The 115,343-nt window shown below is 45.7% G+C and carries 93 protein-coding genes, 1 rRNA gene and 2 other annotated features (1 of these 96 running past the window's edge); of the genes, 37 read left to right on the forward strand and 57 right to left on the reverse strand.

Translation table 11 applies throughout. The features are described from left to right. The 4 genes from ATB78_RS02370 to rluD all read right to left on the reverse strand — a co-directional run. A 16S ribosomal RNA gene (locus ATB78_RS02370) occupies nucleotides 1-615 on the reverse strand; the annotation flags it as partial. A 506-nt stretch (nucleotides 616-1,121) separates the two neighbouring features. Continuing rightward, nucleotides 1,122-3,695 (reverse strand): ATP-dependent chaperone ClpB, encoded by a 2,574-nt coding sequence (gene clpB, locus ATB78_RS02375; protein ID WP_061007733.1) that lies wholly within the window; start codon nucleotides 3,693-3,695, stop codon nucleotides 1,122-1,124. Between the two features lie 146 nt (nucleotides 3,696-3,841). After that, nucleotides 3,842-4,570, reverse strand: a complete 729-nt coding sequence (gene pgeF / locus ATB78_RS02380) for a peptidoglycan editing factor PgeF (RefSeq protein ID WP_061007734.1) — start codon at nucleotides 4,568-4,570, stop codon at nucleotides 3,842-3,844. A gap of 1 nt (nucleotide 4,571) precedes the next feature. Beyond that, nucleotides 4,572-5,549 (reverse strand): 23S rRNA pseudouridine(1911/1915/1917) synthase RluD, encoded by a 978-nt coding sequence (gene rluD / locus ATB78_RS02385; protein WP_005440614.1) that lies wholly within the window; start codon nucleotides 5,547-5,549, stop codon nucleotides 4,572-4,574. 136 nt (nucleotides 5,550-5,685) lie between these two features. On the opposite strand from rluD, the gene ATB78_RS02390 reads away from it, so the two are divergent. The 5 genes from ATB78_RS02390 (at nucleotide 5,686) to yjjX (ending at nucleotide 10,729) form a co-directional block, all read left to right on the forward strand. Then, nucleotides 5,686-6,414: an outer membrane protein assembly factor BamD gene (locus ATB78_RS02390; RefSeq protein WP_054822973.1), complete on the forward strand. Its 729-nt coding sequence runs from the start codon at nucleotides 5,686-5,688 to the stop codon at nucleotides 6,412-6,414. A gap of 143 nt (nucleotides 6,415-6,557) precedes the next feature. Next, nucleotides 6,558-8,027: a lytic transglycosylase F gene (locus ATB78_RS02395; protein ID WP_061007735.1), complete on the forward strand. Its 1,470-nt coding sequence runs from the start codon at nucleotides 6,558-6,560 to the stop codon at nucleotides 8,025-8,027. 377 nt (nucleotides 8,028-8,404) lie between these two features. Beyond that, nucleotides 8,405-8,731: a ribosome-associated translation inhibitor RaiA gene (gene raiA / locus ATB78_RS02400; protein ID WP_005447957.1), complete on the forward strand. Its 327-nt coding sequence runs from the start codon at nucleotides 8,405-8,407 to the stop codon at nucleotides 8,729-8,731. A 108-nt stretch (nucleotides 8,732-8,839) separates the two neighbouring features. Continuing rightward, nucleotides 8,840-8,961: a sequence feature (Phe leader region), on the forward strand. 13 nt (nucleotides 8,962-8,974) lie between these two features. Beyond that, complete coding sequence (pheA, locus tag ATB78_RS02405; RefSeq protein ID WP_009707679.1) at nucleotides 8,975-10,153, forward strand: prephenate dehydratase; 1,179 nt, start codon at nucleotides 8,975-8,977, stop codon at nucleotides 10,151-10,153. Between the two features lie 42 nt (nucleotides 10,154-10,195). Further along, a complete protein-coding gene (yjjX, locus tag ATB78_RS02410) occupies nucleotides 10,196-10,729 on the forward strand; it encodes an inosine/xanthosine triphosphatase (RefSeq protein WP_061007931.1) in 534 nt (177 codons plus the stop codon). Nucleotides 10,730-10,843: 114 nt separating this feature from the next. On the opposite strand, the gene trpR is transcribed toward yjjX, so the two are convergent. Both trpR and ATB78_RS02420 read right to left on the reverse strand, forming a co-directional pair. After that, entirely contained in the window at nucleotides 10,844-11,146 is a 303-nt protein-coding gene (trpR, locus tag ATB78_RS02415) for a trp operon repressor (protein ID WP_005440603.1), read from the reverse strand. Nucleotides 11,147-11,159: 13 nt separating this feature from the next. Beyond that, nucleotides 11,160-13,106, reverse strand: coding sequence for a transglycosylase SLT domain-containing protein (locus tag ATB78_RS02420; RefSeq protein WP_061007736.1), 1,947 nt, complete (start codon nucleotides 13,104-13,106; stop codon nucleotides 11,160-11,162). A 375-nt stretch (nucleotides 13,107-13,481) separates the two neighbouring features. Between ATB78_RS02420 and ettA the strand changes: the two genes are divergently transcribed. The 3 genes from ettA to ATB78_RS02435 all read left to right on the forward strand — a co-directional run bounded on the left by ettA (nucleotide 13,482) and on the right by ATB78_RS02435 (nucleotide 16,800). Further along, nucleotides 13,482-15,149 (forward strand): energy-dependent translational throttle protein EttA, encoded by a 1,668-nt coding sequence (gene ettA / locus ATB78_RS02425; protein ID WP_005425335.1) that lies wholly within the window; start codon nucleotides 13,482-13,484, stop codon nucleotides 15,147-15,149. A gap of 257 nt (nucleotides 15,150-15,406) precedes the next feature. Beyond that, nucleotides 15,407-15,775, forward strand: coding sequence for a PilZ domain-containing protein (locus ATB78_RS02430; RefSeq protein ID WP_005440601.1), 369 nt, complete (start codon nucleotides 15,407-15,409; stop codon nucleotides 15,773-15,775). 29 nt (nucleotides 15,776-15,804) lie between these two features. Next, complete coding sequence (locus ATB78_RS02435; protein ID WP_009707683.1) at nucleotides 15,805-16,800, forward strand: M23 family metallopeptidase; 996 nt, start codon at nucleotides 15,805-15,807, stop codon at nucleotides 16,798-16,800. A gap of 68 nt (nucleotides 16,801-16,868) precedes the next feature. On the opposite strand, the gene tyrA is transcribed toward ATB78_RS02435, so the two are convergent. From tyrA to nagZ, 3 genes are all read right to left on the reverse strand, one after another. Beyond that, a complete protein-coding gene (gene tyrA / locus ATB78_RS02440) occupies nucleotides 16,869-17,996 on the reverse strand; it encodes a bifunctional chorismate mutase/prephenate dehydrogenase (protein ID WP_045482341.1) in 1,128 nt (375 codons plus the stop codon). A 24-nt stretch (nucleotides 17,997-18,020) separates the two neighbouring features. After that, entirely contained in the window at nucleotides 18,021-19,094 is a 1,074-nt protein-coding gene (locus ATB78_RS02445; RefSeq protein ID WP_005425327.1) for a 3-deoxy-7-phosphoheptulonate synthase, read from the reverse strand. Nucleotides 19,095-19,333: 239 nt separating this feature from the next. Further along, a complete protein-coding gene (gene nagZ, locus ATB78_RS02450) occupies nucleotides 19,334-20,317 on the reverse strand; it encodes a beta-N-acetylhexosaminidase (protein WP_045416290.1) in 984 nt (327 codons plus the stop codon). A gap of 100 nt (nucleotides 20,318-20,417) precedes the next feature. Between nagZ and ATB78_RS02455 the strand changes: the two genes are divergently transcribed. Together ATB78_RS02455 and murQ are read left to right on the forward strand one after the other, a co-directional pair. Further along, entirely contained in the window at nucleotides 20,418-21,530 is a 1,113-nt protein-coding gene (locus ATB78_RS02455) for an anhydro-N-acetylmuramic acid kinase (protein ID WP_061007737.1), read from the forward strand. A gap of 64 nt (nucleotides 21,531-21,594) precedes the next feature. Continuing rightward, nucleotides 21,595-22,521, forward strand: coding sequence for an N-acetylmuramic acid 6-phosphate etherase (murQ, locus tag ATB78_RS02460; protein ID WP_039842343.1), 927 nt, complete (start codon nucleotides 21,595-21,597; stop codon nucleotides 22,519-22,521). An 88-nt stretch (nucleotides 22,522-22,609) separates the two neighbouring features. On the opposite strand, the gene ATB78_RS02465 is transcribed toward murQ, so the two are convergent. Further along, the gene (locus ATB78_RS02465) at nucleotides 22,610-22,939 is read right to left on the reverse strand and encodes a hypothetical protein (RefSeq protein ID WP_061007738.1); all 330 of its coding nucleotides are present in this window, start codon (nucleotides 22,937-22,939) and stop codon (nucleotides 22,610-22,612) included. Nucleotides 22,940-23,049: 110 nt separating this feature from the next. Continuing rightward, complete coding sequence (locus ATB78_RS02470; protein WP_009707688.1) at nucleotides 23,050-23,391, reverse strand: DUF2799 domain-containing protein; 342 nt, start codon at nucleotides 23,389-23,391, stop codon at nucleotides 23,050-23,052. Nucleotides 23,392-23,707: 316 nt separating this feature from the next. On the opposite strand from ATB78_RS02470, the gene ATB78_RS02475 reads away from it, so the two are divergent. The 3 genes from ATB78_RS02475 (at nucleotide 23,708) to btsR (ending at nucleotide 27,761) form a co-directional block, all read left to right on the forward strand. After that, entirely contained in the window at nucleotides 23,708-25,192 is a 1,485-nt protein-coding gene (locus ATB78_RS02475) for a carbon starvation protein A (RefSeq protein ID WP_005440585.1), read from the forward strand. A gap of 138 nt (nucleotides 25,193-25,330) precedes the next feature. Further along, on the forward strand, nucleotides 25,331-27,001 hold the full coding sequence (locus tag ATB78_RS02480; protein ID WP_005440583.1) for a sensor histidine kinase: 1,671 nt from the start codon (nucleotides 25,331-25,333) through the stop codon (nucleotides 26,999-27,001). Between the two features lie 31 nt (nucleotides 27,002-27,032). Then, nucleotides 27,033-27,761, forward strand: coding sequence for a two-component system response regulator BtsR (gene btsR, locus ATB78_RS02485; RefSeq protein ID WP_005440579.1), 729 nt, complete (start codon nucleotides 27,033-27,035; stop codon nucleotides 27,759-27,761). Between the two features lie 81 nt (nucleotides 27,762-27,842). Here btsR and ispH read toward each other — a convergent pair whose 3' ends face one another. From ispH to murJ, 6 genes are all read right to left on the reverse strand, one after another. Further along, nucleotides 27,843-28,808: a 4-hydroxy-3-methylbut-2-enyl diphosphate reductase gene (gene ispH / locus ATB78_RS02490; RefSeq protein WP_005440578.1), complete on the reverse strand. Its 966-nt coding sequence runs from the start codon at nucleotides 28,806-28,808 to the stop codon at nucleotides 27,843-27,845. A gap of 24 nt (nucleotides 28,809-28,832) precedes the next feature. Continuing rightward, on the reverse strand, nucleotides 28,833-29,264 hold the full coding sequence (fkpB, locus tag ATB78_RS02495) for an FKBP-type peptidyl-prolyl cis-trans isomerase (protein WP_009707691.1): 432 nt from the start codon (nucleotides 29,262-29,264) through the stop codon (nucleotides 28,833-28,835). Nucleotides 29,265-29,424: 160 nt separating this feature from the next. After that, on the reverse strand, nucleotides 29,425-29,931 hold the full coding sequence (gene lspA / locus ATB78_RS02500; RefSeq protein WP_005440576.1) for a signal peptidase II: 507 nt from the start codon (nucleotides 29,929-29,931) through the stop codon (nucleotides 29,425-29,427). A 73-nt stretch (nucleotides 29,932-30,004) separates the two neighbouring features. Then, complete coding sequence (ileS, locus tag ATB78_RS02505) at nucleotides 30,005-32,833, reverse strand: isoleucine--tRNA ligase (RefSeq protein ID WP_038888992.1); 2,829 nt, start codon at nucleotides 32,831-32,833, stop codon at nucleotides 30,005-30,007. 64 nt (nucleotides 32,834-32,897) lie between these two features. Then, nucleotides 32,898-33,833 carry a bifunctional riboflavin kinase/FAD synthetase gene (ribF, locus tag ATB78_RS02510; RefSeq protein WP_005533261.1) on the reverse strand — a complete coding sequence of 312 codons (936 nt, stop codon included), beginning with the start codon at nucleotides 33,831-33,833 and terminating at the stop codon, nucleotides 32,898-32,900. Nucleotides 33,834-33,903: 70 nt separating this feature from the next. After that, nucleotides 33,904-35,466 (reverse strand): murein biosynthesis integral membrane protein MurJ, encoded by a 1,563-nt coding sequence (gene murJ / locus ATB78_RS02515; protein WP_061007739.1) that lies wholly within the window; start codon nucleotides 35,464-35,466, stop codon nucleotides 33,904-33,906. 294 nt (nucleotides 35,467-35,760) lie between these two features. On the opposite strand from murJ, the gene rpsT reads away from it, so the two are divergent. Then, nucleotides 35,761-36,021 carry a 30S ribosomal protein S20 gene (gene rpsT, locus ATB78_RS02520; protein WP_005447926.1) on the forward strand — a complete coding sequence of 87 codons (261 nt, stop codon included), beginning with the start codon at nucleotides 35,761-35,763 and terminating at the stop codon, nucleotides 36,019-36,021. Nucleotides 36,022-36,153: 132 nt separating this feature from the next. Here the strand turns inward: rpsT and ATB78_RS02525 are convergent, their stop codons facing one another. Beyond that, on the reverse strand, nucleotides 36,154-36,459 hold the full coding sequence (locus tag ATB78_RS02525) for a metalloregulator ArsR/SmtB family transcription factor (protein ID WP_061007740.1): 306 nt from the start codon (nucleotides 36,457-36,459) through the stop codon (nucleotides 36,154-36,156). Nucleotides 36,460-36,585: 126 nt separating this feature from the next. Continuing rightward, the gene (gene nhaR / locus ATB78_RS02530; protein ID WP_005533256.1) at nucleotides 36,586-37,476 is read right to left on the reverse strand and encodes a transcriptional activator NhaR; all 891 of its coding nucleotides are present in this window, start codon (nucleotides 37,474-37,476) and stop codon (nucleotides 36,586-36,588) included. Nucleotides 37,477-37,859: 383 nt separating this feature from the next. Here nhaR and ATB78_RS02535 point away from each other — a divergent pair, with 383 nt between their 5' ends. Then, nucleotides 37,860-39,008, forward strand: a complete 1,149-nt coding sequence (locus tag ATB78_RS02535) for a Na/Pi symporter (RefSeq protein WP_005533254.1) — start codon at nucleotides 37,860-37,862, stop codon at nucleotides 39,006-39,008. 551 nt (nucleotides 39,009-39,559) lie between these two features. Here the strand turns inward: ATB78_RS02535 and ATB78_RS02545 are convergent. Genes ATB78_RS02545 through rppH form a run of 5 tightly spaced genes read right to left on the reverse strand, consistent with a single transcriptional unit; the run spans nucleotide 39,560 to nucleotide 44,854 of the window. Further along, the gene (locus tag ATB78_RS02545) at nucleotides 39,560-40,411 is read right to left on the reverse strand and encodes a thymidylate synthase (RefSeq protein ID WP_038888990.1); all 852 of its coding nucleotides are present in this window, start codon (nucleotides 40,409-40,411) and stop codon (nucleotides 39,560-39,562) included. 9 nt (nucleotides 40,412-40,420) lie between these two features. Continuing rightward, nucleotides 40,421-41,242 carry a prolipoprotein diacylglyceryl transferase gene (gene lgt / locus ATB78_RS02550; RefSeq protein ID WP_005428620.1) on the reverse strand — a complete coding sequence of 274 codons (822 nt, stop codon included), beginning with the start codon at nucleotides 41,240-41,242 and terminating at the stop codon, nucleotides 40,421-40,423. A 39-nt stretch (nucleotides 41,243-41,281) separates the two neighbouring features. Beyond that, entirely contained in the window at nucleotides 41,282-42,073 is a 792-nt protein-coding gene (locus tag ATB78_RS02555; protein ID WP_038888989.1) for a sulfite exporter TauE/SafE family protein, read from the reverse strand. Between the two features lie 6 nt (nucleotides 42,074-42,079). Next, complete coding sequence (ptsP, locus tag ATB78_RS02560) at nucleotides 42,080-44,326, reverse strand: phosphoenolpyruvate--protein phosphotransferase (RefSeq protein WP_038888988.1); 2,247 nt, start codon at nucleotides 44,324-44,326, stop codon at nucleotides 42,080-42,082. 9 nt (nucleotides 44,327-44,335) lie between these two features. Further along, nucleotides 44,336-44,854 (reverse strand): RNA pyrophosphohydrolase, encoded by a 519-nt coding sequence (gene rppH, locus ATB78_RS02565; RefSeq protein WP_005434895.1) that lies wholly within the window; start codon nucleotides 44,852-44,854, stop codon nucleotides 44,336-44,338. 618 nt (nucleotides 44,855-45,472) lie between these two features. On the opposite strand from rppH, the gene mutH reads away from it, so the two are divergent. Beyond that, a complete protein-coding gene (gene mutH / locus ATB78_RS02570) occupies nucleotides 45,473-46,153 on the forward strand; it encodes a DNA mismatch repair endonuclease MutH (RefSeq protein WP_061007742.1) in 681 nt (226 codons plus the stop codon). On the opposite strand, the gene ATB78_RS02575 is transcribed toward mutH, so the two are convergent. Continuing rightward, nucleotides 46,154-46,465 carry a DUF6482 family protein gene (locus tag ATB78_RS02575; RefSeq protein ID WP_005447906.1) on the reverse strand — a complete coding sequence of 104 codons (312 nt, stop codon included), beginning with the start codon at nucleotides 46,463-46,465 and terminating at the stop codon, nucleotides 46,154-46,156. 154 nt (nucleotides 46,466-46,619) lie between these two features. Here ATB78_RS02575 and ATB78_RS02580 point away from each other — a divergent pair, with 154 nt between their 5' ends. After that, on the forward strand, nucleotides 46,620-47,654 hold the full coding sequence (locus ATB78_RS02580; RefSeq protein ID WP_009707698.1) for an NADP(H)-dependent aldo-keto reductase: 1,035 nt from the start codon (nucleotides 46,620-46,622) through the stop codon (nucleotides 47,652-47,654). A 124-nt stretch (nucleotides 47,655-47,778) separates the two neighbouring features. On the opposite strand, the gene ATB78_RS02585 is transcribed toward ATB78_RS02580, so the two are convergent. The 7 genes from ATB78_RS02585 to xerD all read right to left on the reverse strand — a co-directional run bounded on the left by ATB78_RS02585 (nucleotide 47,779) and on the right by xerD (nucleotide 56,509). Then, nucleotides 47,779-48,030 carry a hypothetical protein gene (locus ATB78_RS02585; RefSeq protein ID WP_005434903.1) on the reverse strand — a complete coding sequence of 84 codons (252 nt, stop codon included), beginning with the start codon at nucleotides 48,028-48,030 and terminating at the stop codon, nucleotides 47,779-47,781. A gap of 504 nt (nucleotides 48,031-48,534) precedes the next feature. After that, complete coding sequence (gene vpsR / locus ATB78_RS02590) at nucleotides 48,535-49,869, reverse strand: cyclic-di-GMP-binding transcriptional regulator VpsR (RefSeq protein WP_061007743.1); 1,335 nt, start codon at nucleotides 49,867-49,869, stop codon at nucleotides 48,535-48,537. Between the two features lie 246 nt (nucleotides 49,870-50,115). Then, complete coding sequence (lysS, locus tag ATB78_RS02595; RefSeq protein ID WP_005434906.1) at nucleotides 50,116-51,648, reverse strand: lysine--tRNA ligase; 1,533 nt, start codon at nucleotides 51,646-51,648, stop codon at nucleotides 50,116-50,118. Nucleotides 51,649-51,683: 35 nt separating this feature from the next. Continuing rightward, a protein-coding gene (prfB, locus tag ATB78_RS02600; protein ID WP_096030938.1) for a peptide chain release factor 2 occupies nucleotides 51,684-52,782 on the reverse strand; the annotation gives its coding sequence in 2 pieces (ribosomal slippage) (nucleotides 51,684-52,706 and nucleotides 52,708-52,782; 1,098 coding nt in all). Between the two features lie 173 nt (nucleotides 52,783-52,955). Beyond that, entirely contained in the window at nucleotides 52,956-54,695 is a 1,740-nt protein-coding gene (recJ, locus tag ATB78_RS02605) for a single-stranded-DNA-specific exonuclease RecJ (RefSeq protein ID WP_005434908.1), read from the reverse strand. 46 nt (nucleotides 54,696-54,741) lie between these two features. Then, nucleotides 54,742-55,530, reverse strand: a complete 789-nt coding sequence (dsbC, locus tag ATB78_RS02610) for a bifunctional protein-disulfide isomerase/oxidoreductase DsbC (RefSeq protein ID WP_009707701.1) — start codon at nucleotides 55,528-55,530, stop codon at nucleotides 54,742-54,744. Nucleotides 55,531-55,591: 61 nt separating this feature from the next. Beyond that, nucleotides 55,592-56,509: a site-specific tyrosine recombinase XerD gene (xerD, locus tag ATB78_RS02615; protein WP_005434910.1), complete on the reverse strand. Its 918-nt coding sequence runs from the start codon at nucleotides 56,507-56,509 to the stop codon at nucleotides 55,592-55,594. A 158-nt stretch (nucleotides 56,510-56,667) separates the two neighbouring features. On the opposite strand from xerD, the gene fldB reads away from it, so the two are divergent. Beyond that, nucleotides 56,668-57,186, forward strand: a complete 519-nt coding sequence (gene fldB / locus ATB78_RS02620; RefSeq protein ID WP_033004989.1) for a flavodoxin FldB — start codon at nucleotides 56,668-56,670, stop codon at nucleotides 57,184-57,186. A gap of 85 nt (nucleotides 57,187-57,271) precedes the next feature. Here the strand turns inward: fldB and brnQ are convergent, their stop codons facing one another. Continuing rightward, nucleotides 57,272-58,585: a branched-chain amino acid transport system II carrier protein gene (brnQ, locus tag ATB78_RS02625; RefSeq protein WP_009707702.1), complete on the reverse strand. Its 1,314-nt coding sequence runs from the start codon at nucleotides 58,583-58,585 to the stop codon at nucleotides 57,272-57,274. Between the two features lie 328 nt (nucleotides 58,586-58,913). Here brnQ and ATB78_RS02630 point away from each other — a divergent pair, with 328 nt between their 5' ends. Then, nucleotides 58,914-59,633 (forward strand): tRNA1(Val) (adenine(37)-N6)-methyltransferase, encoded by a 720-nt coding sequence (locus tag ATB78_RS02630; protein ID WP_061007744.1) that lies wholly within the window; start codon nucleotides 58,914-58,916, stop codon nucleotides 59,631-59,633. Nucleotides 59,634-59,740: 107 nt separating this feature from the next. Then, nucleotides 59,741-60,964, forward strand: a complete 1,224-nt coding sequence (gene srmB, locus ATB78_RS02635; protein ID WP_005434916.1) for an ATP-dependent RNA helicase SrmB — start codon at nucleotides 59,741-59,743, stop codon at nucleotides 60,962-60,964. 60 nt (nucleotides 60,965-61,024) lie between these two features. Here the strand turns inward: srmB and ATB78_RS02640 are convergent, their stop codons facing one another. The 3 genes from ATB78_RS02640 to ATB78_RS02650 all read right to left on the reverse strand — a co-directional run bounded on the left by ATB78_RS02640 (nucleotide 61,025) and on the right by ATB78_RS02650 (nucleotide 64,187). Continuing rightward, nucleotides 61,025-61,660, reverse strand: coding sequence for an alternative oxidase (locus tag ATB78_RS02640; RefSeq protein WP_061007745.1), 636 nt, complete (start codon nucleotides 61,658-61,660; stop codon nucleotides 61,025-61,027). Nucleotides 61,661-61,863: 203 nt separating this feature from the next. Further along, nucleotides 61,864-62,640 carry a peroxide stress protein YaaA gene (gene yaaA / locus ATB78_RS02645; RefSeq protein WP_009707704.1) on the reverse strand — a complete coding sequence of 259 codons (777 nt, stop codon included), beginning with the start codon at nucleotides 62,638-62,640 and terminating at the stop codon, nucleotides 61,864-61,866. A gap of 110 nt (nucleotides 62,641-62,750) precedes the next feature. After that, a complete protein-coding gene (locus ATB78_RS02650) occupies nucleotides 62,751-64,187 on the reverse strand; it encodes a sodium:alanine symporter family protein (RefSeq protein ID WP_009707705.1) in 1,437 nt (478 codons plus the stop codon). A 722-nt stretch (nucleotides 64,188-64,909) separates the two neighbouring features. Here ATB78_RS02650 and ATB78_RS02655 point away from each other — a divergent pair. Further along, nucleotides 64,910-65,095, forward strand: a complete 186-nt coding sequence (locus tag ATB78_RS02655) for a DUF3545 family protein (RefSeq protein WP_009707706.1) — start codon at nucleotides 64,910-64,912, stop codon at nucleotides 65,093-65,095. A 229-nt stretch (nucleotides 65,096-65,324) separates the two neighbouring features. Here the strand turns inward: ATB78_RS02655 and ATB78_RS02660 are convergent, their stop codons facing one another. The 3 genes from ATB78_RS02660 to nfo all read right to left on the reverse strand — a co-directional run bounded on the left by ATB78_RS02660 (nucleotide 65,325) and on the right by nfo (nucleotide 67,992). Beyond that, nucleotides 65,325-65,876, reverse strand: a complete 552-nt coding sequence (locus ATB78_RS02660) for a hemerythrin domain-containing protein (RefSeq protein ID WP_041057741.1) — start codon at nucleotides 65,874-65,876, stop codon at nucleotides 65,325-65,327. Nucleotides 65,877-66,019: 143 nt separating this feature from the next. Next, nucleotides 66,020-66,700 (reverse strand): uracil-DNA glycosylase, encoded by a 681-nt coding sequence (ung, locus tag ATB78_RS02665; RefSeq protein WP_061007746.1) that lies wholly within the window; start codon nucleotides 66,698-66,700, stop codon nucleotides 66,020-66,022. 404 nt (nucleotides 66,701-67,104) lie between these two features. Next, the gene (gene nfo, locus ATB78_RS02675) at nucleotides 67,105-67,992 is read right to left on the reverse strand and encodes a deoxyribonuclease IV (RefSeq protein WP_061007748.1); all 888 of its coding nucleotides are present in this window, start codon (nucleotides 67,990-67,992) and stop codon (nucleotides 67,105-67,107) included. A 326-nt stretch (nucleotides 67,993-68,318) separates the two neighbouring features. Between nfo and grcA the strand changes: the two genes are divergently transcribed. Then, nucleotides 68,319-68,696: an autonomous glycyl radical cofactor GrcA gene (gene grcA, locus ATB78_RS02680; protein ID WP_005434930.1), complete on the forward strand. Its 378-nt coding sequence runs from the start codon at nucleotides 68,319-68,321 to the stop codon at nucleotides 68,694-68,696. 110 nt (nucleotides 68,697-68,806) lie between these two features. Here grcA and ATB78_RS02685 read toward each other — a convergent pair whose 3' ends face one another. From ATB78_RS02685 to thrA, 4 genes are all read right to left on the reverse strand, one after another. Continuing rightward, nucleotides 68,807-69,466: an NAD(P)H-dependent oxidoreductase gene (locus ATB78_RS02685; protein ID WP_041057733.1), complete on the reverse strand. Its 660-nt coding sequence runs from the start codon at nucleotides 69,464-69,466 to the stop codon at nucleotides 68,807-68,809. A 140-nt stretch (nucleotides 69,467-69,606) separates the two neighbouring features. Beyond that, complete coding sequence (gene thrC, locus ATB78_RS02690; RefSeq protein ID WP_061007749.1) at nucleotides 69,607-70,887, reverse strand: threonine synthase; 1,281 nt, start codon at nucleotides 70,885-70,887, stop codon at nucleotides 69,607-69,609. Continuing rightward, nucleotides 70,884-71,840: a homoserine kinase gene (gene thrB, locus ATB78_RS02695; RefSeq protein WP_005447861.1), complete on the reverse strand. Its 957-nt coding sequence runs from the start codon at nucleotides 71,838-71,840 to the stop codon at nucleotides 70,884-70,886. Before thrB ends, thrC begins: the two co-directional genes overlap by 4 nt. Before the next feature lie 20 nt (nucleotides 71,841-71,860). Further along, nucleotides 71,861-74,320: a bifunctional aspartate kinase/homoserine dehydrogenase I gene (thrA, locus tag ATB78_RS02700; RefSeq protein WP_061007750.1), complete on the reverse strand. Its 2,460-nt coding sequence runs from the start codon at nucleotides 74,318-74,320 to the stop codon at nucleotides 71,861-71,863. 53 nt (nucleotides 74,321-74,373) lie between these two features. Further along, nucleotides 74,374-74,493: a sequence feature (Thr leader region), on the reverse strand. Between the two features lie 439 nt (nucleotides 74,494-74,932). Between thrA and ATB78_RS02705 the strand changes: the two genes are divergently transcribed. Continuing rightward, complete coding sequence (locus ATB78_RS02705; RefSeq protein ID WP_061007751.1) at nucleotides 74,933-75,403, forward strand: hypothetical protein; 471 nt, start codon at nucleotides 74,933-74,935, stop codon at nucleotides 75,401-75,403. Here the strand turns inward: ATB78_RS02705 and ATB78_RS02710 are convergent. Then, complete coding sequence (locus ATB78_RS02710; RefSeq protein ID WP_005436195.1) at nucleotides 75,400-75,882, reverse strand: putative 4-hydroxy-4-methyl-2-oxoglutarate aldolase; 483 nt, start codon at nucleotides 75,880-75,882, stop codon at nucleotides 75,400-75,402. The two genes, ATB78_RS02705 and ATB78_RS02710, sit on opposite strands and share 4 nt — an antisense overlap. Nucleotides 75,883-75,937: 55 nt before the next feature. After that, nucleotides 75,938-76,345, reverse strand: coding sequence for a DUF3293 domain-containing protein (locus ATB78_RS02715; protein WP_033005269.1), 408 nt, complete (start codon nucleotides 76,343-76,345; stop codon nucleotides 75,938-75,940). Between the two features lie 361 nt (nucleotides 76,346-76,706). Here ATB78_RS02715 and arcA point away from each other — a divergent pair, with 361 nt between their 5' ends. Next, entirely contained in the window at nucleotides 76,707-77,423 is a 717-nt protein-coding gene (gene arcA / locus ATB78_RS02720) for a two-component system response regulator ArcA (protein ID WP_005436194.1), read from the forward strand. 70 nt (nucleotides 77,424-77,493) lie between these two features. Here the strand turns inward: arcA and ATB78_RS02725 are convergent, their stop codons facing one another. The 4 genes from ATB78_RS02725 to ATB78_RS02740 form a co-directional block, all read right to left on the reverse strand. Continuing rightward, entirely contained in the window at nucleotides 77,494-77,943 is a 450-nt protein-coding gene (locus tag ATB78_RS02725; RefSeq protein WP_061007752.1) for a hypothetical protein, read from the reverse strand. A 1-nt stretch (nucleotide 77,944) separates the two neighbouring features. Continuing rightward, nucleotides 77,945-80,305 (reverse strand): aerobic respiration two-component sensor histidine kinase ArcB, encoded by a 2,361-nt coding sequence (gene arcB / locus ATB78_RS02730; RefSeq protein WP_005436192.1) that lies wholly within the window; start codon nucleotides 80,303-80,305, stop codon nucleotides 77,945-77,947. Between the two features lie 223 nt (nucleotides 80,306-80,528). After that, the gene (locus ATB78_RS02735; protein ID WP_061007753.1) at nucleotides 80,529-82,274 is read right to left on the reverse strand and encodes a diguanylate cyclase; all 1,746 of its coding nucleotides are present in this window, start codon (nucleotides 82,272-82,274) and stop codon (nucleotides 80,529-80,531) included. Nucleotides 82,275-82,324: 50 nt separating this feature from the next. After that, a complete protein-coding gene (locus ATB78_RS02740) occupies nucleotides 82,325-83,269 on the reverse strand; it encodes a TIGR01212 family radical SAM protein (protein WP_005436190.1) in 945 nt (314 codons plus the stop codon). A gap of 554 nt (nucleotides 83,270-83,823) precedes the next feature. On the opposite strand from ATB78_RS02740, the gene gltB (ATB78_RS02745) reads away from it, so the two are divergent. The 10 genes from gltB (ATB78_RS02745) (at nucleotide 83,824) to ATB78_RS02790 (ending at nucleotide 100,954) form a co-directional block, all read left to right on the forward strand. Next, nucleotides 83,824-88,374, forward strand: coding sequence for a glutamate synthase large subunit (gene gltB / locus ATB78_RS02745; RefSeq protein ID WP_005425388.1), 4,551 nt, complete (start codon nucleotides 83,824-83,826; stop codon nucleotides 88,372-88,374). Further along, complete coding sequence (locus tag ATB78_RS02750; RefSeq protein ID WP_061007754.1) at nucleotides 88,374-89,843, forward strand: glutamate synthase subunit beta; 1,470 nt, start codon at nucleotides 88,374-88,376, stop codon at nucleotides 89,841-89,843. Before gltB (ATB78_RS02745) ends, ATB78_RS02750 begins: the two co-directional genes overlap by 1 nt. 452 nt (nucleotides 89,844-90,295) lie before the next feature. Next, on the forward strand, nucleotides 90,296-94,759 hold the full coding sequence (gene gltB, locus ATB78_RS02755; RefSeq protein WP_061007755.1) for a glutamate synthase large subunit: 4,464 nt from the start codon (nucleotides 90,296-90,298) through the stop codon (nucleotides 94,757-94,759). Nucleotides 94,760-94,779: 20 nt separating this feature from the next. Then, on the forward strand, nucleotides 94,780-96,192 hold the full coding sequence (locus ATB78_RS02760) for an FAD-dependent oxidoreductase (protein ID WP_061007756.1): 1,413 nt from the start codon (nucleotides 94,780-94,782) through the stop codon (nucleotides 96,190-96,192). Nucleotides 96,193-96,283: 91 nt separating this feature from the next. Next, a complete protein-coding gene (locus ATB78_RS02765; protein ID WP_061007757.1) occupies nucleotides 96,284-96,712 on the forward strand; it encodes a DUF1499 domain-containing protein in 429 nt (142 codons plus the stop codon). A 65-nt stretch (nucleotides 96,713-96,777) separates the two neighbouring features. Beyond that, nucleotides 96,778-97,473, forward strand: coding sequence for a 5'-methylthioadenosine/S-adenosylhomocysteine nucleosidase (mtnN, locus tag ATB78_RS02770; protein ID WP_005436177.1), 696 nt, complete (start codon nucleotides 96,778-96,780; stop codon nucleotides 97,471-97,473). A 14-nt stretch (nucleotides 97,474-97,487) separates the two neighbouring features. Further along, nucleotides 97,488-98,441 (forward strand): cobalamin biosynthesis family protein, encoded by a 954-nt coding sequence (locus tag ATB78_RS02775; protein ID WP_061007758.1) that lies wholly within the window; start codon nucleotides 97,488-97,490, stop codon nucleotides 98,439-98,441. Next, the gene (btuF, locus tag ATB78_RS02780; RefSeq protein WP_061007759.1) at nucleotides 98,441-99,265 is read left to right on the forward strand and encodes a vitamin B12 ABC transporter substrate-binding protein BtuF; all 825 of its coding nucleotides are present in this window, start codon (nucleotides 98,441-98,443) and stop codon (nucleotides 99,263-99,265) included. The genes ATB78_RS02775 and btuF overlap by 1 nt, the downstream gene beginning before the upstream one ends. Before the next feature lie 77 nt (nucleotides 99,266-99,342). Next, nucleotides 99,343-99,963 (forward strand): TRIC cation channel family protein, encoded by a 621-nt coding sequence (locus ATB78_RS02785; protein ID WP_005425397.1) that lies wholly within the window; start codon nucleotides 99,343-99,345, stop codon nucleotides 99,961-99,963. A gap of 130 nt (nucleotides 99,964-100,093) precedes the next feature. After that, the gene (locus ATB78_RS02790) at nucleotides 100,094-100,954 is read left to right on the forward strand and encodes a LysR family transcriptional regulator (protein WP_061007760.1); all 861 of its coding nucleotides are present in this window, start codon (nucleotides 100,094-100,096) and stop codon (nucleotides 100,952-100,954) included. On the opposite strand, the gene ATB78_RS02795 is transcribed toward ATB78_RS02790, so the two are convergent. Then, nucleotides 100,890-101,669 carry a TSUP family transporter gene (locus tag ATB78_RS02795; RefSeq protein ID WP_061007761.1) on the reverse strand — a complete coding sequence of 260 codons (780 nt, stop codon included), beginning with the start codon at nucleotides 101,667-101,669 and terminating at the stop codon, nucleotides 100,890-100,892. The genes ATB78_RS02790 and ATB78_RS02795 overlap by 65 nt on opposite strands. A 270-nt stretch (nucleotides 101,670-101,939) precedes the next feature. Here ATB78_RS02795 and ATB78_RS02800 point away from each other — a divergent pair, with 270 nt between their 5' ends. Then, nucleotides 101,940-102,818 carry a hypothetical protein gene (locus ATB78_RS02800; protein ID WP_240537361.1) on the forward strand — a complete coding sequence of 293 codons (879 nt, stop codon included), beginning with the start codon at nucleotides 101,940-101,942 and terminating at the stop codon, nucleotides 102,816-102,818. 545 nt (nucleotides 102,819-103,363) lie between these two features. Continuing rightward, complete coding sequence (locus tag ATB78_RS29255) at nucleotides 103,364-103,756, forward strand: hypothetical protein (protein ID WP_155647744.1); 393 nt, start codon at nucleotides 103,364-103,366, stop codon at nucleotides 103,754-103,756. 74 nt (nucleotides 103,757-103,830) lie between these two features. Here the strand turns inward: ATB78_RS29255 and carB are convergent, their stop codons facing one another. From carB to secA, 5 genes are all read right to left on the reverse strand, one after another. Next, the gene (gene carB / locus ATB78_RS02815) at nucleotides 103,831-107,073 is read right to left on the reverse strand and encodes a carbamoyl-phosphate synthase large subunit (protein WP_061007763.1); all 3,243 of its coding nucleotides are present in this window, start codon (nucleotides 107,071-107,073) and stop codon (nucleotides 103,831-103,833) included. Nucleotides 107,074-107,089: 16 nt separating this feature from the next. Then, nucleotides 107,090-108,229, reverse strand: coding sequence for a glutamine-hydrolyzing carbamoyl-phosphate synthase small subunit (gene carA, locus ATB78_RS02820; protein ID WP_061007764.1), 1,140 nt, complete (start codon nucleotides 108,227-108,229; stop codon nucleotides 107,090-107,092). A gap of 481 nt (nucleotides 108,230-108,710) precedes the next feature. Beyond that, a complete protein-coding gene (gene dapB, locus ATB78_RS02825) occupies nucleotides 108,711-109,520 on the reverse strand; it encodes a 4-hydroxy-tetrahydrodipicolinate reductase (protein ID WP_005425407.1) in 810 nt (269 codons plus the stop codon). A 113-nt stretch (nucleotides 109,521-109,633) separates the two neighbouring features. Continuing rightward, complete coding sequence (mutT, locus tag ATB78_RS02830) at nucleotides 109,634-110,032, reverse strand: 8-oxo-dGTP diphosphatase MutT (protein ID WP_061007765.1); 399 nt, start codon at nucleotides 110,030-110,032, stop codon at nucleotides 109,634-109,636. Between the two features lie 73 nt (nucleotides 110,033-110,105). After that, entirely contained in the window at nucleotides 110,106-112,835 is a 2,730-nt protein-coding gene (gene secA, locus ATB78_RS02835) for a preprotein translocase subunit SecA (protein WP_020194009.1), read from the reverse strand. 420 nt (nucleotides 112,836-113,255) lie between these two features. On the opposite strand from secA, the gene ATB78_RS02840 reads away from it, so the two are divergent. Beyond that, complete coding sequence (locus tag ATB78_RS02840; RefSeq protein ID WP_045482257.1) at nucleotides 113,256-113,714, forward strand: DciA family protein; 459 nt, start codon at nucleotides 113,256-113,258, stop codon at nucleotides 113,712-113,714. Between the two features lie 71 nt (nucleotides 113,715-113,785). Here the strand turns inward: ATB78_RS02840 and lpxC are convergent, their stop codons facing one another. Beyond that, entirely contained in the window at nucleotides 113,786-114,703 is a 918-nt protein-coding gene (lpxC, locus tag ATB78_RS02845) for a UDP-3-O-acyl-N-acetylglucosamine deacetylase (RefSeq protein WP_005436150.1), read from the reverse strand. A 101-nt stretch (nucleotides 114,704-114,804) separates the two neighbouring features. Further along, nucleotides 114,805-115,343, reverse strand: the 3' portion of a protein-coding gene (gene ftsZ, locus ATB78_RS02850; protein ID WP_005436149.1) for a cell division protein FtsZ. The gene runs 706 nt beyond the window's last position; the window shows 539 of its 1,245 coding nt (coding positions 707-1,245); its start codon lies beyond the right edge, outside the window; the stop codon is at nucleotides 114,805-114,807.

A 115,343-nucleotide genomic window follows, 5' to 3' on the forward strand; every position in this document is an offset into this window, starting at 1 on the left:
ACATCTGACTTAACAAACCACCTGCATGCGCTTTACGCCCAGTAATTCCGATTAACGCTCGCACCCTCCGTATTACCGCGGCTGCTGGCACGGAGTTAGCCGGTGCTTCTTCTGTCGCTAACGTCAAATGATAGTGCTATTAACACTACCACCTTCCTCACGACTGAAAGTGCTTTACAACCCGAAGGCCTTCTTCACACACGCGGCATGGCTGCATCAGGCTTGCGCCCATTGTGCAATATTCCCCACTGCTGCCTCCCGTAGGAGTCTGGACCGTGTCTCAGTTCCAGTGTGGCTGATCATCCTCTCAGACCAGCTAGGGATCGTCGCCTTGGTGAGCCATTACCTCACCAACTAGCTAATCCCACCTAGGCATATCCTGACGCGAGAGGCCCGAAGGTCCCCCTCTTTGGCCCGTAGGCATTATGCGGTATTAGCCATCGTTTCCAATGGTTATCCCCCACATCAGGGCAATTTCCTAGGCATTACTCACCCGTCCGCCGCTCGACGCCGTTATCGTCCCCCGAAGGTTCAGATAACTCGTTTCCGCTCGACTTGCATGTGTTAGGCCTGCCGCCAGCGTTCAATCTGAGCCATGATCAAACTCTTCAATTTAAGATTTTGTTCGGCTCAATGAATACTGAACATTACATAAGTAATGTTTGAATTGACTGTGCTGAGTCTTTCGACTCAATGGTCACTTCGTTTCATTGAAACCTAATTTGATACCGAAGTATCTAATTGGATTATCATCAACGAGTGCCCACACAGATTGATAGGTTCTTATTTTTAAAGAGCTCACTCTGAAGTTCTCTTCAAAGTGGACGGCCATTTTAGCGAGATAACTTATCGTGTCAAACACTTTTTTAAGTTATTTCTCTGTGAGTTACTTTCTAACTCACTGACCTTGTTATCTCGACTTCGCTTTGTTTGCTTTCCCGTGACAACGGAGGCGCATTATAGGGAGTTCGTTTAGGAACACAACCCTATTTTTCAAAAAAACTTATCTTTTTGGTTCGTTCGTATAGAAAACAATCAAAACCCGATAAAAGTGCATCAAAAAGGGGGCTACCGCCCCCTAAACCTTGAACTTCGTCTCACTTTTCACTGCATTAGTGAAATTACTGGTGAGCAATAATTTGGTCATTGTTCACAATCAGCTGTACTTTCTTATCTGGTAATATTTGACCAGATAAGATTGATTTCGCTAGTGGGTTTTCGACATTTTGTTGAATGGCTCGTTTTAAAGGACGCGCACCATAGACAGGATCGAAACCAACTTGAGCAATCAAATCGAGTGCTTTCTCGGACACCTCTAACTGGTAGCCTTTTTCTTCTAGGCGTTTCGCTAGACGATCTAGCTGAATAGAAGCAATCGACTTAATGTGCTCTTGACCAAGAGGATGGAAGACCACGCTTTCATCAACACGGTTTAAAAACTCTGGGCGGAAGTGTTTACTGACCACATCCATCACTTCATTCTTAATACCTTGGTAATCCAGAGTAGCAAAGTTCTCTTGGATGCGAGCTGAACCTAAGTTCGATGTCATGATCACTACAGTATTACGGAAATCAACCGTTCTACCCTGACCATCAGTTAGTCGACCATCATCCAATACTTGCAGCAGAATATTGAACACATCTGGATGTGCCTTCTCTACTTCATCTAATAGGATGACAGAATAAGGTTTACGGCGAACCGCTTCTGTTAGATAACCACCCTCTTCATAACCAACGTAACCCGGAGGCGCACCAACTAGTCTTGCCACAGAGTGTTTCTCCATGAACTCTGACATGTCGATGCGTACCATTGCGTCTTCGCTATCGAACATAAAGCTCGCGAGTGTCTTACACAATTCCGTTTTACCCACACCTGTTGGACCTAAGAATAAGAAGGAACCAATCGGTTTGTTCGGATCCGATAAGCCAGCTCGGCTACGACGAATTGCATTTGATACCACTTCAACCGCTTCCGCCTGACCAATCACGCGTTTGTGCAGTACCTCTTCCATGCGGAGCAGTTTTTCTTTTTCTGCTTCGAGCATTTTAGAAACGGGGATACCCGTTTGCTTAGAGAGTACCTCTGCGATCTCATTGTCCGTCACCTTGTTACGCAGCAGCGTCATCTCTTGCATTTCAGCTTGAGTAGCAAGATCGAGCTGTTTTTCAAGCTCAGGAATACGGCCATATTGCAGTTCCGACATGCGGTTTAGATCACCGGCTCGGCGTGCAAAGTCCATATCCATTCGGGCTTGCTCTAACTCACTTTTAATATGTTGAGTGCCAGATAGTGCTGCTTTTTCTGCATTCCACACTTCTTCCAGCTCTGCATATTCACGTTCTTTCTCGTTCAACTCGTCGTTAAGCACGTCCAAGCGTTTTTCACTTGCTTCATCATGCTCGTTACTCAGTGCTTGCTGTTCGATCTTAAGTTGGATGATTTTACGTTCGAGTTTATCTAGAGATTCTGGCTTAGAGTCGATCTGTAGACGAATACTAGAAGCGGCTTCATCAATAAGGTCGATTGCTTTATCAGGCAATTGACGATCCGAAACATAGCGATGCGACAAACTTGCGGCAGCCACGATCGCTGGATCGGTAATCTCTACATGATGGTGAAGCTCATAACGCTCTTTCAAACCACGAAGAATGGCAATCGTGTCTTCAACCGTTGGTTCATCCACCAGCACTTTTTGGAAACGACGCTCAAGTGCCGCATCTTTCTCTATATATTGGCGGTATTCATCCAATGTAGTCGCGCCAACACAGTGGAGCTCACCACGAGCCAATGCTGGTTTTAGCATGTTACCGGCATCCATTGAGCCTTCGCCCTTACCCGCGCCAACCATGGTATGAAGCTCATCAATAAACAGAATGACGTTGCCTTCTTCTTTGGCTAGCTCATTCAATACCGACTTCAAACGCTCTTCAAATTCACCACGGTATTTTGCACCTGCAACAAGCGCGCCCATATCTAACGAAAGTACGCGGCGGCCACGTAGCCCCTCTGGTACTTCATTATTAATGATGCGCTGAGCCAAACCTTCTACGATTGCGGTTTTACCCACACCTGGTTCACCAATGATCACAGGGTTGTTTTTAGTACGGCGCTGCAATACTTGGATGGTGCGGCGGATTTCATCATCACGGCCGATAACCGGATCCAACTTACCCTGCTCTGCGCGTTCGGTAAGGTCTATAGTGAACTTTTCCAATGCTTGGCGTAGTTCTTCCGCGTTCGGGTCATTAACCTTTTGACCACCTCTGATCTTTTCGATCGCTTGGCTAACTTTTTGCTCGGTCAAGCCCATCTCTTTTAGTAGCTGACCAAGTGGGCCACGGTCTTCTAATGCTGCAAGCAAAAAGACTTCGGAAGAGATGTAGGAGTCCTGACGCTTTTGAGCCACTTTGTCGCACAAATTGAAAAGTGTACCCATAGAGCTAGACAGCTGAACATCACCGCCGATGCCACTGACTTTAGGCAGTCGGTCTAACATTTCGCTCAATTTAGAGCGTAGATGAGTTACGTCGACATCTAACATGGTTAGTAGTGGACGAATTGGGCTACCGTTCTGATCGAGCAATGCCACCATTAGGTGCACTGGTTCGATATATTGATGATCGCGCCCTAACGCTAGTGACTGAGCATCAGAGATAGCGATTTGAAACTTACTTGTGAATCTATCAAGACGCATATCTTTCTTCCTAACCTCAACTTAAGGAAATTCTTTTGACAGTTAGAAAGATGGATACGCAGAGAAGGAATTTCAAGGGAGTGAATTAATAAAGATAGCTTTGCAAAAATGAAGCTATGCATCTCAACACTTTTGCGTTGTAGTGATCAGTCCTCAATCCAAATAAAAGTAGCTTGTCGACCTGTCACACCATCACGGCGGTAGGAATAAAAGTCATTTTTATCTTGGAAAGTACACAGGCCAGAGTCAAATACTTGAGTGACACCAAGTTTGTTGAGACGTTGAGTTGCAAGCTTAGACATATCCGCCAGCCACTTCCCTTCAATATCACGAGGAGTAAAGGCTTGGTGAGCCTGTGAATCAAAATCCACAAAGGCTTGCAGGACATCTTCACCGACTTCAAATGCTTGAGGGCCAATTGCAGGACCAAGCCACGCCATTACCTCACCAGAAAACAACTCTAGTGCATTTTCAACGATACCATTTGCTAAGCCGCGCCAACCAGCATGAACAGCCGCTACTTGGGTACCTTGCGTATTGGTTAATAGAACAGGCAAACAATCCGCTGTCATGGCCGAACAAACAACCTGACTTGAAGAGGTAAATACACCATCCGCATTCAGCACTTGCTTTGTGGGAGCGCTTGCTTGAGCTACCACAGTAGAATGGGTTTGGTTCAACCAGATTGGCACACTAGGCATCTTTGCTTGTTGCGCCAACCAGTCACGGTTCTTTTCTACGATGGACAAGTCATCCCCAACATGCGCACCCAAATTTAGCCCTTGATAAGGCGTCGTCGAAAAGCCATCGACTCTGGTAGAGGCGAAGGCTTTTACGTTTTTTGGTGCTGGCCAGTTAGGAATAATTGTCTTCATATTAGAACTCGTCAGGTAGACCGAACTCTTCTGTATCTTTACGCAGCGCTTCTGTCATTTCTACCATGTCGTCAGGTACAGGAGCGTGGAACTCTAGCTCTTCACCAGTAACAGGGTGTTCAAAACGAAGCATTACCGCGTGCAGAGCTTGGCGGTCAAAGCCACGGATCATTTCCGTTAGCTCTTGTGATGCGCCAGTTGGGATACGAGCACGACCACCGTAAGCAGTATCACCCAATAGTGGATGCTGTAGGTAAGACATGTGTACACGGATTTGGTGTGTACGGCCCGTTTCTAGACGCAAGCGAATACGTGTATGCTCACGGAAATGTTCTGCCACACGGTAGTGAGTAACAGCATGTTTACCCATTGGGGCAACCGCCATTAGCGTACGTTTAGTAGAGTGACGACCAATTGGTTTATCTACTTTACCGCCCGCCGTCATACGACCGATTGCAATCGCTTCATACTCACGAGTGATGTTACGTTTTTGCAGAGCGCGTACTAGACGAGTTTGTGCTGGTACGGTTTTCGCTACCACCATTAGGCCTGTTGTATCTTTATCTAGACGATGCACAATACCTGCGCGAGGTACTTCGGCGATGTCTGGGTAATGATGCAACAATGCATTTAGTACAGTGCCATCTGGCGTACCCGCACCTGGGTGTACTACAAAATCACGAGGCTTGTTGATTACGATGATGTCTTCATCTTCGTAGACGATATCGAGAGGGATATCTTGTGCTTCCCAGCGTTCTTCATCTTCCAGCTCGGCTTGCAAGGTAATTTCCTCGCCACCCATTACTTTGGTGCGAGGTTTAGTGACAACTTCACCATTCACTTGTACTTTCCCTGCAAGCAACCACTCTTTCAAGCGAGAGCGAGAGAAGTCCGCGAATAATTCGGCGATAGCTTGGTCTAAACGTTGACCTAATTGGCTATCTTTTACGGTGTTGGTTAAAACAATCTGCTGAGCCATATCGAACTTTTTTAAAAACTGTGAGACTAATGCTCACGACTGTGGAAAAATAGACTATTACGTCATTGTATCTGTTACTGGAAAGAAAGTAACGGCAGCTTAAGAAATATTTAGATTCAAGGAACAGACTCCTGATATGAAACATCAGACTTTAACAGGCCTTTTAGCGGTATCCCTTCTGTTTGGCTGTGCAAGCAAAGAAGAAATCGTTCCTGATGTGCCACCTTCTGAACTGTATGCAGACGCGCAAACTTCTCTGCAAAGCGGTAACTGGCTTTCTGCCATCGAGAAATTAGAAGCTTTGGATTCGCGTTACCCGTTTGGTGCCTACTCTGAGCAGGTACAACTTGACCTTATCTACGCGTACTACAAAAACGATGACCTAGCACTAGGTCTGGCAACGATCTCTCGCTTTATGCGTTTGAACCCAACTCACGAAAAAATGGACTGGGTTTTATACATGCGCGGTTTGAGCCACATGGCACAAGACCGTAACTTCATGCATGACCTGTTCAACGTAGACCGTAGTGACCGTGACCCAGAGCCAGTAAAGAAAGCATTTGATGATTTCAAAAAGCTGCTCGATCGTTACCCGAATAGCCCTTATGCGGAAGACTCGCAAAAACGCATGGTGGCATTGAAGAACCGCCTTGCTGATTACGATCTTGCAACCGCAGACTTCTACTTACGTCGTGAAGCATGGATTGCAGCAATCAACCGTGCGCAAGAGCTACAAAAAGCGTTTCCTGATACAGAAGCCGCTCGTAAGTCACTTGAGATTCAGCTAGAAGCTTACAAACAGTTGAAACTGGATGATTCAGTTGCCAGAACTGAAGAGCTAATAAAGCTCAACCCAGTCAAATAATCTTAAGCCGCCACAGTCCCACACTGTGGCGGTTTTGTTTTATTCCGCATTAATTTTTGTTTTATCCTTTCTCGTTATCACATTCACCTCCTTGATGATTTTTTAAGCGACACATATGCTTAAAGTTCTCCTTCACCATCAACATGGATGTGAACGTGACACTATCAAAGTTATGGACGGGACTGTTGATCCTACTCTCCGCGTCGAGTTTTGCTCTCGAGCTATCTCCTCTTAGACAACCGCCTTACACGGGCGATCTCGATGTCATCAAAGAGAAAAACGTCTTGCGCGTATTGGTATCTGCCGATTTGGGTTTCTATTACATAGAGGGAGGAGAACCAAAAGGGATTGGCGCCGAGTTGCTTGCGCATTTTGAGAGAGATTTACGCAAACTCAAACCTAAGATCAATATTCAAATCATTCCTGTATCTCGTGATGAGCTGCTTCCCTCCCTTGAACAAGGGTTAGGAGATTTGGTTGTTGCGAATCTCACCATTACCGACGCACGTAAGAAGTTGGTTGATTTTAGTGCCCCTGCCATCACGGGCATTGAAGAATGGGTAATCACTAATAAGAAAACACCAGTGATGACCAAGCTTGATCAGCTAAGCGGCAAAGAAATATGGGTACGTGCCAGTTCAAGTTACTTCGAGAGCATTCAGGCATTAAACAAACAACTTAATAAGAAAGGCTTACCACCTGTTGTTGTGCATTTCATAGAAGAAACACTACAAGACTACGAATTGGTAGGAATGCTCAACAATGGCTATGTCAAAGCTATCGTTCTTGATAGCCACAAAGCCAAGTTGTGGATGAGCTTTATGGACGATATCCGTGCTCATACCAAAATCCCAATCCGCAAAGGCGGTGAGATCGCCTGGGCAATGCGTCACGACAGCCCTGAGCTAATGAAAGTGGTGAACAAATTCATTCGCACAGCCAAATCTGGCACCTTACTTGGTAACGTCATTTACGGTAAATACATCGACAACACCAATTGGCTGAACAAGGCATTGAACCCGAAAAAGATTGCTCAGCTTGAAAAGCTCTCTGCTCTGTTTTCTAAATATGGGGAGAAGTACGACTTTGATTATCTGCTGATCGCTGCAGTGGCTTATCAAGAGTCGGGGTTCGATAACAACTTAGCGTCTAGCCGCGGCGCTGTCGGTATCATGCAAATCTTACCAAGCACTGCGAGTGACCCGAACGTAAACATAAAAAACATTCGTAACTTGGAAAACAATGTTCATGCAGGCGTGAAATACATGGCGTTCCTGCGCCGCTACTACTTCAGTGATGAGGCAATCAGCAAAGAGAACAAACTCTACTTAACACTCGCGGCATACAATGCCGGGCCAGGAAACGTTGAAAGAATGCGTAAGCGCGCGGCTCAACAAGGCTACGATCCCAATGTTTGGTTTAACAACGTTGAGGTGGTGACGCGTAGGAGCTTGGGGGAAACGGTGAGATATGTGACCAATGTGAATCGCTACTACGTGATCTACAAGCAACTAGAAAGCCTTGATCTCGCGAAAACACTGGATAACGTTTTACTTGTTCCAGACGATCCCGTTTTTATGACGCCGCTGAGAAGAGTCAGTCAAACCCCATAAACAGAGAAACTCTAAATAGAAAACCAAAAACGCCGCTCAACGAATTAAGCGGCGTTTTTGAATCTAACTTACTGTGCACTTTAAGAGTGATCTGATTCACATCTTTGTTCTGGTTAATTTTTAACTAACTAGAATTACAGGCCGTATAACTCCCCTAAAAACAGGTTAGTTTTCAGCTCAGTACTCTACCCAATCTAATGATTTCGAATCCGATAACAAGCAATTTTCACATAAATCTCAGCAGTTCTTGAGTGAGATCACATTCATTTTCCATCTCCAAAAAGCCGCCCAAAAAAGTGACCAAGATCACATTCTTTTATCCTCAAAGCGGTAATCTGAATTCAACCCATGAGGGATGAAACAGAGGAAAAACATTTATGACAATGAACATCACTGGTAAAAACATCGAAATCACCTCTGCAATCCGTGCTCATATTGAGAGCAAATTTAAAAAGCTGGAGAAATGGCAAGTAGACATCATTGGATGCCAAGCAACTTTCAGTGAGGAACCAAACAAACAGAAGAAATTCGAAGCCGTTATCAAAGTTCCTAAAGGCCAGCTAATCGCCTCAGCAACTCACGAAGATCTTTACGCAGCTATCAATGAAGTGGAGCAAAAACTAGAACGACAACTGAATAAGCTGACCCACAAACCTGAAGCTCGACGTGCGAATAAGCCTGAGCTAGTGGAAGAAGAAGAGTAAACCGTCCAGATTGAGGAAGTAGCGCCGAAAGGCGCTATTTTTTTGCTTGACGCTCCCCGCCTGCTTGCTTATTGTGTTTAAACACTCACAAATTAAGCACTATTTATGCATTCAACAAACCTGTTTCTTTTTGACTTCTTTTTCCTTCCATAGTTGGAGGGGCTAACTCGTTTGTGAAAGAAAAGTCAAAAACAAACAGAAAGCCTCCCAAATCGGGGGGCTTTTTTTATAAGGAAAGAATTGATGACTGACCAACCTATTTCCCTGGAAGAAATTCGTTTACGTTTGAATGAGCTGGATGACGAGCTGCTAAGCCTGTTGTCAGAACGCCGCAAGCTCAGTATTGAAGTCGCTAAAAGCAAAGTTCAAACGTCGAAACCTGTTCGTGATGCAGTCCGTGAACAACAACTTCTAGTAAAACTGATCACCAACGGCCGTGATAAATACGAACTCGACGCTCAGTACATCACCAAACTTTTCCATACCATCATTGAAGATTCTGTTCTTCTTCAACAAAGCTACTTGCAGAACCTGGTTAATCCACAGCAAAGTCGCAAGCCTCTTGCTCGCGTTGCTTTCCTTGGTGCAAAAGGCTCGTACTCTCATCTTGCGAGTCGTGAATACTTCAGCCGTAAGAATACAGAACTGATTGAACTCAACTGCGAACACTTCAAAGAAGTGACTCAGACGGTGGAATCTGGCCATGCAGACTACGGCGTACTTCCAATTGAAAACACTAGCTCTGGCTCGATCAACGAAGTTTACGACCTACTGCAACACACAACGCTGTATATTGTTGGTGAACTGACTCAACCAATTGAGCACTGCCTCGTCGCAACCAAAGACATTCGTCTTGAGAACATCAAAACACTTTACTCACATCCGCAACCACACCAGCAATGCAGCGAGTTCTTAAGCCGTATGAAAGGCGTGAAGCTAGAGTCCTGCGCAAGCACTGCAGATGCAATGCAAAAGGTACAAGAGCTTAACCGTGATGACGTTGCGGCAATTGGTAATGCTTCAAGCGGTAAGCTTTACGGCTTACAAGCCATTCAAGGCAATATCGCAAACCAAACAGAAAACCACACTCGCTTTATCGTTGTCGCACGTAAACCTGTAGAAGTATCGACACAAATTCCAGCGAAGACCACATTGATCATGTCTACATCACAGCAAGCTGGCTCTCTGGTTCAAACACTCTTGGTGCTTCAGCGTTACGACATCAACATGACCAAGCTAGAATCACGTCCAATTATGGGCAACCCATGGGAAGAGATGTTCTACGTAGACCTTGAATCTCACCTAGGTTCTAGCGAGATGCAGCAAGCGATTGATGAGCTAACCAAGATCACTAAGCACTTGAAAGTGTTAGGTTGTTACCCAAGCGAGAATGTAAAACCCACTCAAGTAAAACTGAGCTAAGGGATTATTGTAAGTAAAAAGAACATGGTAGGTAAAAAGATCATGGCAACCCAAAAAGTCGTTATCGCGTCCCTAAACCCGGCGAAAATCAAGGCTGTAGAGAGTGCTTTTCAAAGCGCTTTCTCTGAGCAAAGTTTTGAGTTTGTTGGTGTCAGTGTTCCAAGTGAAGTGGCAGACCAACCGATGTCGAATGATGAAACGCATCTTGGTGCATTGAACCGAGTTCGTAACGCCAAAACCGAAATGCCAAATGCGGATTTCTATGTCGGTTTAGAGGCTGGAATTGAAGGCAAAGTAACATTTGCTTGGATGGTGATTGAGTCTGACACGCATCGTGGGGAGTCTCGCTCTGCTAGCTTGATGCTACCACCAGAAGTGCTCCAAAAACTTAAACATGCCAATGAGCTTGGCGATGTGATGGATGAGGTATTTGGTACCGACAACATCAAACAGAAAGGTGGCGCAATTGGTCTACTGACTCAAAACCAACTGACGCGCAGTTCGGTCTATCATCAAGCGTTGATTCTGGCGTTGATTCCTTTTACCAACCCAGAACACTTCCCAGCGAATCTATAACTGCACGTGACTTATTACGAGCTTTAAAGCTCATAGCAGCGAATAGCACACATTAAAAAGGGCGGAGATTCCGCCCTTTTTGCTGCCTGTAACTCAGAGAGTTCAACTCAAAGATTATTGAGCCCCCTGCTCTAGCAACGTCTTGAGTTTGTCTTTGTCCGCATCAGATTTCGACTTTAACTCATTCGAACCACGAGTGATGGTGGCAATACCCACGCCAAGCATTTGACTGATTTGACGCTGAGACAGCTCACCTTTGAGTAACTCATTCAGAATGTTAACGCGTGCGGTGAGCGATTCTCTTTCATCCGGCGTCATTAACATGGTCAACAACATCTCGTGTTGCTGGTTATCCACGCTAGAACGGATCAGTTCGACAATCTGTTGCCAGTCTTTGTACTCAGGTTCGTGCGACATCAAGTTACCTCACTCAATACTTGGTATTGATCTCATTTGGGGTCAAGAACGAACCATCTACACCTAAAAGGTCGCGGTAGTAAGTTTCAAACATCAAAATGTTCTGCACATAACCACGCGTCTCTTTAAATGAAATTGCTTCAATAAAGGAATAAGCGTCGACTTTTCCTTGTGTTCGATCTCGCCACATTTTTACTCGGTTAGGTCCTGCATTATAAGCAGCGAGCGCGAAAATACGATTATTATCGTAATCCTCCATCAAACCTTGTAAGTAGTGGCTACCAATCTCGATGTTCTTACCCACGTTGTATAGGTCTTGAGTACCTTGATACTTGAGCTTGTACTTGTTTGCCGTGTACTTAGCCGTCGCAGGCATAATTTGCATTAGGCCACGAGCACCAACAGGCGAACGCGCCTCCGAATCCAATGCACTTTCTTGTCGAGCGAGGGACATCATCGTAATCGGGTCGATGTTGTGTTTCTCAGCGTAGAAGTTAAACCACCAGCGATGCGCCACGGGGAAACGCAATGGGATGTTATCCCACATCTCCGCCTGAATACTCGCAATCACGGTGAGGTTGTGCCAACGCTTAGAAGCAGCATAAGCGGCAAGTTGCGTTTTCTCTTCTTTGCTCACACGACGAAGCAAATGCGTCCATTCACTCTTCGCTGCGGCAATTTTGTCAGTCGCGATAAGTTCTTCAATACGTGCCAAAGATTTCTGGTATGGCTGAACTGCTTTCTTGTCTAACTTAACCGAACTTGATGGGTACTTAATTGACTGACCAATCGCATTGGCCGCAGCAACGCTGTAAAAGTTACGTTGACCGACCAATTTCGACAAACGTTGCTTGCCCGCAGTAGCATCACCTAAAGCGATTTCACTACGACCTAGCCAGTATTGCCACCGAAGCGTTGCCTGTTCCTTGTCATTTAAAACCGAAATCCACTTCTGTACGCCTTTCCAATCGCCGTTTTGAATAGACAAACGAATGCGGCTTTCAATCAAAGGTAAATTCTTACTCGACTTCGTTTTATCATCACGCCAATTTGCTAATGAGTCCGACTCAGTACGAATCAAACGGATCGCAATGTAGTCAGCCAGAGCTTGCGCTTTCTCAGGGGAGAACTTTTGACCTTTCACAACTGCAGCATACGCATCTTGCGCTTGCTTGGTATTTTTACGAGCCAACTTCTCTAACGCATATTCACTCTGAGCACGGTTGAAATCATTAGCAGGTTGTTTCTTAGCAAATGCAGCGACCGTTTCTGGTTTATCAAACAGCGCTTTCATTGCTTTAGCTTGCTGCTTCGCTTTGGCTGATTCTGGCAGTTTTTGCAGGTAACTCATTAAGCCACCATTACGAGCATCAAACGCCAGCAGCATACGCTGAAGGATCAGCTCATCGGTGCGCTCACCCGCTTTGTCCCACGCAGAGAACAATGGGTCACACTCGTCGGCGATGCTTTTGCCGCGCAGCCACATGTGCTCTGCGCCTTTAAAGGCAGCAACTTGTTTACCCTGTTCTAATTGAGCGACATAAAAAATACACTGGTAACGCTCACCACTTGGCTCCACTTTTTGGAACTCGGTAATAGTTTTCCAATCTTTCTGACGATAAAGGTTATCTAAGTAAGGGGCGCGAATTCGACGTGAGAATGGAAAAGCCTCGTGGTCATTAATAAATTCGTCTACCTGTTGTGGAGACTTACTCGATAATTGCCTCAGAAACACCCGGTAATCCACATAAGGTGTCAGTGGATAGTCGGCGATTTTAGAACGGATAGATAAGTAACCATCAATGTCGTTCTTATCTAATAAATCCTGAGCTTGCTCATAGACTTGGCGCTGTTTTTCAAGGCTCAGCGCAGCGTTTGCTGACACGCTTACCGCACATAAAGCGGCTGCGTAGCATACTCTTTTAGCCAATTCAGATACGTTGAATCTCATGTGCGTCATTTTCCCCAGACGTTTATCGCTTCACTTCTTACCACTGGTGAATACAAGGCGCGGTAAGTCATAAAGCATATGCATCTATTTACACCGTATTAAGTTCTTATTGTAAAGCGACTTGATGTAATAAATGTTGTACTCGTAAAACTTTAGAACCCTTCAAAGCAAATAGATTTCCGACAATTCATCCATCCCGATGAAGAGTGGGTATTTGAATCAAAGGTGAACAAGAAAAGTGTATACCCTAAAGTTGGGAGTTTCCGGTCAGCGATGAAGAAGAAATCACACAAGATGCTAATTTCTTGCAATCCGGTAACAAAACTCAAGGAGTTGGTATAAAATAGAGCCTTTGAATGACAGTTAATTTAGGAACGATCGGCAATGGCTGAATACGTATATACCATGTCGCGGGTGAGCAAAATTGTGCCACCTAAGCGTCAAATTCTTAAAGACATCTCTCTAAGCTTCTTCCCAGGTGCAAAAATCGGTGTTCTAGGTCTGAACGGTGCAGGTAAATCTACGCTGCTACGTATCATGGCGGGTATCGATACTGATATCGATGGTGAAGCACGCCCACAACCGGGACTAAACGTAGGTTACCTACCACAGGAACCTGTTCTGGACGAGTCAAAGACCGTTCGTGAAATCGTTGAAGAAGCCGTTGCAGATGTTGCTGGCGCACTTAAGCGCTTGGATGCGGTATACGCTGCGTATGCAGAACCAGATGCCGATTTTGATGCACTTGCAAAAGAACAGGGTGAACTAGAAGCGCTAATCCAAGCGAAAGATGGTCACAACCTAGATAACGCACTAGAACGTGCTGCTGATGCACTTCGCCTTCCTGAATGGGATCAAAAAATCCAACACCTATCAGGTGGTGAGCGTCGCCGTGTGGCTATCTGTCGTCTTCTTCTTGAAAAGCCAGACATGCTGCTACTCGACGAACCAACTAACCACTTGGATGCTGAGTCTGTTGCATGGCTAGAACGCTTCCTAGTTGATTACACTGGTACTGTAGTTGCGATTACCCACGACCGTTACTTCCTAGATAACGCAGCGGGTTGGATCCTAGAACTTGACCGTGGTGAAGGTATTCCATGGGAAGGTAACTACACGTCTTGGCTAGAGCAAAAAGATGCGCGTCTACAACAAGAAGCATCGCAAGAAAAAGCTCGTCAAAAGACCATCGAGAAAGAACTTGAATGGGTTCGCCAAAATCCTAAAGGTCGTCAGGCGAAATCTAAAGCACGTATGGCACGCTTTGAAGAGCTACAAAACACTGACCACCAAAAACGTAACGAAACCAACGAGCTGTTCATCCCGCCAGGTGAGCGTCTAGGTGATAAAGTTATCGAAGTGAACAACCTGACTAAGTCATTCGACGGTCGTGTTCTTATCGATGACCTATCGTTCAGCATGCCTAAGGGTGCAATCGTGGGTATCATCGGTGCCAACGGTGCAGGTAAATCGACTCTATTCAAGATGCTGAGCGGCACTGAGCAACCAGACTCAGGTACGATTGAGCTGGGTGAAACAGTGAAACTGGCGTCTGTTGAGCAGTTCCGTGACTCAATGAACGACAAGAACACGGTATTCCAAGAGATTTCTGAAGGCGCTGACATCATCAAGATCAACAACTTCGAAATCCCTGCACGTGCTTACTGTTCTCGCTTTAACTTCAAAGGCTCTGATCAACAGAAAGTTATCGGCGAGCTTTCTGGTGGTGAGCGTAACCGTGTCCACCTTGCTAAGCTGCTTAAAGCTGGCGGTAACGTACTGCTACTCGATGAGCCAACCAACGACCTTGACGTTGAAACACTGCGTGCACTAGAAGAAGCACTACTAGAGTTCCCTGGCTGTGCAATGGTTATCTCGCACGACCGTTGGTTCCTAGACCGTATTGCAACGCACATCATCGACTACCGCGATGAAGGCCAAGTTAACTTCTACGAAGGTAACTACAACGAGTACATGGAATGGCTGAAGAAGACCCTTGGTCCTGAAGCAGCTGAACCACACCGCATCAAATACAAGCGCGTATCGAAATAATTTCGGTTATAAGATGAGTGTGCGGTATATCACCTTACACTCACCTTTGCTTGTAATTCGTACAAAGGTCGCTATCATAGCGGCCTTTGTTGTATGTGTTGCATAAATGGCTCAAATTGGCATTTTTTCAATTAAGAGCTTGACCTTTAGCAATCGTAACTCTGTGCTAGCTCGATATTTTAAGAACAAAAATTGAACAGTTTTTGTTCTGTTTGATATAGTCTTCGACTGATTTGACGACTTAATGAGAAAGCTCTATGACGGAGAGACGACGCTTTTCACGCATTATCTATCAAGTTTCAGCTTTATTGGAACAAGGTGACTTGGCATTACAAGCCACGATTCAAGATCTCTCATTACATGGCTTGTTGTTAAAAGCTGAAAATGCAAGTTCACTTGAACCGTCACGTAAGGTAGATGTTGCGTTCTCGTTTGCTCAATCAGAGCAAGTGATGCAGCTAACCGCCAACATCATATCGATTACAGATAACGAGATTAGGCTAAAGATCAACAACATAGACATCGATAGTATTAGCCAACTAAAACGATTTATAGAATTGAATGTAGGCAATAACGAGCTTCTGAATCGAGAGTTAGAGCATCTTTCAGATTTAGGGGAAGAATAAATTGAACGCCTACTTTAGTAACAATAACCATGTCTAAAAAAATCATCATGCAGATCCCGACAAAAGACGGGAATCAGCAATTTCATTTGGGTCGCCTTTCGATCCTAGCTATCTGTGCGTCAGTCGTTGCACTACCCGCTGTTGTTGGTGGTGCTTGGTACCTGCATCAAAAGCAGATTCATGACACACAAGCACTCAATCAAACCATCGCAAAGCTAGAGAGCGAGAAAGCTGAAATCTCCGTGTTGTACGAAGAGCAGTTAGATACCAACCACTCTCTTTCTCAGTCCTTAACCGATAAAAACAACCAGATTCAATTGCTAGGCAAGCGTGTATTTGATGTTGAGTCTGTGTTGGGTTTAGCAGATGAAGAGCTGAGCACCGATGAACATGCACTGGAAGAACGCATTGATGCTGCGGCAATCGATTCTGCAGTTCGTGCGACCATGTTCCGTTTGATTCCAAACGACAGCCCAATGACTTATCAACGTATCTCCTCTCCTTTTGGCAGTCGTGTCAATCCAATCACGGGCAAACGTCATGTTCATACAGGGATCGACCTAACGTGTAAGCGTGGAGAACAGATCCTTGCGCCGGCAGACGGTGTGGTAGAAACGGTACGTCCAGGTAACCGTGGTTATGGTAACTACCTCACGCTACGTCACTCGTTTGGCTTTTCTAGCTCCTTTGCTCACTTGAGCAAGTTTAGCGTGAAGAGCGGAGAGTTCGTCAGTAAAGGCGATGTAATTGCGAAATGTGGTAACTCAGGTAACTCAACTGGTCCGCACCTGCACTATGAAGTGCGCTTCTTAGGCCGAGCATTGAACCCACAATACTTGATGGATTGGACGCCAGAGAACTTTAACTACGCGTTCGAGAAAGAGAAGAAGGTGAAGTGGGGTCCGTTGGTTCAGTTGATTGATAACGTGGTTCGCCTGCAAATCAACCTTACTAACTCACCATACCGTGATACCAGCATCAGCACAGTATCGAGTGAAGATAACAGTGCCACATCAACCAACTGATCATCACGAAACATACGAATAAAAAAGAGCAGCGAATAAGCTGCTCTTTTTACATTCAAAATCTGTTTTTATCCACGATGGATATTGTCATTAGCCTGTTTGAGCAAGTTCTGACTTTCGTTCATGAATTGCTGCGAGTAATCACCAAACCAGTCACTCACTTGTTCGAAGCTTTCGACAAACTCAGCCTTGTCTTTACTGTCTAAAACAGACAACGCTTCACCAAAGCGCTGGTGGAAACGCTTAATCATGTCGATGTTTTCTTGTGATGAAAGAATGATGTCACCGTATAGATTTGGGTCTTGACCAAACAGACGCCCTACCATCGCTAGCTCCAAACGGTAAATCGGCGAGCTCAGCTTTAATAGTTGCTCAATGTTCGGATTCTCTTTGCTTAGGTGCATGCCGTAAGCAAAGGAAGTGAAGTGGCGCAGTGCCTGAATCAAAGTCATACCATGATCGTGCTCTTGCGCATCGATTTGGCACAAGCTTGCGCCCCAAATTCCAAACTGTTGCAATAGCCATTGGTATTGCTCATTACCACGACCGTCACAGTAGACAATCACCTGCTTCGCTAGGCTCGGTACATCTGGGCCAAACATTGGGTGCAAACCAACAACCGGACCTTGGTGCACATTCAACATTGCTTGCAGCGGCTTAGACTTAATAGAAGTCAGGTCACAAAGAATGCAATCTTGTGGCAGGTTACCGAGCTTCTCAATCACACCTTCTGTTAGGTGAATCGGCACTGTAACTACTACCAGCCCCGCATCTTTTAGGATGTCATCGGCATGATCCCAGTCTTTGCTGCCCAACACTTTAACTTGGTAGCCAGATAGTTTGAACATTCGACCAAACAGGCCACCTAATTGGCCATTACCACCAATAATGACCACAGAGCGCAGTTCTGGATTCAAACACTTAAAACCGGAATCTTTCTCGCTGGCATAGGACTCACGCATAGTTCGACGAAGAATGTCTTCAATCAGCTGTGGAGGGATCCCCATTTTTTCAGCTTCAGCTCGTCGTGATGCCAGCATTGCGGCTTCACGATCTGGGGCATAAATTGGCAAACCGTGTTCGCTTTTTACTTCACCCACTTTCTCTACTAACGCTAAACGCTGAGCAAGTAGCTCTAGCATTTGCTTGTCGACTGCATCAATCTGATCGCGTAATGCGTTAAGTTCAACTGCCATTGATGTTCCTTAAATCCCGTGTTGTTAGCCCTTTAGACGATTCTCTAAGAAAGGCACTAGCTCTTCGTGTGCATGACGTAATAGTGCCTCAGTTGAATCCCAATTGATACATGCGTCGGTGATAGATACGCCGTATTTCATCTCTTCAAGAGCTAGGTCAGAAGATTGGTTACCTTCATTGATATGGCTCTCAATCATCAAGCCTATAATCGACTTATTGCCTTCACGGATTTGATGAATCACGTCTTCGGCAACCAATGGCTGACGACGGTAATCTTTACGTGAGTTTGCATGGCTACAATCCACCATTAGTGAAGCGTCAAGACCAGACTTCGCCATCTCTTGCTCACACTCGTTAACAGACACTGAATCGTAGTTAGTTTGCTTGCCGCCACGCAGAATCACGTGACCATTCGGGTTACCTTGCGTAGTCAGAAGCGCGACTTGGCCTTCACGGTTAATACCCATGAAACGGTGGCTAGAAGAAGCCGCTTGCATCGCGTTAACAGCAGTAGCCAAGCTACCATCCGTACCATTCTTAAAGCCGATTGGCATAGAAAGACCACTTGCCATCTCACGGTGTGTTTGTGACTCAGTCGTACGAGCACCGATCGCTGCCCAGCTAAAGGTATCCGCAAGGTATTGCGGGCTGATTGGGTCAAGAGCTTCTGTTGCCAGCGGGATTTCCATCTCTGCCAATTCAACCAGCAGTTCACGACCAACATGCAGACCATGTTCAATGTCGAAGCTGCCGTCTAGGTGTGGGTCATTGATTAGGCCTTTCCAACCAACTGTGGTTCGAGGCTTCTCAAAGTAAACACGCATTACAATATACAGTTGGTCGCTTAGTTGTTCAGAAAGAGCTTTGAGACGCTTAGCGTAATCCTTCGCAGCTTCTACGTCATGGATAGAACATGGCCCACATACAACGAGTAGACGATGATCTTTTTTGTGAATGATGTCAGCGATGGTTTGACGAGACTCTTGAATAAAACGACGCGCTTTTTCACTTAGAGGAAGCTTCACTTTTAGCTCCTCTGGCGTGATCAGAACTTGTTCTTCGCTGATGTTGATGTTGCTCAATTCACTTCTTTGCATAACTTTGACCTGTATATTTATATTTACACCCAACCAATTCCTTGGTGAGACAACTAAGCCTTATCGACAAGATAACAGGCTAAAAAAGAATTACAACCGTACACAATAAAAAACATTTAGTGTAAATCTATATTTACACCAAAAGAAAAAGCCGAAATGCAGAACACTTCGGCTTTAAATGGATGTTTTAGAAAGTTTACGTCTCACCCTGAACGAACCATTCTTCAGGGATGAGATGGCTAGCCAACCAATCGCTTCATCGCTTCAGAGGCGTCTTTCCACTCTTGCGAAAGTTTTAGCTCGCTTAGAGAAAAGCTTTGCTTCTTCAACAAGGCATCTGCTCGAGGAACAGAAGTGATGGGTAGATTATCAAGCACCTCAACTTGCGCATCGCGCTTATTGCAAACCAGTAGCATATCGCAGCCAGCGTTTAATGCTTGTGCGCCACGCTGAGCAGGGCCACCCATGATCGCAGCTCCCTCCATGGTCAAATCATCAGAGAAGATCAAACCTTTAAAACCAAGTTGCTGGCGCAGGATTTGTTTAAGCCAATACTCAGAGCCACTAGCAGGCTGGTCATCATAATTTGGGAAAATGACGTGAGCAGGCATCATCGCGTCTAAGATGCCAGCATCGATTTGCGCTTTGAAGATAGCCATGTCTTGCTCAAAGATATCACTACGCTCGTCGTATGGTGTCTCTAAGTGTGAATCAGCAATCACACCACCATGACCCGGGAAGTGCTTACCTGTTGTTGCCATACCGACACTCTTCATGCCCTGCATATACGCGGTGCTGTGACGTAAAATGGTGTCCAGATCCTCACCAAAGGCACGGCTGCCAATCGCTTTACACTGGTGGCCTTTATCCAGAACTGGTGCGAAGCTTAGGTCGATATCATGAGCAATCAACTCAGCTGCCATCAACCAACCGCCCATGCGTGCCAGCTCTTCACTGTTTTGGTGTTTGGCGTATTCATCTGCCGCAGGAATCAGTGAGAAGCCTTCACGAAAACGCTGAACGCGCCCGCCCTCTTGGTCAACACCAATCAAAATCGGACGCTTCGCCGCTTTGCGGATAGATTGGGTAAGAGCTTGAAGCTGCTTGCTGTCGTGGTAGTTACGCGTAAATAAAATCAAACCACCAACCGTTGGATGCTCCAAAATTTCTCTGTCTTCTGCAGTCAGTTCATAGCCTGCAACATCAACCCATAACGGTCCCATTTTTTCTCCTCAAAATCGGCTGAATATCTCGTATTCGATGAGGTTATTCGCTTCAGAATTGCTTTACAATAAGTGAATCGAAGAATTGACGGAATTGGCTGTGAATCTTAACAAACTGTATATCGGTGTGATGTCTGGAACCAGTATGGACGGTGTAGATACCGCACTGGTTGAAATTGAAGATAACCGTGTTCGCTTACTCGCACACGATGATTACCCAATGCCCGCTCATATTAAGCAGACGCTTTTGTCGGTTTGCACTGGGCAAGACACGAATCTAAAAGCCATTGGTGAGCTCGACCATCAACTTGGGCATCTGTTTGCCGATGCGGTTTTACAGCTACTGGATAAATCCGGCTATTCCGCTGAGCAAATCCGAGCCATTGGCAATCATGGTCAAACCGTGTTCCACCAGCCAACAGGCGATCTGCCCTTCACCACCCAACTGGGTGATGCCAACATCATTGCAGTCAAAACGGGCATTGATACCGTGGCAGATTTTCGTCGTAAAGACATGGCGTTAGGTGGCCAAGGTGCACCGCTCGTCCCAGCCTTCCATAAAAGTATTTTTGCCATGCAAGATTCCACCACCGTGGTGCTTAACATCGGTGGAATTGCCAATATCTCGGTACTGCATCCTGAGCAAGCTGTGATCGGCTACGATACGGGCCCGGGCAACATGTTGATGGATGCATGGTGTGAACAACACACCGGACAAGGCTTCGACAAAGACGCGCGATTTGCTCTACAAGGCAACACCGATTCAGCACTACTAACTCAACTCTTAGCAGAACCTTACCTCGCGATGTCGTCGCCTAAGAGCACTGGCCGAGAGCTGTTCAATATCGATTGGCTGCATCATCAGTTAGCTGACCACAATATCTCAGCACAAGATGTACAACGCACGCTGTGTGAATACTCGGCGAAGACCATTGCAAACGAAGTGGAGAAATTCACGTATGGCCAGCAGCCACAGCTGTTGGTGTGTGGAGGTGGGGCGAGAAACCCCCTACTGATGCAACGTTTAGCGGAACTTCTGCCGCAGTGGCAAGTCGCAACAACGGATGATAAAGGTGTCGATGGCGATTATATGGAAGCCATGGCGTTTGCTTGGCTTGCTCAGCGACATATTGACGGGCTACCAAGCAACTTACCTGAAGTAACCGGTGCGAGCCGTCTTGCTTCTCTGGGTGTGCTCTATCCTAAAAACTAAATGCGTTGTGCCAGACACAGCGAAAAAACAAATCGAAATCAGTATTCAAAAGGCTTAAACCACTATGACAAATGACGCGCTTATTGCTGCTCTTGCCCATCTAGTATCAGAAGGTCGTAACCCAGATACGATGGACATCGATTTACTGCCTTCTCTGGACATTGTTCAGCGACTTAATCAGCAAGATAAGCTCGTACCACTTGCGGTTGAGAAGGTTTTACCCGAAATCGCACTCGCGGTGGATAAAATAACCGACGCGTTTAAAGTCGGCGGTCGTCTGGTTTACATGGGCGCAGGCACCAGTGGCCGTTTGGGTGTGCTTGATGCATCGGAATGTCCGCCAACATTTGGCGTATCTGACAAGATGGTGGTTGGTCTGATTGCGGGTGGCCCAGAGGCGATTCTAAAAGCAAAAGAAGGTGCGGAAGATTCGCCAGTTTTGGGTGAGCAAGACCTAAAAGACATCAAATTCACAAATCTCGATGTGGTCGTAGGCATCGCTGCAAGTGGCCGAACGCCTTATGTTATTGGTGGTTTGGAGTACGCCAACGAGATCGGTGCAACCACAATAGCGCTATCTTGTAATCCAGATTCTCCAATCGCCGACATAGCCGACGTCGCAATTAGCCCTGTTGTAGGCCCAGAAGCCTTGACTGGCTCAACACGTTTGAAATCAGGTACCGCGCAGAAACTGGTGCTAAACATGCTAACAACCGCAAGCATGATCCGTTTGGGCAAGAGCTATCAAAACCTAATGGTTGATGTGAAAGCAACCAACAACAAGCTCGTTGCACGCGCAGCGCGAATTGTGATGCAAGCGACCGATTGCAGCAAAGAACAAGCTACCGAAGTGCTTAAGCAGACGGATTATGAGGTGAAGCTGGCGATCTTAATGATCCTGACCGATCTTGATATTGAATCTGCTCGTGCTCACCTGCACCACCAAGACGGCTTCTTACGCAAAGCTGTGGAAAACCACCAGCCGAAATAAATTTTGAGTCCGGCAACTCAAACCTGTAGATACAAGACAAACAAAAAGGAGACCTCGTGGTCTCCTTTTTTGTTTTAGATATCAAGATTTAGTCTTCATACAACCATTCATCAAACTCTTGGTTAAGCTTGTCATTTGCTTTACGTTTGATGTGATCAGGATTCGTTATGTTCTTAACGTTCTCTACTTTATTGGTGTACTTGCGAGTGGTTTGGTTTACTTCTCGCTTCACTTGGTTCTCGACATAAGTACCGTCAGTGACTTCTTTAATATTACGCTTGGTATTGTTGATGGCATTGGTAATACGATGCTTATCGTGATCGTATTTACGCTTCATCTTAATCGACTCTTTCAACACGTTGGTCGCACCAACCGTTAAGGGCAACAATGCTAATGCGACCAAAAAATACTTCTTCATGTTTTCATTTCACTTCTGATTGAATCTCAAGCCATAAGTACAGCAAAGCAATAAAATTCAAATGTCAGAAGATCAACAAGCAAAACCACAGTCTTGATTATGAAACAGATTTAGTTGCTGTATTCGTTCCAGCCACGTTGCCATTCCATACGGAATTTTTGTGCCCCAGGCGTTCCCTCACATACACCTTCATAATACTGACCAGACAAGCCCATTTGGTAAGCAAAATCAGGATTACAATATTCAGTTACCCCTTCAAGGTAACCTTGGTCATAATCGCCTTGCTTTACATTTCCTAACGAGCGAAGTTCTTTCATGGTACGAGAGGTATGCCCAGCGACACCATCTTGATAACCGATCTGGTACCAATCTCCGGACTGCGCCAGTTCTTCCGTTGTTGCCGCACACCCTGCTAGTAAAGCCAGCGCCAAGCCTAACGTTGCCTTTTTCATCATTCTTCCTTAACTAATTGTTTTCAAAACAAGCTTACCACTAAAGCCTGTGCTTTGCCGCTTATCTGTTGATTTCACCACTTAACTCTTGAGCTCGCCACTCACCCTTGATAACCACCGCTTAATAGTTAATAGAACCACTCAGCCCTAAGTACGACCACTAGGCAAACGATAAAACCACTTAACCGTTATATCGACCACTCGCTTCTCTATTCGACCACTCATCCATAGAGCGAATGCACTTAACAAAAGAGATGAATACCATACATCCTGAGCTTAAAAAATTACCCTACCTAACAAACCAAGGACAATTGCTATGATGTGGTTTCTAACCTGTGTCGCAGCCCTCATCGGCGGATACTTCATCTACGGTGCTTTCGTTGAGAAGATTTTTGGCATCAATGAGAATCGTCAAACGCCAGCTCATACTAAAACGGACGGCGTTGACTACGTTCCAATGTCAACCAAGCGTGTTTACCTTGTTCAGCTTCTGAACATCGCAGGTGTTGGTCCTATCTTTGGCCCAATCATGGGTGCCCTATACGGCCCTGCTGCAATGCTTTGGATTGTTGTTGGCTGTATCTTCGCAGGTGCGGTACACGATTACTTCTCAGGCATGCTTTCTGTTCGTAACGGCGGTGCATCAGTACCAACGATTACGGGTCGCTACCTAGGTAATGGCGCAAAACACTTTATGAACATCTTTGCCATTGTCCTATTGCTTCTTGTTGGTGTGGTATTCGTGTCAGCGCCAGCAGGCATGATCACGAACCTAATCAACGATCAAACCAGCTTTAGCGTAAGCATGACAACTATGGTTGTGTTGATTTTCGCTTACTACATCATTGCGACAATTGTTCCTGTAGACAAAATCATCGGTCGCTTCTACCCATTGTTTGGTGCGCTACTGATCTTCATGTCTGTAGGTCTAATGACTGCTATTGCTTTCTCTAGCGAACACACTGTGATGGGCGATTTCCAAGTAAGCGACATGCTAACTAACTTGAACCCGAATGATATGCCTCTATGGCCTGCACTATTTATCACTATCGCATGTGGTGCTATCTCTGGCTTCCACGCAACTCAGTCTCCACTGATGGCGCGTTGTATGGAAAATGAGAAAAACGGTCGCTTCGTATTCTACGGTGCAATGATTGGTGAAGGTGTTATCGCGCTAATCTGGTGTGCTATCGCTCTGTCTTTCTTCGGCACGCTTGATGGTCTTGCAGAAGCAGTGAAAAACGGTGGTCCTGGTAACGTGGTATACAGCGCTTCATTCGGTCTACTGGGTGTATTCGGTGGTGTGATTGCTTTCCTTGGTGTTGTTATTCTGCCAATCACATCGGGTGACACAGCATTCCGCTCAAGCCGTCTGATTCTTGCTGAATACTTCGGTATGGAACAGAAAACACTGCGTAACCGTCTTCTAATGGCTCTACCATTGTTCGTTATCGGTGGCATTCTGACTCAAGTAGACTTCGGTATCATCTGGCGCTACTTCGGCTTCGCAAACCAAACAACAGCAGTAATGATGCTTTGGACGGCTTCGGCTTACCTACTACGTCACAATAAACTGCATTGGATTACGACTATCCCAGCAGTATTCATGACAACCGTGTGTGTGACTTTCATTCTAAACAACAGCACGCTAGGTTTTGGTCTGCCAATGCAAATCTCAACCATCGTAGGTATTGTGTTCTCACTAGCGGTAACGGCTTACGTTATCAAGATTTCTAAAGGCAAAGGTGAGACTGAACTAGCAGATGACGAGAAGCCACAAGCAGCCTCAGAAACCGCATAATGAATACCTTCGCTTGCTAACCGATTCATTATCGATGTCTGGATAAACCAAGAGCCTGCCCTTTGCAGGCTCTTTTTGTTTCTCTTCGAAGATTTAATTCACTTACAATAAAAACATCATTTTTAGGTTAGGTTCGTTATGGAACTGGTCATCTCCCTTCTACAACAAATGTGTGTTTACTTAGTGCTGGCTTACATGCTGAGTAAAACGCCGATCATTTTGCCTCTGCTGAGCATCTCTTCACGCCTCAGCCATCGGCTCATTTGTTATGTACTCTTTTCTGGCTTTTGTATCCTAGGCACCTACTTCGGCTTACAGATTAACGACGCCATCGCCAACACTCGTGCTATTGGTGCGGTAATGGGCGGATTGTTTGGCGGACCTGTTGTCGGCTTTGCGGTTGGCTTTACTGGCGGCATCCATCGCTACACCTTAGGTGGTTTTACAGACTTAGCCTGTGCTATATCGACCACAGCAGAAGGCTTAATTGGCGGTTTATTGCACGTTTACCTGATTAAACGCAACAAAGGCGCAATGCTGTTTAATCCAAGCGTGGTGTTCAGCGTGACCTTCGTAGCAGAGATCGTACAGATGATTCTGTTGCTTGCCGTTGCCAAACCATTCGACCAAGCCTATGAACTCGTTTCAGCGATTGCAGCCCCAATGATCATCGCGAACTCCGTTGGTGCCGCTCTGTTTATGAGTATTCTGCAAGATCGTAAAACCATTTTTGAAAAGTACTCAGCGACCTTTTCACGCCGAGCATTAAGCATTGCCGACCGCTCAGTGGGTATTCTCAGCACCGGCTTTAACAGCGAGAACGCAGATAAGATTGCCCGCATTATTTATGAAGAAACGAAGGTAGGCGCGGTCGCCATTACTGACCAAGAGAAGATTCTGGCTTTCGTTGGTATCGGTGATGATCACCATAGGCCAAATACTCCAATCTCATCGCAAAGCACGCTCGATTCAATGGAGAAGAACGACATCATCTACCTTGATGGCAGTGAACGCCCTTACCAATGCTCATTAGCGAAAGATTGTAAGTTGGGCTCTGCACTGATCATTCCTTTGCGCGCGGGTAAAGAAGTGGTGGGCACAATTAAGCTTTACGAACCAAAGCGCAAGCTGTTCTCTACTGCGAACATGTCAATGGCAGAAGGCATTGCTCAGCTTCTATCGAGTCAAATCTTGTATGGTGATTATCAGCAGCAGCAAACCCTATTAGCTCAGGCAGAAATCAAATTGCTGCACGCTCAAGTGAATCCGCACTTCTTGTTTAACGCGTTAAATACCATTAGTGCCATTACTCGTCGTAACCCTGATAAAGCACGAGAACTAATCCAAAACTTGTCGCACTTCTTCCGCAGTAACTTAAAACAGAACATCAATACGGTGACGCTGAAAGAAGAGTTAGCACATGTGGATTCTTACCTTTCGATTGAGAAAGCGCGTTTTACTGATCGATTGGAAGTCGAGATCGACATTGAACCAGAACTGCTCGATATCAAGTTACCGAGCTTTACTCTTCAACCGCTAGTTGAGAACGCCATCAAACATGGTATTTCCAATATGCTAGAAGGTGGCAAGGTAAAGATTTACAGCCAAACACACCCGCAAGGCGCGTTGATAACGGTTGAGGACAACGCAGGAAGCTACCAGCCGCCAAAAGAGAATCATTCTGGTTTAGGCATGGAAATTGTCGATAAGCGCTTATCGAATCAATTTGGGCGTGATTCAGCGCTAAAAATTACCTATCAGCAGCACCAATTTACTAAAATGAGTTTTATCATTCCCCACTCGCGATAAGCACAGTTAAAACGCATAAAGGTAATTTTGGATGTTAACCGCTCTCGTCATTGATGATGAACAGTTTGCTCGTGAAGAGCTGGCAGAACTATTGGCTGAAACGGGTCACATAGAAGTGATTGGCGATGCGTCAAATGCCATTATGGGGCTTAAGAAAATCAATGAGCTGAAACCGGATGTGGTTTTCCTAGATATCCAAATGCCTCAGGTGACGGGCATCGAGCTTTTGGGCATGTTAGATCCAGAGACCATGCCCTACGTGGTATTTGTGACCGCTTACGACCAATATGCAATTCAAGCTTTCGAGGACAATGCGTTTGATTACCTACTGAAACCCGTCGATCCATGTCGTTTGACGAAAACAGTAAAACGCCTTAATAAAGTCATGAGTCAATCCGCGCTCACTCAGCAACTGTCTGCCATCGCCCCAGAGAGCCTAGACCAGATTCCTTGCATTGGACACAACCGCATTGTGATCATGGCAACCGAAACGGTTGAGTGTGCTTACAGTGACATCAGTGGAGTGCATGTACGTTCCACCAGCCAAACAGCCAGCACACAGCTCACGCTAAAAACCTTGGAAGAGAAAACCCCATTGGTGCGTTGTCATCGACAGTATCTGGTTAGCATCAAAGCCATCAGCGAGATCAAGCTATTAGAAAACGGATTGGCCGAAATCATTACCAAAACAGGTTTTGAGATCCCGGTGAGCCGTCGTTACCTAAAGGTGCTCAAAGAGCTGTTAGGTATCAGTCACTAAGCGCAAATTCTGGCGAAATCATGTAGAAATTCCCAATGAAAAAGGCGACCTTGTGGTCGCCTTTTTGGTGTTTGATTCGTCTTAATCGACTTGCTTGATTTGCAGTTCTTTTGGTACTTCAAAGAACATGTTCTCTTCACGACCAAGCACTTCATCAACCGCTTCTGCGCCAACCAACTCTTTAATGCGATCCAAGATTTGATTCACCAACTCTTCTGGTGCAGATGCACCCGCCGTTACGCCAACTTTTACTTTACCCTCAAACCACTCAGGCATGATGTCTTCTGGGCAGTCTGTTAGGTAACCTGGTGTGCCCAGCTTTTCAGCCAGTTCTTTTAAACGCGTTGAGTTCGATGAGTTTTTAGAACCCACAACAACCATCACATCAACATCGGCAGAAAGCTCGCGTACCGCATCTTGACGATTTTGCGTCGCGTAGCAGATGTCGTCTTTACGTGGACCTTGGATGTCAGGGAAGACGCGGCGTAGCTCTTCAATTACGTCAGCAGTTTCATCAACAGACAGTGTCGTTTGGCTCACGTAGTGCAGATCCGATGGATCTTTCACGATCGCTTTTAGCTTCTCAACATCGGCTGGCGTTTCCACAAGGTACATGCCGCCTGTATCACTTGAATACTGACCCATCGTGCCTTCCACTTCTGGGTGACCAGCATGACCGATGAGTACCACTTCCATATTGCGACGGCTTGCACGTGCCACTTCCATATGTACTTTGGTTACCAACGGACAGGTCGCATCGAATACCGTTAGGTCACGGGACTTCGCTTCTTGACGAACGGCTTGAGATACACCATGAGCGGAGAAAATCACAATGTTGTTGTCTGGCACTTCATGTAGTTCTTCAACGAAGATAGCACCACGCTGTTTTAGACCTTCAACCACAAAACGGTTATGCACCACTTCATGTCGAACATAGATAGGTGGCTGATACATCTCTAGCGCACGCTCTACGATGCTAATCGCGCGGTCAACACCAGCACAGAAACCACGTGGGTTAGCTAACAGGATTTTCATTTCATTGCTCATGGAAGTTATCTTTTATTTGGTTCGCTATTCTACTGACAAAATTTCGACTTCGAAAGTCACGTCTTGTCCCGCGAGTGGATGGTTGAAGTCCACAGTTACTGAGTCGCCAGCAATCTCAGTAATGATGCCCGGGATTTCCATTCCATCAGGACCGCTGAATGCCATGATTGTGCCGACTTCAACTTCCGCTTCGCCAACAAATTTAGTGCGGTCCATATGGTGGATATGGTCTGGGTTTGGCATGCCAAAAGCGTCCGCCGCTTTTAGTTCAATTGCCTTTTGTTCGCCTACTTGTAAGCCTAGTAGGCATTGCTCAAAGTTCTCACTCAAGCTGCCATCGCCCATAATGAACTTAGCAGGCTTGCCCATATTATGTGTGCTATCCGCTACAGAGCCATCTTGCATTTTGATAGTGAAGTGCAGCGTTACTGCTGAATCTTGATTTATTGTTGTCACGTTACTGCTTCCTTGTTCTTGGGTTTCCTGCGCTCTATCTGATCACGTACTGTGATTGCTTTTTATTGTACGAAGATGCGCGGATTGGGCTCCAACATAATAAAAAGCGTCGTCCGAATCAACGGACGACGCTTAGGGTTATTCGATATATCGCAAAAGATTACTTGTCAGCGTCCTTTTTGCGGAAGCCATCAAGAATGATCATTGCCGCACCAATACAGATAGTTGTATCTGCAAGGTTGAATGCTGGCCAGTGGTAGTTACCCCAGAAGAAGTCTAGGTAATCAACAACAAAGCCGTGAACAACACGGTCAAACACGTTGCCCACTGCACCACCAATAATCAGTGCGTAAGCGATGTTGTTCCATTTTTCTTTGGCTGGAAGCTTGCTCATCCAGTAGGTCAAAAGACCTGTCACAACAAACGCGATACCTGTAAACAACCAGCGCTGCCAACCTGCTTGATCGCTCAAGAAGCTGAATGCTGCACCGTAGTTATGAACATAAAGTAGGTTGAAGAATGGCAGCACCTCAATTCGGTTTGCCCATCCGTAGCCCATGTTGTCCATCACCACCAATTTGATGCCAATATCTGCAATAAATACCAGAATTGCTAACCAAAGCCAGCGAACTCCAGATTGCTTTAACGTCAGTGCTTTTTCACTCATTACTTTACCTACAAACAGCCCCAGTAAATACTGGGGCTGTTAATTTTAAAAAAAGTTCAGTCGTTCTAGGCAATTACGCGAATTTACGTACTTCACCTTCGCCGTCTACGTTAGACACACAACGACCACAGATCTTCTCGTGACCTTCGATTGTGCCTACGTCTGGCGTGTGGTGCCAACAACGGTCACACTTCTCGCCTTCAGCTGCTGCTACTTCAACAAACAAGCCTTCAATATCTGTCGCTTGTGCTGCATCCGTCTTCTCACCTAGAGGCTTAACTTTCGCAGCAGATGTTAGTAGAACAAAGCGCAGTTCATCTTCAAGCTTGTTGATCTTCGCCGCTAGTGCGTCATCAGCAAATAGAGTCACTTCAGCTTGTAGTGCACCACCGATGGTTTTCTCTTTACGCGCATCTTCTAGAAGTTTGTTTACTGCACCACGAACCGCTTGGATCTCAGTCCAGAATTCGTTGTTCAGCTCTTCACCTTCAGCAAGACCGAATAGACCGTCGAACCACTCACCAGTGAATACGAATTTGTCGCGTTGACCTGGCATTTCGTTCCAGATTTCATCTGCAGTGAACGACATGATTGGCGCCATCCAACGAACTAGCGCTTCTACGATGTAGTAAAGTGCAGTCTGACAGCTACGTTGAGCGTTGCCGCCACGTTTTGCTGTGTACTGACGGTCTTTAATTACGTCTAGGTAGAAAGAGCCCATTTCGATTGAACAGAATTGCATTAGACGCTGAGTTACACCGTGTGTGTTGTACTCTTCGTATGCTTTAACGATCTCTTCTTGTGCTGCTAGTGCACGACCAACCGCCCAGCGATCTAGCGCAACCATCTCTTCAACAGGAACGATGTCTGTTTCAGGGTTGAAGCCGCTTAGGTTAGCAAGGAAGAAACGCGCTGTGTTACGGATACGACGGTAAGCATCTGCGCTGCGTTTTAGGATTTCATCAGAAACCGCAACTTCACCAGTGTAGTCTGTTGAAGCAACCCATAGACGAAGAATGTCAGCACCTAGCTTGTTCGTTACGTCTTTTGGCGCAACCACGTTACCGATAGATTTCGACATCTTACGACCGTGACCATCAACCACGAAACCGTGTGTCAGTACTTGTTTGTAAGGCGCTTCGTCTTTCATCGCGATAGATGAAATTAGAGAAGACTGGAACCAACCACGGTGTTGGTCAGAACCTTCTAGGTATAGGTCTGCACTGTTGCCGTTGTACTCCTCACGAGCATCAACAACTGAGAAGTGAGTTACACCTGAATCGAACCATACGTCTAGCGTATCTAGTACTTTTTCGTATTGGTCAGCGTCTGCACCTAGCAGTTCAGCTGCATCGACATCCCACCATGCTTGGATGCCTTTCTCTTCAACCAGCTTAGCGACTTTCTCGATCAGCTCTAGCGTGTTTGGATGAAGTTCTGCTGTTTCTTTATGAACAAACAGAGCAATTGGCACACCCCAAGTACGTTGACGAGAGATACACCACTCAGGACGACCTTCGATCATACCTTCGATGCGGCTTTGACCCCACTCAGGCATCCACTCTACGTTCTTGATTGACTCTAGTGCTTTAGCACGTAGGCCAGCTTGGTCCATAGAAACGAACCATTGAGGCGTAGCACGGAAGATGATTGGAGTCTTATGACGCCAACAGTGTGGGTAGCTGTGCTCGTAAGCGTGGTGGTGTAGTAGTGCACCTTTTTCTTTCAGTACTTCTACTACCGCATCGTTCGCTTTAAATACGTGCTGACCAGCAAAGAGCTCAGTGTCTGGTAGGTAAACACCGTTTGAACCAACTGGGTTTGCTACTTCTAGGTTGTACTTATTACCAACCGCGAAGTCTTCTTGACCGTGACCAGGTGCAGTGTGAACAACACCAGTACCTGAATCAGTTGTAACGTGATCACCAAGGATCGCCGGTACAGTGAAATCGTAGAATGGGTGTTGGAATTGAGAAAGCTCTAGGTCCGCACCTTTAGCAAAGCCAAGGTTGTGGAAGTGCTCGATACCGGCACGGTCCATTACGTCTTTCGCCAGCTCAGCAGCAACGATAATACGCTCAGCGTTGTCGCCTTCTGTTTGGATAAGCACGTACTCTAGATCATCACGTAGACATACTGCGCGGTTTGCAGGCAGTGTCCAAGGTGTTGTTGTCCAGATAACGATAGATACGTCACCTTGACCTTCGTGACCTTCAGTTAGCTCAAACTTAGATAGCAGTGCCGCTTCGTCAGCCGCTTTGAAGCGAACGTCGATAGATGGCGATACTTTATCTTTGTACTCAACTTCTGCTTCAGCAAGAGCTGAACCACAGTCTGTACACCAGTGAACTGGTTTAAAACCTTTCAGTAGGTGGCCTTTGCTTGCGATCTTACCAAGTGCACGGATGATGTTCGCTTCAGTTGCGAAGTCCATAGTACGGTATGGCTTGTCCCACTCACCCATGATGCCAAGACGCTTGAAGCTCTCTTTTTGACCTTCAACTTGACCTGCAGCGTACTCGCGACATTTCTCACGGAACTCAGCTGCCGTCACTTTTTGGCCTGGCTTGCCTACTTTCTTCTCTACCATCAATTCGATAGGTAGACCGTGGCAGTCCCAGCCTGGGATGTAAGGTGCGTCAAAACCTGAAAGTGTTTTGGATTTAATAATAATGTCTTTAAGAATCTTGTTTAGTGCGTGACCAATGTGAATGTCACCGTTCGCGTAAGGAGGGCCATCGTGCAGTACGAATGACTTTTTGCCTTTCTTAGCTTTACGGATTTCACCGTAAAGATCTTCTTTGTACCAACGCTTAAGCATTTCTGGCTCACGATTGGCCAGGTTGCCGCGCATTGGAAACCCTGTTTCAGGTAAGTTCAGGGTATCTTTATACTCACTCATCGATTCTTAATTCCGTTATATTGGGCGAAAATTAGACATTATGTTGCACGGTGGAATAAACCGCTCAACGCTTAAGCTGACGCAGCCACACCCTCGCTGCTTCAGCATCCAATTCGATTTGTTGTTTAAGTGCTTCAAACGACTCAAACTTTTGCTCATCTCTAAGTTTATGCAAAAGTTCCACTTCTAGCTGCTTGCCATATAAATTAGCGTGAAAGTCGAATAAGTGTACTTCTAACTGCTGGCGAACACCATTTACTGTTGGTCGTTGACCAATGTTAGCGACGCCACCCACTGGCTTATCTCCTAAGCCAAGCGCTTGAACAACATAAACTCCGGAAACCGGAGATACACAGCGTTTCAAAGGAATATTTGCAGTAGGGAACCCGATGGTTCGACCTAGCTTTCTTCCGTGTGAAACACGACCGGCAATGCTGTAATCTCTTCCCAGCATCTCTTGCGCGGAATGCAAATCATCACGAGCCAGCGCTTTACGGATAGCCGTGCTGCTCACTCGTAATTGCTGTAAACAAAAGCTTTGGGTACTGACAACTTCAAAGCCGTACTTTTCCCCTGCTTCTTGTAACATCGCAAAGTTACCAGTTCGGCCTTTGCCGAAACAGAAATCATCGCCGATGACAAGAAACTTAACACCCAATCGACCAACCAACAAGTCACGGATAAACTCTTCCGCCGTTAGGTCAGCAAAATGACGATTGAAGTTAACACACAGCAAACGATCGATGTCGAGCTTACTCAGCTGAACAAACTTATCACGCAGTCGCGTTAACCTCGCAGGTGCCTTATCTCGAGCAAACAGCTCCATCGGCTGAGGTTCAAAGGTCATCACAACCGAAGGCAACGAAAGTTTCTCCGCTTGTTCAGACACTTGCTGCAATACTTGTTGATGGCCTCTGTGTACGCCATCGAAATTGCCAATAGTCAGCACGCAGCCATGATGGCGCGACTTGATATTGTGAATGCCTCTGATCAGTTCCATTGGATACTGCTTTATGCCTCTGTTTTTACTTTGCACTGTGTGAAACTGACGGATTATATACCAATCAACCTTATTCTGTCCCAGCTTTTAGGTCTTTTAAACGTACGCCGAGTAAAAACACCACAGCAAGGTAAACGCCAGCACCAAGTGCAATCAGCATTCCCAATACGCCACTGCGGTGAGCAAAGCTCCAATTCAGCCACACAGACATGTCTTCAAGTTGCCACAAGATAACCGCAACCATCGCTGCGCCAGCTATCACCAAACGTATAATAAAGAGGACAGTTCGCTTAGTGATTTGGTACACACCGGCAATGTGCAAGCCGCGGTATAGCAGCGCCATGTTTACAAAAGCAGAAAGTGCCGTTGCGATAGCAAGACCAACGTAACCGTAGAAGTATGCAAAGATCGCGTTAAAGACCATATTCGTCACCATTGCAATGATGCCGTACTTCACTGGGGTTTTGGTGTCTTGACGCGAGTAGTAACCTGGCGCAAGCACTTTAATCAGCATGAAGTTAAGCAGACCTGATGCATACGCTAATAAAGAGAGAGAGGCTTGATGTACGTCTTGCGGAGAAAACTCACCGCGCATGAATAGCACCATCAACATTGGCTTTGCTAGTACCATCAAACCAAGCATTGCAGGAATACCTAGTAAGGTCACCATGCGTACGCCCCAATCCATCGTATGAGCAAAACCTTCACTGTGAGCGTCTACGTGCTTACGTGATAATGCAGGGAGAATCACCGTCGCTATCGCAATACCAAATAGGCCAAGTGGGAACTCCAATAAGCGATCAGAGTAGTAAAGCCAACTGATAGAGCCTGTTTGTAAGAAGCTAGCAATAAAGGTATCAAACAACAGGTTGATTTGGCTTACCGACACACCAAATAGAGCAGGAATCATAAGGGTGCGGATCTTTACCACGCCCGGATCGCACCAGCCCCATTTTGGCTTAACCATCACACCCGCTTTAATAAGGAAAGGAATTTGGAATAAGAACTGCACCAAGCCACCCAGAAGAACACCGATGGCAAGACCGATTTCTGGCTGCGGTATCTGCGGTGAGATAAACCATGCAGCCAAAATGATCATCACATTAAGGAAGACAGGGGTAAAAGAAGAAACCGCAAACTTACTTAACGTATTGAGGATAGCCCCCGAAAGCGCTACAAAAGTGATGAACCATAAATAAGGAAAGGTAATCTTGAGCATCACGCTGGCAAGTTCGAACTTCTCAGCCGCCGGACCACCATGCATCCAGTCCAAGAACCAACCAAAGCCAAAAAGTGCCGTTACGACACCAGAGCCTAAAACCCCGAGAATGGTAACAATAGAGACAATCACACCTAACGTACCAGCAGCACGGGCAATCAACTCTCGGGTTTTGTCCATATCCCCTTGGGCGTGGCTTTCGGTTAGTACTGGTACAAAAGCCTGAGAAAACGCGCCTTCAGCAAACAGACGACGTAAGAAATTAGGGATTTTATTGGCAAAGAAGAAGACGTCGGCACTCGCGCCGGCCCCCATCAAGTTTGCTACTACTACATCACGAACTAAACCTAGGACGCGCGAAATTAATGTCATGGCACTGACGATCATGCCAGACTTGAGCAGTCGTTTACTCACTGTAACCTCGGAATATCACCAAAAGATAGCCAACCCTATTCCTCTAAGCCTTTGAAAGCTACAAATGGGCGTTAAAAATATATCCGTTTATTGTCAGATCTAGGCGGATAATTATTAGCAATGGTCTAAAAATGCTGTTAGAATCCCCGCCATCTTAACCGCGATGACCTTTGTTACCAAAATTTGTTTTGGTTTCGATTGGTTTTTGCACAAATCATTTGACATTTAGGCGCAAATGAGGGATAGTCCTCGCCCTTAAATTGTCATAGAAATAAGTTTTTGGGAGTTAGACCCTTGGCAAATAGTAAATCTGCTAAGAAGCGCGCTATCCAAGCTGAGAAACGTCGTCAGCACAATGCTAGCCGTCGCTCAATGATGCGTACTTACATGAAGAAAACTGTTGCTGCTATCGAAGCAGGCGACAAAGAAGCTGCAACTGCTGCATTCGCTGCAGTTACACCTATCCTAGACCGTATGGCGACTAAAGGCCTTATTCACAAGAATAAAGCAGCTCGTCATAAGTCTCGTTTCACTGCACAAATCAAAGCTCTTTAATAGAGAATTGATTCCACAGTGAAGAAAAAACCGGCTCACGCCGGTTTTTTTATATCTAAAATTTAGTGTTACTAAATTGAAAGCATAAAAAAAAGCTGGCAATGCCAGCTTTTTCTCATTTGTGACCTGTCATCACGCGGTAGCTACCTCACAATAGAGACCATGAAGTGTTTGAATAAGCTCTTTCACTTCATCACTCTTTAATGTGTAGTAGACCGTTTGCGCTTCTTTTCGCGTTGCAACCAACTCATCGCGTCGAAGCCACGCTAAGTGCTGAGACAGTGCCGATTGACTCAACTCTAGTTTTGCGCAAAGCTCCCCGACCGAAAGCTCTTGATTATGCAGCATGCAAAGGATTTGTAGGCGTCTTTCATTTGCCATCGCTTTAAGCAACACGACAGCTTTGGCGGAGTTTTTCTCCATTTCTTGTAGATTCATGTGCTGTACCTCTAGCTACAACTTACTTTCCCCAACCCTGGCCAGTTTGTTGTGTTACAAAGATTTTATAATTTCGAGTTATAATTTTGTCGATAGTAATCTATTTATTTGCGCAACGAAACTTGTTCATTCAAACATTTGGCTAAAATCTGCATCACAAACGTTCTTTACTGCTGGATGTTGTATCATTCGCTCGGCAAAGATGACGTAATACTCTTCCTTCAAATCGTCAACATGCCCAATTAATTGCAAATTGCGATCGTCCTCAATCTCGGACATGTACACCGTCGGTGCTAAGAAAATGACATCATCGCGATATCGAGCAAAGGCCTTCATTAACGCCACATCATCAAATTCACCCAACACATCTGGTTGTAATCCTTGACGATCAAACCACTGCAGTACTTTTCGCCCCATTGCCGTTCGGCTTGCTGGGATAAGTAGCTTTTTCTTCTCTAGGATTTCGGGGAACTTGACGTCTGGAATTTCTGACGAAGCAAAAAAGCTCATGCTGCTTTCACCAAGCTTTTTACTATATAGACCAGGGCTTTGCGTCGAATCTACTGGGCAGTCAGAAAGAATCATATCCAACTTGTGTTGCGATAAACGCTCTAGCAACAGTTCGTGAGTCGATTCATAACAACGTAAGTGAATACTGTTGTCCTCTGGAACCGTGGTCATCAGCACTTTACTGACGAGACGTTTGGAGAGGGCATCGGCAACGCCGACTTCGAATAGGATATTGGAGTGTTGGCTATAGTTGACGATATCGAGCATTTCATAGCTCAACCCAAACATGCGATCTGCGTACTTAAATACCAGCTGTCCAAGCTCTGTTGGCTCTACCGTACGACCATTACGTTTGGTCAACTTCCCCTTCATACGGTCTTCAAGTGCTTTAATCTGCCCTGTCACAGTTTGTGGCGTCAGGAATAATGCATCGGCAGCTTTTGTTACCGAGCCTTGTTTACACACCATCCAGAAGTAATAAAGGTGGTTATAGTTTAAGTGCGACATAGCCATTCCCTAGAAAGAAGATGACACTTTTTATATCAAATGTGACAACGACAAACAATAACCTCGGCAAAACCTACACAAACACAAGAAAACAATAGTTTTACCGAAAATATCATATTCATACTGTCATAAAACTTGAAGCAAAACGCACTTTTTTAATCTGCTCTTAAAACTTATCAACAAAACAAAAGTGAAGTTAAATCATATAAAATCAATAACTTATTTTCATGTGAATTTTTCTTCACAGATAACTATCAAAAAGAATAATAAAAATTCCCCATAGAAACTGAACTGTCATATTACTGAAATATTTCATCTCTAACATCGCCCTCAGTTTCAACAACAGACCAAATAAACGAACTGAAAGGTCCACGGAGAAAATTATGATGAACCAAGCTACTTCTACAGCAGCACCAATCTCGAGCACGACTCGCTGGTTACGCTGGGCTAACTTGGCATTCATGTTGTATCTGCTTCTTCTAGCAGTATCTATGGTTGGTAGCGGCTTCAAATGGGCAACTGGCGATCAAGCTAAAGTACTCTTTGAATTTGCGTCTCACCCAGTCGCAGGTCTAATGATCGGTTTGGTAGCTACGGCACTGATCCAGTCTTCAAGTACCGTAACTTCTATTATTGTGGGCTTGGTTGCAGGTGGTCTACCTGTAGAAACCGCTATTCCTATGGTAATGGGTGCTAACATCGGTACAACCGTAACAAATACACTGGTTTCGCTTGGTCACGTTCGTTGTAAAGACGAATTCAAACGTGCATTCGCAAGTGCAACAATCCACGACTTCTTTAACCTACTTGCAGTACTGATCTTCCTACCATTGGAAATGATGTTCGGCATCCTAGAGAAAATCTCTCACTGGTTGGTATCGCCATTGCTAAATACAGGTGATATGAGCATGAAAGGCTTTGATTTCATCAAGCCAATTACTAAACCAGTAGTAAGTGCAATCAAAGAGCCACTAGCAACATTTGGCGACACTATGGGTGGCGTAGCGCTAATCGCTCTAGGTATCGGTACTATCTTCGTAGCTATCACGGTTATGGGTAAGCTAATGAAGAGCCTAATGGTTGGTCGTGCACGTGACATCCTTAAGAACGCAATCGGTCGTGGTCCTATCCACGGTATCGTATCTGGCTCTGTAGTTACTGTTCTTGTTCAGTCTTCTTCTACGACAACAAGTCTAATGGTTCCACTAGTAGGCTCAGGTGTTCTAAAAGTACGTGACATCTACCCATTCACTCTAGGTGCAAACATCGGTACATGTATCACGGCTCTACTAGCAGCAACAGCGGTATCTGGCGAGTTCGCAGTCTTCGCACTGCAAATTGCACTAGTACACCTAACGTTCAACATTCTGGCGACATTGTTCATCTTCGGTATCCCGTTCCTACGTGAGATTCCAGTGAAATGTGCAGAAGTGATTTCAGAACTAGCTATTAAGAATAAAGCGGTTGTAGCAGGTTACCTACTGGCAGTGTTCATCGTGCTACCAGGCTCTATCCTTGCTCTGACAGCATAATAATAAGATTACCATCGCTTATTTTAGGCTCCACTTCGGTGGGGCCTTTTTTCGTTTTGTGGAAGCGAAAACGGGCTCGCCCTATGGAACGCTACGCTTCGGGATAAGGGATAAGGGATAAGGGATAAGGGATAAGGGATAAGGGATAAGACTCGATTATATCCACCTAGGACGGTAAGTTCTGTCAATACTCTCTAACCTTCACTGAGCTTCCAGCGCCACACTCTCGCTACCTACAGCAAAGTGCTTTCATTTCTTAATCACGCTGTAAACTGTGGTAAAAGAGACTCCCGACGACGCTCCTTCGTCGCTTTCGGGAATGACACCGTTTGATTTCAGAGTGCTTGAACGTCATCCTCAAGAGCGAGGCACGGGCGAGTTGGGGAGCTTTTATTCCCTCTCACATCTCGGAGCGAAACGTTCCTCAGGGCAGAGCCTGCTCCCAACTCCCGAAGCGCAGCGTTCCACAGGGCAAAGCCCGTTCCTTCCCCCCGCTCTTCGAGTATAAAAAAGCCGCCCATAAAGGCGGCTTAGAAAACTCAATATACTCGTTAAACTGAGAACGGGTACTGAATTGGATCGTGGTGTTCGTAACCTTCTACCCAGAAGTCATCTAGGGTTACCCATGTTTCCAAATCTTCTAAAGATTTGATTTCTGGGTTGATGTGGAAGGTTGCCGCTTTTAGTGGTTCACGCTTCAACTGGATGTCACGCATTGGTGCAAGCTGATCTTCGTAGATGTGTGCGTTAACAATCTTATGGTAAGCCTGACCAGGTTTCTTACCTGTAATTTGCGCCATGATTGCCAAGAACACATACACTTGAACCATGTTGAAGTTCAGACCTAGCGGAACGTCACAAGAGCGCTGCGTGCTGTTTAGGTATAGCGTGTCACCTAACAGTGAGAAGTGGTGGCTGTACATACATGGACGCAAACAGCCCATGTGGAATTCACCAGGGTTGTAGAAGTTTAGGATTTCACCACGGTCATCAACACCGCGCGTCAAATCATCCACAATCTTACGCAACTGGTCGATATGACCGCCATCTGGCTTCGCCCATGCTCGACCTTGAACGCCGTATACGCGTCCCATGTCGTCTTCGCCCTTACGGAATGGGTTGTTCAACCATGCTTCATTTAGGTTTGCGTTCGCATCCCACGTTTTGGTACCCAGCTTACGGAAGTCTTCTGCGTTGTCGTAACCACGGATATAACCAAGTAGCTCAGCAACTGCCGCTTTCCAAAAGCTCTTACGTGTCGTCACTAATGGGAATTGATTGTTAGCAACATCGTAGGTCAAGTCTGCGTTGATCACCGTTAGGCAACGTTTGCCTGTACGTTCGTTTTCAACCCAAGTGCCTTGGTCAACGATACGCTGACACAAATCTAAATACTGTTTCACACCAATTCCTTACTTCGTTTCTGCTTGGACTTTGTCTTGGTAAAGACCACGTTTGTACGCCCAAACCATCATAAGGATACCCAGGATGATCATCGGTGAGGATAGGATTTGTCCCATCGAAATGTAACCACCAAATAAACCAAGCTGTGCATCCGGTTCGCGAACAAACTCAACTAGGAAACGGAATGTACCATATCCAGCTAAAAATAGCCCTGATACCGCACCTAAAGGACGAGGCTTTTTGATAAACCAGTTAAGGATAAAGAACAGCACAATACCTTCTAGGAACATCTCATAAAGCTGAGATGGGTGACGAGGCAGTGGGCCACCGTTTGGGAAGATGATCGCCCATGGCACATCCGTTACACGTCCCCAAAGTTCGCTGTTCATGAAGTTACCCATACGTCCCATACCAAGGCCAAATGGCACTAACGGCGCGACAAAGTCCGCCACACCAAAGAAAGTTCGACCATTCTTATGTGCGTACCAGAACATGGCGGTGATAACACCTAGCAAGCCACCATGGAATGACATGCCGCCAGTCCAGACTTTGAATAGGTATAGAGGATCGGCTAAGAACAAATCAAAGTTGTAGAAAATAACGTAGCCAACACGACCACCAATCACTACCCCAAGGAAACCCGCGAACAACAAGTCAGAAACTTGCTCACGCGTCCAACCACTACCCGGCTTATCTGCGCGACGATTTGCCAACCATAGTGCGAACATAAAGCCGACTAGGTACATCAAACCGTACCAACGAACAGAAACAGGACCAATAGAGACTAAAACCGGATCAATATTGGGAAATTCTAAATATCCCTGAGACATAACTCATTCTCTTCTTATTACTAATAAAACAGGTGGACTTTACAGCAGCATGGTCGCTGCAACAAACATCAAGAACACGGCAAAGATCTTCTTCAAGACCGCCGTAGGAAGGTTGGTTGCCATCTTCGCGCCGACTTTCGTCGTGAGCATCGACGTCATCGCAATCGCCGCTAAAGCTGGCAGATAAACATAGCCCACACTGTAGTCAGGTAGCCCTTCTACTTTGTAGCCATGTAAGATAAATCCAATCATGCCTGAAATCGCAATCACGCAGCCACACACCGATGAGGAGCCAACCGCTTTACGCATTTCAATACCATGCTTGTTTAAAAAAGGCACCGACAGTGAACCACCACCAATACCAGCAAGACTCGATACCACACCAATTCCCGTTCCGTACATCATAGTGACCGGACTACTTGGCATTGGCTTCTCGCTTTTCGTCTTAATTGAGCGAAACATTTGTACAGCTAGACACAGCACAATCACCCCAAAAACTTTCGGTAAGTAATGCGTTGGGATCCACTCGGCGATATTGGCACCAACAAAACCGCCAATCACCACGCCAGGCATCAGCCATTTGACGACGAACATATCGACGTTGCCAAGCTTAAGGTGGTTAAGTGCAGAAGAACCAGAGGTCACGATGATACTCGCCAATGACGTTGCTAACGCCATATGCATGCTCATTTCAGGAGAGATACCAGCAAGAGGAAGAAGGTAAAGTAGCGCAGGAACGACAATCAGTCCGCCTCCGATACCAAGAAGCCCCGCCATCACGCCTACGAAAGCGCCTAGCGCGAGCAATAATATAAATAAAGAGATGGTCACTGTTACCTACTTCTTACCTGCACGAATAAAGCCGGCAAAGCCTTGCTGGATAAAGAAATCATGCATCATTTGATGGATTTCTTGCCCGTAAGAGCATGACATGGCTTTTTCGACGAGTTTTTCGAGTTCTTTTTGTTGGCTATGACGAATCAAATATTTCACCTTAGCCACGTTCGAGGTGTTCATACTCAAACTGTTGTAGCCTAAGCCCAACAGGAGCAACGCACCAAATGGATCACCAGCTAGCTCACCACAAATACACACAGGCACTTGATATTGGTGGCAAACATCGTGAATTTGTTTTAACGCTAACAACACCGCTGGATGCATGGATTCATAGACATCCGCAACACGGGAATTGTTCCGATCAACAGCCAACAAATATTGCGTTAAGTCGTTGGTACCGACAGAAACGAAGTCAACACGGTGAGCGATAGCCGGCAGCAAGTACACCATTGAAGGCACTTCGATCATCACCCCAACCTTCGGAGCTTGAATTCGCTCATCCAGCAACACCACCTCGCTGTAGGCTTGATTAATCAGTGCGACGGCGTCGTCGAACTCTTTAATGCCTGACACCATTGGCAATAAAATGCTCAAGTTGCCACTTTCCGCACTCGCCCTTAGCATCGCTCTCAATTGGATCAAAAAGATGTCTGGGTGATCCAAGGTAAAACGAATACCACGCCAGCCTAAAAATGGGTTGTCTTCATCAATAGGCAGATACGGCAATGGTTTATCACCACCGATATCTAGGGTGCGCATTACAACGCGTTGATTCGGGTAACTGTTCAGAATCGCTTGGTACTGATGATACTGCTCATCTTCGGACGGAAAGTGATGCTGAAGTAAAAAAGCGATTTCCGTTCGATACAAACCAACGCCATCAACACCGGAATTGATCGCGATATTGCTATCGGCACTCAAACCCGCGTTGAGCATTACTTCAACATGGCAATCGTCTTGCGTGATCGCAGGCAGTGCTAAGTCTTTGTTCACCATGGCGAACAATTCAGACTCTTCACTAACAAGACTACGATACTCGCGCAGAAGCTGCCTGTTCGGTTCTAAATAAATCTCACCAGTGTACCCATCAACAATGCCGTTTTTACCATTTACGACGCTGGTGTTGATGTTCGCGCCCATGATGGCAGGAACACCCAATGCACGTGAGAGAATCGCAGCGTGGGAGTTTGCAGCACCTTCTAGTGACACCACAGCCAACAGATGTTGCTTTGGAATTGATGCGAGTAAAGTCGCCGTAAGTTCATTGGCAACCAAGATCACCGGACGATCAATCGAGGCATGCTCTTGCTCACTGTTGTGCAAGAAATACAGCAGACGTTGTCCCAACTCTCGAATATCTTGCGCGCGCTCACGCAGGTAAACATCAGACATACGCGCAAAGCGGTTCGAGTAGGTTTCAACAACTTGGCGCAATGCCCAGTCAGCACGATCGCCCTTTTCAATCTGCTTCTTGAGATCGCCACGCAGCATTGGATCGTTGAGTAAGTGAGTAAAAAGGTCGAAGATCGCCAAGGCGTCTTTATTGATTTCACTGTCGAACTTCTTACGCATACGACGAAAATCGCTCAGCGCCCTTTCCACCGCGACCGCAAGCAGTTCATGCTCTCGTTCTTTATCTAAGGCAGAGGCAGGGAAAACATCGCTCAAATTAGGCTGGGTATTGTCAAACCAGAACTCACCTATCGCGACACCCGTTGAAGCTGGTAGCCCTTTGATCACCGTTGGTTTAGAGGCAAGTTGCCAATGACCGAGATTTTGCGCATGGGCAATCAGTATTGCAATCTGAGCGGACAAGGTAACAAGGAAAGACTCTTCCATCTCACTGAACAAACGCGGCGTTTTCTGCTGGATAACCAACACACCTAATACTTGCTTACGATGGATGATCGGGGTGCCAAGAAAAGAGTGGTAAACCTGCTCACCCAATTGAGGAAAGAATTTGAAATCAGGGTGAGTGGAAGCCTCAGCCAAGTTTAACGGTTCTGCACTGCGCTTCACCAAACCGACCAAGCCCTCATTGAAGTTGATATGGATGCTATCGCCTTCAAAAGTAAGGCCTTGAGTTGCCATTAACTCAAGGCGCTGCATTTCTTCATTAGCAAGGTAAATAGTACAACACTCAGTGCATAGGGCGGCGCAAGTCTCTTTTACCAATATGTCGAGTGCCAGATGCACGTCATCGACTCTGGAGACTTTTTCAACTATTTCCCTTAGCTGACTGAGCATGTTAATCCTCTATCTACGTTGCTTTTTTCTTTTCCCTTTCGTCTTGCGCTCTCGAAAAGGCATGGCTAAAGATGCAAACTCTTTCATTGCTCGACGGTATACGTCACGCTTGAAAGAAACAACTTGCCTAACTGGATACCAGTAGCTTACCCAGCGCCAACCATCAAATTCAGGGGATTTCCCACGCTGCATATTGATGCGGGATTCATCGCATTCTAATCGCAGCAGAAACCATTTCTGTTTTTGGCCGATACAAACAGGCTTGGAGTCCCAACGCACCAATCGCTTTGGTAGCTTATATCTTAACCAATGACGACTTGTTGCGATGATCTTAACGTCTTTTTTCGTCAGACCGACTTCTTCATATAACTCCCTGAACATGGCTTGTTCAGGTGTTTCACCTTCGTCAATCCCACCTTGTGGAAATTGCCATGAGTGTTGCCCGTATCGTTTAGCCCAGAAGACCTGACCATGGTTATTACATATCACAATACCAACATTAAGTCGGTAACCATCGCCATCTATCACTGGCTAACCTCTATGAATAATTTTTTATTACCGTGATTTTTCCACATATCCCCATTACTAGCAAACTTACTGATGTGATATGAGCAAGATTTATTAGCTTTTGGCCAATTTTGGATATCTTTTAAACAGGCATTATTTTATCAACACAAGATTGAGACATAGCCCACATTTATTCACCTTTTCTGTGAATAACTTTGTGAAGAAAACGCTATCAACAAAGAATTTTGTTCAAAACCATCACAAGCGCCAATTTCAACAATGACAACAAAAAACAGTAAGCTATTGATTATAAATACATATATTTAGATTATGATGATTTAATGATCTTACTTTTCTTGATGATCTTTTCACCAAATACAGATCGGTCAAAGATCGCACAATCGGTTATTTATCCACATTGGACAGGTAGGACTTCATGACATCTCAATAAAATCAAGCCTCAATCATGCCTTAAACCCCTGTTTATTCATCCAGCTTACATAGAGATCCTATTGGTCACTTCCTAATCTGTGGATAAGTTATGAATTGATCATTCTTAATTCAGCTCGATGAAATCTTCGACAGAGGATTTTATTCAAATTTGTTAGACTAGACGTTTTCCAATACCACCTTGTCATTATGAAACCAGAACCACAATCCGAAGCTGAACTAATGGAACGCGCGCAAGACATTGCTGGCTTAAGCTTTGCCGAGCTCGCAGAAGAAGCCGGCATGACCGTTCCTGAAAACTTGAAACGCGATAAAGGTTGGGTCGGTCAATTACTCGAATGGCATTTGGGAGCCCCAGCCGGCAGCAAGCCTCAGCAAGATTTCGCCAAACTTGGGATCGAGCTAAAGAGCATTCCGATCGGTTATTCTGGCAAACCTTTAGAGACCACCTTTGTCTCTGTTGCCCCACTGACTGGCGTGCAAGGTTTAACATGGGAAGCCAGTCATGTACGTAATAAACTGTCCCGTGTGCTTTGGGTACCAGTAGAAGGTGAACGCGAGATTCCGTTGGCTGAGCGCCGTGTCGGCAGCCCGTTGATTTGGTCGCCAGATCAAGAAGAAGAGCAGATTCTGAAAAACGATTGGGAAGAATTGATGGAATTGATCGTACTAGGTAAGTTTGATCAAATTTCCGCCAGACACGGAGAAGCGCTGCACTTACGTCCGAAAGCTGCAAATGCGAAAGCTTTAACGGAAGCGTACAGTTCGAACGGAAAACCGATCAAAACCCTGCCTCGCGGTTTCTATCTCAGGACACAATTTACTGAGCAGATCCTACTGAAGCATTATATTAACGCCCAATCAGAGTGATTAATGCGTTACCAGTGACAGTTCAATATCACAGTAAGAGGCTGCGCCATCGCTACCAAATTCATCGTAAGCGTTGTGCAGTCTCAAGTAAGCTTTATCAATCCCTAACCTAAGCAGTTCCTCTTTTACCAAATCTAACGACCCAAAATGAATCGGATCTTCGCCATCTTTGATTGGCTCTAGTTGGTGTTTGTACTCCACTGCTAATAGATAGTCAGAGACATCAGAACAACCTATCACAAAGACCTTCGGTGTTTTGTAAGAGTCCTTGTGGTGGCCATGCAACCACATGTCGAGTTGATGCTTCTGCATAATGCACCTCCTTCACAAGATCCTTTAAGTCTAGTTAGCGTATTGATAAGTTTCGAGTTAACGACAAAGAGAAACCTAAATCATTTGCGACCACGACTAAAAATCCCCTATATTGGAATGACTTATTCAGTCGGTAACTCTTCAAGGATGTGAAATGCAATATACAAAACTACCGCACTCATCACTCGAGATCAGTAAGATCTGCCTTGGCACTATGACGTTTGGTGAGCAAAATACCGAACAAGAAGCGTTTCAACAGCTCGACTTTGCCCTCGATCATGGGGTGAATTTCATCGATACTGCCGAGATGTATCCCGTTCCGCCGAAAGCTGAGACACAAGGACTCACCGAGCAGTACATTGGCAATTGGTTAGCGAAAAGCGGTAAACGCGAGAAAGTGGTTTTAGCAACGAAAGTCGCTGGTCCGCGCAACGTCCCATACATTCGTGAAAACATGAGCCTTAACCGTCGCCATATTCACACTGCGATCGACGATAGCTTAAAACGCCTGCAAACCGATTATGTCGATCTATACCAATTGCATTGGCCACAGCGTCAAACCAACTGCTTTGGTCAGCTCAACTACCCTTACCCAGATAAGCAAGAAGAGGTCACGCTGATCGAGACCCTTGAAGCTCTCACAGAGTTAGTCAACGCAGGTAAAGTGCGTTACATCGGTGTCTCAAACGAAACGCCATGGGGCGTGATGTCACTGCTACGTTTGGCAGAAAAACATGATTTACCGAGAATCGTCTCCATTCAGAACCCGTATAACTTATTAAACCGCAGCTTCGAAGTCGGCTTATCTGAAATCAGCCATTACGAAGGCGTTCAGCTACTCGCATACTCACCGCTGGCGTTTGGCTGCTTAAGTGGTAAATACCTCAACGGAGCCAAACCAGAAGGTGCGCGTTGCACGATTTGGGAACGCTTTGCTCGCTACTTCACACCACAAGGCGTTAAAGCGACAGAAGCATACGTCAACCTAGCTCGTGACCACGGTTTAGACCCTTCGCAAATGGCGCTTGCCTTCGTGAATCAGCGTCCATTTGTTGGCTCTAACATCATTGGTGCGACTAACCTAGAACAACTGAAGTCCAATATCGACAGCATCAATGTTCATCTAAGTGAAGAATTGCTTAATGACATCCAAGCGATTGGTACGACTTACTCGAACCCCTGCCCATAGTGGGCGCCGAGCAAACAATACAATACCAAACGTAAAAACGAAAAAGGCTGACCATGATGGTCAGCCTTTTTTCTTAGCCCAAATTGAATCGAATGTGTGTGGGAGTTTCAACTTGGGCTTTCGATTACGTCAGTATTCGCGAAGTTAACACACGACGAAGGTGACGAACTCGACGTTCAACTTTTACCGCGTCAGGAACGCTCGCTTGCGTTGAACGGCCATCTTTATCCAGGCCAATGTCTTTTAGTAAGTGCTCGTTAGTCCATGGAATATCATGAGAACTACGACGAACCATACGTTGCCATTGCTTTTCTTCACGTTTCAGATCGGCTTTCAAAAGCACCGTGGCCAGTTTTAGATAGATAGAGTGACGCATAATTTTTCTCCAAATAGCGATAGATAATCGACTGGAAAAAATAGTGGGATAATTAAACAGAGGGATTCTGTTGAGACTAAGCCGCTACTTTTCCGCAGCCTAGTAAAATAGAAAGGTTACGGATTAATTTAATCTAATGAGCCAGTAAAATCTGGTTTGGTCGCATCAAAGGTTGAGCGAGCATCAGACATACGATCAGCGCAAGCAGTGGTGTTAACAACGTAATGTTTCATCTTGCGCCTCCTAGCTAAAAATTAATCCGTGATTGATGTGGTATAACTCTTTGAGTTACGGCTAAATTGTAAGCAACAGAGGATATTTATCAAACAATTTTTATCCTTTCGATTAAAAACAAACCAATAGGCTAAAATTAGGTTGCATATAGTTTTTTGAATAACATATTCAACTAAGGAATATATAAAATATCGAGTTTTATAAATATCAGGCCATTGCGTACAAAAAAGGAGCGCATCAGCACTCCTTTTTTCTCAAGCTTGTTATTGATTAAACCGTTTGGTCTGAAATCAAATTGTGTTTATTCAGCAGTCGATACATGGTTGCACGTGATACACCCAGCTCTTTTGCTGCGTTAGAGACTTGACCAGAGTGCGACTCTAACACCACCAGCAACGCATCTCGTTCGCTCTTCTCGCGAATAGACTTCAAGCTACGTTTCGAGTCATTTCGTTGAGGAAGATCTAAATGATGTTCTTCAATCAGAACGCTATCAGACATCAAAACCGCACGTTTCACTTGGTTCATCAACTCTCGTACGTTGCCTGGCCAGAAGTAACGAGTCAGCGATTTCAAAGCGTCTTCAGAAAAGCTCTTAGCTTGCGAGTTGTACTCTTTTGAAAACTCTTGAAGATAGAAACGTGCCAGCATGCCGATGTCGCTTGCTCTTTCTTTTAGGCTCGGTACGTTGATGCGCAGCACATTGATGTAATGGTAAAGCTCTTCGTTAAAGTCACCATCAATCAGCGCCTTTTCAACGTCTGAAGAGTTAGCAGCAAGAACACGAACATTAACGTTCTTCGCACCATCACGAGTTTCAATTGTGCCTTCTTGCAAGAAACGTAGCAGGTTCATCTGCTGTTCTTTTGAAATGGTTAGGATGTCATTGAAAAGAACCGTACCACCATCCGCTTGCTCAAGCAGGCTTTGGCCCATGTCTTCATCGGCTTCAATGCCAAACACTTCTGCTTGGAAGCGTTGTTCATTAAGCGCACGACAATTGATCGACAAGAATGGCTTATGCGAACGTGACGACACTTTGTGAATTGCGCGAGCGACAGCTTCTTTTCCTGTGCCACTCTCGCCATAGATAAGAATACTCACATCCGTTGGACCGATACGCTTAACTTGGTCACGCAGGCGTTTCATTGGGATAGATTCGCCAATCAGCCCCATATCTAGGCTGTTACCAAAGCTCGGCCATACTTTCTTCTCTAATTTCAGCATGCCCAATTGGTGGCCAATGGTGCTGAGTAGCTGCGCATCTGGGATTGGCGCAGTAAAGAAGTCGATACAGAAGTTCACGATGAACTGACAGATGGTATCAGTTCCGAGTTGAGATTCTCGGATGAACGCTAACCAGCGCACGTGTTTATGAGAACTCACTAAATTTGCTAAACCATTAAGGCTGAACTCATCATGGCTGAGGTCAACTATACCGATGCATGGTCCAATATCTTCTAACAATGTGTTGGCTTTACGTAAGTCACCCACTTGGTGACACTTCCATCCCACTTGTTCTAGTACTGATAACCAAGGTTCATAAGTACCGCCAACTACGACTAGCGATCCCGGAATGGAATCCATCTTAAACTGCCCAGCCATTCTCTAACCCTTATTGATTGTTGATAGAAATTTCGCTCCACAAACCCATCTTTGCGAACGGGTAACATTATCGAGACTACGACTGATGAAGTCTGTCTCAATATTAAGACTATGCAACAAATTGAGATTTGGCGAATGCTTATTTACCTTTCCTATCCAAACTTAAATGCAAATAGTTGAATTGGTTCAAATTAAAGATACAAAAAAACCACCCGCAGGTGGTTTTTTCATTACTCAGCGAGGAGATTACGCTTGTGGGCGCATCGCTGGGAATAGGATCACGTCACGGATAGTGTGCGTGTTAGTCAGTAGCATAACTAGGCGGTCGATACCGATACCTTGACCTGCTGTTGGCGGTAGGCCGTGCTCTAGAGCAGTGATGTAGTCTGCATCGTAGAACATTGCTTCGTCGTCACCAGACTCTTTTGCTTCAACCTGTGCTTTAAAGCGTGCATCTTGGTCTTCTGCATCGTTAAGCTCTGAGAAGCCGTTCGCTACTTCACGGCCACCGATGAAGAATTCAAAGCGGTCTGTGAAGAATGGGTTGTCATCGCTACGACGAGCCAGTGGAGAGATATCTGCTGGGTAGCCCGTGATGAACGTTGGCTGCATTAGCTTAGGTTCTGCTGTTTCACCAAAGATCTCTTCAAGAAGCTGACCACATGTCCAGAAAGGTTCTACTTCAACGTGAACAGATTTCGCGATAGAAACCATTAGGTCACGGTTTTGAATGTCTTCTTCTGTTAGCGCTTGGATTTGCGCGTGGTCTGGGTTGTAGTGCTTGATCGCTTCGAACATGCTCATGCGAGTGTAAGTACCACCAAACTCAACCGTGTCTTCACCGTAAGGCATTGACGTTGAACCTAGAACTTCTAGAGCAACAGAGCTTAGTAGTTCTTCAGTTAGGTCCATCAGATCTTTGTAGTCTGCGTACGCCATGTAGAATTCCATCATTGTGAATTCTGGGTTGTGACGTGGAGAAAGACCTTCGTTACGGAAGTTACGGTTGATTTCGAATACGCGATCGAAACCACCAACAACTAGACGCTTCAGGTATAGCTCTGGCGCGATACGCAGGTACATTGGCATGTCTAGTGCGTTGTGGTGCGTGATGAATGGACGCGCACTCGCACCGCCAGGGATAACGTGCATCATTGGCGTTTCAACTTCCATGAACTGTTTAGAGATCATGAAGTTACGGATTGCAGACATTACTTTAGAACGTACTACGAACGCTTGACGAGAATCTTCGTTAACGATTAGGTCAACGTAACGTTGACGGTAACGCATCTCTTGGTCAGTTAGACCGTGGAACTTCTCTGGAAGTGGACGTAGTGCTTTAGTTAGCAACTCGTACTCTTCCATGTTCACGTATAGGTCGCCTTTACCAGACTTGTGAAGTGCACCTTTCACACCGATGATGTCACCGATATCTAGGCCTTGGTATTGGTCTTTCAGTACTTTTTGTACTGCTTTGTCAGCGTAAGCTTGGATACGGCCAGAAGTTTCTTGGATTACCAAGAATGGACCACGTTTAGCCATGATACGGCCAGCGATTGCTACTACGTGGTTAAGCTCTTCTAGCTCTTCCTTCGTCTTTTCACCGAACTCTTTCTGAAGGTCGCCCGCTAGTGCGTCACGACGGAAGTCGTTTGGATGGCCGTTCGCTTTGCAGCTCTTTCGGATTGCATCCAGTTTAGCGCGGCGTTCAGCAATTAGCTTGTTCTCTTCTTGTGCAGAGGCTTCTTGTACAGTTTCGTTTTGAACAGCATCAGTCATTTTCGATGTATCCTGTTTTTTGTCGGTGAAAAGCTTTATAGACCTGATTTCAGGCTAGCTTCAATAAATTTGTCCAGATCGCCATCAAGAACCGCTTGAGTATTGCGGTTTTCAACGCCCGTACGGAGGTCTTTAATGCGTGAGTCATCCAATACGTAAGAACGGATCTGGCTACCCCAGCCAATGTCAGACTTAGCGTCTTCATTAGCTTGTTTTTCCGCGTTTTGCTTTTGCAATTCAAGCTCAAATAGCTTCGCTCGAAGCTGTTTCATTGCCTGATCTTTGTTCTTATGTTGAGAACGGTCGTTCTGACATTGCACTACTGTGTTCGTTGGAACGTGCGTAATACGTACCGCAGATTCAGTGGTGTTAACGTGCTGACCACCCGCACCTGACGCACGGTAAACGTCGATACGTAGGTCAGAAGGGTTAATGTCGATAGCGATGTTTTCATCAATCTCTGGGTAGATAAACGCAGAAGCAAATGACGTGTGACGACGGCCGCCTGAATCGAATGGCGATTTACGTACTAGGCGGTGAACGCCTGTTTCTGTACGTAGCCAACCGTAAGCGTACTCACCAGAAATCTTAACTGTCGCGCCTTTAAGGCCAGCGACTTCACCTTCAGAAACTTCGATAACCTCTGCCTTGAAGCCTTTTGCTTCAGCCCAACGCAGGTACATACGTAGCATCATGTTGGTCCAGTCTTGTGCCTCGGTACCACCTGAGCCTGCTTGCAAGTCAATGTAGCAATCAGAGCTGTCGTGGTCACCAGAGAACATACGACGGAATTCAAGCTGTTCTAGCTTCTGTTCCAACTCAGCAAGTTCTGGTTCGATTTCGTCAAACGTTTCTTGATCTTCTTCTTCAACCGCAAGCTCTAGAAGACCATCAACGTCTTCTACACCTTGTTCTAGTTGAACGATAGTTTCAACAACCGCTTCTAGTGATGCACGCTCTTTGCCCAGTGCTTGTGCACGTTCTGGCTCGTTCCATACATCCGGCTGTTCAAGTTCTGCGTTGACTTCTTCTAGACGCTCTTTCTTAGCGTCATAGTCAAAGATACCCCCTCAGGACATTCGTGCGCTCAGACACGTCCTGCAGACGGTTTTTAATTGGATTGATTTCAAACATGTTGGCTCAACATTTTAGAATAGAATTTAACCGAGAAATTCTACTCAAAAATGTGACGGAGATACAGGAAAATTTCGGCTGGGAAATCAGATTGCAATTAGAGAGAGCACGGTCATGAAATTTTTGCCCAACTTAAAGGCGACCGTACTCTATAAGAAGTGATTTTCTCGGTATTACTTGGCTTCGATGTGATCAATCATTAGTTGTAATGATTGATTACCGCGAAATTCATTCACATCCAACTTATACGCGAGACGTACTGTTTTGACCGATGCATCCGGCCAACGACGCAAATCGACGTTAAACGCAATCCCATCAATCATCACATTGGTTGGATGACCTTTGTAAAGCGGTTCTAACATCAGTTTAAGATGCTTCTCACCCACGAGCTTTTGATGCAGCACTTTAAATTCACCATCAAAGATGGGTTCTGGGAACGCTTGACCAAAAGGACCACCAGAGCGCAATTGCTCCGCAACGTGCATTGAAAACTCTTCAGGCTTAAGCTCACCATCGGACATGATCACGCCTTTTAGCGCTGCTTCATCCAACTCTTTCTTCACGACGTCATCAAACAAACGACTGAAACGCTCAAAGTCTTGCTCTTTGATGGTTAAACCTGCCGCCATTGCATGACCACCAAATTTGATGATCAAACCTGGGTTTTGCGTATCGATAAAGTCCAACGCATCACGCATGTGTAAGCCAGGAATCGAACGACAAGAACCTTTGATCGTCCCTTCTCCACCATCAGCAAAAGCAATAACAGGACGGTGGAACTTCTCTTTAATGCGTGAAGCCAGAATACCAATCACACCTTGGTGCCAATCGCGTTGGAATAAAGCTAAGCCGTAAGGCAGTTCACTATTTTCACCAAACTGAAGACGCTCACAAAAAGCCATCGCTTCTTGCTTCATGCCTTCCTCAATCTCTTTGCGAGTTTGGTTCAAACCGTCTAGCTCACTCGCCATGCGACGGGCAGCATGGATGTTGTTACACATCAGAAGCTCAACACCGAATGACATGTCATCAAGGCGACCTGCGGCGTTAATACGTGGGCCTAAGGCAAAACCAAAGTCTGATGCGACTAAACGACGAGCATCGCGCTTCGCCACTTCGATCAATGCTTGAATGCCCGGACGTGCTTTACCTGCACGGATGCGCTGCAAGCCTTGGTGTACAAGAATGCGGTTGTTCTCATCAAGTGGAACAACGTCGGCGACCGTACCAAGTGCAACAAGGTCAATCAGCTCCATCAATTTAGGCTCTTGCATGCCTTGCTGTGCGAACCAATTTTGTTTGCGCATGTGCACACACAGCGCCATCATCAGATAGAAAGCAACGCCAACCCCCGCCAACGCTTTCGATGGGAAAGCACAACTGTCGAGGTTCGGGTTCACCATGGCATCCACATCCGGTAGCACTTGGCCCGGTAAGTGGTGGTCAGTCACCAGTACAGTAATGCCGTTTTCTTTGGCGTAGCGGACACCTTCAATCGACGAGACACCGTTGTCTACCGTCATGATCATCTCAGCACCAAGCTCTAACGCTTGATCTACTACTTCCGGACTGAGGCCGTAGCCATCTTCAAAACGGTTTGGCACTAGGTAATCGACATTGTTACTGCCAAGCATACGCAATGCGAGAACAGACAGAGCCGAGCTGGTTGCACCATCAGCGTCAAAGTCGCCTACGACAATAATGCGTTTTTTCTCATCGATCGCTTGGAATAAGAGCTCGACCGCTTTATCAATACCGCCAAGTTGTTGGTAAGAGTGTAAGCCACGCGCAGAGGTCTCTAGCTGTGCTACATCCGTAATACCACGGTTGATGTAAATACGCTTAAGAATGGCTGGAATAGAATCGGGAAGAAGAGAAAGATCCGGTTCGGGACGTCGTTGAATTTCTATCATGTTTGAAAAGAGCCAGCGAATGTCACTGGCTCTGCTCCTTAAAGGATTATTGTTGCTCTAAACGTTTTAGCAGATCTGCCGGTGGAAGGTAACCACCTACTAGCTCACCGTTTGGTAGGAAGATCGCTGGTGTACCAGAAATACCAAGCTCACGACCTAGGTTGTAATGCGCTTGGATTGTCTCTTTACACTGCTTAAGATCTTTCGCAGGGTTATCAAACGTGCGATCTACTTTTGCGTTGTGCATTGCTGATTTCGGATCTTCTGCACACCAAATTGTCGCCATCTGTTCAGCCACTGGACCTGTAGCACCTTGGCGAGGGTAAGCCATGTAGCGAACAGTAATACCTAGGTCATTGTAACCTTGCATTTGGCTGTGTAGGCGCACACAGTAACCACAAGTGATGTCAGTGAATACCGTCACAACGTATTTCTCGTTGTCCGCTTTGTATTCGATCACGCTGTCAGAGAACTTTGCGATTTTTGCTGCATTCAGAGGTGCTTGACGTTCAGCAATTACGTCTTTGTAACCGCCGTTATCATCGATGGCGTAAAGTGTACCGGCAATAAAGTGGTTACCATCGTTTGATGCGAACAGCACACCACCATTGGTTTGAATTTCTAAAAGACCAGCAACGTCTGATGGTTGGATATCAAGAATAGACACACCCAACTTAGAAAACTTCGCTTTTAGCGCAGCTTCATCAAAGTTCTGTTTTGCCGCTGGCGCGACTTGTTGTGCAGGAGTTTCCGTTTTTGCCTGACTTTCTTCAGCACCACAAGCGGCAACGAAAAACGGTAAAGTCAGCAGAGTTAGTCGGCGTAATACGCTCATTAAATTCACCTTAAAATAAAATCCTTTCATCCAATGAGATAATGGATGAACCAAACCATCATTATGCTCTTGGGTGGTGTTGACTGTGGATCTGTTTCAATCGCTCAGTCGCCACGTGAGTATAAATTTGCGTGGTCGATAAGTCACTATGCCCCAGCAGCATCTGTACGACCCTGAGATCTGCGCCATAGTTCAATAAGTGCGTTGCAAAAGCATGGCGCAATACGTGTGGAGACAGTTGGTCAGTATCAATCCCCGCAATCACAGCGTAGTACTTAATACGGTGCCAAAAGGTTTGGCGGGTCATTTGTCTTGCACGTTTACTTGGGAATACCACGTCCGACGTAGTCTCTCCCAATAGAGCAGACCGACCTTGCTGGATAAAAGTTTCAATCCAGTCGACCGCGTTTTCTCCCATAGGAACCAGGCGTTCTTTACCACCTTTACCGGTCACGCGCACGACCCCTTGGCGTAAACTGACGTTTTCCATTGTCAGACTGACCAACTCTGTCACACGCAAACCCGTAGCATAAAGCAGCTCTAACATGGCTTTATCACGCAGTTCGACCGGGTCATTTGGGTCTGGTGCATCGAGCAATGCGTCCACTTGTTCTTCACTGATGTCTTTAGGTAGGCGTTGTGGCAACTTTGGGCTTACCAACAATGCACTCGGATCATCTGCGCGTACTTTTTCACGGTGAATGTATTGGAACAAACGACGAATCGCCGACAGCATGCGCGCGCGGGATGTCTGCTTGTAATCTAAATCGACTAGGTAGCTTTGATACTCTTGCAAACCAGACAGACTGATGAAATCAAGTCGGTAACTGTGTTGCTCCATCCACGCGAGCAGTTTCATTAAATCATTTCGGTAGGAAGCTAACGTGTTCTCCGATAGACCACGCTCCATCCACATCGCATCTAAGAATTGCTCAACAAGACCAAAATCTTGTTGATTGACAGGCTGTTGTGCCGTCATGAACGCTTCCTTATCTGTTTATATTTACAGTATTGAGAGTAAGGCAAGTGCCCAACCAATACCATAAAAAAATCATCTCCCTCGGGATATTCGCTGCAATCTTCCCCGTTTTATGGTTAGAATCTGCCACAACAGCAACACAAAAAACGACGAATATAATGAAAATCGGACTCTTTTACGGCTCAACAACCTGCTACACAGAAATGGCAGCAGAGAAAATTCGCAATATCATTGGTGAAGACCTTGTCGACATTCACAACGTGAAAGAGACACCGCTGTCACTGATGGCAGACTACGATTTACTGCTGATTGGTATCTCGACTTGGGACTTCGGTGAAATCCAAGAAGACTGGAGTGCCATTTGGGAAAACATTGCAACCACACCACTAAAAGGCAAAGTGGTAGCCCTGTTCGGCTTGGGCGACCAAGAAGGCTACGGCGAATGGTACCTTGATGCGATGGGCCTACTGCATGACGAGCTAAAAGCAACGGGCGCGCAGTTTATCGGTTACTGGCCAAATGAAGGTTATGAGTTCGAGGCATCGAAAGCACTAACAGAAGATGGCAGCCAATTTGTCGGCTTAGCGCTGGATGAAGATTCCCAATACGAACTGAGTGACGAACGTATCGAGAAATGGTGTGAGCAAGTGTTGGTTGAGTTTCACGACACGCTATAAGTCAGCATCAACTGTCAAAACCACAGACAACCAAAAAGCCCGGTGAATCGCTTCACCGGGCTTTTTTAATCTTGCGAGTCAGCAATTATGCCGCTTCTTCTGTCAACTCAGGTTGAGAAGATTTAGCAACAAAGAACATGCAAACAATCGCTGCAAACGTTGGTAGAACCCAACCCATGCCCACTTCGAACAGTGGCAGCATGTTAAATGCTGAAACGTCTAGACCTGCTACTTTCGCTGCATCAATCAATGCAAACAGCAGTGATACTAGCAATACAGAGCGGTACGCTACACGCGGGTTTGGTAGCTTGCTGCGTACGAATGTTAGCGCAACCAAGGCTACTGCAACTGGGTATAACGCAAACAGTACAGGAACTGATAGTGAAATTAGCTGAGACAGACCTACGTTTGCAATCAGTGCACAAGCAGCACCGTTAATGATAACCCACTGCTTGTATGTCAGTTTCGTCTTAGAGCTGAAGAAATCTGAACATGCAGAGATAAGGCCGATAGCCGTAGTCAAACATGCAAGCAATACGATGATTGAAAGTACGATCTGACCGTAAGGGCCAAATAGCGCTTGAACGTACTGGCTTAGTACTGCACCACCGTTGTCTGCACCAGCTGCGATAGTTGCACTCGTCGCACCTAGGTAGAACAATGAGATGTAAACGAACGCAAGACCTGCTGCTGCAATACAACCTGCGCAGATTAAGTATTTTGTCGTTGCTGCACGCTCAGTGATGCCTTTGCTACGAAGTGCGTCTACCATTAGCATACCGAACATCAACGATGCGAACGTATCCATGGTGTTGTAGCCTTCAAGGAAACCTTTGGTCAGCGGCTGAGTTAGGTACTCGCCGTGTGCACCCATCATTTCACCTTGCGGGTCAACGAATACCGCAATAGCTAGAACGATAAGGCCAAGGAAAAGCACAGGCGTTAGCACTTTACCAATCAAGTCAATCAAACGACCTTGGAACCAAGCGAAAGTCATTGCTACCGCGAAGAACAAGATTGAGAATGACGTCAGATGCGCTTGAGAAGCATCTAGGAAGAATGGTTTCACTGCCATCTCGTAAGCCACAAGGCCAGTACGAGGCGCAGCAAATGCAGGACCGATGATGATGAAGATCAACGCCGCCATCAGAACCGCTGCTTTCTTAGGAAGATCTTGAGTCAAGTGATCCCAAGATCCGCCCGCTACAGCAATAGCAACAATAGTAATAAGAGGTAGACCTACCGCTGTTAGCAAGAAACCGAACATTGCTGGCATCAGATGATCACCCGCTAGCTGACCCGCTAGTGGTGGAAAAATGATGTTGCCGGCACCCAAAAAGAACGCAAATAGCATAAAGCCTACTGCGATAATATCTGTTAGTTTTAACGTCTGCTTCACAGATAACCCTTTTTCTGAATTGATGAATGTTGTGTATGCATCGACCACTTTTTGTATACCCAAAGTTAATGAGTACCTGTGGTTCAATCTATAAATTTCCGCCGCATAATGACGAAGTAACCATCATTTGGCAACCTTTAAGAAAAAAACACCATATTAATTTAGTTCACCAACTTAAAAGCAGTGGAAATCACTACCTTGAGTTTTATGACTAGTTCTTTGTCTCGATCAATTGAGAATACAATTTAATAACCAACAAGATAACAATCTATACAATTAAGAAACAATAGAGCATTTATCTCCATTATTGAGTAAATATAAAACAATCATGAAGAGCGAAAGATTTCAGACTAAGGGCTTCAAGTTCAAGCAATTTTCCATTCACGGTGGCGAGAGCGGTATGCCCGTCAGTACCGATGGCGTGATGCTCGGCGCTTGGGCAAATTGCTCACCACAGAGTAAAATTTTGGACATTGGTACTGGCACAGGGTTACTGGCATTAATGTGCGCTCAGCGGTTTCCTAACGCACAGATCACTGCCCTTGATATTGAAATCTCGGCGATCGAAGCGGCACAGAAAAACTTCACCCAATCTCCGTGGTCAGACAGACTCTGCGTTCGCCACACCGATGTATTGCAGTTTGAACCAGAGCAGCGCTTTGAACACATCATCTGCAACCCGCCCTACTTCAACAGTGGCGAGCAATCGAAGCAAAGCCAACGTGCAACGGCTCGGCATACAGATACCTTGCAACACGCCGCATTACTCAAACGTTGTTATGAGTTACTTGAACAAGATGGTAGCGCCAGTTTTGTTCTGCCAATTACCGAGGGCGAACAATTTATTGCCATGGCGCAACAACAAGGGTGGTACTTATCGCGTATCTGTCGCGTGCAACCATCACAGAAAAAGCCCGTGCACCGTTTACTGTTTGAATTAGCCAAACAAGCTTGTGATACTCAGGAAACGTATTTGATCATCCATTCAAGCGAGGGTTATAGCGACGACTTTACTCAGCTAACTCGCGAGTTTTATCTTAAGATGTGAAATAACATGTGATCCTTGTCACCAATCACTTTATAATGTGCGACCTTTTTATATTCTATGCTGCTGTGGCGAACCATTAACCAAGCTTTGCTTGTGGAGAACTCATTGTGATCAGAACCTTTGCTGAACTTGATCTAGACCAAAACCTACTAGAAGCCATCGAAGAGATGGGCTACGAACGCCCAACTAAAATTCAGGCAGAAGCGATTCCACAAGCGTTAGATGGTCGTGACATTCTAGCGTCAGCACCAACTGGTACTGGTAAAACGGCAGCGTTCGTCCTGCCAGCACTGCAATACCTGCAAGATTTCCCACGTCGTAAACCTGGGCCTGCACGTATTCTGATCCTAACGCCAACTCGTGAACTTGCGATGCAGGTAGCGGATCAAGCTCGCGCTCTGGCGAAAAACACCAAGCTAAACATCTTCACCATCACTGGTGGCGTTCAATACCAAGAGCACGCAGACATCCTAGCAACCACACAAGATATCGTGGTAGCAACACCAGGTCGTCTACGCGAATACATTGACGCAGAGCGTTTTGACTGTCGTGCGATTGAATGGCTAATCCTTGATGAAGCTGACCGCATGCTAGACATGGGCTTTGCGCCAACGGTTGACCGTCTGTCTAACGAATGTCGCTGGCGTAAACAAACCCTTCTGTTCTCAGCAACACTAGAAGGCAAAGGCGTAGAAGGTTTCACAGCAGACCTACTGAACGAACCAGCAGAGATCGACGCGAAATCACCACTGCGTGAGCGTAAGAAGATTGCACAGTGGTACCACCGTGCTGATGACGCTGAGCATAAACTTGCCCTGCTAAAACACATCATCACAGAGCAAGCAGAACGCACTATCGTGTTCTTGAAGACTCGTGAGCGTTTAGCAGAGCTTCGTGCTCAACTAGAAAGCGCACAGATTCCATGTTCTTGGATTCAAGGTGAAATGCCTCAAGATCGCCGTAACAACGCCATTGCTCGTTTCCGTGAAGGCACTGTAAACGTGCTACTAGCGACTGACGTAGCTGCACGTGGTATCGACCTTCCAGACGTATCACACGTAATCAACTACGACATGCCACGTACGGCAGACGTGTACCTTCACCGTATCGGCCGTACGGCTCGTGCAGGTAAGAAAGGTAATGCTATCTCAATCGTAGAAGCGCACGACCAACCAATGATGGACCGCGTTGCTCGTTACGTGAAAGAAGACATTAAAGAGCGTTTCGTGAAAGAGATGCGCCCGAAACACAAAAAACCTGTGTTTAAGAAGAAAAAGAAAAAAGACGACAAGAAGAAAGTAGCGAAAAAGAAAACCGCTAAGAAGAAGTAATCACGTCTGATTAATTCCAAATCTAAAAGAGCCGCAATCGCGGCTCTTTTTGTTTTTCATCTATAACTGATGGGCAGGAAGAGTTTTATCTTCATAGGCATCGGCGAAGCCATGGTTACGGTCACGGTGCCCCGCTTCATCCTCTCGAATCCGCAAAATCACATCTCTTAGCATCGCATCGGCAGGCAGCTTGTAGTAATCGATCGCCAGAGTCGGAGCTGGTACGTTCTCCACTTCCCCGCTATCAATTTTCTCTAGGTACTCGGTGTAGCTATTACACGCTTCTTCTTCGAAGTAACCCACTACACGGTGCGAGATTTTAGAAGACAGCAGATAGATGAAGCTGTACACAACAATGAAAACCCCTTGTCCCAACAACACCAATAAACGCTCAACCAAACTTGGCTTAGCAATGTCGAGGAAAATCATTAGGTGCATGCGCTCGTTTTCGGCCTCATCAAGGAGTTCTCGGATCCAACCTTCATCGTCTTTCATTCGACGTAGCGCTTTGAGGTGACTGAACATCCCAGCCACCATACCTGGCACAGCAGCGATCGTTTCGAGAATCACAGCGCGCTTCGCGTATTTCTTGCCATAAAAGATGTTCAGAGTGAATTTCAGCAACTTGGTAATACGCAGTGCAATGTACTCCGATAACTTAGAGGCTTTTTTATGTGTGAGCTTGAAGTCTGACATAGGAGAACTCCTTTATCTTTAAAGTTGCATTTAAAATACAACTTTAAACTTTATTACTCAACTATTTTTTAAGATATAAACTTTTTATGTAAGAACTTCGATTAAGATCAGATCGAACAGGCATAAAAAAAGCCGGATAACTATCCGGCTTTTTGGCGTACTTTACTTCGCTGAGTCATCCACTCGCGATGGACTTACTTCAATCAGTTTTGCTCTTCTCGTTTGAACACCAAGTCAGTTGGTGTCGACTCTTCTTCAACGAAGTAGTAACCCGCAACATCAAACTTAGTGAGGTCAGCAACGCTTTCGATACGGTTTTCGATGATGTAGCGAGCCATCATGCCGCGCGCTTTCTTCGCGTAGAAGCTGATCACCTTGTATTGGCCATTCTTACAATCTTTGAAGATTGGTGTGATCACTTGTGCATCCAAGTTCTTTGGCTTCACCGCTTTGAAGTATTCGTTCGATGCTAGGTTGATCAGTACGTTGTCGCCTTGCGCAGCAATCGCTTCATTCAGCTTATCGGTAATGACATTACCCCAGAACTGGTAAAGGTTAGTGCCCTTGTCGTTTGCTAGCTTAGTGCCCATCTCAAGACGGTATGGCTGCATCAAATCAAGCGGCTTAAGCAGACCGTAAAGGCCAGATAGCATTCGTAGATGATCTTGCGCGTAATCGAAATCGGCATCTGAAAGAGTTTCCGCTTCAAGACCAGTATACACATCACCTTTAAACGCAAGAATCGCTTGGCGCGCGTTGTCGGTAGTGAAGGTTTCACTCCACTCTTGGAAACGACCAACGTTCAAATCAGCGATTTTGTCGCTCACTTTCATCAGTGATGAAACATCGGCAGGTGTTAATTTACGGCATACCTCGATCAGCTCTTTTGAATAGCTAACCAAGTCTGGTTGAGTAAACTTCTCGGTTGCAAGTGGAGACTCGTAATCAAGCGTTTTAGCTGGAGAAACGACGATAAGCATGACTTTAACTTCCCTAATTTTGTTTTCCATTAGGGTACAAAAAAAGCCATGCATTGTCTGCATGGCTTTTTGAATCGTGTTGATAGCTTTCAACGATGATTGGCCATCACTTAGCTATCTTTCTTGTTGTTGTCCCAGATACCTTCCTCTAGCTGAGATTTCAGCTCAGGGAAATCATTCGGATCAAACGTTGGTACTTTGCCTTCACTTAACTGACGGTTGTAGTCTTTCGCCAGTTTAATCACGATGCCAGATAGCAAAATGATTGCTACCAAGTTCACAATCGCCATCAGACCCATAGAGACGTCAGCAAGTGACCAAACCACAGGTAGAGAAGCTAGCGCACCAAACATAACCATACCTAGTACAACGATACGGAAGATACCTAGGCCCGCTTTGTGGTTGTGCTCTAGGAAGATTAGGTTTGTTTCAGCATACGAGTAGTTAGCAATGATTGAGGTGAATGCGAAGAAGAAGATCGCAACCGCAACAAAGATGCCGCCCCAATCACCCACTTGCGAGCTCAATGCACGCTGAGTTAGCTCAATACCCGTAACTTCTGTTGCTTGACCCACGTACTCACCTGACATCAGGATGATAGCAACTGTCGCCGAACAGATAACGATCGTATCCATGAACACGCCTAGCATCTGTACATAACCTTGAGATGCTGGGTGTGGTGGGTAAGGCGTTGCTGATGCTGCCGCGTTTGGCGCAGAACCCATACCCGCTTCATTCGAGAATAGACCACGTTTGATGCCGTTGATCATCGCTTGTGCGATGGCATAGCCAAGACCACCAGCAGCTGCTTCTTGCAGGCCGAATGCGCTCTTGAAGATAAGCATTAGAACGTCTGGTAGTTTCTCTAAGTTAGAAAGCATCACGAACATCGCAAGAACGAGGTAAGCCAGAGCCATTACCGGAACAACCAACTCAGCAACTTTCGCGATACGCTTAATACCACCAAAGATAACGACAGCGGACAAAGCAACAACTGCGATACCTACGTAAAGGTCATCCCAACCAAATGCGTTGCTCATTGCATTCGCGATAGAGTTTGCTTGAACGGCGTTAAATACCAAACCAAAAGCGATGATTAGGAAAATTGAGAACAACACGCCCATCCAGCGCATGCCCAAGCCTTTTTCCATGTAGTAAGCAGGACCACCGCGGTAGTTGCCATCATCATCTTTGGTTTTGTATAGCTGCGCCAGTGTGCTTTCTGCAAACGACGTCGCCATACCAAGCATCGCAATCAACCACATCCAGAAGATTGCACCAGGGCCACCCGCAGTCAGTGCAACTGCAACACCCGCCATGTTACCCGTACCAACACGTGCAGCAAGACTAGTACAAAGCGCTTGGAAAGAAGAGATACCAGCTTTGTCTGCTTTACGACTGTTCTTTAGAACAGAGAACATGTGGCCGAAATGGCGGAATTGAATGAATCCCAATCGAACGGTGAAGTAGATTCCTACACCAACAAGAAGATAAACAAGAATCGAGCCCCAAAGGAGGTCGTTCATCAAATTGATTAAGTCTGTCATGTGTACCTCAAAGTGAGTTGCGCCGGTCTTTGCTTCCGAGCCATCCACCAGATTGCATGCTAAGTGTCAAAGTCTGCTTAGCTTTTTGAATAATGTTTATTGCGCAATCTAGAATCGTAAACGTCGCTTCATGCATCCATTTTACGTACCAGCGTATTTTTTGACGGGCGGATAATGCAGCCTCAACAAGCAAAAATCAATATGCAACCAGTAAAATAACCTTGTTATTTTTCACTATAAAGTCACCAAAAGTTAACATAAAAGGAAAACTTAACGCTCACAAACAGCAACATCTTGTTTATCAAAACTCAACATAAAAAGCACTAACACCGTTAACAAAATGACATACCATTTATTTTTGATGAGGCTAGTAATCACAAGGTATCTGATAAAAATTTCCTGTGTTGGTTTGTTACCATTGGATACATTTTCATCAAAGCGATGCTATGCAACCTTAGTATTCAAAAATTGAGTAAAATAAGCCGTTCGAATTAACATACCAAATCTCTTCATTTAATCGTTTTCGTGAGATCGTTCGCTTATTTTTTGTGCATTTTCAACGCATGCAAAATGTGATTCTGTAAGTATTTTTGCACGAAAATGTCATGTTACCGACACAAATGCGAAATATATCATGGTTATCCTCACGCCTATTGTGGTACTAAAAAAGCTCCACAAGGACTGGTTACAACAGTTTAGATAGAAAAAGGTAAAGGTGGCTTATGGAAGGCTTTCAACTCGACGACCTGTTTGGTCTGGATACTACCTCAACAAGCAAATCTCGCGCGAAACCAGTGAAGCGTAAGTGGCGAGAAATTGAAGAAATGAACGATAGACGCAACTTGCTCAAGGAGCTGCGTGAACTGGACGTCTGTCACGACATCACTCTGGATGACATCAAACTATAATTTGCGCAAAAGGCACCTCAATGGTGCCTTTTGTCTTTTATAGATACAGCAAAATTGGGTGACTTTTATGCGAGTTTCATAAGCATGTCACCCATTCTTACCTATTGAGAATTTCCCTCTGTTTTCACTCATATTTGTAACGAAGTAATTTCCAAACAATTCTCACCAAATAAGAAAGCGGCAAAATAAACCACACAAACGCAATCGTTTACTTTGCCATTTTTCTGGTTTAGACGAACTCAACATCGTTTTGATGCACTCGAGCGGCAAGTTGTTTATATCGATCCGCGATGGTGTTACCAAAGACTGGGTCATCTTCATTCTCATGCCACAAGCTTTCAACGTATTGCCAATCTTGGGAAGTAAATAACTCTTCAATCAAAGGTAAAACCTGGCGCTCTTCCAACTCAAGGTGGCGTTTTTGCGTCACAATAAAGTCTTCTAGCTGGTTTATGAACATTTCTTGAGGGACAACCGCATCCTGCAAGATCATCTCTATCAACAGTGAGAACTCTTTGGTTTTGCTCGCCAGCACTTGGTGTTCTAACTCCAAGTCTTCCATGGTCTTTTGCTGACCATAGTGTTCGAGGAAATAGTGATAGAGGATATCTTCTTTAGGGTGGTGAATTTTTTCAGAATGGTTAGAGAGGTAATCCACGATCTCACTCACCAACGCATAGTTGATGGCGCGTTCTTGTTTAATCTCATTTAATTTGTGGCGCAATATCGCCAGCAGACGGACCATATAGCCGTGTTCGCGTCGAATTCTTTCGATCATCATAGCGTCTCTCCTTAACACCTACTTTTTATAAGTGTATATGAGAAACCCAATACCTGACTCGACGGTGTTCAAAAAAACAGCGATCGTCTTCCCACGATCGCTGTACTGATTTATTTCTCTATATATAAGAAGGAAATTGAGATTTACACCGTCATAGGTAAATGCCAATTGATGGCTTCTTTACCTTGCTGAAGCAGAATCTGATTCGCTTGTGAGAATGGCTTACTACCAAAGAATCCACGATGTGCCGATAACGGCGATGGATGTGGCGCTGCCAAGACATGGTGTTTATTGCGATCGATAAAACGACCTTTCTTCTGCGCATGTGAGCCCCACAGCAGGAACACCACACCTTCTTGATGCTGGTTAATGGCTTCAATAACGCGGTCAGTAAAGGTTTCCCAGCCAGTTTTCGAATGTGAGTGTGCTTTGCCCTGCTCTACTGTTAGCACGGTATTGAGTAGCAACACACCTTGTTCAGCCCAGCTTTGTAGAAAGCCATGTTGAGGAATTTGGAAACCCTCAATATCCTGCGCCAGTTCTTTGTACATATTCACCAAAGATGGTGGCGTTTTAATACTAGGCAGCACAGAGAAACACAAACCATGCGCTTGATTAGGACCGTGGTAAGGGTCTTGCCCCAGAATCACTACTTTAACGTTTTTGAACTCGGTAAAACGAAACGCATTAAATACGTCTTTCGCTGGCGGATAAATGGCTTTGCCTGCCGCTCGTTCTGCTTCAACAAAATTCAAAGTATCGACAAAGTAGCTCTGCTCTTTCTCTTCGCCGATCACATCGTGCCAAGTGGGTAACTGATTCATGGAAAGTTCCTGTCCTAATGTTTCCCTCTATTCTAACGAGCGAAACTCAAACAAACAAAAACTTACCACCAGCTTGAGACGGCTTCTCAAAAACTGATGAACAGACAATCCGTATTGACCTTGCTGGTTTGGCTAAACCCAAAGTAACCAATACTAATAATGATGACGCTAATTACGCTGCGGCGTTCGAAAGTGTCCTTGTCCTGATATATGGCGGTTTGGAGTAGGTAAACGTAATACTCGTCGAGAGTGTGTCGCTGGGATAAAAGAAACTGGTCGAGACATATTGTCATCCTCCTAACTAGCTTCGCCTAACTACAACGTTGAGTTCAGGCGTTTAAAACAAGCGCATAACCGCTCAATGGTTTTAGCTAAGAAAGAAGGATGCCAACTTTGCCATCCCGTTAGGAATTAACCATTTCTTCCATGTGGAATTGGCGTAAGGTGTTGATTTCTTGCTGCCAAATATCTGGGTCAATTGTTTCTAAAATCAGAGGGATACCATCAAAACGTGGATCTTTAGCGATGTACTCAAAACAGTTCCAGCCAATCTCGCCTTTGCCTAATGAGTGGTGACGGTCAACCTTGCTAGCGAATTCGACTTTTGAATCATTTAGATGCATTGCTCTTAAATAGTGCATGCCTACGATACGATCGAACTCAGCAAAGGTATGCTCACAATCCTCTTTAGTACGCAGATCGTAACCTGCGGTAAACGTGTGGCAAGTATCGAGGCACACACCAACACGTTCTTTGTCTTCCACTTGATCGATGATTTCAGCCAAATGCTCAAACTTCCAGCCTAAGTTAGTGCCTTGTCCTGCCGTGTTCTCAATCACAGCGATCACATTCGGCACTGCTTTGTGCGCGAGGTTGATCGACTCGGCGATCGTCGCCAAACACTCCTGTTCCGACACTTTCTTTAAGTGGCTACCAGGGTGGAAGTTGAGCAAGGTTAAACCTAATTGGTTACAACGCTCCATCTCATCAATAAATGCCGCGCGGGATTTATTCAGCTTTTCTTCTTCTGGAGCGCCCAAGTTAATCAGATAAGAGTCATGGGGAAGAATGTGTTCGGCGCCGAAACCAAGCATTTTGCAGTTTGCTTTGAACGCACTAATAGTTTTTTCTTCGAGTGGTTTTGCAACCCATTGACGTTGGTTCTTAGTAAACAGAGCAAACGCATTCGCACCAATTTCACGAGCACGAAGAGGCGCTTGATCAACCCCTCCAGCCGCAGATACGTGAGCACCAATAAATTTGTTTCCAAACTTGTTTTTCATGTTTGTCATTTAATCACTTTAGACTTTCAGTATGGCTACCTAAATACAGGCAGTTGCGTAAACAAGGTTAAGTTTTGAACTCATTTTGTAGTAAATTTACAACAAAATTAACTTTTAAATATTTTTTATATTATCAAATAAATTGTAAATAGTATGTTTTCAAACGTTTTATTGATTTAACTCAAGAAAATCACCTTCAAAAAATTAAGGTTTTTGGTTGTTTTTTGACTTAAACCAATATTAAAATAATGGATATTGGCTATATAATACTTAGCTCGACAAAAATTCGAAAATTAACACCAATAATCACCACGTAAGTGGTCTAGGAGATAGTGATGATCCAAGGTATCCAAATTACTAAAGCAGCTAACGACGAACTACTAAACTCAATCTGGCTACTAGATAGCGAGAAGAACGAAGCGCGTTGTGTTGCAGCAGCATCAACTTACGAAGCTGACCAAGTTATCGCAATCAGCGACCTAGGTGAATACGAAAGCCGTGAAGTAGCAATCGAAACTGCTCCTCGCATCGAAGGTGGTCAACACCTAAACGTGAACGTTCTTAAGCGTGAAACTCTAGAAGACGCAGTTGCACACCCAGAGAACTACCCACAGCTAACTATCCGTGTTTCTGGTTACGCAGTACGTTTCAACTCGCTAACTCCAGAACAGCAACGTGACGTAATCGCTCGTACTTTTACTGAGTCTCTATAATCTCTCAGTAAGCTAGCTTGCTAGAATTTAAAAAGCTTGGTCAGCAATGACCAAGCTTTTTTTGTTTCTGGATCCTTCTAAACCCTTCCGACAGTAGAAGCAACTCGCCTCTAAGGTGCATTTCTTTGCGAAGGATCTTTCTGAAACGCTTGTGCTAGGGAGGTTGGATCAAGCCTATCTCTTTGCAGTGACGCCCCTTCTGCCCACCAAATCAGTTGATGCAGGGTGCGATTCATATAGCTATCCCACTGCGCCTGCTCCGACTCATCCGCAACAACACCGTGCTCATCAAACACCTCTTGTGCTTTCGGAATATGGATCATTGCCGACACGGGTAAGCATCCCAACTCGGATAAGAAAGTGCGCATCGACACTGCAGCACGAGCGCCACCCCATTGCCCGGCAGAGTAGGTCACGATAGCACTTGGCTTATAGGAAAACAGCGAACTGCCAAAATGGTTAAGCATGTTTGCCAAGGCAGGACTCATCGAATGGTTGTATTCCGGGCTAACCATCACATACCCATCGGCATGTTTGATTTTGTCTGCCAGCTCACTTAGGTGCTCCGGCACTTTAGAGCGGTGATATGCAAACTCGGGCTTAAACACATCGCCAAAGTCATAGTCCAATGGATCAATGATTTCGACAGTATGTTGCGAATGCTGACTCACGATGAGTTTTTCACACGCTCTACTGACTCGCATTCCTAAACGGGCTGGTCGTGGTGGCGTGCTGTCTCTCACTGAACCAAGAAAAATCAAAAAATGCATGCTTCTCTTTCCATCTCATTTAGTTAACTTCGTTTCTCAATCATAAAGAGAGTTAAAACTTATCGGCAATAAAAAAGGTGAATGATTGCTCATTCACCTCTCGTTATTTGTGTTTTTGCTACTGACTGTACTTTTGAAGCTTACTGCACGCGGCGCAGTACTTGCTTCAGTGCGTCAAAGTCAGCGTCGAGATCTTCCGAAAGCAGTTCCATCGCAGCGTGCTTCGCTAGTGGCGCAGGAAGGTCGATGTCTGATTCTAGAATATCATCCACCACTTCTTTGAACTTCGCAGGGTGAGCAGTACATAGGAAAAGACCTGTCTCACCGTCTTGCAATTGTTCTTCAAGCACGCGGTAAGCAATCGCACCGTGCGGTTCACACAGGTAACCCATGCTGTATAGATCTTTTACTGACTGTGCGCTTTGCTCATCAGATACTGCACCTTTACCTAGCGTCTCCAAGCCCCACTCTTTCACGCGGCACAGCTCTTCAATACGAGGCCAGTTGTTTGGTTGGCTCACGTCCATCGCGTTCGATGTTGTTGCGACTGTTGGTTTTGGCTCCCACTTACCTGTTTCTAGGTAGCGTGGAACCGTGTCATTGGCATTAGTTGCAGCGATAAAGCGTTTGATAGGCAGGCCCAGCGCTTTTGCCAGTAGACCAGCAGTTAGGTTACCAAAGTTACCACTTGGTACTGATACCACTAGGTTTTCACGCTCTTGTTTGCTCATTTGCGCAGCTGCTTCAAAGTAGTAACAGATTTGCGCCATCAAACGGCTGATGTTGATTGAGTTCGCAGAGTTCAGACCGATCTCTTCACGCAGTGCAGAATCATCAAAAGCTTGTTTAACCAGTGCCTGACACGCATCGAAGTCACCATCGATCGCAACAGTGTGAATGTTTTTACCAAGCGTACAGAATAGCTTCTCTTGCAGTGGGCTGATTTTGCCTTTCGGGTAAAGAATCACAACGTTGATGTCTTCCATACCGTAGAAAGCATGCGCAACGGCTGCGCCAGTATCGCCAGAAGTTGCAGTCAGAATAGTGATCTTGCCGCCGTCCGAAACCGCAGCAAGAGATTGCGCCATAAAGCGCCCACCAAAGTCTTTAAACGCAAGCGTTGGACCATGGAACAGCTCCAGTGCGTAAACACCGTCTTTTACTTGGTTAATAGGCGCAGGGAATTGGAACGCAGCATCAACAAGAGCATTCACTTGCTCTTCTGCAAGTTCATCGCCAATTAACGCCGATAGAATCTTAGTGCTACGAGAGACAAAGTCTTCTGCAAGCAGCGCATCGATATCTTCAAATTTTGGTAATTCCGATGGGAAAAATAGGCCTTGATTGCGACCTAACCCTTGGCGAACGGCTTGGCCAAAGGAAACTTGTTCATCATTTTCTTTTATATTGTAAAGCTTCATAGCTCACTTCCTGTTACTTTCGAACCCTGCTTATCTAGACGACAAACGTGGACGAATCCTTCTTCGTTTTGTACGTAGTTCTGTTCTAACCAGCGAGCAACTCGCTCAGCGACATCTTTCTCTTTGCAAATACTGAACAGTGTCGGCCCACTGCCAGAAATACCGGTAGCCAATGCACCCGCAGACGCTGCGTATTGACGTGCATTCGCAAAACCCGGAAGCAGTTTCTCACGATACGGTTCTGCGATCACGTCTTTGATCATTTTTGCAGCAAGTTCTGGCTGACCAGAATGACACGCATGAATAAAGCCTGCAAGGTGGCGACCATGAGCAATGATATCTTGTCGACGGTATTGAGATGGTAGGATCTCACGCGCTTCTGCTGTGGATACTTTGATACCCGGATACGCCATCACCCAGAACCAATCATCAAAGCAAGGCACTTCTTGGCTGATGATACCCAACTCTTCCAGCATCAACTGCACACCGCCAAGGTAACATGGTGCGACGTTGTCGTAGTGAATACCACCAGAGATCTTGCCTTCCATTTCTCCCATCAGTGCCAGTAACTCTGTCTCGTTAAGTGGCTGTCCATGGAATCGGTTCAATGCATCTAATGCCGCAACGATAGAACATGCGCTTGAGCCTAAACCAGAGCCAATTGGCATGTTCTTTTCTAGCGTCATCTCAAGTGGTTTTAGCTCGACACCTTTTTTGTCTAGCTCACGAGCAAACACCACCCAACAATCGTAAACGATGTTCTCTTTCGGCTCGGTTGGCAGCTTCTCAACAAAGTCACCCGCCGTCTTTAGACTGAACGGCTCAGCCCCAGACTTAACCAACACTCGGTCTCCCAAAAGAGTGCCATCAACTGGGGACACCGCCGCCCCCAGAACGTCGAAACCAACGCTTACATTACCAATTGACGCAGGAGCATAAACCACTACATCCATATCACTTGAACTCATTGTTGTTATACCCCTAGCTTCCAACCTAAAGTACGCATCACATCCGAGAATACGCCAGCAGCCGTAACCTCTGTACCCGCACCGTAACCACGCAATACCAGTGGAATTGGTTGGTAGTAGCGGCTGTAGAATGCCAGTGCGTTTTCACCGTCTTTAATCTTAAACATCGGGTCGTTTTCATCGACTGCAGCAATGCTTACTGTGCATTTACCATCGACAATTTCACCGACGTAGCGCAGTACTTTGCCTTCTTCCGCGGCTTTCGCTGACAACTCTTTAAAGTACGCATCCGCTTCTGGCAGGCGTTCCATAAACTCATCAACGCTGCCTGAATCATCAAAGCCTGGTGGCAGAGCTTGATCAACCACAACGTCTTCAAGTTCTAGAGACATGCCTGCTTCACGAGCAAGGATCAGAAGCTTACGCGCCACATCCATACCCGATAGATCGTCACGCGGATCCGGTTCCGTAAAGCCGTTTAGTTTCGCGATGTTTGTCGCTTCACTCAGACTCATGCCTTCATCTAACTTACCGAAGATGTATGACAGAGAGCCAGAAAGGATGCCGCTAAAGCGCTCTAGTTCATCACCCGCTGAAATTAGGTTTTGTAGGTTTTCGATAACTGGTAGACCTGCGCCTACGGTTGTTTCGTACATCAATTTACGACGAGAGCTGCGCGCTACATCGCGAAGTTGATGGTAGTAAGCCATGCTGGCTGTGTTTGCTTTCTTGTTTGGTGTTACGACGTGGAAGCCTGCAGCTAGGAAGTCAGCGTATTGATTCGCAATGCTCTCACTTGAAGTACAGTCAACTAACACTGGGTTAATGATGTGATTACGTTGCACCAGTGAAATCAGACGCGGTAGGCTGAATTCTTCAGTTGAAGCAGACATACGGTCACGCCAATGCTCTAGTGGCAGACCTTCACTATCAAGCAGAAGACCTTTGCTGTTTGCCAAGCCACACACGCGGATCACGATGCCTTTCTCTGCAAGCTTCGCTTGTTGACGCTCGATCTGATCCACCAGCTCACCACCAACGCCGCCAATACCAACCACGAAGACATCTAGGAAGTGCTTAGAGTTGAATAGGTTCTCGTGACACGCTTTGATTGCTTCAGAGATTTTGTCTTCAGGAATCACAGCTGAGATAGCACGCTCAGATGAGCCTTGAGCAATAGCGACAATGTTTACGTTCACTTCAGCAAGAGATGAGAAGAAGCGAGATGCAACACCACGAGAGGTACGCATACCATCACCCACTAGCGTCACGATAGAAACATCATCAATAAAATCGACAGGTTCAAGAAGGCCATCTTTCAGTTCCAACTCAAATGCGTCCGCTAACACTTGCTGCGCTTTTGCCTTGTCTTGAGCTTCGATACAGAAACTGATGCTGTATTCAGAAGAAGACTGAGTGATAAGTACAATAGATACGCCCGCTGATGACATTGCACCGAATACTCGGCTTGCCATGCCAACCATGCCCTTCATACCAGGACCAGACACGTTAACCATTGTCAGGTCGTTTAGTGTCGTGATGCCTTTGATGGCTAGGTTATCTTCGCCTGTATCTTGACCAATCAGCGTGCCCGCACCTTGTGGGTTAAAGCTGTTTTTGATCAGGCATGGGATATGGAATTGTGCGATTGGGGCGATGGTTTTCGGGTGCAGAACGGAAGCACCGAAGTAAGAAAGTTCCATCGCTTCTTGGTAGCTAAGAGATTTAAGCAGACGAGCATCTTCGACTAAACGAGGGTCACAGTTGTACACACCATCTACGTCTGTCCAGATCTCACAGCAATCTGCGCGCAGACACGCCGCAAGAACCGCCGCTGAGTAGTCTGAACCATTACGACCTAGTGTAACTAGTTCACCTTTCTCGTTACCGGCAGTAAAACCAGGCATGATGTTCACATGACCTTGAGGAAGAGGATTCTGGCGGAAGTTCTGAGTAGAAACTTCAACATCGACCATGGCTTCTAGGTGATCGCCTTTTGCGTAGAGGTATTCAACTGGGTCGATAAGATGCGCAGGTTGGCCTTTTGCTTCAAGCACCGCCTTCATCAATTGAATCGAAACGCGTTCGCCTTTGCTGATGATGCGTGCATTGACGTTATTTGGGCACATGCCAAGAAGGTTAATGCCATGAACGAACTGGCGTAGTTGAGAAAGCGACGTTTTAACTTGATTGTCAAACGCTGCGCCATCAATGTTTGGCAACACTGCTTGAATATCACCAAACAGAGCTTTAAAAGAAGCTTCTAGCTCATTGATTTGCAGCTCAGCTTCACCATTACGGAGTGCGCCTTCAATCACCGCAACCAGCTTATTGGTCGTTTTACCTGGTGCAGAAAGTACGACTGCGACTTCTTCTTGTTGCGCATTATTGGCGATGATATCCGCCGCTCTCAAAAAGCGATCTGCATCTGCTAATGATGAACCGCCAAACTTTAATACTCGCATCCCTTCCTCCGATGTATCTTCTTAGATCTGTCTAAATTCTGTATAAAAAAGCATAAAAAAAGGCCTGTATCTTGTTGGATACAGGCCTTTTTTGTGAATTTCTTTCGCTCAGCAGCCTGCCCCAACATTGGTCGTGTCGGTAATAATAATGGTTGTGGTCATTACTAGTTGGCTGTGAGATGTCATAAATAAATATTCAACGATAATTATGTGTTTGCTTAACTCTACGTTTACCGAGTTTCGTAAACAGAGTCAACAAAAAATTGTTTATTTTCCGGCCTTGTAGAGATTTATGCTACGCAATGTCATTGATATTTCAATGTAATTACAATGATTTACCAAGATGGCACTAGAAATGACTTTTTTCTACAACCAACTCATCTAACTTAAAACCGAGCCTTCTAACCATCTTTCATCTAATCCTCTACGCTGCACGTAAGATCAAAGTGTCGATCTTTACTGATGCTAATTAACAAACACTTAACTGTGATCAATGTTCCTAGGATCGAATTAAAAGGAAAATAAGTGAGCTAGCTTTCATATTCTATGCTTTAATAGTGAGAAGCTTTTAGCACATACTAATAACAAAGTTAGACACAAGGAGTGGTCAACATGAAAAAATGGATTTTTCTGTTACTGTTCGCCGTGCCTAGCGTTTGTCTAGCGACTGATCTTCCGCCTCTTCCGAGCAAAACATCTTCGTCTCCACACAAACTTTTCATCTCTAGTGAAAATTACCAAGCCGACAGTTTTGATGTTTGGAATATCGATGGCGGCTACGCATACGAGTTGTTTGATTCCGTTGATCTTTATGTGGGTGCTCGCGTTAATAACTCACCTACTCAAAACCAAAGTGGTCTTCTTAGTGGTATCAGCTACCACTTTAATGATCGTGTAACGGTGAAGAGTACGGTTCGTTCTTATAAAGGCGAAACAACAGAAGGCATCCGAGAAGAAGAAAGCAGCCTTGCTGCAGAAGTCTCTAGCCGCGTAAAAATCACTGAAAATCTAGATCTTCACGCCACACTCGACTATCAAGATTGGCAACAAGGCTTCGAAGTTGGATTAGGTTTCCGCTTCTAGAAATCCAACGCCTCTTTCGAGATCAACACCCCATTCCAATCCGCATACACGTAATGCTTAGGCTGGACGATCTGGTTCTGCATTGTCAGGGTGACATTGACTTCACCCACATCGCGTTTCTCCGTTTTAAACGGACAAGTCCCTAACGCTTGAACACCAATATCCATTTGTGACATCTGCGCCACATCACGAATTGCGCCGTAAACAATGATGCCTTCCCAGCCATTTTCAATCCCTAGAATTGCCAGTTGGTCGCCAAGCAGCGCTTTTTGGCAGGAGCCGTGGCCATCCACTATCAACACTTTTCCGGTGCCGTCTTCGCTGAGAACTTCGCGCACTTTTGAATTATCGTGGTAGCAGCGCACAGTCACAATTTCGCCATGGAAAGCGGTACGTTGACCGAAGTTCTGCAACGGTAAATTTAGCAAGGTGACTTGGTCTTCAAACTGGTCACAAATGTCTGGTGTTATGTCTCTCATAGTTCCTCCGTGAATTGTCCCACTCAAGCTGTTGCTCAAGTGAGTAATATCCTTCTTATACGAGCCGCAGTGTTATCGCTCCTAGCTTGTGCATCACCTCTGGGTTAGCACAAGCAATCAGGTAAAGTTCGTCATCAATGACGTAATAGATGGCATTTTGCTGGTACTGATTCGCCAATGCTATCGCTGCTTTTGGAGTGAGCTCCGCTGCGTAACTCTCCTCAAACCATTCAAAAGCTTGATCGCCTACCGTGACAGGCACGTATTTAACGTGGTTTAATTGTTTTTCGAGCTTATGATTACTTATGCAATTCTCTTCTTTTGACCGTAAATTACTGTAAGGGTTCCAAGCAGTTATCACTGCGTAGCTGGTAACCTTCCATTCGGCATGAAAACGGAAGAAAGATTCTGAATAAGCATTCCATAACGATGCGTCTATGTTCGTATTACTTTTTTCTATCATAACTCTTAAACGATTAATAACAGTTACATTTCATCAATTGATGTAAATCAACAAAGTGAATGGAATTAACATTTGAGCATTGTTAGCATGCTGTTAACAATATAAAATCCGCTCCATATCTTAGGGTGTTTACGTTTCAGGCCCCGTAAATAAAGGGAATCGAAAGGTAAACAAGCCCTATAGAATAAACGTCGCCATCGGATACTGGTGAGTTGGCAAAATTCCAAGGAAGGCGGATAACTGAAAGAAGTGTTTTTTTGATCAACTTGATTTATTATCAAAATCACATTACCTGTATGTTATATTTTTGCCTAGAATTTATTCTATTAGCACAATTTTGTCACAAATTTAGGTACCGCCAATGCAAACCCCGCAGATTCTTATCGTAGAAGATGAGCAAGTAACTCGTAACACTCTTAAGAGTATTTTTGAAGCAGAGGGATACGCTGTTTTTGAAGCCAGTGACGGTGAAGAGATGCACCAAGTGTTGTCTGAAAATTCAATCAACTTGGTAATTATGGACATTAATCTTCCAGGCAAGAATGGTCTTCTTCTAGCACGTGAACTTCGCGAACAGGCGAACATCGCTCTGATGTTCCTAACTGGTCGTGACAATGAAGTAGACAAGATCCTAGGTCTTGAAATCGGTGCTGATGACTACATCACTAAACCATTCAACCCACGTGAATTGACTATCCGTGCTCGTAACCTGCTAAGCCGCTCTATGAGCACTAACGCAGTACAAGAAGAGAAACGCTCGGTAGAAAAATACGAATTCAACGGTTGGGTTCTAGACATCAACAGCCGCTCTCTAGTGAGCCCAGCTGGTGATAGCTACAAACTACCTCGCTCTGAGTTCCGTGCACTGCTGCACTTCTGTGAGAACCCAGGCAAGATTCAAACTCGTGCTGATCTTCTTAAGAAGATGACTGGCCGTGAGCTTAAGCCACACGACCGTACTGTAGACGTAACGATTCGTCGTATTCGTAAGCACTTTGAATCTGTATCAGGTACACCTGAAATCATCGCGACAATTCACGGTGAAGGTTACCGCTTCTGTGGCGATCTAGAAGACTAATCCGCCTCAGCATAAACAATAAGGGCTTGCTCTATGAGCAAGCCCTTTTTCTATCTGCCGTTTAGCGGTGTTAGTAAACTTTGTCGATCTTAATGCCTTTCTCGACTAACCAACCTTTCTTGCCTGCATCATCGAGCAGCAGTGCTAAATCAACGCGCTTTTCCATATCCGCTTCAATTTGCCATACGAATGCCACTTCCCACTGATTCTCACTGTGCGTGCGCAGCTCTAGCAAGTCTCCATCGATTTCCCATTCAGAGTCACCCTGCTTAACGATAAGCGAATCAACGGTCAAGTTTGCTGGAAGTTCTTTATCGGCCTTCAAGTACAATGCGCCATGCACATTCTGCGCTTGAACTTCACCAATGGTCGGCATCAGATTTACCCATAAGTTGCTTTTCAACTCAACATTCATCTTGTTCATGGTGATTTGACTGTCTTCTTGCCAATCCACTTGAGGAGCAGAACTACAACCTGCCAGTAGTGCAATTGCCAATGCTGCCGATGCAAATTTCTTCATGTTATTTCCTCTGTTCCAACCAACTTTTTAATACTTGTATATCGTTTTGATACTCGTTTTTAATTTCTTCTACCCAATCTGATATGTTCTCCCACCATGCGGGCATATCTGGAGACTGCGCTTTCTGTGCAACGCTCTGAATGTGTTTAAGACCAATTGAGCCTGCGGCACCTTTGATTTTGTGCGCTTCAGAGACAATGCCATCTTGATCTTTGGCCGTCATATTTGAATCAAGCACTTCAATATAATCTGGCATCATGTCTTCAAACATCTTGATGCTATCGTAAACAGGCTTCACTCCAACGATATCCACGTAAGATTCGAGCATATCTAAATCGAGCAAATGCGTATTGAGCACAGGTGATGGCGTTGGGGCAACTTCTTCAATTACCTCAGGTTCAGCAACCACTTCCTGCTCACTCTCAATACGTTCAACAAAGAACTTATCAATCACGGCTTGCATTGCTTGAACCGCAAGTGGCTTGCTGATGGCATCGTCCATGCCGTTATCTAGGTACTCACGGCGATCTTTCATCACATTCGCAGTGAGTGCCACCAACGGCGGTAAGTTGTCGTAGTGTTCACGATAGTACTTAGCTACATCGAAGCCCGTCATGTCTGGCAATTGGATGTCTAGCAGTGCTAAGTCATATTCATCAGGCACAAAGTTCACGAGTGCTTCTTCACCGGTCATTGCTACGGTAACGGTGTGACCTAAGCTCTCAAGTAAGGACTTAGCAACAGTCACGTTAAGTTCGATGTCTTCGACCATAAAGATGTTGAGGTGCACTTTATCGCGCTTAGCATCGATAATTGGCTCTTCTAACTCAACGATAGGTACATGAATCGATACAGTAAAGGTACTACCAAAGCCTTCTTCACTTGCTACCGTAATGTCGCCATCCATCATATTGATCAGTTGCTTAGATACCGCTAAACCAATGCCTGTACCAACCGCATGTAAGTTGTCTTTGCCTGATTTCACTTGGTAGTACATCGCAAAGATCTTATCGAGCTCTTCGTCTGGAATACCAATACCGGTGTCTTCCACTTCCATAATGATGGTCGCGTAATCTTCTTCAACATCGGCGCTCACCGTCATCACCACACCACCTTCTTTGGTGAACTTCATGGCGTTGCTGACAAGGTTCCAAATGACCTGACGCAGACGTGTAGCATCTACTTCAATCGCTTTAGGCAATGAACTTAAACGCTCTAGGTCAAAGCGCAGGCCTTTTTGCTCTGCCATCAATGCTGAGATGCTTTCGATCTCAGCGACGAAGTCTTCAAAGTTCAATGGCGCAGGCAGCAGTTCCAATTTACGACGGTCGAATTTGTCCATATCGATGATGTCGTTGAAGATGTTGCCCAAAGTAATGGCACTGACGTTGATGGTTTGCATGTGCTTGCGCTGCTCGTCCGTCAGTTGGCTATCAAGCAACATACGGCTCAGACCAACGATGCCGTTTAATGGCGTACGAAGCTCATGACTGATTGTAGAAATAAATGTGGTTTTATCTCGGCTGGCTTTTTCTAGAGACTCTTCATGGCGTTTACGCTCAGTGATATCACGACCGAAGCCAACTAGACCAAGGTGGCGGCCATCTTTGCTGTAAAACGGCACCTTACGCAGTTCAAAGTAATGTTTACGTCCATCTGGGTATTCGAGCCATTGCTCGTAAGTAATCGCTTGATTGTCAGCAAAGACTTTTTGGTCGGTATCGACGATGTGTTCAGCCACTTCTTTGCTGTAGACATCCCACGGGCTTAACCCCACCAATTGATGTTCTTTTTTACCGGTTAGCTCTTCCATCGCACGGTTACAGCCAGAGAAAACACCATCGGCATTGCGGTAGTAAATAAGGTCTGGAGAGGCATCAATAAAAGAACGCAACAGCGCCGTACGCTCGGCAAGCTCAAGCTGAGTGCGTTCACGTTGGAACACCTCATTCTCGAGATCTTGCATCGCTTCTTCGCGAGCTTCTTCCGCTTTAATACGCTCTTCAATCTCTTGGTTGAGCTTTTCAATGTTCTGCTGCAGTTGAAAGTTCAACTCTTGGTCACGCGAGCGCATGTCTTTCAGTTTGGAGACAAGCTTCGTCAACCTTTGACGTGACTCTTCCAGTTGATCGACAACCACTGATAAGAAGTAAACGGCCCACGGCGTGATGAGAAGACCAAAGAATACCGAACGAACGATATCGATGTCATCGACATTACCTTTGAGCGCGAGGGTAATACCCACTTGCACCACGACAGCTAAGGCGACCAGCGCAAGTGCCAGTAATATCGAGAAACGGACAATCCCCAGCTTAACCAAAAGGTCAACGTAATACTGGGCGAGATTTTTCATGGGCTTCATTCACTACTCCATGGAACAAGCTAGATACCGAGCCCTGATGATTGGAAAAGTAAAACCGCAAAGAAACGGAGTCTCTACGGTTTAAATGTTTGAAATACACACAGATGAAATAGCGATGCTTCAGGGCTCTTCAACGCCTCATACTATGTAGTTGCAGTTTAGCGTGTTTAATACGGTGATTTAAACCGCCTGCTCTCAACTTAGAGCAAGCGGTCACAAAGCGTTAGTAAGAACTTGGGTGAAGATGGGTTCGATCTCGACCATCTGCCTTCGCTTGATAAAGCGCGCTGTCGGCCATGGCGACACCCATTTCAGGTTCATCACCGTGATGAGGGACATAAGAAACGAAGCCAATACTGACCGTCAGTCGATTTGAAACACTCGAACAACCATGCTCAATTGCCAGCTCGTGAATTTGCTCGTGAATACGCTGGGCGACTTTATGTGCCCCCTCAGTGGTTGTATTTGGCAGGATAAATGCAAACTCTTCTCCGCCGTATCGAGCCACACAATCGGAGGAACGACTCACCACTTGTTGGAATACCGCAGCCACTTTGACGAGGGCTTCATCACCTTGTTGGTGACCATAACAGTCGTTGTAATCTTTGAAGAAATCGATATCACACAACATGATTGTCAGTGGTAACTTCTCACGAATGTGGTGATACCAAAGGGTATGAAGCTGCTCATCAAAACGACGACGGTTGGCCACTTTGGTAAGACTGTCAGAGAAGCTCAGTTTCTCTAGCTCGAGGTTCGCCTCTTCGAGCTTCTGCTCAGCAAGATAACGCTCTGAGATATCACGAGCCATGATCAGCACACCATTAGTGCCGGACGCTTTATCTTTGAATGGCGATTTCACCACATCAAACCATGTGTAGTAGCCATCACTGCTGCTCACTTTATCGATGTAGCGTATAGGCTGAGTTTGCTTCAAGGCTTGTAAATCACTTGCTTCTAAGCGGATGTAGATATCTTCAGGAATAACGTCTTGTAGGCGCTTACCAATAAGGTCGCTCACATCAGGAATCCCGAGTGCATTAACGAATGGTTTATTACAAGCTTGATAAACCATGTTCTCATTGAAGATACCAATGGAATCAGGACTGGCGTCTAGAATCGTTTGTAAGATCGTATCACGCTGAGCCAACGCTACTTCGGTGTCTTTGCGACGCTCCATTTCATCACGAAGGTTTTGTTGCATCTTGTGCCATTCCGTCACGTCATGGCTGATGGATAGCGTGCCGATCATCTCACCAGCTTGCGAAACCAACGAGCTTTGGTTCACTTCAAGCAAACAACTTCGGCCCTGAGGATCGGTTGTCCAACGGCGTTCACTTTTACGAGTCGCGATTGGGCGCGCTTTAGACGTACACGCCTCTTCTCTGCGTCCTTCCCAAAACAGATCAAATGCGCGGTTAGTCGTTAATACTTTACCTTGTTGATCTTGCAAACAGATCAATTCAGACAGAGAGTCGATAGCAGAACGAGCGATACTAAGTTGTTCAAGCTCTTGTTGTTGTTCAGTATGAGTCACTTGATGTGGCTGAGCATACACAATCCAAACTCGGTGACCGCGAAGCAAACTCTTTCGACCCGACAACTCAACTTTGATGCTCTCTGTCTCGGACAATCGCCAGCCGAACAATTGCTGACGGAAGTGTCGACTAGAAAAGCTATCAAGTAGTGTTACCAGTTCTTCAGTATGAAAGGAAGCAGGATAAAGAAAGCCAGAACCTAATGAACGAATGCCAAGTAATTGCATGGCTGAGTCATTAGAAAGCAATAACTGTCCGTGACTAGCATCGATCACTAGTACGGGATAAGGAGAGTCAGTAACCAGCTGTTTCAAGCCGGACTGGAAGCGTATATAGATCAGCGTGACGGCGATTACGCATACCACAGAGAGCAGGACCACAAATCCGTAGTCGCCCTGCCCATCCCAGAGCCAATTGAGTAACTGATCCATTTTTCCGACCTTTAAAGCAAATCGGAAGAAATATAACAGTTATTAATCGATCATTCCGCTTTTAATTCTGGCTTGCTATAGATGAAAGCATCGCCGGTTAAGCTACCTTGTGCGCCATCTTTATCTAATGCACGACCAATTTCAGTCATCGCCAACCAGCGGTTCTCACACCATAATGGCGATAATAAGGTTGGACGACGCGCAGCAGAAGAAACACGGTGGTAGATCACCTCTTTTGGTGTCATGCGGATCAATTCACTGGCAGTTGCGACGTAAGTTTCTAACTCTGGCGCTTCTAACCTTCCGGCACGCCATGCTTTTGCCATGGTGCTACCTTCGACAATGTGCAAACCGTGCAGCTTAATGCCATCGGTGCCAACTTCGAGTACTTTACGCATCGTTTCAATGTTGTCGTCGCGAGTTTCTTTCGGCAAACCAACGATCAGATGGGTACAAACTTTAATACCCAAAGCACGAGCGCGTTTGGTGATTTCTGCATAGCACTCAAAATCATGACCACGGTTGATACGCTTGAGGGTGTCATTGTTGGCAGTTTGAAGACCGAGCTCTAGCCAAATCTCATAGCCTTGATTCACATAGTCAGACAGTAAATCCAATACTGCATCAGGAACGCAATCTGGACGAGTACCCACACAAAGGCCAACAATGTCTGCAGCCTTCAGAGCTTCCTCGTACATGTTTTTGAGGACTTGTACTTCTGCATAGGTACTGGTGTACGCCTGAAAATATGCCAGATATTTCTTCGCTCGATGGATCTCTCCCGCGCGATCTTTCAGTTGATCGTGGATGCTTTTGATCTGCACTTCTTCGTCAGCAAACGAAGCTACATTACAGAATGTACAACCACCTCGGCCAATCGTGCCGTCGCGGTTTGGGCAGCTAAAGCCACCATGTAAAGTCAGCTTATGGACTTTTTCGCCGTAACGACGCTGAAGGTCTTGGCCTAATGTGTTGACCAACTCATGTAACTGCATAGATTCTCACCAATAGTAAACCGTAATAAATCTCACTACGACTAATGTAACTAAATTACATCCCTGCAAGAAAAAACAAATAATTCTAGTCAATTCAAACAAACAGGTAGCGGTGTGAAATCAATAAAACTGCATAAAACCAACTTAAAACCTGCAATGTTGCGCAAATGTTAAACAAAAAGTGAATATTTAAACGAAAAAATTGGGTCACAAAAGCGACTTTTCGTTGCATTCTCAAGTCACAAAATTGTAGGATACTTACACAACCCCGTCGTTTTTGTGACTTTTATTACAACATCAACTGCGGGAATTGTCGGCGATACCCCGCTCCCACCTATATAAGTCACTAAATTGTGGCAATAAATAAAGGGATATCACCAAGGATTGTTTTTCTCGCAAAATTTTTCCTGCGAGATACGGAAAGGAATCAAGACTGGTCAACCTCGGCCAGTGGCGAATCATAAATATAAAGGACAAGACGCAAAGAGCGCACCTAAGGCAGTCGAGATCTGTCCGGGATTCTTGCGTCGACATTGAACTGGAAGGATGTATCTATGGTAGATAGAGAGCAAAATTCACAGGGTCTGTACACTCCGGAGCTGGAGCATGACGCTTGTGGTATCGGTTTTGTTGCTCACCTTAAAAACCGTAAATCTCATGAAGTAGTGACTCAAGCATTGGATATGCTGGCTCGCATGGAACACCGTGGTGGTCAAGGTTGTGACCCATGCAGCGGTGACGGTGCGGGTATCTTGCTACAAAAACCTCATGAATTCCTATTAGAAGAAGCCGTTAAGTTAGGCATTAAATTGCCTTCGTTTGAAAAGTATGGTGTTGGTGTTGTTCTTTTCCCAAAAGACGAATACAAACGCGAACAGTGCCGTGACATTCTAGAACGTAACGCACAGCGTCTAGATCTTGAAGTTATCGGCTACCGTGTATTGCCAACCGATAACTCGATGATCGGTGCAGACCCACTAAGCACAGAACCTCAGTTTGAGCATGTGTTTATCTCTGGTGGCCCTGGCATCACACCTGAAGAGCTAGAGCGCAAACTGTACGTACTTCGTAACTACACTGTACGTGTTTGCCTAGAAAGCGTTTCGAACATTGGTGACGACTTCTACATTAACTCCATGTCTTACAAGACATTGGTGTACAAAGGTCAGTTAACGACCGAGCAAGTACCTCAGTACTTCCTTGATCTGCAAAACCCGACCATGGTGACTGCACTAGCACTTGTACACTCTCGTTTCTCTACCAATACCTTCCCGAAATGGCGTCTTGCACAGCCTTTCCGTTACATTGCCCACAACGGTGAAATCAATACAGTTCGCGGTAACTTGAACTGGATGAAAGCCCGTGAAGCAATTCTAGAATCAGACCTGTTTACTCAGGCTGAAATCGACATGCTTCTTCCAATCTGTCAGGAAGGCAGCTCGGATTCATCTAACTTTGACATGGCACTTGAGCTCCTAGTTCTTTCTGGTCGTAGCCTGCCACATGCATTGATGATGATGATCCCGGAAGCATGGCAAGAAAACAAAAACATGGATCCTAAACGTCGCGCGTTCTACCAGTACCACGCGAACATCATGGAACCATGGGATGGTCCTGCTTCAGTATGTTTTACTGATGGCGTTCAAGTTGGTGCGACACTAGACCGTAACGGTCTGCGCCCTTCTCGCTACACAGTGACCAAAGATAACTTCCTAGTGATGGCATCTGAATCTGGTGTTGTGGATATTGAGCCAGAGAACGTAGAGTTCCGCGGTCGTCTACAACCAGGTCGTATCTTCGTTGCAGACCTAGAGCAAGGTCGCATCATCTCTGATGAAGAAGTGAAAGACACCATCGCAACAGCGCAGCCTTACGAGAAGTGGGTAGAAGAAAACCTACTGAGCTTGAAGAAGCTGCCAGATGCGAGCAACCAGTTCAGCCAACCTTCTCCAGAACGTTTGCTACACCGTCAGCAAGCTTTCGGTGTGAGCACTGAAGAAGTGAACGAAATCATCGTTCCAATGGCGAATGATGCAAAAGAGCCATTATCAGCAATGGGTGCCGACTGGCCTCTTGCGGTTCTATCTCATCAATCTCAGCATCTTTCAAACTACTTCAAGCAGCTGTTTGCACAAGTAACTAACCCACCGATCGACCCGATCCGTGAGCGTATGGTTATGTCGCTGAACACTTACTTGGGTAAAGACCAAAACCTTCTGACTGAAACACCACTTCACTGTCAGAAAGTAGAATTAGAATCGCCTGTTCTGGCGAACTCAGAGCTTGAAAAACTGCGTGCGATCGATAACGAGCACCTACAAGCGAAGACGCTGGATATCGTGTTCCAAGCCAATGAAGATCAAGGCAAGCTTGAGCGAGCACTAAAACGTATCTGCCAATACGCAGAAGACGCGGTTATCGATGGTTACTCAATCATCCTACTAACTGACCGTGCAGTGAACTCAAACCACGCAGCGATCCCAGCAATGCTGGCAGTTGGCGCAGTGCACCACCACTTGATCCGTAAAGGTCTACGCGCGAAGTGTGACATCGTAGTTGAAACCGGTGACGCGCGTGAAACGCACCACTTTGCAACACTACTTGGTTACGGTGCGAATGCGGTTAACCCTTACCTAGTGATTGAAACCATTATTGAACTTCAACGTACGAAGAAGTTGGATCCAGAAGCGAACCCTCGCGATCTGTTCAACAACTACCGTAAAGCGATCAATGGCGGTCTTCTGAAGATCTTCTCGAAGATGGGTATCTCAACGCTACAGTCGTACCACGGTGCACAAATCTTCGAAGCGTTGGGCATCCACAAGTCAGTGGTCGACAAATACTTCACAGGTACGGTTTCTCGTATCCAAGGTCTCACCCTTGATGATATCGCCAAAGAAGTACTTATTCGTCACCGCATCGGTTACCCACAACGCGAAATCCCAATTCAAATGCTGGATGTTGGTGGTGTTTACCAATGGAAACAGCGTGGTGAGAAGCACCTATTCAACCCAGAAACCATTTCTCTACTGCAAGAGTCTACGCGCAACAAGAACTACGATCAGTTCAAGCAGTACGCAACAGCAGTAGATAAGCAAGGCGACAACGCGGTAACCCTGCGTAGCCAACTTGAGTTCATTAAGAACCCTGCAGGTTCTATCTCTATCGACGAAGTCGAGCCAATTGAAAGCATCGTGAAACGCTTCGCGACGGGTGCTATGTCATTCGGTTCTATTTCTTACGAAGCACACTCCACACTGGCTGTTGCGATGAACCGTCTTGGCGCGAAATCGAACTCTGGTGAAGGTGGTGAAGACCCAATGCGTTTCGAGCGCAAAGAGAACGGCGATTGGGAACGCTCTGCAATCAAGCAGGTGGCTTCAGGTCGTTTCGGCGTAACCTCTTACTACCTAACTAACGCTGAAGAGCTACAAATCAAAATGGCTCAAGGTGCGAAGCCAGGTGAAGGTGGTCAGCTACCAGGCGATAAAGTAGATGACTGGATCGGTGCAACACGTCACTCGACTCCGGGCGTTGGCCTTATCTCGCCACCACCACACCACGATATCTATTCAATCGAAGATTTGGCTCAGCTTATCTACGACTTGAAGAACGCGAACCGCGCGGGCCGTGTAAACGTGAAGCTGGTATCGGAAGCAGGCGTAGGTACGATCGCTTCTGGTGTAGCGAAAGCGAAAGCGGACGTTGTACTAATCGCAGGTTTTGACGGCGGTACTGGTGCATCACCAATGTCTTCAATCCGTCATACCGGCCTTCCTTGGGAACTTGGTTTGGCAGAAACGCACCAAACGCTACTGAAGAACGGTCTACGTAACCGTATCGTGGTTCAAGCAGATGGTCAGATGAAGACACCTCGTGACCTTGCAGTGGCAACACTACTTGGTGCAGAAGAATGGGGCGTGGCAACCGCAGCATTGGTGGTTGAAGGTTGTATCATGATGCGTAAGTGTCATAAGAATACCTGTCCTGTTGGTATCGCAACTCAGAACAAGACGCTTCGCGAGCGCTTTGATGGCCGCGTAGAAGACGTCGTAACCTTCTTCCAATACATGGCACAAGGTCTACGTGAAATCATGGCTGAACTTGGTTTCCGTACTATCGATGAGATGGTCGGTCAAGGTCAGAAACTGAAGATTCGCCAAGACGTTTCTCACTGGAAATACAAGAACCTAGACCTATCTCCTGTTCTACACGTTGAACAGCCACGCGAAGCGGACGGCGTATTCAACCAAGCTCAGCAGAACCACAACCTAGAAGAAGTGCTAGACCGCAAGCTGATTCAAGCGGCTATTCCTGCACTCGAGAAAGGCGAAGCGGTGAATGCCGAGTTCCCTATCGTCAACACGGACCGCTCTGCAGGTACCATGTTGTCGAACGAAATCTCGAAAGTGTACAAAGATGCGGGTCTACCTCAACCAATGAACGTGAAGTTCAAAGGTTCTGCGGGTCAGTCATTCGGCGCATTCCTCGCTAAGGGCGTGAAGTTCGAAGTAGAAGGCGACGCGAACGACTACTGGGGTAAAGGCTTATCTGGCGGTACCTTAGTACTTTATCCAGACGCAAAATCAAGCATTGTCGCGGAAGACAACATCGTGGTGGGTAACGTGTGTTTCTACGGTGCCACTTCGGGTGAGTCTTTCATTCGCGGTATGGCTGGTGAACGTTTCTGTGTTCGTAACTCAGGTGCGAAAGTAGTAGTAGAAGGCGTCGGTGACCACGGTTGTGAATACATGACGGGCGGTGCAGCAATTATCCTTGGTTCAACAGGTCGTAACTTTGCCGCAGGTATGAGTGGCGGCGTGGCGTACGTATGGGATAAATCAGGCGACTTTGAGTCAAAACTGAACCCAGAGCTAGTAGACCTAGATCCAATCGAGCAAGAAGACAGAGATCTATTACTCGACATGCTAACTAAGCATGTTCAATTCACAGGAAGTGAAGTCGCTCAGTCTTTCCTAGACAACTTTGAAGCAAGCCTAGCCTCTATGGTTAAGGTAATGCCGCGTGACTACAAAGCGGTTCTTCAAAAGCGTAAAGCTGAAGCACAGTCTCAAGGAAACGAAACTCAAGTGGAGGCCGTATAATGGGTAAGCCTACTGGATTTTTAGAGCATGGTCGTGAACTACCACAGAAGATCGACCCAGCTGAACGCATCAAGAACAACAAAGAGTTCGTTCTGAACGAGGAGTTTGGTGACAAGATCAATACTCAGGCTTCTCGTTGTATGGATTGTGGTGTGCCGTTTTGTCATAACGGCTGCCCTATCGGTAACATCATCCCAGAGTTTAACGATGCGGTTTATCGTGATAGCTGGGAAGAAGCATGGAACATTCTAAGCTCAACCAATAACTTCCCAGAGTTCACTGGTCGTGTTTGCCCTGCTCCATGTGAAAGTGCTTGCGTACTTGGCATCAACCAAGACCCAATCACTATCTGTAATATCGAGAAAACCATCGTAGAAACGGCGTATCGTGAAGGGTACGCCAAACCAAAAACACCACGTTCTCGCACTGGCAAAACCGTTGCGATCATCGGTTCGGGCCCTGCTGGCCTTGCGGCTGCTGAGCAGCTAAACAGCGCCGGCCATACTGTGACGGTATTCGAGCGAGACGAGAAAGTGGGCGGTCTGCTGCGTTTTGGTATCCCAGATTTCAAACTGGGTATGGACGTGATTGATCGTAAGATCAACCTGATGGCAGAAGCGGGTATTGAATTCAAAGTTAACCAACATGTTGGTGTTGATGTGAATGCTCAGCAGCTGCGTCAAGAATTCGATGTGGTTCTGCTGACTGGTGGTTCAACTGTTCCTCGTGATTTACCAGTTCCGGGTCGTGAACTAAAAGGCGTTCACTTCGCGATGGAATTCCTAGGTCAAAACAACCGCCGTGCCAACGACATGGATCTTAAGGGTGAAGAACTTCACGCCGCGGATAAACACGTTGTCGTTATCGGTGGTGGTGATACGGGTTCTGACTGTGTAGGTACATCAAACCGCCACGGTGCAGCAAGCATCACTCAGGTTGAAATCATGCCAATTCCACCAGAGAAGCGCCCTGCTAATATGCCATGGCCACAGTACCCGATGATCCTGCGTACTTCGACGTCTCATGAAGAAGGTGTTGATCGTCACTGGAATATCCTAACCAAAGAGTTCATCGGCAATGACAAAGGTGAAGTTACAGGCCTTCGTTTAGCTGATATTGTTTGGCAAGATGCGAAACCAGGCGAGCGTCCAAGCTTCAAAGAAGTAGAAGGCAGCGAGCGTGTTGTTCCATGTGATATGGCATTTCTAGCGATGGGCTTCCTACACCCTGAACCAACAGGCGTACTTGCTCAACTGGATATCGCGCTAGATGATCGCGGTAACGTAGCAACTCAAGATTTTGCTACTAACCAAGAAGGCGTATTTGCTGCTGGTGATATGCGAACAGGCCAATCTTTGGTGGTTCGTTGTATCAATGAAGGCCGCGAATGTGCCCGTGCTATCGATGATTACCTAATGGGTGGCACGAACCTAGAAGCAAAAGCAGATTCACTGATGCTTTCTGCTTAAAGGGAGTGCGCTCACTTCCTCTTTTCGAGGCATAAACCCAGCCATCAGTACTATCGATGGCTGGTTGTCAGGAAAGAAAACAGTTCCTTCCAATCTTTTTATTTTGACCAGCATTTTGTGCTGGTCTTTTTTATTCCCGCCAGAATCAAATGTTACTTTTTTGTAACAATCACTTTTCTATCTCACTGTTTTTCTTGAACTATTTCAGCCAATTAAATGGTAAATCGCATATTCACGCGATGATTCACTAATAACTTGACCTTTTTTACAATAAGCTATAGCTTGTGAAGTTGGTGAAAATAAAACACACAATTTTTGTTAAGATATTTGACGAATTTTATTGAATAGATATACATAAAACTTAGAAAGTGACGCATAGTTAGTCATCATTATCAACTTGAGCAGTGTTGATATATCTGTCGAGATGACAGATAAGCAAAGGGAGAATTGCAATGGCTCTTTATGATCCAAGTCTTGAGAAAGACAACTGTGGATTTGGCTTAATCGCGCACATGGAAGGCGAGCAAAGTCACAAGCTGGTACGTACAGCAATTTCTGCACTTGATCGAATGACCCACCGTGGTGGTATCGCCGCCGATGGTAAAACCGGTGATGGTTGTGGTCTTCTTCTACAAAAGCCCGATTCCTATTTACGCCTTATCGCTGAAGAAAATGGCTTCAACCTTGGCAAGCAATACGCCGTAGGGATGATTTTCTTCAACCAAGACCCGGTGAAAGCTCAACTCGCCAAAGACATCATCAACAAAGAGCTCGCACAAGAGACTTTGACGGTAGCAGGGTGGCGTGAAGTACCAACCAATTCAGAAGTACTCGGCCCAATCGCCGCCGATTCACTTCCAGACATTCAACAAGTCTTTATCTCTGCTCCGGCAGGTTGGCGCGAGCGTGACATTGAGCGTCGTCTCTACATCGCACGCCGTCGCATCGAGAAACAAATCACCGAAGATCCTGATTTCTACATCTGTAGCTTATCGACACAAGTTTTGGTGTACAAAGGCTTGTGCATGCCTGCGGACTTACCGCGCTTCTATCTTGATCTTGCTGATCTACGCATGGAATCTGCTATCTGCCTTTTCCACCAGCGTTTTTCTACCAACACTCAACCGCGTTGGCCATTAGCTCAACCGTTCCGTTACCTTGCTCATAATGGTGAGATCAACACCATTGAAGGTAACCGCCAATGGGCACGAGCGCGAGCTTACAAGTTCTCGTCACCACTGCTGCCAGACCTACAAACCGCAGCACCGTTTGTGAACGAGACAGGTTCAGATTCTTCCAGCTTAGATAATATGTTGGATCTATTCCTTTCTGGCGGTATGGATATCTTCCGTGCCATGCGCATGCTTGTGCCACCAGCATGGCAAAACCACCCAGACATGGACCCGGATCTGCGAGCGTTTTACGACTTCAACTCCAAGCACATGGAGCCATGGGATGGTCCGGCAGGTATCGTACTGTCCGACGGCCGTTACGCTGCCTGTAACCTAGACCGTAATGGTCTACGCCCTGCACGTTATGTGATTACTAAAGACAAATGTATCACCCTGGCATCAGAGGTAGGGATTTGGGATTACGCTCCCGATGAAGTTGCTGAGAAAGGCCGTGTTGGTCCGGGTGAACTGCTGGTTGTCGATACTCGTAAAGGGAAGCTTTGGCAGTCTAGCGAGATAGATAACGATCTGAAATCTCGCCACCCTTACCGCGAATGGATGGAAAACAACGTTCGCAAACTCACTCCTTTTGCTCAGCTACCTGAAGATCAAGTGGGTGAGCGCAGCTTTGACGAAGACTTACTCAAGACTTATCAAAAGCAATTTGCCATGAGCAATGAAGAAGTCGATCAAGTACTGCGTGTCCTTGGTGATATGGGTCAAGAAGCCGTCGGCTCTATGGGTGATGACACCCCAATGGCCGTTCTCTCGTCGAAAGAGCGCTTGGTAACGGATTACTTCCGCCAGAAGTTCGCTCAGGTAACCAACCCGCCAATCGATCCATTGCGTGAAAAACACGTTATGTCACTGGCGACCAGTATTGGTCAGGAGATGAACGTCTTCTGTGAAACCGATGGCCACGCCTATCGAGTGACCTTCGATTCGCCAGTATTACTTTACTCAGACATGCAGCAATTGCTTGAACTTGGTGACGATCACTACCGTAATACCATTCTCGATATCAACTACGATCCACAACAGAAAGATCTCAAACAAGCCATTGATGATCTGTGTGAACAAGCAGAACAGGTCGTACGTGAAGGCACGGTTCTAGTCGTGCTTTCAGATCGCGCTTTAGTCAAAGGTAAACTGCCAATTCCTGCAGCAATGGCAGTCGGTGCGGTTCAAACTCGCTTGATCGATGCCAACTTACGTTGTGATGCCAACATTGTTGTTGAGACCGCAACAGCTCGTGACCCACACCAATTTGCTGTCTTGCTTGGCTTTGGTGCTACTGCGGTTTATCCATACCTTGCTTATGAAGCACTAGGTAAGCTGATTGATGATAAAGCGCTAGAAAAAGACTATCGCGATGTGATGCAAAACTACCAATACGGTATCAACAAGGGTCTGTACAAGATCATGTCGAAAATGGGGATTTCTACCATCGCCTCTTACCGTTGCTCGCAACTGTTTGAAGCGGTTGGCTTGAGCCAAGAAGTGGTTGATTTGTGCTTTAAAGGTGTCACAACTCGTATTGAAGGCGCTAACTTCGACGACTTCCAACAAGATTTGTACAACCTTTCTCGTAAAGCTTGGGCGAAACGTAAAGCCATCGAACATGGTGGTTTATTGAAATATGTCCACGGTGGTGAATATCACGCCTACAATCCAGACGTGGTTGGCACACTGCAAACTGCGGTTAAATCAGGCGAAAGTAACGATTATCAGAGCTTTGCTAAGCAGGTGAACCAACGCCCTGTTGCCATGCTGCGTGACTTAATGTCGCTGAAAAAATCAGACTCACCGCTACCTTTGGAGCAGATTGAGCCTAGCACTGAGCTCTTCAAACGCTTTGACTCGGCGGCTATGTCCATTGGTGCACTTAGCCCAGAAGCGCACGAAGCACTTGCAACAGCGATGAACCGTCTCGGTGGTTACTCCAACTCGGGTGAAGGGGGTGAAGATCCACGTCGCTTCGGTACAGAGCGTAACTCGCGTATCAAGCAGATTGCTTCAGGTCGATTTGGTGTTACGCCTCACTACCTAACCAATGCAGACGTGCTGCAGATCAAGGTCGCACAGGGTGCGAAGCCGGGCGAAGGTGGTCAGTTACCGGGACACAAAGTCACCGCAGAAATCGCAAAACTGCGTTATTCGGTACAGGGTGTGACTCTGATCTCCCCTCCTCCGCACCACGATATTTATTCGATTGAAGACTTAGCCCAGCTGATCTTCGACTTAAAACAAGTCAATCCAAATGCATTGGTTTCGGTGAAGTTAGTTTCTGAACCAGGCGTCGGCACCATCGCAACAGGTGTCGCGAAAGCTTACGCGGATCTCATTACCATTTCGGGTTACGACGGTGGTACCGCAGCAAGCCCTTTAACTTCAGTGAAATACGCAGGTAGCCCTTGGGAATTGGGACTGGCAGAAACCCAACAAGCACTGGTTGCTAATGGTCTGCGCCACAAGATCCGTCTGCAAGTAGATGGTGGTCTAAAAACGGGTCTAGACGTGGTGAAAGCGGCGATTCTCGGTGCAGAAAGCTTCGGTTTTGGTACTGCGCCAATGGTGGCAATGGGTTGTAAGTTCCTACGTATTTGTCACCTCAACAACTGTGCGACTGGCGTTGCAACTCAAGATGAGACACTACGTAAAGAGTACTTCAAAGGTCTACCGGAAATGGTGATGAACTATTTCATTGGTCTGGCGGACGAAGTGCGCGGATTACTCTCTGAACTTGGTGTTGAAAAACTAACTGACTTGATTGGTCGCACGGATTTATTGGAAACCGTTGAAGGTCTGACAGCAAAACAAACCAAGCTAGATCTGTCGAATATCCTTGAGGCACCAGTCTCTCCAGAAGGACACCCTCTTTACTGGACACAGCCAAACACACCATTTGATAAAGCAGAGCTAAACAACAAGATCATTGAAGACGCACTGCAAGCGGTTGAAAAACGTCAATCTACTAGCTTCTTCTACAACGTGATCAACACCGACCGTTCTGTTGGTGCTCGCCTATCTGGTGAAATCGCTCAGCGTTACGGCAACCAAGGCATGGCGGCAACGCCAATCAAACTGCATTTGGATGGCACTGCTGGTCAGTCATTTGGCGTTTGGAACGCGGGTGGCGTAGAGCTTTACCTCACTGGTGATGCCAACGACTACGTAGGTAAAGGCATGGCTGGCGGTAAGGTGGTTATCAAACCTCACCTTGGCACTGCATTTAAATGTAATGAAGCGACTATCATTGGTAACACCTGTTTGTACGGCGCGACCGGCGGAAAACTGTTTGCGGCAGGTAAAGCAGGTGAGCGTTTCGGCGTACGTAACTCAGGTACGATTGCCGTTATTGAAGGCGCTGGCGATAACGCTTGTGAGTACATGACCGGTGGTATTGTTGCCATTCTTGGCGCAACAGGCGTGAACTTTGGCGCAGGCATGACTGGCGGTTTTGCTTACGTATTGGATGAGAACCAAGACTTCCAAGGTCGCGTGAACAACGAATCGGTTGAAGCGATTTCTCTGTCGGATCTTTATATCCACCAAGAGCACTTACGTGGATTGATTGCTGAGCATCTTGAAGAAACCGGTTCTAGCCACGCAGAAGATATCTTGGCGAACTTTGATGAATGGATTCCAAAGTTCTACTTGGTGAAACCACAAGCGGCAGACTTACGCACGCTACTTGGTCACCAGAGTCGCAGTGCCGCAGAACTGCGCGTTCAAGCCCAGTAATCATGGAGGATGTTTGAATCATGAGTCAGAACGTTTATCAATTTATCGATGTTCAACGCGTAGACCCTGCGAAGAAGCCTATCAAAGTTCGTAAGATCGAATTCGTTGAAATCTATGAACCGTTTACCAAGCAACAAGCGACTGCGCAGGCGGATCGCTGCTTGGATTGTGGTAACCCATATTGTGAATGGAAGTGCCCAGTCCACAACTACATCCCACAATGGCTAAAGCTTGCCAATGAAGGTCGTATCCTCGAAGCCGTAGAGCTATCGCACCAAACTAACAGTTTGCCTGAAGTTTGCGGTCGAGTGTGTCCGCAAGATCGTCTATGTGAGGGCTCTTGTACTCTCAATGAAGACTTTGGCGCCGTCACTATAGGTAACGTTGAAAAATACATTACCGACAAAGCCTTCGAAATGGGCTGGAAGCCTGACATGTCCAAGGTGGAATGGACCGATAAAAAGGTGGCCATCATTGGAGCTGGTCCAGCAGGCTTGGCGGCTGCCGATATCCTAGTGCGCAATGGCGTGAAACCTGTCGTATTTGACCGCTATCCTGAAATTGGAGGCCTTCTGACCTTCGGTATCCCTTCATTCAAGCTTGAAAAAGGCGTGATGGAAAACCGCCGCCGCGTCTTCACCGAGATGGGTGTGGAATTCCGCATGAATGTCGAAGTAGGTAAAGATGTGCAGATGCAAGAGCTACTTGATGAGTACGATGCCGTCTTTTTAGGTGTTGGTACTTACAAGTACATGCGTGCAGGACTAGAAAATGAAGGTGCGCCGGGCGTTTACGATGCTCTGCCATTCCTGATTTCAAATACTTACAAGGTCATGGGCTTGGAGCACGACAAACCTTTTATCGACATGGCAAAACAACGCGTAGTGGTACTCGGTGGTGGTGATACCGCAATGGACTGTGTTCGTACCTCTATCCGCCAAGGCGCATCAAACGTTGTATGTGCTTACCGTCGTGATGAAGCCAATATGCCTGGCTCTCGACGCGAGGTGAAAAACGCTAAGGAAGAAGGCGTGAAGTTCATGTTCAACCTTCAGCCTTTAGGAATTGAAGTGGATGCGTCAGGCAAAGTATCAGGGGTCAAAGTGGTGAAAACTGCCCTTGGTGAGCCTGATGAAGCGGGTCGTCGCCGTCCAGAACCAGTAGAAGGCAGCGAGCACGTTCTACCAGCAGACGTCGTTATCATGGCGTTTGGCTTCCAACCACACAAAATGGACTGGCTAGCTCCGTTTGATGTCGAGTTGGATCAATGGGGTCGTATCAAAGCTCCTGCGAAACAAGAGTTCCAATTCCAGACCAGCAACAAAAAGATCTTCGCTGGTGGCGATGCGGTACGAGGCTCAGATCTGGTCGTGACCGCGATTGATGAAGGTCGAAAAGCCGCAGAAGGTATTCTCGATTACCTTGAAGTTTAATCACTGTTAACGTCTCAAAAAGGATCCTACTATTGGATCCTTTTTTCTTTTATTACATATAATTAAATTCCTAAGATAAGGGATAAAACCAATGAAAAAAGCCGCTCTCCTTTCCATTACTTTGCTCGGCTTAACCGCTTGTAGCCAAGGAGTCACAACCATGACAGATCGTTCTCAATCACCTTGTGGTGACAAACCAAACTGTGTCTCCACCCAAGACACGCGTGAAGAATACAACCTAACACCATTCACCCTAACCGAATCCACCAACATCGATGCAATTGAGCAAGTGGCGCTTGAACTGCCGGGGGCGAAAACAGCGGTGAAAGAAGGTAATTACCTACGTATCGAATGCACATCCAAAGTAATGCGCTTTGTGGACGATTTAGAGCTTAAGATCGAAGGCGACCAGCTTATTGTTCGTTCTGAATCTCGCGTTGGCTATTCAGACTTTGCCGTGAACCGTAAGCGTGCTGAACAATTACGTTCACTGTTGGCGAATGCTGAGTTAATCAAATAACGACCACATATTGGTGCAGAGTGGTATACTCTCGCCAACTTAAATTTTTATCGAAAGAGAGTGTTATGAAAGTTGGTATCATCGGTGCGATGGAACAAGAAGTCACCATCCTGAAAGAAGCAATGACAAACTGCCAAACAGTAAGCAAAGCAGGTTGTACGTTTTTCTCTGGTCAGATTAACGACGTTGATGTGGTACTGCTTCAATCTGGCATCGGTAAAGTAGCGGCTGCAGTAGGCACAACTATTCTGCTAGACGAGTACCAACCAGATGTGGTTATCAACACTGGCTCTGCGGGCGGCTTCGATTCAAGCCTAAACCTAGGCGACGTTGTTATCTCAACAGAAGTTCGTCACCACGATGCAGACGTAACCGCGTTTGGCTACGAAATGGGTCAAATGGCAGGCCAACCAGCAGCATTCAAAGCGGATGAGAAGCTCATGGACCTTGCTGAAAAAGCACTGGCTCAAATGGAAAACACTCACGCAGTTCGCGGTCTGATCTGTACTGGTGATGCGTTTGTTTGCACAGCAGAACGCCAAGAGTTTATCCGTAAACACTTCCCTTCAGTTATCGCTGTAGAAATGGAAGCATCTGCTATCGCTCAAACTTGTCACCAATTCAACACACCGTTTGTTGTTGTTCGTGCTATCTCTGACGTAGCAGACAAAGAATCGCCAATGAGCTTCGAAGAGTTCCTACCGCTAGCAGCGAAAAGCTCTTCAGAAATGGTATGCAAAATGTTGGAACTGACTAAGTAAGTCCCCAGAATTTCATGGAAGAAATATTTCAACAGCTCTATGCCAATGGTGCGCTCCTCGTCATGTGGGGCGCATTACTATTCCACTTATTAATCCCTATTCCTCACGCTGCTCATCCTGTGACTTTATGGCATAAATTCGCAGAACAACTGGCGAACAAAGTTAATAACAACCACGCCTACTCACAAAGCATTCTCTCTGGCGGGCTCGCACTGCTTCTTATGCTTGTGCCTTGCTTGATATTACTGCTCGCGATGAAGCCCTTAGTTTGGCAAGCGCCCTTATTTGAGCTGGCATTACTGCTTATTGCTCTTGACTGGCGAAACAACGAATCACTTGCGAAACAACTCGTCACTGCGATGTCAAGTGAGAACAAAGCACAGTGCCGAGCACTACTAAAACCTTACCTTAATCGAGATACCGAGAGCTTATCACTGCTTGGTATTGGTAAAGCAGGTGCAGAGACCATCATCATGGGTTACGGACGTAACGTTGTGTGCGTGTTGTTCTGGTATGGATTGACTGGTGGAATTGGCGCGTTAATGTATCGCCTAACGGCAGAGCTCGCTCGTGCTTGGTCCCCAAGTCGCCGCCAGTATTCACCTTTTGGTAAGCCTGCTATTCAGCTAACGGCTGCATTGGAGATTGTTCCTTTGCGCTTATTTGCAGTGTTCATTAGCATGGGTAAAAACCTATCGAGTGTTTCGACTGCCATGCTTCAACAAGCGAAGTCTTGGCCACTTCCGGGACCAGCTTGGTTGTTGTGCTCGATTGGTAACAAGCTTCAATTGTCACTTGGCGGCCCAGCGCTGTACCAAGGTCAAAGAGCTGAACGAGCGAAAATTGGTGGTCGTATAGCACCATCTGCTATTCATTTAGCACAAATCCAAACCCTCATTGTATGGCGTATTTTTGCTTGGATCGTTATCCAAAGCCTTATTCTCGGACTCATTTATCAAGGACTATGATGAACAAACTTTGCTTTGCTCTTCCTCTTATCTTCTCTGCCGCTTCTTTTGCCAATGAATCAGCTCAACGCGTCATCAGCCTGGCACCACACTCAACAGAAATCGCCTATGCTGCAGGTCTTGGCGACAAACTGGTTGCCGTCAGCGAGATGAGTGACTACCCAGAGCAAGCTAAAGGTTTAGAGAAGGTGTCAAACTATCAAGGCATCAAGTTAGAGCGCATCATTGCCCTTCAACCCGATTTAGTTATCGCTTGGCCAGCAGGTAATCCAGCCAAAGAACTTGAAAAGCTCAAGCAGTTTGGCATTCCTATCTACTACTCAACTACTGGAACGTTAGAAGACATCGCTACGAACATTGAGCAACTTAGCCAGTACAGTGAGAAGCCAGAAGTTGGGCAAAAAGCCGCCGCAGAATTCCGCGCGCAGTTAGGAGCATTAAAAGAAAAATACAATACCGAGGATAAAGTCAGTTACTTCTATCAATTGAGTGAGAAGCCGATCATCACCGTTGCGGGTAAGAACTGGCCAAGTGAAGTCTTCACCTTCTGTGGTGGAGAGAATATCTTTGCTAAAGGCAGTGCCCCTTACCCACAAGTCAGCATCGAGCAAGTGATTACTCGCCAACCCGAAGTCCTGTTTACCTCTCGCCACGCCATGAGTAATGATGGCATGTGGGCTGAATGGAAAAACGACATCCCTGCGTTAAAGAACAACCACGTTTGGTCACTCAATTCAGATTGGATCAACCGCCCAACCCTAAGAACCTTAAACGCGATCACAGAGGTGTGTGAACACTTTGAAACCGTTCGGCAAAAACGCTAACGTTTTCGTTGGAAATCCCGTACAATTTCCGTCCCATTTCTGTTCCCCCACAATTTGTTTAAAAGGTACCAAGTAACATGGACTCCATGCTGCTTTATATGATCGATTTATTCGGTACTGCTGTCTTTGCGGTTTCTGGCGTTTTACTCGCAGGCCGATTAAAGATGGATCCTTTCGGTGTGATCGTACTCGGTAGTGTGACAGCTATTGGAGGCGGCACTATTCGTGATATGGCGCTTGGCGCAACCCCAGTCTTCTGGATCACTGACACCACTTATCTTTGGGTAATTTTCATCACTTGTTTACTCACGATGATTCTCATTCGTCGCCCTAAGCGCTTGCCTTGGTGGGTTCTACCTGTCTGTGACGCAATTGGTTTGGCGGTATTCGTCGGTATCGGTGTCGAGAAAGCTCTCGCCTACAATGCTTCTGGCATGGTTGCGGTGATCATGGGCGTTATCACTGGCTGTGGTGGCGGCATTATCCGTGATGTGCTGGCTCGCGAGGTACCCATGGTACTGCGAAGTGAAGTCTATGCGACCGCATGTATCATTGGCGGAATTTTCCATACAACTGCACTGAGTATGGGACACGACCATTCAGTCGCCCTACTCGCAGGTGTCATCTCAACTTTGATTATTCGCCTTGGTGCGATTCGCTGGCACTTGTCACTGCCAACCTTTGCTATCAATCGTTGATCGATACGAATCAATTTACGCAAAAGAGCCGACTGAAACGTCGGCTCTTTTTGTTTGTAAAATCACCTGTCGCTTCTCATCTCAAGCTTGGCTATATTAGACCTATTATTCCCAACATTCATGGATAGACATGTTACTGGAAGGCATCGAAACACTATTAGTTTTAAGCAAAGCGAAAACAATGAGTCGCACTGGGAGTTTGCTGTATATCAGCCAATCTGCGGTGAGTAAACGTATCGCGAACCTAGAGAAAAAACTGGGAAAGAAGCTAGTAGAACCGTCAGGGAGAACCATTAAACTCACACCTGATGGCATGGCTTTGATCGAGAATATTGGTCCATCTTTTAACGAGTTACGTGGCCTTATTTATGAACAGCAAGAGCTAGAAGACACATCATTAATCACCCTCGATAGTTCAAAGTCTCTTATTGCAGGTTATCTTGGAAAAACCATTGGTGATTACCTCAAGCAAGATCAGTACTTAACCATAACCACCAACCACAGCCCTAGAATCGTTGAGCGAGTTCAATCCGGTAAAGCAACCATTGGGCTTTGTGCTGGTTTGCTTCCACCACATCACGGCTTAATGGCTTTCCACTTATGTGATGAACCTTTCTTCCTCGTTAGTGATAAGCCACTAAATGAGCTTCCGAAAAAAGTCATTACAAATGATTTAACCAATCCTTCCAATAGCTACCAACTGCCGGCATTAGAGAAAATCGGCATCAAACCATTGATGGAAATGGATGCCTACACTGCAGCTGCACAACTTGCACTTGGAGGGGCTGCGCCAGCATTAATCCCGTTATCGATTGTTAGAGCGTTAAAGATCCCTGACCATAACTGCTTTATGTTCGAACAACTGACATCTTTAATTCGACCGATTCATATCTGCGTTAGGCAAAACGTGTACCAGTCACCAAGAGTTAAAACAGTGATAGAAACCATTGGTGATGTTGTTGCCAAAGAAGTTTTGTCGCCATCAACATAGACATGGTAATCACTAAAGGTCGAATCCATTTTTGGCCTTTAGTAACAACAACTTTGGCACCAAGTTGAGCACCAATAAAGCCACCTACCGCCATGGTCAGACCGATTTCCCACACAGGCAAGCCAGCAAGAATAAAGAACAGCAGAGCCGCGATATTTGAGGTGAAGTTGAGAATCTTAGTACGAGCGGTCGCATCAACCAAAGAGAAGTGACCAAGTGCGACAAAGCAAAGCGCAAAGATAGAGCCAGTACCTGGACCAAAAAAGCCATCGTAAAAGCCCACGCCACCACCAACACATAAAGCAAACATCGCTTCAGAGAGCTTTGGTTCTCCTTCAGCTGTTTTATTAGTTGAAGAGAGCAAAAAATAGAGTGAAATCGCGATAAGCAGTACAGGGATAAGACTGGTGAGTACACCGGCATCGATAAACTGTACAGCCTCAGCACCAATGGCAGAACCAACAAAGGTACACAGAATCGCTAGGCGCATCTCTCTAAGGCTAACAATGCCATTACGCACAAAGTACCAACTGGCGGAAAAGCTTCCGAAAGAGCTTTGGAGTTTGTTGGTCGCTAATGCTTGAGTCGGGCTTAGCCCCGCAGCCAACAAAGCAGGTAGAGTCAAGAGACCACCGCCACCAGCCATCGCATCAATAAATCCCGCAGCGGATGCGACAAAAAACAGTGCAATTAAGATTTCGAACGTAACTTCCACTTGTGCGCCCTTGTAAATATTTGTAACCAAGATGGAACAACGATAGCACTGCCACGCAAACGCACAAAAGGAAACTCAAGACACCAACCTATTCCAGATTTTCATCAATAAGAGCACGGTTAGCAAAAGCAACTCAACAACACGAATGAAAAAATGAAGTTTAGAGTACCGTCGCAAAAACAATCCCAAACTTGAGAAGACGAACCGAAGCAAAGGTATAAAACTAGATGCTTAACATTGTTCTATATCATCATTCTTTAGAAACAACGAATGCAGGATGCAAACCAACTAATGAGTAGTTACCCACTAAAACACAGCAACAGTCGAAGTACAGCTTCATTCAATAGCACTTATCCTCTAAGTGAGAGAAAAAGAAGTGACAAAGAAGTCGTTATTTTTTCTTTAGATAGTTTCGATGTCATAGTTAAACATTACATCAAAGACAAAATAAGGCTAACTCGTTGGGAAAACATTAAATCAACGTTTGAAAACTCAGCTGGATATTTTGCTACAGGACAAGACCTAATATTCATATCTACCCTAGCAAATTACTTGTACGGGAATAATAGTACGATAGTTGTCAAGAACTACTCTGGAGCACCGCATATTATAATTACAGGCTCGCCAGCTATCAAAGTCAAGATCAAAGGAGTTGCAAAATTATTACCTACACCAACAGTTGCAAAATTTGCAGTTGGGCCTGAAGCTGCTCTTAACTCGATAAAAAGTGGTGGTGTTATCACGATAATCCTTTTGAGCTCATACAGAGTTATTGATTACTTCTTAGGTGATAAGCAGACCCTTTCGAAGCTATTAGGAACTATAGCGAGCGATATTATTAAGGTTGGACTTTCATCAGCTGCTGCTGCCATATTTGTTAATTTTGTAGCTTCTGTTGCTGGTGTAACTGTGACTTTAAGTGCTGGACCTATTCTTGCAGCCATTGTAATAAGTAGCGCTGTTGGCCTTTATCTAAATAAGGAAGATCAGGATAAAGGCTTAACTCAAAAGCTAATTCGTTCTATTGACAGCTATATAGAGAGCATAAACAGAAGCATAAAGAACGACATAGAAGAAGAACACAACGAAACTATCAGAAGAGCCCATTCAATGGTATTTTCTCAGAACATGAGCAAAGGACTACTGTGATGACGCATGGTAACTACGATAGAACACAAGCATTATTCTACTTGATATTCTTACTCATATCATCAACCTCTCTATTGATATACTCACTAAAAGGCATAACTGGCTTCTATGCCAATATAACCACTAAAAGTGAAATAACAACTTTTGATCAAGTCTATGTATATATGCTTGGAGCGAGTTTCATTCTTTTTGAATGCTTGAGAATACTTGTCATCTCAATTATATCAAATAACTTTGTTACTAAGAGCCAATTCAAAAAATCAAGTAAGATTTTTTTAGCTCTCTCCATAACTACTTTTTTATCATTATACCCTGCAACTATCTTAGCTGATGTATTTGCTAAGTCTAATAACTATACATTTAGCAAAGACGAATCGACTTACAATATTTTACTGGAAAAGAGAGCATACAAAATAAATAAGTAGAGTTTATTTTATAACTACCACTCTTATAGAGCTCACAATGTGGAGCACTGATCTAATTATGAATTACTTTGTAATGTAGGATACATACCAAATTTCAGTTTAAAGATTAAAGAGGGTCGCATGACTAAAATGGTTCTCCCTATGGCTTTATATCTATGCTTGACCATTGGTCTAGCAATAAGCCTAAGCATCTGGAATGAGTGGTTTTCTATCACTCAACAAATGGAGCTCGATACTTATTTCATTATCTTCGGTACCATAACTGCAGCAGTAATATGTGTTCCAAACATTCTGACTATAAGCAAGGGGTTGAGTATTGCAGCGAAAGTAAACTTGCTCACCATTGCATTTATTCTTGTTACTTGCAGCGCTAATTTTGTTATTACAAATGGCAGTACTATTGCTTCATCTTTAGGGACGTTGCTTTCAGTTATCAGCTTGATGCTATACAAAAGTCCGCTCTACCAAGCTTTCTTAGCGCACTTCAATTCTCTCCATTTTAAGAAACCTTAAAGACAAAAAAGCCCGCTCAAATGAGCGGGCAATGAGGTTGTCATATAAGCCCTATTTTTCAGGCTTACTGATTTTTATCTATTTTGCTCTTCTAGGCTAGCTTTCACTTTTGCGTGTAGCTCTTGAACCGAAGTTACCGTGCTCTTCGCGTCTGCAGTGTGTGCCATACAAGTTGCAAATGCAGCGTTTAGCGTTGTCGTGTAGTTCACTTTCTCAGCCAGTGCACCACGACGCAGAACTTTAGAGTCTTCAATCGCTTGACGACCAGCAGCAGTATTCACGATGTAGGTGTACTCGTTATTCTTGATACGGTCAAGAATGTGAGGGCGACCTTCGTGTACTTTGTTTACTAGACGTGGGTTGATGCCCGCTTCGCCCAGAATCACTGCTGTACCGTGTGTTGCATCTAGCTGGTAACCAAGTTTTGTCAACTTAGACGCTAGGTCCACAACGCGCTCTTTGTCACCAGCACGAACAGACAGCAGTGCACGACCACCTTCTGGGTAAATGTTGCCACAACCCAATTCTGCTTTCGCGTAAGCTTCTGCAAACGTTGCACCAACCCCCATAACCTCACCAGTAGAGCGCATTTCTGGGCCTAACAGTGGGTCTACACCAGGGAATTTGTTGAATGGAAGTACAACTTCTTTCACTGAGTAGTAAGGTGGGATGATTTCTTTCGTAAAGCCTTGAGCTTCAAGCGATTGACCCGCCATTACACGCGCAGCAATCTTAGCGATTGGTGCACCTGTCGCTTTAGATACGAACGGTACTGTACGCGCTGCACGAGGGTTCACCTCGATTAGGTATACTTGGTTGTTCTTAACCGCAAACTGCGTGTTCATCAGACCACGAACACCCAACTCAAACGCCAGCTTTTCAACTTGCTCGCGCATTACGTCTTGGATTTCTTGGCTTAGCGTGTATGCAGGAAGAGAACATGCTGAGTCACCAGAGTGAACACCCGCTTGTTCGATGTGCTCCATGATACCGCCGATAACCACACGCTCACCGTCACAGATAGCATCGATATCGACTTCAACTGCGTCGTCTAGGAAGCTATCTAGTAGAACTGGTGATTCGTTTGATACGCTGACAGCTTCGTTGAAGTAGCGACGTAGGTCTTGCTCATCGTATACGATTTCCATCGCACGACCACCAAGTACGTAAGAAGGACGTACAACCAGTGGGTAACCGATTTCACGAGATTTCTCTACCGCTTGCTCCATCGTCGTTACTGTCGCGTTTTCTGGCTGTAGAAGACCTAGACGGTCAACAGCAACTTGGAAACGCTCACGGTCTTCTGCACGGTCGATTGCATCTGGGCTAGTACCGATGATTGGCACGCCAGCCGCTTCAAGTGCACGAGCCAGTTTAAGTGGTGTTTGACCACCGTACTGAACGATAACGCCTTTTGGCTTCTCAACACGAGCGATTGCTAGTACGTCTTCCAGTGTTACTGGTTCGAAGTACAGACGGTCAGACGTGTCGTAGTCTGTTGAAACTGTCTCAGGGTTACAGTTAACCATGATAGTTTCGTAGCCATCTTCACGCAGAGCTAACGATGCGTGTACACAACAGTAGTCAAATTCGATACCTTGGCCGATACGGTTTGGACCGCCGCCTAGAATCATGATCTTGTCTTTGTCTGTTGGGTTCGCTTCACACTCGTCATCGTAAGATGAGTACATGTAAGCTGTATCAGATGAGAATTCAGCCGCACACGTATCAACGCGCTTGTACACTGGGTGAATGTCGTACTGGTCACGTAGACGACGGATTTCGCTTTCCGCAACACCTAGAATCTTAGATAGGCGCGCATCAGCAAAACCTTTACGCTTCAGCTTGTTAAGTTCTTCTTTGTTTAGACCAGCGAAGCCTTTTGCTTTTAGCTCTTGCTCAAGCTTCACGATGTCTTCGATTTGAACTAGGAACCAACGGTCGATTTGCGTTAGGTTGAATACGCCATCTACTGACATACCTGCACGGAATGCATCCGCGATGTACCAAATACGCTCTGCGCCTGCTTCTTTCAGCTCATGACGGATTTTCGTCAGTGCATCTGGCGCATCTAGGTCAACCATCTCGTCAAAGCCTGTCGCGCCAACTTCTAGACCGCGAAGTGCTTTTTGTAGTGATTCTTGTTGGTTACGACCAATTGCCATTACCTCACCAACTGACTTCATTTGCGTCGTTAGACGGTCGTTAGCACCTGCAAATTTCTCGAAGTTAAAGCGAGGAATCTTAGTTACTACGTAGTCGATGGTTGGTTCGAATGATGCTGGCGTAGCGCCGCCAGTGATGTCGTTCATCAGTTCGTCTAGCGTGAAGCCAACTGCCAGTTTCGCTGCAATCTTAGCGATTGGGAAACCTGTTGCTTTTGAAGCTAGAGCTGAAGAGCGAGATACACGTGGGTTCATCTCGATGATAACCATACGGCCATCTTTCGGGTTGATACCAAACTGTACGTTTGAACCACCAGTTTCAACGCCAATCTCACGCAGTACTGCTAGAGATGCGTTACGCATTAGCTGGTATTCTTTGTCTGTTAGTGTTTGCGCTGGTGCAACCGTGATTGAGTCACCCGTGTGGATGCCCATTGGGTCGAAGTTTTCAATCGCACATACGATGATACAGTTGTCCGCTTTGTCACGAACCACTTCCATCTCGTACTCTTTCCAACCGATAAGAGATTCATCGATTAGAAGTTCGTTGGTTGGAGATAGATCCAAACCACGACGACAGATTTCTTCAAACTCTTCTTTGTTGTATGCGATACCGCCACCAGTACCACCCATAGTAAATGATGGACGGATGATACAAGGGAAGCCAACCATATCGAGTACAGCGTAAGCTTCTTCCATCGTTTTTGCAGTATCTGCACGTGGACACTCAAGGCCGATAGACTTCATCGCTTTATCGAAACGCGAACGGTCTTCTGCTTTGTCGATTGCGTCAGCAGTCGCACCAATCATCTCAACGCCGAACTCTTCAAGAACACCGTGCTTCTCTAGGTCTAGTGCACAGTTCAATGCAGTTTGACCACCCATTGTAGGTAGTACTGCATCCGGCTTTTCTTTCGCGATGATGTTGCGAACCACTTCCCATTGGATTGGCTCAATGTAAGTTGCATCCGCCATGTCTGGGTCAGTCATGATGGTTGCAGGGTTAGAGTTTACTAGGATAACTCGGTAACCCTCTTCACGCAGTGCTTTACACGCTTGTGCGCCAGAGTAGTCAAACTCACATGCCTGACCGATAACAATCGGACCAGCACCAAGAATAAGAATACTTTGAATGTCAGTACGTTTTGGCATTATCTACTACTCCGAATTAAGCGCTGTGTTTTTTGATTAGTTCGATAAAGTGGTCAAATAGCGGTGCCGCGTCGTGTGGACCTGGGCTCGCTTCAGGGTGACCTTGGAAGCTAAATGCTGGCTTGTCTGTGCGGTGAATACCTTGTAGAGAGCCATCAAATAGCGATACGTGAGTAGCACGTAGATTTTCAGGTAGTGTTGCTTCGTCTGCTGCAAAACCGTGGTTCTGCGACGTAATCATCACAACATTACGCTCCAAATCTTTTACTGGGTGGTTTGCGCCGTGGTGACCAAACTTCATTTTCACTGTTTGTGCACCCGATGCTAGCGCAAGGATTTGGTGGCCTAGACAGATACCAAAGATTGGTAGGCCTTTTTCTAGGAATACTTTTGTCGCTTCAATCGCGTAAGTACATGGTTCTGGGTCACCAGGGCCGTTTGATAGGAAAACGCCATCTGGGTTTAGAGCCAGAACGTCTTCTGCTGAAGTTTCAGCAGGAACAACCGTTAGGCGGCAGCCTCGGTCAACCAACATGCGCAGGATGTTACGTTTTGCGCCGAAGTCGTAGGCAACAACGTGATATGGCAATTCGCTGTCGTCTTTCGCTTCTGGAAGTCCACTCTCAAGCGTCCACGAACCTTGTTTCCATTGATACGCTTCTTTTGTTGTAACCTCTTTCGCAAGATCCATTCCTTTCAAACCAGGGAATTCTTTTGCTTTCGCTAGTGCCAAAGCTTCGTCTAGATTGTTACCAGCTACGATACAACCGTTTTGAGCACCTTTTTCACGCAGGATACGAGTTAGCTTACGCGTGTCGATGTCTGCAATGCCGACGATGTTTTGCGACTTGAGGTAATCAGAAAGGGATTGTTCATTACGGAAGTTAGAAGCGATAAGAGGGAGATCGCGAATCACAAGGCCTTGTGCGTGGATGTAAGAAGATTCTTCGTCTTCGGAATTGGTTCCGGTATTGCCAATGTGAGGATAAGTAAGAGTAACGATTTGTTGAGAATAGGAAGGATCAGTGAGAATTTCTTGGTACCCCGTCATCGAGGTATTAAAAACAACTTCACCAACGGAAATACCATCTGCTCCAATGGAAACACCGCGGAACACTGTCCCATCTTCTAGGACTAACAGTGCTAATTTACCCAAGACAACCTCCAGAATAAAAATGCATAAAAAATAAATTAAGCTGCAAATTTGCCTTCCTTTACCTTGATTATTTACATAAACAGGTATTTTTGACAAATTGGCGGTATTCTAAAGACGGACTTGGAAACTGTCAACACACATTGAAAAATAAATTATTACTTTCTAGCGAGTAAGGGCATTTCAACAGAAAAAGCCCTAAAAAAGTAAGTTTTACCTATCTACATGTCACTTACCATGACTTTTTTGTGAATTTTACAAATTTGAACTTATTGCAGATCACAAAATTTTGCGAGATTTTTGCGCAAACGTTCATCCGGCAAATTCAACTCTCACTTTTGAGCATTACAACAAAATCATCACACCAAACACCCAAAACAACAAGGAAAGTGTCGATATTAACTCCCTATGACATGCTCATTTTATTTACATAATTTCCTTCAAATACAAAAAAGCCGGCTTACGCCGGCGAATAATTATGTAACTAAAGCTCATTTAACCCGAGGACATCGGTCATGGTGTAGAAGCCAGCTGGTTTAGAATGTAACCAAACTGCGGCCTTTACAGCACCATTAGCAAAGGTCATACGATCCGTTGCTTTGTGGGTAATTTCGACACGCTCACCGATATCAGCAAACATTGCAGTATGCTCACCGACGATATCACCAGCGCGAATAGTCGCGAAACCGATCTCATCTTTCGTACGTTCGCCCGTGATACCTTCACGTGCATATACCGCAACGTCACTCAACTTGTTACCCATCGCGCCAGCAATGGCTTCACCCATACCAATCGCGGTACCAGACGGAGCATCAACTTTATGACGGTGATGCGCTTCTACGATTTCTATATCACAGTAATCGCCCATCACTTTGGCTGCTTTTTCAAGAAGCTTAAAGACTAGGTTCACACCTACAGAGTAGTTCGGAGCCATAACAACAGGAATTTGCTTTGCTGCTTCATCAATCAGGTCACGTTCTTCTTCACTAAAGCCCGTAGTACCGATGACAATGCTCTTACCATGTTGTTTACACAGCTCTAGATTCGCTAACGTGCTCACTGGAGCAGTAAAATCGATTACAACGTCAAAGTTGTCGACTTCCTTGGCTAAATCATCCGTCAGAAAGACATCAAACTTACCTTCACCACACAGTTCACCTACATCAACACCAACTAGAGACGATTCTGGACGTTCAGAACCAGCAGTAACGGATGCTTCTGGATTGATATGTGATGCTTTAACTAGGTTGCGACCCATACGGCCGGCAGCTCCTGCGATTGCAATACGAACCATTGCGCTTATTCTCCTTCTCTGGATAAACGAGGCTTACCTCGTCTTCTCTCGTTTCGCTGTATCTTTTTAAACTAACAATATCCCGTGTTAACCACAAGACAGTTCGCGGTGAGTTAGGAAAACTCTTTTACCACTCGTTCAAGGATCGGCACATTTGCTTCAGGGAAGGTGTAATCAGGCATAGCATTGATATCGACCCAGCGTCCTTCTTGGCCTTCGCGACCATAAGGTTGATTCTCGAAATGTGAAACGATCATAAAATCAAACTTCAAAGACTTGTCTGGATAGTCGTATTCCAAATGCTCAAACAAAGCTTGTTCAGTGACGGTAATACCAATCTCTTCCTCAAGCTCACGAATCATCGCTTGCTCAACACTTTCACCTTGCTCAACTTTGCCGCCAGGGAATTCCCAAAAACCACCTTTGTGTTTGTCGCTTGGGCGTTTGGTGATGAAGATTTGCGACTTGTCTTGGTTAAAGATGATCGCCGCAACAATGTGAATTCTTTTCATTAGATTCGTTCCTAGATCTATCGATACAAAAAGAGCCGCCTAAGCGACTCTTTATTTATGTTTTCAGACTGTATTAGTCAATTTTACCGTGGCATTGCTTGTACTTTTTGCCGCTGCCACATGGACAAGGCTCATTACGACCCACTTTACGCTCTTCACGAACCATTGGTTGGTTAGAGCCTTCTTCCGATTCTTCACCTTCCGAAAGTGGGTTCTGTGCTGCCGCGTGTTGAGCTTGTGCACGACGAGCTGCTTCTTCAGCTTGTGCGCGACGTTGCTCTTCCATACGCTCAACTTCTTCTTGTTGTTGAACTCGAACACGAGATAGAACAGTGATAACGTCTGTTTTCAGCGCTTCTAGTAGACCTTCAAACAGTTCAAACGATTCACGCTTGTACTCTTGTTTCGGGTTCTTCTGCGCGTAGCCACGTAGGTGAATACCTTGACGTAGGTGATCCATTGCCGCTAGGTGCTCTTTCCAAAGCGTGTCTAGCGTTTGAAGCATAACTGACTTCTCAAAGTTACGAAGCACTTGTGCACCCACAACTTCTTCTTTCGCTTTGTAGACTTCAACTGCTAGGTTGATGATCTTCTCACGTAACGCTTCTTCGTATAGCTTGTCGTCTTCCTCAAGCCATTGCTTAATAGGCGCATCTAGATCGAAGTCTGCCTTCAAGCGCTCTTGAAGACCTTCCACATCCCACATATCTTCTAGAGATTGTGGTGGAATGTATTCATCGATGATCGCAGTAACAACATCTTCACGGTTTTGCTCGATCATGTCGCTAATGTCGTCAACACTCATTAGCTCATCACGCAATTCGTAAACCACTTTACGTTGATCGTTCGCCACGTCATCGTATTCAAGAAGCTGTTTACGGATATCGAAGTTACGACCTTCCACTTTACGCTGTGCTTTTTCGATTGAACGAGACAACATCTTAGATTCGATCGCTTCACCTTCTTCCATACCGCTTTGGATAAGGCTAGCCATACGGTCCGAAGTAAAGATACGCAGTAGTGAATCTTCCATTGATAGGTAGAAACGAGATGAACCTGCGTCACCTTGACGACCAGAACGGCCACGTAGCTGGTTATCGATACGGCGAGATTCGTGACGCTCAGTACCGATGATGTGTAGACCACCAGCTTCTAGTACTTGATCGTGAACTTGTTTCCACTCAGCTTTGATAGCATCGATCTGTTCTTTGGTTGGATCTTGAAGCGCTTCTACTTTCGCTTGCCAGCTACCACCCAACACGATATCGGTACCACGACCAGCCATGTTAGTTGCGATAGTTACCGCACCAGGCGTACCAGCTTCTGCAACGATCTCAGCTTCGCGTTCGTGGAACTTAGCGTTTAGTACGTTGTGTTTAATCTTCGCTTTCTTAAGTGCATTAGAAAGAAGCTCTGATTTCTCAATAGAAACCGTACCCACTAGAGATGGTTGACCTTTCTCTACGCGCTCTTTGATGTCTTCGATGATTGCAGCAAATTTCTCAGCTTCAGTACGGTAAACCACGTCTGGCATATCGTTACGGATCATAGGTTTGTTGGTTGGGATAACCACCGTTTCAAGACCGTAAATCGATTGGAATTCGAATGCTTCTGTATCCGCTGTACCTGTCATGCCTGACAGTTTTTCGTATAGACGGAAGTAGTTCTGGAAAGTAATCGAAGCCAGCGTTTGGTTTTCGTTTTGAATCTTAACGCCTTCTTTCGCTTCAACCGCTTGGTGAAGACCTTCAGACCAACGACGACCAGCCATTGTACGACCGGTATGTTCATCAACGATAACCACTTCACCGTCATCATTGACGATGTAATCTACGTTGCGCTCGAACAATACGTGTGCACGAAGTGCTGCGTTCACGTGGTGCAGCAGGCTGATGTTAGTTGGAGAGTAAAGTGTATCACCCTCTTCCATCAGACCATTTTTCACCATCAGTTCTTCAACGAATTCTTGACCCGTTTCTGTTAAGTGAACTTGCTTAGATTTCTCGTCAACTGTGTAGTGACCGTCACCGCGGTACTCTTCAGAGTCTTCTTTATCTTGCTTTTGCAGATGTGGAATAAGTAGGTTGATACGAGTATATAGTTCTGAGCTATCTTCAGCAGGACCAGAGATAATCAGTGGGGTACGAGCTTCATCGATAAGGATTGAGTCCACCTCATCGACTACAGCGAAGAAGCGCTCACGTTGAACACGATCTTCATTGCGGAAAGCCATGTTGTCACGTAGGTAGTCAAAGCCAAACTCGTTGTTTGTTCCGTATAGGATATCAGCTTGGTAAGCTTCTTTTTTCGCTTGAGGAGGCATGTTTGGCACGTTCACGCCAACGGTCATACCTAAGAATTCAAATAGTGGACGGTTTGTCTCAGCATCACGTGTTGCTAGGTAATCGTTCACCGTTACTACGTGTACACCTTTACCTGGAAGTGCGTTTAGGTAAGCTGGAAGGGTTGCAGTTAGAGTTTTACCTTCACCAGTACGCATTTCCGCGATTTGGCCACCGTTCAGTACCATACCACCGATAAGCTGAACGTCGAAGTGACGCATACCGTAAACACGCTTAGATGCTTCACGAACAGTAGCAAAAGCTTCTGGAAGTAGCTTATCAAGAGTTTCGCCTTGCTCTAGGCGTTCACGGAACTCAACAGTTTTAGCTTTTAGCTCTTCATCTGAAAGTGCTTCGAACGTTGGTTCGTAGTTATTGATCTCTTTTACAATTTTTCTAAGGCGGCGCAGTGTTCGGTCGTTGCGACTGCCAATTACTTTTGTCAGTAGCTTAGCTATCATTTTTCGTGAATCTCTCTTTAATCAGACCGTTCCCGATCTACTCGTAATGCCTTCAGTCTCTGCCAGTTTGGAACTAAGAATACTGAGATAAATCATTTATCAAAGATATTGAGTTCAAACATCCATATTTCAAGGCTAAATTTTGAATCAATGTGGCTTAGTGTAAGGATTTTTCATCGATACAACCATAAATAGACGTATTTGTTTGAAGCACTCGTAAGTTTTTAGACAAACTGATGGCGGATTAGCCAGTATTGCATAAGGCCCAAGACGTAAAGTCAGCATTTTCAAAACAATCCGCTTTAACTTGCTAAACCCAAATTGTCAGGCTGAACTGAAAATAAAGGCCATAATGTAAACTATACCTAAGCAGAAAGCTGCTCTAGAATACCAATATCTCAACAAAATTAGATTTTACCTATGCGTGATCATCGCCCAACCTCAACAGACGATCTTATTGCTGAATCTCAATTTAAACAGATTCAAGAGCATGCTGGAGAGATCCTACAGCTGAACCAAGCCGTTCAAGAGATCTTACCAAAAGGAACGGCAGATCATTGCCGAGTAGCGAATGTGCGTAATGGTCATTTATTGATTGATGTATCGAGTGCTGCGATCAAAATGAAGATCGACTACGATCGACTAATGATCCTAAACAAATTGCGAACGCAAGGTTTTGCCAAATTGATGAGTGTGGAAGTTCGGATTAATCCGTCTTTATACCGTAATCGGTTTGAGCAAGAGAACAAACCTAAGCGTCCACCATTAACTGAATCGGCGGCAAACTCGTTGTTAATCATTGCTGATATGGCGCCACCAAAGATCCAAGAACGTTTGAAACGCCTTGCCGATATGGCAGAAAAGAAAAGCGAAAAATAGATAAAAAAGTTTCAGATACTAAAAAGCCAGGCATTGCCTGGCTTTTTTTAATTTGTTTGCGTTGGCGTATTTTACGCTAGAACCATGTTTGGTTGTGCAAAAGCAACTGGTGAACCTTCTTCTTCTTCGAATGTTGTCCATTCCCATGCTTCTTGATCTGCAAGAACAGCACGCAGAAGTTGGTTGTTTAGACCATGGCCTGATTTGAACGCACGGAATTCACCGATAATTGCGTGACCACACATGTAAAGGTCACCAATCGCGTCCAATACTTTGTGAGTAACAAACTCATTATCAAAGCGTAGACCTTCTTCATTAAGAATACGGTAATCATCCAGTACGATTGCGTTATCAAAGCTACCACCAAGAACTAGGTTCTGAGATTGTAGATATTCGATATCACGCATGAAACCAAACGTACGTGCACGAGAGATCTCGCGAACGAAACCTTGAGATGAGAAGTCAAACAGAAGACGTTGCTCGTCTGATTCGATCGCAGGGTGGTTGAATTCAATTTCGAAGTCCATACGGAAGCCGTTAAATGGAACAAACTCTGCCCACTTATCGCCATCTTCAAAACGAACTGGTTTCTTAATACGGATAAACCGCTTAGGTGCATTTTGCGTTTCGATACCTGCTTGTTGTAGCAAGTATACGAATGGGCTAGCGCTACCATCCATGATTGGAATTTCAGGTGCGTCAACTTCAACAATAATGTTGTCGATGCCCATACCAGCAAGTGCCGCGTTCAAGTGTTCAACAGTTGAAATACGCACGCCTTCGTCGTTCACTAGTGCTGTACATAGCATAGTGTCACGAACAGACGCAGGATCAGCTGGGAAATCTACAGGTGGGTTTACATCTGTACGACGGTAAATGATACCTGTATTAGCAGCAGCTGGGCGCAGAGTAAGTGTGACTTTACGACCAGAGTGGAGACCCACACCAGTTGTTTTCACTATTTCTTTCAGAGTACGTTGTCTGATCATCTGCTTGCCTCTCTAAAATATGCTACAAAACACGGCCGTCTGTAACGTCGACCGTGAATGCTACCATAATTTTGAGCTATGTCAAATTTATGGGTTAAAGATTAATCAGCCTGACGACGCAAAAATGCCGGTATATCTAAATAACCGCTTTCTTTCTCTTGCTTTGGTGCTGCAGAGCTTTGGCTCGCAGAAGAAGCAGGAGATGAAACTGTGTTTGTCGGCTGAGGAGTTACCTGTGGCTTCTCTTGCACTGGAGTAGTTTGCAAGGTCTGTGCCGGTTTCTCTTCAGCTTGTGGCGCTGCAGCTTGCTGTTGTGGTTGAGTTTGCGGAGCAGCTGTTGGAGCTACTTTCGCTTTGCCACCCGCAACTAGCGTGATGTCTGGTTTTTTCTCGTTGCCGATACCCGTCGCAACAACTGTTACACGGATTTCGTCAGTCATATCTGGGTCTAGAGAAGTACCGATAACCACTGTCGCATTGTCAGAAGCAAATGCTTTCACTGTGTTACCCACTGTCTCAAACTCGTCCAGACGCATGTCCAAACCAGCAGTGATGTTAACAAGAACACCACGAGCGCCTGCTAGATCGATATCTTCTAGAAGCGGGCTAGAAATTGCCATTTCTGCTGCTTCTTCCGCAC

The organism is Vibrio sp. CUB2 (assembly GCF_001557945.1).
Lineage (GTDB): Bacteria > Pseudomonadota > Gammaproteobacteria > Enterobacterales > Vibrionaceae > Vibrio > Vibrio owensii.

What these genes read in the sequence shown, in the direction of transcription:
- clpB (WP_061007733.1), bottom strand. Translation starts at nt 3,695, where the DNA reads ATGCGTCTTGATAGATTCACAAGTAAGTTTCAAATCGCTATCTCTGAT.
- pgeF (WP_061007734.1), bottom strand. Translation starts at nt 4,570, where the DNA reads ATGAAGACAATTATTCCTAACTGGCCAGCACCAAAAAACGTAAAAGCC.
- rluD (WP_005440614.1), bottom strand. Translation starts at nt 5,549, where the DNA reads ATGGCTCAGCAGATTGTTTTAACCAACACCGTAAAAGATAGCCAATTA.
- ATB78_RS02390 (WP_054822973.1), top strand. Translation starts at nt 5,686, where the DNA reads ATGAAACATCAGACTTTAACAGGCCTTTTAGCGGTATCCCTTCTGTTT.
- ATB78_RS02395 (WP_061007735.1), top strand. Translation starts at nt 6,558, where the DNA reads ATGGATGTGAACGTGACACTATCAAAGTTATGGACGGGACTGTTGATC.
- raiA (WP_005447957.1), top strand. Translation starts at nt 8,405, where the DNA reads ATGACAATGAACATCACTGGTAAAAACATCGAAATCACCTCTGCAATC.
- pheA (WP_009707679.1), top strand. Translation starts at nt 8,975, where the DNA reads ATGACTGACCAACCTATTTCCCTGGAAGAAATTCGTTTACGTTTGAAT.
- yjjX (WP_061007931.1), top strand. Translation starts at nt 10,196, where the DNA reads ATGGCAACCCAAAAAGTCGTTATCGCGTCCCTAAACCCGGCGAAAATC.
- trpR (WP_005440603.1), bottom strand. Translation starts at nt 11,146, where the DNA reads ATGTCGCACGAACCTGAGTACAAAGACTGGCAACAGATTGTCGAACTG.
- ATB78_RS02420 (WP_061007736.1), bottom strand. Translation starts at nt 13,106, where the DNA reads ATGACGCACATGAGATTCAACGTATCTGAATTGGCTAAAAGAGTATGC.
- ettA (WP_005425335.1), top strand. Translation starts at nt 13,482, where the DNA reads ATGGCTGAATACGTATATACCATGTCGCGGGTGAGCAAAATTGTGCCA.
- ATB78_RS02430 (WP_005440601.1), top strand. Translation starts at nt 15,407, where the DNA reads ATGACGGAGAGACGACGCTTTTCACGCATTATCTATCAAGTTTCAGCT.
- ATB78_RS02435 (WP_009707683.1), top strand. Translation starts at nt 15,805, where the DNA reads ATGTCTAAAAAAATCATCATGCAGATCCCGACAAAAGACGGGAATCAG.
- tyrA (WP_045482341.1), bottom strand. Translation starts at nt 17,996, where the DNA reads ATGGCAGTTGAACTTAACGCATTACGCGATCAGATTGATGCAGTCGAC.
- ATB78_RS02445 (WP_005425327.1), bottom strand. Translation starts at nt 19,094, where the DNA reads ATGCAAAGAAGTGAATTGAGCAACATCAACATCAGCGAAGAACAAGTT.
- nagZ (WP_045416290.1), bottom strand. Translation starts at nt 20,317, where the DNA reads ATGGGACCGTTATGGGTTGATGTTGCAGGCTATGAACTGACTGCAGAA.
- murQ (WP_039842343.1), top strand. Translation starts at nt 21,595, where the DNA reads ATGACAAATGACGCGCTTATTGCTGCTCTTGCCCATCTAGTATCAGAA.
- ATB78_RS02465 (WP_061007738.1), bottom strand. Translation starts at nt 22,939, where the DNA reads ATGAAGAAGTATTTTTTGGTCGCATTAGCATTGTTGCCCTTAACGGTT.
- ATB78_RS02470 (WP_009707688.1), bottom strand. Translation starts at nt 23,391, where the DNA reads ATGAAAAAGGCAACGTTAGGCTTGGCGCTGGCTTTACTAGCAGGGTGT.
- ATB78_RS02475 (WP_005440585.1), top strand. Translation starts at nt 23,708, where the DNA reads ATGATGTGGTTTCTAACCTGTGTCGCAGCCCTCATCGGCGGATACTTC.
- ATB78_RS02480 (WP_005440583.1), top strand. Translation starts at nt 25,331, where the DNA reads ATGGAACTGGTCATCTCCCTTCTACAACAAATGTGTGTTTACTTAGTG.
- btsR (WP_005440579.1), top strand. Translation starts at nt 27,033, where the DNA reads ATGTTAACCGCTCTCGTCATTGATGATGAACAGTTTGCTCGTGAAGAG.
- ispH (WP_005440578.1), bottom strand. Translation starts at nt 28,808, where the DNA reads ATGAGCAATGAAATGAAAATCCTGTTAGCTAACCCACGTGGTTTCTGT.
- lspA (WP_005440576.1), bottom strand. Translation starts at nt 29,931, where the DNA reads ATGAGTGAAAAAGCACTGACGTTAAAGCAATCTGGAGTTCGCTGGCTT.
- ileS (WP_038888992.1), bottom strand. Translation starts at nt 32,833, where the DNA reads ATGAGTGAGTATAAAGATACCCTGAACTTACCTGAAACAGGGTTTCCA.
- ribF (WP_005533261.1), bottom strand. Translation starts at nt 33,833, where the DNA reads ATGGAACTGATCAGAGGCATTCACAATATCAAGTCGCGCCATCATGGC.
- ATB78_RS02525 (WP_061007740.1), bottom strand. Translation starts at nt 36,459, where the DNA reads ATGAATCTACAAGAAATGGAGAAAAACTCCGCCAAAGCTGTCGTGTTG.
- nhaR (WP_005533256.1), bottom strand. Translation starts at nt 37,476, where the DNA reads ATGTCGCACTTAAACTATAACCACCTTTATTACTTCTGGATGGTGTGT.
- ATB78_RS02535 (WP_005533254.1), top strand. Translation starts at nt 37,860, where the DNA reads ATGATGAACCAAGCTACTTCTACAGCAGCACCAATCTCGAGCACGACT.
- lgt (WP_005428620.1), bottom strand. Translation starts at nt 41,242, where the DNA reads ATGTCTCAGGGATATTTAGAATTTCCCAATATTGATCCGGTTTTAGTC.
- ptsP (WP_038888988.1), bottom strand. Translation starts at nt 44,326, where the DNA reads ATGCTCAGTCAGCTAAGGGAAATAGTTGAAAAAGTCTCCAGAGTCGAT.
- mutH (WP_061007742.1), top strand. Translation starts at nt 45,473, where the DNA reads ATGAAACCAGAACCACAATCCGAAGCTGAACTAATGGAACGCGCGCAA.
- ATB78_RS02575 (WP_005447906.1), bottom strand. Translation starts at nt 46,465, where the DNA reads ATGCAGAAGCATCAACTCGACATGTGGTTGCATGGCCACCACAAGGAC.
- ATB78_RS02580 (WP_009707698.1), top strand. Translation starts at nt 46,620, where the DNA reads ATGCAATATACAAAACTACCGCACTCATCACTCGAGATCAGTAAGATC.
- ATB78_RS02585 (WP_005434903.1), bottom strand. Translation starts at nt 48,030, where the DNA reads ATGCGTCACTCTATCTATCTAAAACTGGCCACGGTGCTTTTGAAAGCC.
- vpsR (WP_061007743.1), bottom strand. Translation starts at nt 49,869, where the DNA reads ATGGCTGGGCAGTTTAAGATGGATTCCATTCCGGGATCGCTAGTCGTA.
- lysS (WP_005434906.1), bottom strand. Translation starts at nt 51,648, where the DNA reads ATGACTGATGCTGTTCAAAACGAAACTGTACAAGAAGCCTCTGCACAA.
- recJ (WP_005434908.1), bottom strand. Translation starts at nt 54,695, where the DNA reads ATGATAGAAATTCAACGACGTCCCGAACCGGATCTTTCTCTTCTTCCC.
- dsbC (WP_009707701.1), bottom strand. Translation starts at nt 55,530, where the DNA reads ATGAGCGTATTACGCCGACTAACTCTGCTGACTTTACCGTTTTTCGTT.
- xerD (WP_005434910.1), bottom strand. Translation starts at nt 56,509, where the DNA reads ATGACGGCACAACAGCCTGTCAATCAACAAGATTTTGGTCTTGTTGAG.
- fldB (WP_033004989.1), top strand. Translation starts at nt 56,668, where the DNA reads ATGAAAATCGGACTCTTTTACGGCTCAACAACCTGCTACACAGAAATG.
- ATB78_RS02630 (WP_061007744.1), top strand. Translation starts at nt 58,914, where the DNA reads ATGAAGAGCGAAAGATTTCAGACTAAGGGCTTCAAGTTCAAGCAATTT.
- ATB78_RS02640 (WP_061007745.1), bottom strand. Translation starts at nt 61,660, where the DNA reads ATGTCAGACTTCAAGCTCACACATAAAAAAGCCTCTAAGTTATCGGAG.
- yaaA (WP_009707704.1), bottom strand. Translation starts at nt 62,640, where the DNA reads ATGCTTATCGTCGTTTCTCCAGCTAAAACGCTTGATTACGAGTCTCCA.
- ATB78_RS02650 (WP_009707705.1), bottom strand. Translation starts at nt 64,187, where the DNA reads ATGACAGACTTAATCAATTTGATGAACGACCTCCTTTGGGGCTCGATT.
- ATB78_RS02655 (WP_009707706.1), top strand. Translation starts at nt 64,910, where the DNA reads ATGGAAGGCTTTCAACTCGACGACCTGTTTGGTCTGGATACTACCTCA.
- ATB78_RS02660 (WP_041057741.1), bottom strand. Translation starts at nt 65,876, where the DNA reads ATGATGATCGAAAGAATTCGACGCGAACACGGCTATATGGTCCGTCTG.
- ung (WP_061007746.1), bottom strand. Translation starts at nt 66,700, where the DNA reads ATGAATCAGTTACCCACTTGGCACGATGTGATCGGCGAAGAGAAAGAG.
- nfo (WP_061007748.1), bottom strand. Translation starts at nt 67,992, where the DNA reads ATGACAAACATGAAAAACAAGTTTGGAAACAAATTTATTGGTGCTCAC.
- grcA (WP_005434930.1), top strand. Translation starts at nt 68,319, where the DNA reads ATGATCCAAGGTATCCAAATTACTAAAGCAGCTAACGACGAACTACTA.
- ATB78_RS02685 (WP_041057733.1), bottom strand. Translation starts at nt 69,466, where the DNA reads ATGCATTTTTTGATTTTTCTTGGTTCAGTGAGAGACAGCACGCCACCA.
- thrC (WP_061007749.1), bottom strand. Translation starts at nt 70,887, where the DNA reads ATGAAGCTTTACAATATAAAAGAAAATGATGAACAAGTTTCCTTTGGC.
- thrB (WP_005447861.1), bottom strand. Translation starts at nt 71,840, where the DNA reads ATGGATGTAGTGGTTTATGCTCCTGCGTCAATTGGTAATGTAAGCGTT.
- thrA (WP_061007750.1), bottom strand. Translation starts at nt 74,320, where the DNA reads ATGCGAGTATTAAAGTTTGGCGGTTCATCATTAGCAGATGCAGATCGC.
- ATB78_RS02705 (WP_061007751.1), top strand. Translation starts at nt 74,933, where the DNA reads ATGAAAAAATGGATTTTTCTGTTACTGTTCGCCGTGCCTAGCGTTTGT.
- ATB78_RS02710 (WP_005436195.1), bottom strand. Translation starts at nt 75,882, where the DNA reads ATGAGAGACATAACACCAGACATTTGTGACCAGTTTGAAGACCAAGTC.
- ATB78_RS02715 (WP_033005269.1), bottom strand. Translation starts at nt 76,345, where the DNA reads ATGATAGAAAAAAGTAATACGAACATAGACGCATCGTTATGGAATGCT.
- arcA (WP_005436194.1), top strand. Translation starts at nt 76,707, where the DNA reads ATGCAAACCCCGCAGATTCTTATCGTAGAAGATGAGCAAGTAACTCGT.
- ATB78_RS02725 (WP_061007752.1), bottom strand. Translation starts at nt 77,943, where the DNA reads ATGAAGAAATTTGCATCGGCAGCATTGGCAATTGCACTACTGGCAGGT.
- arcB (WP_005436192.1), bottom strand. Translation starts at nt 80,305, where the DNA reads ATGAAGCCCATGAAAAATCTCGCCCAGTATTACGTTGACCTTTTGGTT.
- ATB78_RS02735 (WP_061007753.1), bottom strand. Translation starts at nt 82,274, where the DNA reads ATGGATCAGTTACTCAATTGGCTCTGGGATGGGCAGGGCGACTACGGA.
- ATB78_RS02740 (WP_005436190.1), bottom strand. Translation starts at nt 83,269, where the DNA reads ATGCAGTTACATGAGTTGGTCAACACATTAGGCCAAGACCTTCAGCGT.
- gltB (WP_005425388.1), top strand. Translation starts at nt 83,824, where the DNA reads ATGGTAGATAGAGAGCAAAATTCACAGGGTCTGTACACTCCGGAGCTG.
- ATB78_RS02750 (WP_061007754.1), top strand. Translation starts at nt 88,374, where the DNA reads ATGGGTAAGCCTACTGGATTTTTAGAGCATGGTCGTGAACTACCACAG.
- gltB (WP_061007755.1), top strand. Translation starts at nt 90,296, where the DNA reads ATGGCTCTTTATGATCCAAGTCTTGAGAAAGACAACTGTGGATTTGGC.
- ATB78_RS02760 (WP_061007756.1), top strand. Translation starts at nt 94,780, where the DNA reads ATGAGTCAGAACGTTTATCAATTTATCGATGTTCAACGCGTAGACCCT.
- ATB78_RS02765 (WP_061007757.1), top strand. Translation starts at nt 96,284, where the DNA reads ATGAAAAAAGCCGCTCTCCTTTCCATTACTTTGCTCGGCTTAACCGCT.
- mtnN (WP_005436177.1), top strand. Translation starts at nt 96,778, where the DNA reads ATGAAAGTTGGTATCATCGGTGCGATGGAACAAGAAGTCACCATCCTG.
- ATB78_RS02775 (WP_061007758.1), top strand. Translation starts at nt 97,488, where the DNA reads ATGGAAGAAATATTTCAACAGCTCTATGCCAATGGTGCGCTCCTCGTC.
- btuF (WP_061007759.1), top strand. Translation starts at nt 98,441, where the DNA reads ATGAACAAACTTTGCTTTGCTCTTCCTCTTATCTTCTCTGCCGCTTCT.
- ATB78_RS02785 (WP_005425397.1), top strand. Translation starts at nt 99,343, where the DNA reads ATGGACTCCATGCTGCTTTATATGATCGATTTATTCGGTACTGCTGTC.
- ATB78_RS02790 (WP_061007760.1), top strand. Translation starts at nt 100,094, where the DNA reads ATGTTACTGGAAGGCATCGAAACACTATTAGTTTTAAGCAAAGCGAAA.
- ATB78_RS02800 (WP_240537361.1), top strand. Translation starts at nt 101,940, where the DNA reads ATGCAGGATGCAAACCAACTAATGAGTAGTTACCCACTAAAACACAGC.
- ATB78_RS29255 (WP_155647744.1), top strand. Translation starts at nt 103,364, where the DNA reads ATGACTAAAATGGTTCTCCCTATGGCTTTATATCTATGCTTGACCATT.
- carB (WP_061007763.1), bottom strand. Translation starts at nt 107,073, where the DNA reads ATGCCAAAACGTACTGACATTCAAAGTATTCTTATTCTTGGTGCTGGT.
- dapB (WP_005425407.1), bottom strand. Translation starts at nt 109,520, where the DNA reads ATGGTTCGTATTGCAATCGCAGGAGCTGCCGGCCGTATGGGTCGCAAC.
- mutT (WP_061007765.1), bottom strand. Translation starts at nt 110,032, where the DNA reads ATGAAAAGAATTCACATTGTTGCGGCGATCATCTTTAACCAAGACAAG.
- secA (WP_020194009.1), bottom strand. Translation starts at nt 112,835, where the DNA reads ATGATAGCTAAGCTACTGACAAAAGTAATTGGCAGTCGCAACGACCGA.
- ATB78_RS02840 (WP_045482257.1), top strand. Translation starts at nt 113,256, where the DNA reads ATGCGTGATCATCGCCCAACCTCAACAGACGATCTTATTGCTGAATCT.
- lpxC (WP_005436150.1), bottom strand. Translation starts at nt 114,703, where the DNA reads ATGATCAGACAACGTACTCTGAAAGAAATAGTGAAAACAACTGGTGTG.